Source organism: Actinomadura sp. GTD37 (genome assembly GCF_041951365.1).
Taxonomy (GTDB): domain Bacteria; phylum Actinomycetota; class Actinomycetes; order Streptosporangiales; family Streptosporangiaceae; genus Spirillospora.
In genome coordinates this window covers 284,727-398,294 of the sequence record NZ_JBGNUS010000004.1, presented here as the reverse complement: position 1 = coordinate 398,294, position 113,568 = coordinate 284,727, and the positions used below count along the sequence as shown (strand labels likewise).

At 73.7% G+C, this 113,568-nt stretch carries 102 protein-coding genes and 1 pseudogene (2 of these 103 running past the window's edge); 51 read left to right on the top strand and 52 right to left on the bottom strand.

The features are described from left to right. Together ACA511_RS23470 and ACA511_RS23465 are read right to left on the bottom strand one after the other, a co-directional pair. A protein-coding gene (locus ACA511_RS23470; protein ID WP_375026719.1) for a DUF4132 domain-containing protein crosses the window boundary here: on the bottom strand, positions 1-1,461 show its 5' portion. 171 nt of this gene lie to the left of the window's left edge; 1,461 of the gene's 1,632 nt are visible here — the first part of the coding sequence; its start codon is at positions 1,459-1,461; its stop codon lies off the left edge, out of view. Between the two features lie 48 nt (positions 1,462-1,509). Further along, positions 1,510-4,026, bottom strand: a complete 2,517-nt coding sequence (locus ACA511_RS23465) for a DUF4132 domain-containing protein (protein ID WP_375026718.1) — start codon at positions 4,024-4,026, stop codon at positions 1,510-1,512. A gap of 115 nt (positions 4,027-4,141) precedes the next feature. On the opposite strand from ACA511_RS23465, the gene ACA511_RS23460 reads away from it, so the two are divergent. From ACA511_RS23460 to ACA511_RS23435, 6 genes are all read left to right on the top strand, one after another. Beyond that, positions 4,142-5,635 (top strand): flavin-containing monooxygenase, encoded by a 1,494-nt coding sequence (locus tag ACA511_RS23460; RefSeq protein WP_375026717.1) that lies wholly within the window; start codon positions 4,142-4,144, stop codon positions 5,633-5,635. Between the two features lie 10 nt (positions 5,636-5,645). After that, positions 5,646-6,413: an SDR family NAD(P)-dependent oxidoreductase gene (locus tag ACA511_RS23455; RefSeq protein WP_375026716.1), complete on the top strand. Its 768-nt coding sequence runs from the start codon at positions 5,646-5,648 to the stop codon at positions 6,411-6,413. 120 nt (positions 6,414-6,533) lie between these two features. Further along, a complete protein-coding gene (locus ACA511_RS23450) occupies positions 6,534-7,520 on the top strand; it encodes a DMT family transporter (protein ID WP_375026715.1) in 987 nt (328 codons plus the stop codon). Beyond that, entirely contained in the window at positions 7,490-8,260 is a 771-nt protein-coding gene (locus ACA511_RS23445; protein WP_375026714.1) for a trypsin-like serine protease, read from the top strand. The genes ACA511_RS23450 and ACA511_RS23445 overlap by 31 nt, the downstream gene beginning before the upstream one ends. 43 nt (positions 8,261-8,303) lie before the next feature. Continuing rightward, complete coding sequence (locus tag ACA511_RS23440; RefSeq protein ID WP_375026713.1) at positions 8,304-9,233, top strand: NAD-dependent epimerase/dehydratase family protein; 930 nt, start codon at positions 8,304-8,306, stop codon at positions 9,231-9,233. Between the two features lie 10 nt (positions 9,234-9,243). After that, positions 9,244-9,564 carry a GroES family chaperonin gene (locus ACA511_RS23435; RefSeq protein ID WP_375026712.1) on the top strand — a complete coding sequence of 107 codons (321 nt, stop codon included), beginning with the start codon at positions 9,244-9,246 and terminating at the stop codon, positions 9,562-9,564. 80 nt (positions 9,565-9,644) lie between these two features. Here ACA511_RS23435 and ACA511_RS23430 read toward each other — a convergent pair whose 3' ends face one another. The 3 genes from ACA511_RS23430 to ACA511_RS23420 form a co-directional block, all read right to left on the bottom strand. Next, positions 9,645-10,154, bottom strand: coding sequence for a hypothetical protein (locus tag ACA511_RS23430; protein ID WP_375026711.1), 510 nt, complete (start codon positions 10,152-10,154; stop codon positions 9,645-9,647). Between the two features lie 20 nt (positions 10,155-10,174). Further along, positions 10,175-11,650, bottom strand: coding sequence for a multicopper oxidase domain-containing protein (locus ACA511_RS23425; protein ID WP_375026710.1), 1,476 nt, complete (start codon positions 11,648-11,650; stop codon positions 10,175-10,177). 65 nt (positions 11,651-11,715) lie between these two features. Further along, complete coding sequence (locus ACA511_RS23420; RefSeq protein ID WP_375026709.1) at positions 11,716-12,798, bottom strand: multicopper oxidase family protein; 1,083 nt, start codon at positions 12,796-12,798, stop codon at positions 11,716-11,718. A gap of 378 nt (positions 12,799-13,176) precedes the next feature. On the opposite strand from ACA511_RS23420, the gene ACA511_RS23415 reads away from it, so the two are divergent. Further along, positions 13,177-13,542: a PH domain-containing protein gene (locus ACA511_RS23415; RefSeq protein WP_375026708.1), complete on the top strand. Its 366-nt coding sequence runs from the start codon at positions 13,177-13,179 to the stop codon at positions 13,540-13,542. A gap of 24 nt (positions 13,543-13,566) precedes the next feature. On the opposite strand, the gene ACA511_RS23410 is transcribed toward ACA511_RS23415, so the two are convergent. Both ACA511_RS23410 and ACA511_RS23405 read right to left on the bottom strand, forming a co-directional pair. Further along, positions 13,567-16,590: an AAA family ATPase gene (locus ACA511_RS23410; protein ID WP_375026707.1), complete on the bottom strand. Its 3,024-nt coding sequence runs from the start codon at positions 16,588-16,590 to the stop codon at positions 13,567-13,569. Next, positions 16,587-17,714, bottom strand: coding sequence for an exonuclease SbcCD subunit D (locus ACA511_RS23405; RefSeq protein WP_375026706.1), 1,128 nt, complete (start codon positions 17,712-17,714; stop codon positions 16,587-16,589). The genes ACA511_RS23410 and ACA511_RS23405 overlap by 4 nt, the downstream gene beginning before the upstream one ends. A 156-nt stretch (positions 17,715-17,870) precedes the next feature. Between ACA511_RS23405 and ACA511_RS23400 the strand changes: the two genes are divergently transcribed. From ACA511_RS23400 to ACA511_RS23380, 5 genes are all read left to right on the top strand, one after another. Continuing rightward, positions 17,871-18,521 (top strand): RibD family protein, encoded by a 651-nt coding sequence (locus ACA511_RS23400; RefSeq protein ID WP_375026947.1) that lies wholly within the window; start codon positions 17,871-17,873, stop codon positions 18,519-18,521. Further along, positions 18,514-18,942: a dCMP deaminase gene (locus tag ACA511_RS23395; protein ID WP_375026705.1), complete on the top strand. Its 429-nt coding sequence runs from the start codon at positions 18,514-18,516 to the stop codon at positions 18,940-18,942. The genes ACA511_RS23400 and ACA511_RS23395 overlap by 8 nt, the downstream gene beginning before the upstream one ends. 127 nt (positions 18,943-19,069) lie before the next feature. Beyond that, positions 19,070-20,512, top strand: coding sequence for an aldehyde dehydrogenase (locus ACA511_RS23390; RefSeq protein ID WP_375026704.1), 1,443 nt, complete (start codon positions 19,070-19,072; stop codon positions 20,510-20,512). A gap of 114 nt (positions 20,513-20,626) precedes the next feature. Beyond that, positions 20,627-23,968: a hypothetical protein gene (locus tag ACA511_RS23385; RefSeq protein ID WP_375026703.1), complete on the top strand. Its 3,342-nt coding sequence runs from the start codon at positions 20,627-20,629 to the stop codon at positions 23,966-23,968. A 68-nt stretch (positions 23,969-24,036) separates the two neighbouring features. Next, positions 24,037-25,746, top strand: a complete 1,710-nt coding sequence (locus ACA511_RS23380) for a serine/threonine-protein kinase (protein WP_375026702.1) — start codon at positions 24,037-24,039, stop codon at positions 25,744-25,746. 24 nt (positions 25,747-25,770) lie between these two features. Here the strand turns inward: ACA511_RS23380 and ACA511_RS23375 are convergent, their stop codons facing one another. From ACA511_RS23375 to ACA511_RS23365, 3 genes are read right to left on the bottom strand one after another with little or no spacing between them, the layout of a single operon-like run. After that, a complete protein-coding gene (locus tag ACA511_RS23375; protein ID WP_375026701.1) occupies positions 25,771-27,141 on the bottom strand; it encodes an MFS transporter in 1,371 nt (456 codons plus the stop codon). Beyond that, on the bottom strand, positions 27,138-27,983 hold the full coding sequence (locus tag ACA511_RS23370) for an SDR family NAD(P)-dependent oxidoreductase (protein ID WP_375026700.1): 846 nt from the start codon (positions 27,981-27,983) through the stop codon (positions 27,138-27,140). Before ACA511_RS23370 ends, ACA511_RS23375 begins: the two co-directional genes overlap by 4 nt. After that, entirely contained in the window at positions 27,980-29,332 is a 1,353-nt protein-coding gene (locus ACA511_RS23365) for a flavin-containing monooxygenase (RefSeq protein WP_375026699.1), read from the bottom strand. The genes ACA511_RS23370 and ACA511_RS23365 overlap by 4 nt, the downstream gene beginning before the upstream one ends. A 126-nt stretch (positions 29,333-29,458) precedes the next feature. Between ACA511_RS23365 and ACA511_RS23360 the strand changes: the two genes are divergently transcribed. Next, entirely contained in the window at positions 29,459-30,586 is a 1,128-nt protein-coding gene (locus ACA511_RS23360) for a helix-turn-helix domain-containing protein (RefSeq protein WP_375026698.1), read from the top strand. 72 nt (positions 30,587-30,658) lie between these two features. On the opposite strand, the gene ACA511_RS23355 is transcribed toward ACA511_RS23360, so the two are convergent. From ACA511_RS23355 to ACA511_RS23335, 5 genes are all read right to left on the bottom strand, one after another. Continuing rightward, on the bottom strand, positions 30,659-31,468 hold the full coding sequence (locus ACA511_RS23355) for an ATP-binding cassette domain-containing protein (protein WP_375026697.1): 810 nt from the start codon (positions 31,466-31,468) through the stop codon (positions 30,659-30,661). After that, positions 31,465-32,523 (bottom strand): ABC transporter permease, encoded by a 1,059-nt coding sequence (locus tag ACA511_RS23350; RefSeq protein ID WP_375026696.1) that lies wholly within the window; start codon positions 32,521-32,523, stop codon positions 31,465-31,467. The genes ACA511_RS23355 and ACA511_RS23350 overlap by 4 nt, the downstream gene beginning before the upstream one ends. Then, positions 32,520-33,527: a sugar ABC transporter substrate-binding protein gene (locus ACA511_RS23345; protein WP_375026695.1), complete on the bottom strand. Its 1,008-nt coding sequence runs from the start codon at positions 33,525-33,527 to the stop codon at positions 32,520-32,522. Before ACA511_RS23345 ends, ACA511_RS23350 begins: the two co-directional genes overlap by 4 nt. Positions 33,528-33,639: 112 nt before the next feature. Further along, the gene (gene iolB, locus ACA511_RS23340; protein WP_375026694.1) at positions 33,640-34,497 is read right to left on the bottom strand and encodes a 5-deoxy-glucuronate isomerase; all 858 of its coding nucleotides are present in this window, start codon (positions 34,495-34,497) and stop codon (positions 33,640-33,642) included. Positions 34,498-34,593: 96 nt separating this feature from the next. Then, positions 34,594-35,598 carry a Gfo/Idh/MocA family oxidoreductase gene (locus ACA511_RS23335; RefSeq protein WP_375026693.1) on the bottom strand — a complete coding sequence of 335 codons (1,005 nt, stop codon included), beginning with the start codon at positions 35,596-35,598 and terminating at the stop codon, positions 34,594-34,596. A 166-nt stretch (positions 35,599-35,764) separates the two neighbouring features. Between ACA511_RS23335 and ACA511_RS23330 the strand changes: the two genes are divergently transcribed. Next, positions 35,765-37,276: a nitroreductase family deazaflavin-dependent oxidoreductase gene (locus ACA511_RS23330; RefSeq protein WP_375026692.1), complete on the top strand. Its 1,512-nt coding sequence runs from the start codon at positions 35,765-35,767 to the stop codon at positions 37,274-37,276. On the opposite strand, the gene ACA511_RS23325 is transcribed toward ACA511_RS23330, so the two are convergent. Beyond that, on the bottom strand, positions 37,273-37,758 hold the full coding sequence (locus tag ACA511_RS23325; RefSeq protein WP_375026691.1) for a VanZ family protein: 486 nt from the start codon (positions 37,756-37,758) through the stop codon (positions 37,273-37,275). The two genes, ACA511_RS23330 and ACA511_RS23325, sit on opposite strands and share 4 nt — an antisense overlap. A gap of 113 nt (positions 37,759-37,871) precedes the next feature. After that, a complete protein-coding gene (gene lon, locus ACA511_RS23320) occupies positions 37,872-40,268 on the bottom strand; it encodes an endopeptidase La (RefSeq protein WP_375026690.1) in 2,397 nt (798 codons plus the stop codon). Between the two features lie 225 nt (positions 40,269-40,493). On the opposite strand from lon, the gene ACA511_RS23315 reads away from it, so the two are divergent. The 5 genes and pseudogenes from ACA511_RS23315 to ACA511_RS23295 all read left to right on the top strand — a co-directional run. Further along, positions 40,494-41,249, top strand: a complete 756-nt coding sequence (locus tag ACA511_RS23315) for a TnsA-like heteromeric transposase endonuclease subunit (protein WP_375026689.1) — start codon at positions 40,494-40,496, stop codon at positions 41,247-41,249. A gap of 44 nt (positions 41,250-41,293) precedes the next feature. Next, entirely contained in the window at positions 41,294-41,758 is a 465-nt protein-coding gene (locus ACA511_RS23310; protein ID WP_375026688.1) for a hypothetical protein, read from the top strand. Further along, positions 41,722-43,305 (top strand): Mu transposase C-terminal domain-containing protein, encoded by a 1,584-nt coding sequence (locus tag ACA511_RS23305; RefSeq protein ID WP_375026687.1) that lies wholly within the window; start codon positions 41,722-41,724, stop codon positions 43,303-43,305. The genes ACA511_RS23310 and ACA511_RS23305 overlap by 37 nt, the downstream gene beginning before the upstream one ends. Continuing rightward, entirely contained in the window at positions 43,302-44,345 is a 1,044-nt protein-coding gene (locus ACA511_RS23300) for a TniB family NTP-binding protein (RefSeq protein ID WP_375026686.1), read from the top strand. Before ACA511_RS23305 ends, ACA511_RS23300 begins: the two co-directional genes overlap by 4 nt. Continuing rightward, positions 44,345-44,695, top strand: a pseudogene (locus ACA511_RS23295) (TniQ family protein); the annotation flags it as partial. The gene ACA511_RS23300 and the pseudogene ACA511_RS23295, both read left to right, overlap by 1 nt. A gap of 653 nt (positions 44,696-45,348) precedes the next feature. Here the strand turns inward: ACA511_RS23295 and ACA511_RS23290 are convergent. Further along, positions 45,349-46,011: a TniB family NTP-binding protein gene (locus ACA511_RS23290; RefSeq protein ID WP_375026685.1), complete on the bottom strand. Its 663-nt coding sequence runs from the start codon at positions 46,009-46,011 to the stop codon at positions 45,349-45,351. Positions 46,012-46,339: 328 nt separating this feature from the next. Then, a complete protein-coding gene (locus ACA511_RS23285; RefSeq protein WP_375026684.1) occupies positions 46,340-46,888 on the bottom strand; it encodes a GNAT family N-acetyltransferase in 549 nt (182 codons plus the stop codon). A 221-nt stretch (positions 46,889-47,109) separates the two neighbouring features. Here ACA511_RS23285 and ACA511_RS23280 point away from each other — a divergent pair, with 221 nt between their 5' ends. Together ACA511_RS23280 and ACA511_RS23275 are read left to right on the top strand one after the other, a co-directional pair. Beyond that, a complete protein-coding gene (locus tag ACA511_RS23280; protein WP_375026683.1) occupies positions 47,110-47,397 on the top strand; it encodes a hypothetical protein in 288 nt (95 codons plus the stop codon). Between the two features lie 63 nt (positions 47,398-47,460). Continuing rightward, positions 47,461-47,763 (top strand): hypothetical protein, encoded by a 303-nt coding sequence (locus ACA511_RS23275; RefSeq protein WP_375026682.1) that lies wholly within the window; start codon positions 47,461-47,463, stop codon positions 47,761-47,763. Positions 47,764-47,782: 19 nt separating this feature from the next. Here the strand turns inward: ACA511_RS23275 and ACA511_RS23270 are convergent, their stop codons facing one another. The 5 genes from ACA511_RS23270 to ACA511_RS23250 form a co-directional block, all read right to left on the bottom strand. After that, complete coding sequence (locus tag ACA511_RS23270; protein WP_375026681.1) at positions 47,783-48,619, bottom strand: alpha/beta fold hydrolase; 837 nt, start codon at positions 48,617-48,619, stop codon at positions 47,783-47,785. 892 nt (positions 48,620-49,511) lie between these two features. Then, entirely contained in the window at positions 49,512-50,435 is a 924-nt protein-coding gene (locus ACA511_RS23265) for a GNAT family N-acetyltransferase (RefSeq protein WP_375026680.1), read from the bottom strand. 99 nt (positions 50,436-50,534) lie between these two features. Next, positions 50,535-50,864, bottom strand: a complete 330-nt coding sequence (locus ACA511_RS23260; protein WP_375026679.1) for a DUF3817 domain-containing protein — start codon at positions 50,862-50,864, stop codon at positions 50,535-50,537. A 50-nt stretch (positions 50,865-50,914) separates the two neighbouring features. Then, the gene (locus tag ACA511_RS23255; protein ID WP_375026678.1) at positions 50,915-51,262 is read right to left on the bottom strand and encodes a hypothetical protein; all 348 of its coding nucleotides are present in this window, start codon (positions 51,260-51,262) and stop codon (positions 50,915-50,917) included. Positions 51,263-51,311: 49 nt separating this feature from the next. Next, positions 51,312-52,556, bottom strand: coding sequence for a citrate/2-methylcitrate synthase (locus ACA511_RS23250; RefSeq protein ID WP_375026677.1), 1,245 nt, complete (start codon positions 52,554-52,556; stop codon positions 51,312-51,314). A gap of 69 nt (positions 52,557-52,625) precedes the next feature. Between ACA511_RS23250 and ACA511_RS23245 the strand changes: the two genes are divergently transcribed. The 5 genes from ACA511_RS23245 to ACA511_RS23225 all read left to right on the top strand — a co-directional run bounded on the left by ACA511_RS23245 (position 52,626) and on the right by ACA511_RS23225 (position 59,229). After that, on the top strand, positions 52,626-53,867 hold the full coding sequence (locus ACA511_RS23245) for a LeuA family protein (RefSeq protein ID WP_375026676.1): 1,242 nt from the start codon (positions 52,626-52,628) through the stop codon (positions 53,865-53,867). Between the two features lie 66 nt (positions 53,868-53,933). Next, a complete protein-coding gene (locus ACA511_RS23240) occupies positions 53,934-55,313 on the top strand; it encodes an SWIM zinc finger family protein (RefSeq protein ID WP_375026675.1) in 1,380 nt (459 codons plus the stop codon). After that, complete coding sequence (locus tag ACA511_RS23235) at positions 55,310-57,955, top strand: DUF6493 family protein (RefSeq protein WP_375026674.1); 2,646 nt, start codon at positions 55,310-55,312, stop codon at positions 57,953-57,955. The genes ACA511_RS23240 and ACA511_RS23235 overlap by 4 nt, the downstream gene beginning before the upstream one ends. Before the next feature lie 118 nt (positions 57,956-58,073). After that, entirely contained in the window at positions 58,074-58,616 is a 543-nt protein-coding gene (locus ACA511_RS23230) for a methylated-DNA--[protein]-cysteine S-methyltransferase (protein WP_375026673.1), read from the top strand. 37 nt (positions 58,617-58,653) lie between these two features. Beyond that, on the top strand, positions 58,654-59,229 hold the full coding sequence (locus ACA511_RS23225) for a TetR/AcrR family transcriptional regulator (protein WP_375026672.1): 576 nt from the start codon (positions 58,654-58,656) through the stop codon (positions 59,227-59,229). Positions 59,230-59,241: 12 nt separating this feature from the next. On the opposite strand, the gene ACA511_RS23220 is transcribed toward ACA511_RS23225, so the two are convergent. The 6 genes from ACA511_RS23220 to ACA511_RS23195 form a co-directional block, all read right to left on the bottom strand. Continuing rightward, positions 59,242-60,150: an oxidoreductase gene (locus ACA511_RS23220; RefSeq protein WP_375026671.1), complete on the bottom strand. Its 909-nt coding sequence runs from the start codon at positions 60,148-60,150 to the stop codon at positions 59,242-59,244. A 131-nt stretch (positions 60,151-60,281) separates the two neighbouring features. Further along, a complete protein-coding gene (locus ACA511_RS23215) occupies positions 60,282-60,770 on the bottom strand; it encodes a glutathione peroxidase (protein ID WP_375026670.1) in 489 nt (162 codons plus the stop codon). Positions 60,771-60,815: 45 nt separating this feature from the next. After that, a complete protein-coding gene (locus tag ACA511_RS23210) occupies positions 60,816-60,971 on the bottom strand; it encodes a hypothetical protein (protein ID WP_375026669.1) in 156 nt (51 codons plus the stop codon). 180 nt (positions 60,972-61,151) lie between these two features. After that, entirely contained in the window at positions 61,152-61,310 is a 159-nt protein-coding gene (locus ACA511_RS23205) for a hypothetical protein (protein WP_375026668.1), read from the bottom strand. 85 nt (positions 61,311-61,395) lie between these two features. Next, the gene (locus ACA511_RS23200) at positions 61,396-61,689 is read right to left on the bottom strand and encodes a hypothetical protein (protein ID WP_375026667.1); all 294 of its coding nucleotides are present in this window, start codon (positions 61,687-61,689) and stop codon (positions 61,396-61,398) included. A gap of 22 nt (positions 61,690-61,711) precedes the next feature. After that, positions 61,712-62,803: an LCP family protein gene (locus ACA511_RS23195; RefSeq protein WP_375026666.1), complete on the bottom strand. Its 1,092-nt coding sequence runs from the start codon at positions 62,801-62,803 to the stop codon at positions 61,712-61,714. 156 nt (positions 62,804-62,959) lie between these two features. Between ACA511_RS23195 and ACA511_RS23190 the strand changes: the two genes are divergently transcribed. Beyond that, entirely contained in the window at positions 62,960-64,951 is a 1,992-nt protein-coding gene (locus ACA511_RS23190; protein ID WP_375026665.1) for an ABC transporter ATP-binding protein, read from the top strand. Here the strand turns inward: ACA511_RS23190 and ACA511_RS23185 are convergent. Beyond that, the gene (locus ACA511_RS23185; protein WP_375026664.1) at positions 64,948-68,529 is read right to left on the bottom strand and encodes an AAA family ATPase; all 3,582 of its coding nucleotides are present in this window, start codon (positions 68,527-68,529) and stop codon (positions 64,948-64,950) included. The two genes, ACA511_RS23190 and ACA511_RS23185, sit on opposite strands and share 4 nt — an antisense overlap. A 420-nt stretch (positions 68,530-68,949) precedes the next feature. Here ACA511_RS23185 and ACA511_RS23180 point away from each other — a divergent pair, with 420 nt between their 5' ends. After that, positions 68,950-69,288: an STAS domain-containing protein gene (locus ACA511_RS23180; RefSeq protein ID WP_375026663.1), complete on the top strand. Its 339-nt coding sequence runs from the start codon at positions 68,950-68,952 to the stop codon at positions 69,286-69,288. An 11-nt stretch (positions 69,289-69,299) separates the two neighbouring features. Here the strand turns inward: ACA511_RS23180 and ACA511_RS23175 are convergent, their stop codons facing one another. The 5 genes from ACA511_RS23175 to ACA511_RS23155 form a co-directional block, all read right to left on the bottom strand. After that, positions 69,300-70,064, bottom strand: coding sequence for an SGNH/GDSL hydrolase family protein (locus ACA511_RS23175; RefSeq protein WP_375026946.1), 765 nt, complete (start codon positions 70,062-70,064; stop codon positions 69,300-69,302). Positions 70,065-70,160: 96 nt separating this feature from the next. After that, complete coding sequence (locus ACA511_RS23170; protein WP_375026945.1) at positions 70,161-70,760, bottom strand: ATP/GTP-binding protein; 600 nt, start codon at positions 70,758-70,760, stop codon at positions 70,161-70,163. Positions 70,761-70,800: 40 nt separating this feature from the next. Continuing rightward, positions 70,801-71,265, bottom strand: coding sequence for a DUF742 domain-containing protein (locus tag ACA511_RS23165; RefSeq protein WP_375026662.1), 465 nt, complete (start codon positions 71,263-71,265; stop codon positions 70,801-70,803). A 30-nt stretch (positions 71,266-71,295) separates the two neighbouring features. Beyond that, on the bottom strand, positions 71,296-71,745 hold the full coding sequence (locus tag ACA511_RS23160) for a roadblock/LC7 domain-containing protein (RefSeq protein WP_358451981.1): 450 nt from the start codon (positions 71,743-71,745) through the stop codon (positions 71,296-71,298). Continuing rightward, a complete protein-coding gene (locus ACA511_RS23155) occupies positions 71,742-74,924 on the bottom strand; it encodes a nitrate- and nitrite sensing domain-containing protein (protein WP_375026661.1) in 3,183 nt (1,060 codons plus the stop codon). The genes ACA511_RS23160 and ACA511_RS23155 overlap by 4 nt, the downstream gene beginning before the upstream one ends. 861 nt (positions 74,925-75,785) lie before the next feature. On the opposite strand from ACA511_RS23155, the gene ACA511_RS23150 reads away from it, so the two are divergent. The 9 genes from ACA511_RS23150 (at position 75,786) to ACA511_RS23110 (ending at position 84,879) form a co-directional block, all read left to right on the top strand. After that, positions 75,786-76,769, top strand: a complete 984-nt coding sequence (locus ACA511_RS23150; RefSeq protein WP_375026660.1) for an ABC transporter substrate-binding protein — start codon at positions 75,786-75,788, stop codon at positions 76,767-76,769. Between the two features lie 137 nt (positions 76,770-76,906). Then, entirely contained in the window at positions 76,907-77,599 is a 693-nt protein-coding gene (locus ACA511_RS23145; RefSeq protein ID WP_375026659.1) for an ABC transporter permease, read from the top strand. Next, entirely contained in the window at positions 77,596-78,444 is an 849-nt protein-coding gene (locus ACA511_RS23140) for an ABC transporter permease (RefSeq protein WP_375026658.1), read from the top strand. The genes ACA511_RS23145 and ACA511_RS23140 overlap by 4 nt, the downstream gene beginning before the upstream one ends. After that, complete coding sequence (gene mdlC / locus ACA511_RS23135; protein ID WP_375026657.1) at positions 78,441-80,039, top strand: benzoylformate decarboxylase; 1,599 nt, start codon at positions 78,441-78,443, stop codon at positions 80,037-80,039. Before ACA511_RS23140 ends, mdlC begins: the two co-directional genes overlap by 4 nt. Before the next feature lie 37 nt (positions 80,040-80,076). Then, on the top strand, positions 80,077-81,063 hold the full coding sequence (locus ACA511_RS23130; RefSeq protein WP_375026656.1) for an ABC transporter substrate-binding protein: 987 nt from the start codon (positions 80,077-80,079) through the stop codon (positions 81,061-81,063). Continuing rightward, entirely contained in the window at positions 81,060-81,836 is a 777-nt protein-coding gene (locus ACA511_RS23125; RefSeq protein ID WP_375026655.1) for an ABC transporter permease, read from the top strand. The genes ACA511_RS23130 and ACA511_RS23125 overlap by 4 nt, the downstream gene beginning before the upstream one ends. Continuing rightward, positions 81,833-82,690 (top strand): ABC transporter permease, encoded by an 858-nt coding sequence (locus ACA511_RS23120; protein WP_375026654.1) that lies wholly within the window; start codon positions 81,833-81,835, stop codon positions 82,688-82,690. The genes ACA511_RS23125 and ACA511_RS23120 overlap by 4 nt, the downstream gene beginning before the upstream one ends. 54 nt (positions 82,691-82,744) lie before the next feature. Further along, entirely contained in the window at positions 82,745-83,599 is an 855-nt protein-coding gene (locus tag ACA511_RS23115) for an ABC transporter ATP-binding protein (protein WP_375026653.1), read from the top strand. Positions 83,600-83,616: 17 nt separating this feature from the next. Continuing rightward, complete coding sequence (locus tag ACA511_RS23110; protein ID WP_375026652.1) at positions 83,617-84,879, top strand: flavin-dependent oxidoreductase; 1,263 nt, start codon at positions 83,617-83,619, stop codon at positions 84,877-84,879. A gap of 15 nt (positions 84,880-84,894) precedes the next feature. Here the strand turns inward: ACA511_RS23110 and ACA511_RS23105 are convergent, their stop codons facing one another. Continuing rightward, a complete protein-coding gene (locus ACA511_RS23105; protein WP_375026651.1) occupies positions 84,895-85,512 on the bottom strand; it encodes a TetR family transcriptional regulator C-terminal domain-containing protein in 618 nt (205 codons plus the stop codon). Positions 85,513-85,628: 116 nt separating this feature from the next. Between ACA511_RS23105 and ACA511_RS23100 the strand changes: the two genes are divergently transcribed. Together ACA511_RS23100 and ACA511_RS23095 are read left to right on the top strand one after the other, a co-directional pair. Next, positions 85,629-87,029 (top strand): MFS transporter, encoded by a 1,401-nt coding sequence (locus ACA511_RS23100; protein WP_375026650.1) that lies wholly within the window; start codon positions 85,629-85,631, stop codon positions 87,027-87,029. Further along, positions 87,026-87,712 (top strand): SGNH/GDSL hydrolase family protein, encoded by a 687-nt coding sequence (locus ACA511_RS23095; RefSeq protein WP_375026649.1) that lies wholly within the window; start codon positions 87,026-87,028, stop codon positions 87,710-87,712. Before ACA511_RS23100 ends, ACA511_RS23095 begins: the two co-directional genes overlap by 4 nt. Here the strand turns inward: ACA511_RS23095 and ACA511_RS23090 are convergent. From ACA511_RS23090 to ACA511_RS23065, 6 genes are all read right to left on the bottom strand, one after another. Then, the gene (locus ACA511_RS23090; protein WP_375026648.1) at positions 87,694-89,502 is read right to left on the bottom strand and encodes a bifunctional 3'-5' exonuclease/DNA polymerase; all 1,809 of its coding nucleotides are present in this window, start codon (positions 89,500-89,502) and stop codon (positions 87,694-87,696) included. The two genes, ACA511_RS23095 and ACA511_RS23090, sit on opposite strands and share 19 nt — an antisense overlap. A gap of 138 nt (positions 89,503-89,640) precedes the next feature. Then, complete coding sequence (locus tag ACA511_RS23085; protein ID WP_375026647.1) at positions 89,641-90,144, bottom strand: DUF4234 domain-containing protein; 504 nt, start codon at positions 90,142-90,144, stop codon at positions 89,641-89,643. A gap of 157 nt (positions 90,145-90,301) precedes the next feature. Continuing rightward, positions 90,302-91,822: a metallophosphoesterase family protein gene (locus ACA511_RS23080; RefSeq protein WP_375026646.1), complete on the bottom strand. Its 1,521-nt coding sequence runs from the start codon at positions 91,820-91,822 to the stop codon at positions 90,302-90,304. A 94-nt stretch (positions 91,823-91,916) separates the two neighbouring features. Next, positions 91,917-92,045 carry a hypothetical protein gene (locus ACA511_RS23075; RefSeq protein WP_375026645.1) on the bottom strand — a complete coding sequence of 43 codons (129 nt, stop codon included), beginning with the start codon at positions 92,043-92,045 and terminating at the stop codon, positions 91,917-91,919. A 104-nt stretch (positions 92,046-92,149) separates the two neighbouring features. Then, positions 92,150-93,046, bottom strand: coding sequence for a diacylglycerol/lipid kinase family protein (locus ACA511_RS23070; RefSeq protein ID WP_375026644.1), 897 nt, complete (start codon positions 93,044-93,046; stop codon positions 92,150-92,152). Between the two features lie 5 nt (positions 93,047-93,051). Beyond that, the gene (locus tag ACA511_RS23065) at positions 93,052-94,653 is read right to left on the bottom strand and encodes an FAD-binding oxidoreductase (RefSeq protein WP_375026944.1); all 1,602 of its coding nucleotides are present in this window, start codon (positions 94,651-94,653) and stop codon (positions 93,052-93,054) included. 63 nt (positions 94,654-94,716) lie between these two features. Between ACA511_RS23065 and ACA511_RS23060 the strand changes: the two genes are divergently transcribed. The 4 genes from ACA511_RS23060 to ACA511_RS23045 all read left to right on the top strand — a co-directional run bounded on the left by ACA511_RS23060 (position 94,717) and on the right by ACA511_RS23045 (position 98,428). Continuing rightward, a complete protein-coding gene (locus tag ACA511_RS23060; protein ID WP_375026643.1) occupies positions 94,717-95,325 on the top strand; it encodes a TetR/AcrR family transcriptional regulator in 609 nt (202 codons plus the stop codon). 60 nt (positions 95,326-95,385) lie between these two features. Then, positions 95,386-96,933 (top strand): glycerol-3-phosphate dehydrogenase/oxidase, encoded by a 1,548-nt coding sequence (locus tag ACA511_RS23055; protein WP_375026642.1) that lies wholly within the window; start codon positions 95,386-95,388, stop codon positions 96,931-96,933. Positions 96,934-97,032: 99 nt separating this feature from the next. Further along, positions 97,033-97,947, top strand: a complete 915-nt coding sequence (locus ACA511_RS23050) for a sucrase ferredoxin (RefSeq protein ID WP_375026641.1) — start codon at positions 97,033-97,035, stop codon at positions 97,945-97,947. A gap of 184 nt (positions 97,948-98,131) precedes the next feature. Next, positions 98,132-98,428: a WhiB family transcriptional regulator gene (locus ACA511_RS23045; RefSeq protein WP_021600082.1), complete on the top strand. Its 297-nt coding sequence runs from the start codon at positions 98,132-98,134 to the stop codon at positions 98,426-98,428. Between the two features lie 290 nt (positions 98,429-98,718). On the opposite strand, the gene ACA511_RS23040 is transcribed toward ACA511_RS23045, so the two are convergent. The 3 genes from ACA511_RS23040 to ACA511_RS23030 are packed head-to-tail and all read right to left on the bottom strand — an operon-like array spanning position 98,719 to position 101,550. After that, positions 98,719-99,441, bottom strand: coding sequence for a phosphoribosyltransferase (locus tag ACA511_RS23040; RefSeq protein ID WP_375026640.1), 723 nt, complete (start codon positions 99,439-99,441; stop codon positions 98,719-98,721). A 33-nt stretch (positions 99,442-99,474) separates the two neighbouring features. After that, positions 99,475-100,458, bottom strand: a complete 984-nt coding sequence (locus tag ACA511_RS23035; protein ID WP_375026639.1) for a phosphotriesterase — start codon at positions 100,456-100,458, stop codon at positions 99,475-99,477. 39 nt (positions 100,459-100,497) lie between these two features. Then, on the bottom strand, positions 100,498-101,550 hold the full coding sequence (locus tag ACA511_RS23030; protein ID WP_375026638.1) for a YihY/virulence factor BrkB family protein: 1,053 nt from the start codon (positions 101,548-101,550) through the stop codon (positions 100,498-100,500). A 244-nt stretch (positions 101,551-101,794) separates the two neighbouring features. Here ACA511_RS23030 and ACA511_RS23025 point away from each other — a divergent pair, with 244 nt between their 5' ends. The 6 genes from ACA511_RS23025 (at position 101,795) to ACA511_RS23000 (ending at position 105,808) form a co-directional block, all read left to right on the top strand. Beyond that, positions 101,795-101,962, top strand: a complete 168-nt coding sequence (locus ACA511_RS23025; protein WP_375026637.1) for a hypothetical protein — start codon at positions 101,795-101,797, stop codon at positions 101,960-101,962. A 273-nt stretch (positions 101,963-102,235) separates the two neighbouring features. Then, positions 102,236-103,903, top strand: a complete 1,668-nt coding sequence (locus ACA511_RS23020; protein WP_375026636.1) for a nitrite/sulfite reductase — start codon at positions 102,236-102,238, stop codon at positions 103,901-103,903. Further along, the gene (locus tag ACA511_RS23015; protein ID WP_375026635.1) at positions 103,900-104,052 is read left to right on the top strand and encodes an Insertion element protein; all 153 of its coding nucleotides are present in this window, start codon (positions 103,900-103,902) and stop codon (positions 104,050-104,052) included. Before ACA511_RS23020 ends, ACA511_RS23015 begins: the two co-directional genes overlap by 4 nt. A gap of 10 nt (positions 104,053-104,062) precedes the next feature. Then, positions 104,063-104,773: a phosphoadenylyl-sulfate reductase gene (locus ACA511_RS23010; protein WP_375026634.1), complete on the top strand. Its 711-nt coding sequence runs from the start codon at positions 104,063-104,065 to the stop codon at positions 104,771-104,773. Then, on the top strand, positions 104,755-105,543 hold the full coding sequence (locus tag ACA511_RS23005) for a sirohydrochlorin chelatase (RefSeq protein WP_375026633.1): 789 nt from the start codon (positions 104,755-104,757) through the stop codon (positions 105,541-105,543). The genes ACA511_RS23010 and ACA511_RS23005 overlap by 19 nt, the downstream gene beginning before the upstream one ends. Positions 105,544-105,580: 37 nt before the next feature. Beyond that, positions 105,581-105,808, top strand: a complete 228-nt coding sequence (locus ACA511_RS23000) for a hypothetical protein (protein ID WP_375026632.1) — start codon at positions 105,581-105,583, stop codon at positions 105,806-105,808. A gap of 2 nt (positions 105,809-105,810) precedes the next feature. Here ACA511_RS23000 and ACA511_RS22995 read toward each other — a convergent pair whose 3' ends face one another. Further along, positions 105,811-106,515: a DUF1707 domain-containing protein gene (locus ACA511_RS22995; RefSeq protein WP_375026631.1), complete on the bottom strand. Its 705-nt coding sequence runs from the start codon at positions 106,513-106,515 to the stop codon at positions 105,811-105,813. Between the two features lie 183 nt (positions 106,516-106,698). Between ACA511_RS22995 and ACA511_RS22990 the strand changes: the two genes are divergently transcribed. Further along, entirely contained in the window at positions 106,699-108,336 is a 1,638-nt protein-coding gene (locus ACA511_RS22990) for an acyl-CoA dehydrogenase family protein (RefSeq protein WP_375026630.1), read from the top strand. Positions 108,337-108,537: 201 nt separating this feature from the next. Here ACA511_RS22990 and ACA511_RS22985 read toward each other — a convergent pair whose 3' ends face one another. From ACA511_RS22985 to ACA511_RS22970, 4 genes are all read right to left on the bottom strand, one after another. After that, entirely contained in the window at positions 108,538-108,909 is a 372-nt protein-coding gene (locus ACA511_RS22985) for a hypothetical protein (RefSeq protein WP_375026629.1), read from the bottom strand. A gap of 29 nt (positions 108,910-108,938) precedes the next feature. Then, positions 108,939-109,511 carry a helix-turn-helix domain-containing protein gene (locus ACA511_RS22980; protein ID WP_375026628.1) on the bottom strand — a complete coding sequence of 191 codons (573 nt, stop codon included), beginning with the start codon at positions 109,509-109,511 and terminating at the stop codon, positions 108,939-108,941. Positions 109,512-109,922: 411 nt separating this feature from the next. Next, positions 109,923-110,534 (bottom strand): Dps family protein, encoded by a 612-nt coding sequence (locus ACA511_RS22975; protein ID WP_375026627.1) that lies wholly within the window; start codon positions 110,532-110,534, stop codon positions 109,923-109,925. 213 nt (positions 110,535-110,747) lie between these two features. Continuing rightward, positions 110,748-111,542 (bottom strand): phosphatase PAP2 family protein, encoded by a 795-nt coding sequence (locus ACA511_RS22970; protein WP_375026626.1) that lies wholly within the window; start codon positions 111,540-111,542, stop codon positions 110,748-110,750. A gap of 682 nt (positions 111,543-112,224) precedes the next feature. Here ACA511_RS22970 and ACA511_RS22965 point away from each other — a divergent pair. Further along, complete coding sequence (locus ACA511_RS22965) at positions 112,225-113,292, top strand: hypothetical protein (protein WP_375026625.1); 1,068 nt, start codon at positions 112,225-112,227, stop codon at positions 113,290-113,292. Between the two features lie 130 nt (positions 113,293-113,422). On the opposite strand, the gene ACA511_RS22960 is transcribed toward ACA511_RS22965, so the two are convergent. Next, a protein-coding gene (locus ACA511_RS22960; RefSeq protein WP_375026624.1) for a zinc-binding dehydrogenase crosses the window boundary here: on the bottom strand, positions 113,423-113,568 show its 3' end. Its footprint extends 865 nt past the window's final position; the window shows 146 of its 1,011 coding nt (coding positions 866-1,011); its start codon lies off the right edge, out of view; the stop codon is at positions 113,423-113,425.

Genomic DNA, 113,568 nt, shown 5'->3' with positions numbered 1-113,568 from the left:
GGGCTCCATCAGCACGCCCGCCGAGCCCAGATGGATCTTGTAGGTGCGCAGCTCGCCCCGCACGACCAGGAACCGCCCGTCGACCGAGCAGCGGCCGCCGATGCGGGTGCCGGGCAGGATGCGGCGCAGCGCGTCCGCGCGGACCCCGGCGCTCGCGGACAGCCCGCCGAAGGGCGCCTCCGCCGCGATCGAGGTGACGCGCAGGAACAGGTCGACCTCCCGGGTGCCCTCGCTGAACACGAGCGGCGGCACGTCGGCCGGGCGGACCTCCCGCCAGCGTCCGGCGGTCTTGCGCTCGAACCGCGTGCCGGCGTGGTGGCAGACCCGCCACTCGCCCTCGGCGAAGACGCGCCGCAGCTCCCCGTCGATGCCCGGGTTCGGCTCGGCGCCGGGCGCGGCGGGCCGGTAGGTCTCCCGGAACGCCTGCTTGAACGACTGCGTCATCCGGTTGCCGGTCACGAAGCCGCGCCACGCCCGCACCGCGCCCGGGAACGCCCGCGCGGGATGCCACAGCCGCACCCGCGCGTCGCCGGACGGGACGGGCAGCGCCCGGCCGTCCACCGTCACCAGCACGTCCTCGGCGGGGGTGGCCGCGTGCCAGATGCCGTCCGGCGCCTCGAACTCCCAGATCAGGCCGCGCGCGACCATGCCGGTGACCGGGTGGTCGCGGTAGTGCCGGCACCACTCGCCGAACGGCCAGTCGCGCTCGACCGCCATCAGCGCCTCGATCCGCGTCCGCTCGGCGGCGAGCGTCGCGCGGACCTGCTTCACCAGCGACTTCAGCTCCTTGATCTCGGCGGCGCGGGGGACCTTGAGCGCGCCCGGGACGGTCCGCAGCGGCCGGCCGTCCGCGCCCGTGAAGGTCAGCCGGACGGTCAGCGGGTCGTCGATGACGAGCACCGCCTGGTAGGCGCCGATGTCGCGGGCGAGCGAGCCGTCCGGGCCGAGGCCGTGCGCGGGCACGCCGCGCTCGACGAGCTGGGCGGGGGTGATGCCGCGGCGGGCGGCCGCCGCCTCGATGGCCGCCGCGATCTGCCGGCCGAGGCCCGGGTAGCGGACGTCGCGGCTCAGCCCGCGCAGCACGTCGAGCGCGTGCGGGTCGGCGAACTCGCCGAGGGCGTTGACGGCCCCGCCCGCGAGCTTCGCCGACGGCTCGAACTCGCGGGTGACCCCGGCGGCGCGGCGCACGATGACGTCCAGCAGCGGGATCAGGCCCGGGTCGCCGGTGAGCGCGGCGGCCCACACCCGCCCGCGGGCGCCCTGCTCGGCGCGCAGCGACGGGTCGGAGAAGGGCCGGCCGCCGACGGGGTCCGGCTCCTTCGTCGCGTACCAGCGCACCCTGCGCAGCACCTCGTCGCGCGCGGCGGGGCCGGCCAGGAGTTCGAGCGTGCGGCGGCGCCACGCGCGCGTCGGCCGCGGCGCCTTGAGCGCGTCGAGATGCGCCCGGAGGTCGTCGGACATGAGGTGATCTTTCCAGAAGCCGCCGACGCTTCCCGGCGTTTCACATGATCAAGGGCTGATCTGGCGCAGGATCGCGGGGTCGGTGATCTCGTGGTCGGCGGCGAGCAGGAACGCCTTGCTGAGGATGAGCGAGAGCCGCTCGTCCTCGAACGGCAGGAACAGCGCGCTCCGGCCCCTGCCCCTCGCCTGCACGATGCAGAGGTAGGAGTCGTCGGGCTCCATCAGGACGTTGGCCGACCCGAGATGGATCCGGTAGGTGCGCAGCCCGCCCCGCACCACCAGGTAGCGGCCGTCGAGGCGGCAGCGGTCGGCGATCTTCGTCCGGGGCAGGATCCGCTCCAGTGCCGCGCGGCGGACCTCGGCGGTCGCGGTCAGCGCGCCGACCGTCGCCTCGCGCCAGTAGGCGGCGTGGCGGTCCTCGCCGCGGTCGGCCCACCGCGGGTCGGCGGCGATGGACGTGACGGCGACGAACAGGTCGACGTCGCGCATCGCCTCGCTGAACACCGGGGGCGGGACGTCGGCGAGCGGCGCCTCCCGCCAGCGGGCGCCGTTCTTGCGCTCGAAGCGGACCTGGTCGGTCGCGGCGTGTTCCGGGGCGTGGTCGAAGCCCTCCTCGGCCGGGTCGTGGTGGAACGACGCCCGCCACTCCCCGCCGCCGAACAGGCCGCGCGCCTCGCCGCTGTAGCCGCCGTCGTGCCCGGAGAGGAAATCGGCCTGCCAGCCGCGCTCCTTGAACAGCGCGTAGAGCTGCGGGTACCGGACGATGTGGGCCGCGAACCGGTCGGAGTACGTCCCGGTCTCCTCCTCGGCCGGGGTGAGCAGGTAGATCTCGCGGAACGCCTGCTTGAACGGCTGCCGGATCCGGTCGGCCGCGACCCGCTCCCGCCAGGCCCGGACGTCGCCGGCCGCCGCTCGGACGGGGTGCCAGAGCCGCACCTGGACGGCCTCGCCTCCCGGGTCTGCGAGCGACGCGCGCCAGTCGCCGCGCCCGTCCTGGAACTCCCAGATCAGGCCGCGGGCGACGGCCCCGCTGACCGGGTGGTCGCGGTAGTGCTCGCACCATTCGCCGTAGGTCCAGACGCGGTCCTGCGACATGAGGCCCGCGATGCGCGCCCGCTCGCTCGACAGCGTCCCCCGCACGTCCTTGGCGAGGGCCTTCAGCTCTTTCAGCTCGCCGGGGAAGCCGTCCTTGACCGGGGCGGGGGCCGTCCGCGAGGGGCGGCCGTCCGGGCCGGTGAACGTGAGGCGGACCGTCGCCGCGTCCTCGATCGCCACCCGCGCGGTGTGCTCGCCGAGCGTCGCCTCGGCGGAGCCGTCCGGGGCGAGGCCGTGCGCGGGAACGGTCCGCTCGACGAGCTGCGCCGGCGTGATGCCCCGGCGTCCGGCGGCGGCCTGGAGCGCGGTGCCCAGCTGCTTGCGCAGCGCCCGGTCCTTGATCTTCGCGCGCAGCCGCCACAGCGACTCCAGCGCCCCGGCGTCCTCGGCCGCGGCCAGCGCGTTGATCGCCGCACCGGCGAGCTTGAGGTCCTCGGGGAGCCTGGCGCCCGACGTCCCCGCGCGCAGGGCCAGCGTCTCGAGGCGGGCCGCGGTCCCCGGGCCGCCGGCCAGGGTCGCCGCCCAGACGACGCCGCGGGCGAGATCCGCGTGGTCCTGGTGGACGAGCCCGTGGTGGACGAGCCCGTGGTGGACGAATCCGTGGTGGACGGGCCCGCGGTGGCCCGCCGGTTCGTCCTCGGCGAGCCCGCGAAGGCATTGCGCCCCCTCGTCGCGGACACCGGCCGCTCCGGCGAGGGAGACGCAGGCACGGCGCCACTTCTGCGAGGGGCGCGGGGCGGACAGGCCCGCCAGATGCCGGACGAACCGGGCCACCGCGACCGTCGGCGCCGTCCGGGTGAGGCCGCGGAGCGGCGCGGCCCACGTGTCGTGCACGGGGAGCAGCCCGTCCGGGACGTACGCCTCGTCCAGGGTTTCCAGCAGGGCCCACAGGCGCTTGGCGAGCGAAGGGCGGTACCCGGCGGGGACGTCCAGCCGGGCGAACACGGCGGCCGTGCGCCGCAGCCGGGGCTCCAGTTCGCGCAGGCCCTCCTCGTCGAGGGACTCGGCGGCGGACAGGGCGACGGCGAGCGCCTCGGGGAGCCGGCCTCCGTCGGAGACGGAGGCGGCGCAGTCCAGCAGCACCGCCGCCTCGCCGCGGGACCAGCCCCCGGCCCGCGCGGACGCCCGCCGCAGGTGCGACGCGTACTGCCACAGCAGCCAGTCGTGGGTGCGGGCGGCCAGCAGCATCGCCACCAGGAACGCCCTGCCCTCGGCGTCCGGGCAGGACGGCAGCCGCTTCTCGAACTCCGTGCGGACCACCGTGCGCCGCTTCTCGCGCCGCCTGTCGAGCAGCCCGGAGTGCCACGGTTCGTTCGCCCGGCCCGGGGCGAGCCGGGGATCGAGGAGCTCGGGGAAGACCAGGGGCGCGACGAGGTCGAGCGCCCAGCGGGCCTCCGCGAGGGCGGCGAGCCGGACGTCGTCCAGGCCGTCGCCCGCGCGCGCCTCGGCGGCGAGCGTGTCGTAGAGCATGGCCGGATGCTGCCAGAGGGGACCGACGGAAACCCGCGATCGCGGCGCCTGGCCTGTGACCTCATGGTCACCTAGGCTCGGTGCATACCGCAGTCGAACGAGGTTCGGGACGGCCATGACGCACAGCGTGGTGATCATCGGAAGCGGTTTCGGCGGGATCGGGATGGCGATCCGGCTCCGCGCCGCCGGCATCCACGACGTGGTGATCCTGGAGAAGGCCGGGGGGCTCGGCGGCACCTGGCGCGACAACACCTATCCGGGCGCGGCGTGCGACGTCCCGTCCCCCCTGTACTCGTTCTCCTTCGAGCGCAAGACGGACTGGACGCGCCGGTTCCCGCCGCAGCCCGAGATCCTCGACTACCTGCGGCACTGCGCCCGCAAGTACGGGGTGCTGGAGAAGATCCGCTTCGGGACCGAGGTCACCGAGGCCCGGTTCGACGAGGACGCGGCGCTCTGGCGGGTCTCCACGACCGGCGGCGACCTGGAGGCGCGGGTGCTGGTCTCGGCGTGCGGGCAGCTGAACCGGCCCGTGCCGCCGGAGATCGAGGGCCGCGACTCGTTCGCCGGGACGAGCTTCCACTCCGCCCGCTGGGACCACGGAGCCGACCTGCGCGGCAAGCGGGTCGCGGTGGTCGGGACGGGCGCGAGCGCGGTCCAGTTCGTCCCGGAGATCGCCGGGCGGGCGGCCGAGCTGCGGCTGTTCCAGCGGTCCGCGCCCTACGTGATCGACAAGCCGGACCGGGTGTACCGGCCGTGGCAGCAGGCCGTCATGAAGGGCACGCCGGGGCTGTGGGAGCTCAACCGCGGCTACACGTACGCGGCCTACGAGGCGCGGGCGCTGGGGTTCGTCAAGTACCCGAAGCTGATGGCGCTGCTGGAGAAGCGGTTCAAGAAGGCGCTGGCGGACGGCGTCGGCGACCCCGTCCTGCGCGAGGCGCTCATCCCCCGCTACCCGATGGGCTGCAAGCGGATCCTGATCTCCAACGACTACTATCCGGCGCTCGCGCGGCCGAACGTCGACCTGGTCACCGACCCGATCGAGCGGATCACGCCGTCCGGCGTCACGACCGCGAGGCGTTCGTACGACGTGGACGTCATCGTGTACGGCACCGGGTTCCGCTCCACCGAGTTCCTCTCCCCCATGAAGATCGTCGGGCGGGGCGGCCGGGAGCTGAACGAGGCGTGGCGGGACGGCGCGCAGGCGCATCTCGGCATCACGGTCAGCGGCTTCCCCAACCTGTTCCTGCTGTACGGCCCCTACACCAACCTGGGCCACAACTCGATCATCTACATGCTGGAGTCGCAGTTCCGGTACGTCCTCGGCTGCGTGGAGGCGCTGCGCGGAGCGGGCCTCGCCTGGATCGACGTCCGCCCGGACGTGCAGGACGCGTTCACCCGCGAGATGCGCGAGCGGATGCGCGCCACCGTGTGGGAGGCGGGCTGCCAGAGCTGGTACATGACCGCCGACGGAACCGTCGTCAACAACTGGCCGGGGTTCACGTTCGCCTGCCGCCGCGCGACCCGCCGCCCCGACCCCCGGCACTTCACCGCCCGGCGCGCCGCGCAGGCCCCGCCCGGCGCGGCCCCGCGCGGACCCGGCGCGGCATAGGGTCGGGAGCATGCCGACCGCCTTCATCACCGGCGCGACCGCCGGCCTCGGCGCCGCGTTCGCCCGCCGCCTCGCCTCCGACGGGTTCGACCTGGTCCTGCTGGCCCGCGACGCCGAGCGCCTGGAGCGCGCCGCGGCGGAGCTGCGCGGGAAGTACGCCGTCCGCGCCGAGGCCCTGCCCGCCGACCTGTCCGCCGAGGAGGGGCTCGCGGCGGCCGAGGAGCGCGTCCGCGAGGACGTCGACCTGCTGGTCAACAACGCCGGGTTCGGCAACCGGGGCGTGTTCCTCGACGTCCCGGTGTCGGACGAGCTGACCATGCTGAAGGTGCACTGCGAGGCCGTCCTGCGGCTCACCCGCGCCGCGGTGCCGGGGATGCTCGAACGCGGCCGGGGCGCGGTGGTCAACGTGTCGTCGATGGCGGCGTTCGCGACGCGCGGCACCTACGGGGCGTCCAAGGCGTGGGTGGTCGGCTTCAGCCGCGGCATCGCGGCCGACCTGAGGCAGCGCTCGCGCGGCGGCGTCCGGGTGATGGCGCTGTGCCCCGGCTTCGTGCGCACCGAGTTCCACGAGCGGGCGCGGATGGACATGTCGGGCCTGCCGGAGTTCATGTGGCTCGACAAGGACGACGTCGTCGACGCCGCGCTCCGCGACCTGCGCCGCGGCGCGCAGATCAGCATCCCGGGCGCGCAGTACAAGGCGCTCTACGGCGCCGCGCGGCTCGTCCCCGGCGGGCTGGTCGCGCGGCTGTCGTCCGGCACCGGAAGGAAATACGACTGACCGTCCAGTAAGCGGTCACTTGCACCAAGGAGTCCGACAGGGCAGTCTGAGAGGACAGGTCGATTCGATGGCGCGCCGAACGACATGCCCTGTCCGCCGTCCACCGAGAGGTTCCTCCCGATGGGTTCCGACCTGGGTTATGCCGCCCTCGCACTGATCGCGACCACCGTCTACTACATCGCGTTCCTCGTCTTCCGCGCCTCCGCGCGCCGCATGGAGCCGCTGCGCGGCAGCCGCCCGTTCCGCGTCGCCCGGCTCATGCTCACCGACCCGCTGTGGCTCGGCGGCGGGCTCCTGCTGTTCCTCGGCCTCGGCTACGAGGTCGTGGCCTTCTCCGCGATGCCGCTCGCCGTCGCACAGCCGATCTTCGCGGTCGCCCTGGTGATGCTCGTCGCGTACGCGGTGGCGTTCCTGGACGAGCGGCTCAGCGTCCGGGAGTGGACGAGCGTCGCGCTGTTCGTCCTCGCGACGATGCTGATCGGGCTCTCCGCCACCGAGGACGGCGAGGTCCACGCCGACGCCACGCTGACCGGCACGCTCGTCCGGCCCTGGACGATGATCGCGATCTGCGCCCCGGCGGTGGTCGTCGCGGCGCTGGTGTGGCTGGTCGGCGACCGCCGCGCGAGCGGCCGGCACGCCCGCAAGCTCGCCGGAGTCGCGTACGGGATCGGCGCCGGGGCGTGCGCGGGGCTGGCCGAGGCCGGCATCCGCGGCATCTCGATCGTCTACCGGGAGACGGGCAGCGTCCAGGCGGTCATGGAGTCGGTCTACCCGTACCTCACGATCGGCCTCGCCGCGATCGCGCTCGGGCAGCTCCAGGTCGCGCTGCAGCGCTGCCGGGTCGCGATCGTCGCGGTGGTGCTCACCGTCATCGGCCGCAGCTACCTGATCCTCGCCAGCTCCGTCATGTTCGGCGAGGACTGGCCGCGCGACACCGGGCCGTTCCTGCTGCGGGCGGGCGGCTTCGTGCTCGCGCTGATCGCGCTCGTGCTGTTCCCCCGCTACGAGGAGCAGGCGCCGGAACCGGCCGTCCGGAACACCGTGCGCCCCGCCCTCGAAGCTCGTACATTGCCGAGATGGCCCTCCTCTCCCGCCGGTCCGTCCTGACGGCGGTGCTCGGCGCCGCCCTGGCCGTCCCGCTGGCGGCCGTCCCGCCGGCGGCCGTGCCCGCGTCCGCCGTCGTGGGCGGCGCGCCGGCGTCCACGGCCGCGTACCCGTGGCTGGCGGCGGTCGGGTCGCCGCTCTTCTTCGTCCGGCCGTCCGGCCAGTTCTGCGGCGGGGCGCTGGTCGGGCCGGACCGGGTGCTCACCGCGGCGCACTGCGTCTCGATGTTCCGCTCGGCGCCGGGCCTCCTCACGGCCACCTTCGGCCGGGACGACCTCACCGGGACGGGCGGGCGGACGGTCGCGGTGACATCCGTGCGCGTCCACCCGGAGTACCGGGAGACGTCGTTCAAGGACGAGACGGTCGGCCACCACGATCTCGCCGTCCTCACGCTGGCGCGGCCCGTGGACCGCCCCGCGGCCGTCCTCGGGTCGCCCGGCTCCGCCCGGACGGGACGGATCGCCGGCTGGGGCTTCACGTCCGAGAACGACCTGTTCAACACCCGTCTGCGGACGGCCCGCGCGCCCCTCCCCGGGAACGCGGCGTGCGAGCGCGCGTACGGCGGCGCGTTCGACCCGTCCGACATGCTGTGCGCCGGGTCGGCGGCGGCGGACTCCTGCCAGTTCGACAGCGGCGGCCCGCTGCTGGTGCGGGGCCGCGTGGTCGCGCTGGTCTCCTGGGGGTACGGCTGCGGCAAGCCCGGCTACCCCGGCGTCTACGCGCGGCTCGACTCGCTGCCCTGACCCGGCGTTGCCGGACCGGGCGCGCGGCTGGATGCTGGCCTCCATGCGAGTGCTGGTGACGGGGGCGGCGGGATACATCGGGTACGCGGTCGGGCGGCGGCTCGCCGCGGCCGGGCACGAGGTCGACGGGCTGGTGCGGCGGGACGCGGGACCGGTGCGGCGGGACGCCGGGCTGCCGGACGGCGTCCGCCCCGTCCGCGGCGACCTCCTCGTCCCGGACGGGCTGCCGCGCGGACCGTACGACGGGGTGTGCCACCTCGCGGCGCTCACCCGCGTCCGCGAGTCGTTCGAGCGTCCGCTGCGGTACTTCGCGGCCAACGTGCAGGGCACGGTGAACCTGCTGGAGGCCGTCCACGCGGACCGCCTCGTGTTCGGGTCCACCGCGGCCGTGTACGGGACGCCGGAGCGGCAGCCGATCCCGGAGAGCGAGGCGGCGGCGCCGGCCAGCCCGTACGGGGCGTCGAAGCTGGCCGCCGAGCAGGCCGTCCGGTTCCACGCGCGGACGGGCGCGGCCGGCGCGGTCGTCCTGCGCACGTTCAACGTCGCCGGTTCGGTGGACGGCCGGGCCGACCCCGACGAGACCCGGCTGATCCCGAAGGCGCTCGCCGTCGCCGCCGGGCGCGCCCCGCACCTGGACGTCAACGGCGACGGGCTGGCCGTCCGCGAGTACCTGCACGTGGACGATCTCGCCGCCGCCTACGTGCTGGCGCTGGAGGCCGTCCGGCCGGGCGAGGACCGCGTCTACAACGTCGGCAGCGGCGCCGGCGCGGCCGTCCGGGAGGTCATCGCCGCGGTCGAGCGGGTGACCGGCCGGCCGGTGCCGACGCGCCGCCGCCCGGCCCGGCCGGAGGCCCCGGTGCTGCTCTGCGACGCCTCCGCGATCCGGGCCGACCTCGGCTGGCGGCCCGTGCGCTCCGCCCTGCCGGAGATCATCGCGGGCTCCTGGTCGGCCCTGACTTGCGCGGACGGCTAAACTCGCCCGCGTGTCCGCGCCGAAGTTCGAAGTCCAGATGCTCCACGACCGCGTCATGATCAAGATCGAGAAGGACAGCGGCGAGCGCCGCAGCACCGGCGGGATCGTCATCCCCGCGACCGTGGAGCAGGGGAACCGCCTGGTGTGGGGCGAGGTCTGCGGGGTCGGCCACCACGTGCGGATCGTCAAGCCCGGCGACCGCGTGCTGTTCCACCCCGGCGACCAGTACGAGGTCGAGATCCAGGGCGAGAACTACCTGGTCATGCGCGAGCGCGACCTGCACGCCATCGCCAGCGAGCGCCCCGAGCACGGCACCGGCCTCTACCTCTGACGCCCCGTCCCGGTCCGGCACGCGTCCGCCCAGCGGGTGCGGTCACCCCCCGGACGGACGCGTGCCGGACAGAGCAGGCGTCAGCCCGCCCGCTCGGACGCCTCCTCTGCTCCCTCGGCTCCCGCTGCGTCCTCGGCTCCCGCTGCGACCGCCGCCTTGCGGCGCGGGCCGCGCAGGGCGAGCAGGGCTCCGGCGACCACCGCCAGTTCGGCGGCGCCGCTGACCACGTCCAGGACGCCGATCGCCTCGGCCTCCCCCGCGTCGGGGCCGAACGGCAGGCCGCTCGTGCGGCTCACCGCCCACAGGGCGAGGACACCGAGGCTGACCGCCGGCCCGGACAGCAGCACCGCCCGCTCGCTCCCGGTGTGGACGAGCACGGCCCAGACGAGCTGGAACAGGGCGATCGCGCTGAAGAAGACGCCGTACGCCCACCACTCGCCGAGATGCTCCGGCACGACGGCGTAGTGGGCGAACGCGGCGAGGACCGATCCGATCGCCGCGACGCGGCGGGCCGCGGACACCGGCGGGATCGAGGACGGACGGGAGGCCGCCGGGACGGCCCGCTCGGCGCCGGTTTCGATGGTTGCCATGATCACCTTCCTTGGGTGGGTCAGCCGACCTGGAAGACGCCGAGGCCGCCGGCGGCCATGTTCTTCATCTTGTGGCCGAGGAACGGATAGGTGCCGGCGTCCGGCAGGGTGAACTCGACGAAGCCGCCCTGCGTGGGCTGCAGATCGAGGACCTGGGCGCCGCCCTTCTCCTTGTTGTCCCTGCGCAGCGTGTAGGCGCCCTCCTTCCAGACCGTGTCGAAGATCGTCCCGACGACGTGGAAGGCGACGTTCTCGTTGGGGCCGCCGTCGTCCACCCACACGCGGACGCGGTCACCGGCCTTCACCTTGACCGGGGCGTGGACGTACTGGTTGTGGTAGCCGTTGAAGACCACCGCGTCGTACTCGCCGGACTGCATCTTCTTCAGGTCTCCGGGCTTGCCCTGCGGGCCGAGGTACAGCTCGGACTGCACGAGGACCAGCTCCTTGTCGACCTTGTCCAGGCCCGGCGGGTCGACGATCAGGGCCCCGTGCATGCCGTTGCCCATGTGGTAGATCATCGGGTCGGAGCCGCAGTGGTAGGTGAAGATGCCGGAGAAGCTCGCCTTGAACTCGTACACGAGGGTCTCGCCGGGCTTGATGGTCCGCATCTGGACGTTCGGCGCGACCTTCGAGGCGTGGAAGTCGATGGAGTGCCCCATCGAGCCCTTGTTGACGAGCTTGATCCGGAAGGTGTCGCCGACGTCGCCGCGCAGCACGGGGCCGGGCGCGGTGCCGTTGTAGGTCCACCGGGTCTGCTTCACCCCGGGCGCGACCTCGATCTCCTTCTCGGTGACGGTGAAGGTGGCCTCGTGGACGTCCTTGCCGTCGTTGACCGGCGCCGCCGGGTCGTACGGCTTCCAGCCCGCGGCGGGCTTCGCGGCCGGGTCGATCTTGGCGTTCGCGGCGTCGCCGGTCGCGGCGGCGCCGCTCGCCGCCGGGCCGGCGGCGGTGCCGCCCGCCGCCGCCGCGGCGTTCTGCCCGCCGGTGACGGTGATCTCGACGAGCATGCCGGCGTCCTTGTGGCCGGGGATGACGCACCACGCCTGGGTGGACTCGGTGAGCACCCCCCAGTGCTGGGTCTCGGACTTGCCGGGTTCGAGCTGCGCGTTGGTCTTGCCGAGCAGGCTCAGGGTGTGCGCCTGGCTGCCCTTGTTGACGACGTTCACCGTGACGTCGGCGCCCGCCGGGACGGTGACCTTGTTCGGCTTGATGTACATGTCGCCCTCTTCGAAGTCGAGGGTGACCTTCTTGCCCTTCCCGGGAAGGGCCGCCTCGCCGCCGGCGGCGGACGCGCCGCCTTCCGCGGCGGCCAGGGTGCCGTGCTCGTGGCCGGGCGAGGCGCTGACCATGAGCAGTCCGACGATCAGGCCCAGCGCGAGCGCCGCGCTGATGACGGGCAGCAGCCCGCTGAAGGCCGCGGTCCAGCGGCAGCGCGCGCGGGCCGGAGCCGGCGGTCTGTCGGGCGCCGGATGGTCCGGCGCGGGGGTGATGGGCATGGTTCACTCCAGACGTGCGTTGGGGGGACGGGCGGTCGCGCGAACGGTGCCCGCGCCGGCCGCGATCAGCTGATCTGCATCTCCATGACCAGGCCGAACATGCCCTGGGAGCCTTCGGCGTGCGGGAAGATGTGGCAGTGCCAGATCCACTTGCCGGGCTGGTCGGCGTGGATGAGGACGGTGTAGCGCTCGCCGGGCGCGACGTTGATCGTGTCGGCCTTGTAGGTCTGCTCCAGCGGGAACCCGTCCTTGGCGATGATCACCTGGTCCACGCCGTGCAGGTGCATCGGGTGCGCCATCGTGCCCGCGTTGACGTAGGTGACCTGCACCCAGTCGCCCAGCCGGGCCTTCAGCGGCTTGGTGGCGGGGAAGGACTTGCCGTTGAGCGTCATCCCGATGACGCCCGCGTCCTGGATCTGGATGACCTGCTTCTGCGCCACCTTCTCCTTGTGCGGAGTCGGCATGTCACCGAACTGGATCGCGCCCCACAGCCCGCTGCTCACCTGCTTGGTGCCGTTGTAGTGCGAGTGGTACCAGGTGTCCTGGATCCGGGTCACCGGGAACTCGTAGTTGAACGAGGCGCCCGGCTTGATGGAGTCCTGGGTGACGTTGGGGACGCCGTCCATCTTGTTGGGCAGCTGGATGCCGTGCCAGTGCACGCTGGTCGGCTCGGGCAGCTCGTTCTTCACCACGATGCGGACCTTGTCCCCGACGTCCGCGCGGATCGTCGGGCCGGGCACCATGCCGTTGAAGCCCCAGGCGTCCACCACCTTCCCGGGTTCCACCTCCCACTTCAGGGCTTTGGCCGTCAGGTGGAACTCCTTGGTCCCGTCCTTCAGCACCTTGGGGGCGAGGTCCTGGCCGCCCTGGCCCTTGGTGGCCGCGGGGAAGCTCTTGTCCCGTTCGGCCATGGCCTCGTCCATGGCCTTCCAGCCGTCCGCACCGCCGTCGCCGGACGCGTCGTGCGACGTCCCGCCGTGCTCCGCGGCGGGCGACCCGGCCGCCGCGGCCGGCTCCGCGGAGTGCGACGACTCCGCCGAGTGCCCCGCCTCGGCCGCGCCGCCGCGTGGAACCGTCCACAGCGACACGGTCAGCGCGGCCGCGAACGCGACCGCCGCGATCAGCACTCTCGATCTAGCACCGTCCATCCTGTCGACCCCTTCCGGGTCCTAATTTTTACTAGCAGGATTAGTTTTTATTATTTAAACCGGTGACACGTCCAGGGGCAGCGGGTGTGAAGCACCGCACAGCGCCTGCGGAGAAAGGGAAATGGCTGGTCAGCGCGATGCCGCGCGGCGATCGTCTGAACCCGCGCGGACTGGATCGACCCCGCCGCGACGGGAACCATTGAGGCAATTACACTGGTTTTTTCCACTCGGCCGCCTCAGGCCCGGGGCGTCCTGGCGCCTTCTGGGCGGGGCGGACGCGACGCGCTGGTGACCCGGCGGAGCGGCTGCGACACTGCCCTACGGAACGGGACATGCCGGGCAGACGTCGAACCGGCACGACGATCATCAGGAGGGCGCATGGGCGACGACATCGAACACGACAGGTCGAGCCAGCTCAAGCAGATCGAGAGCGGGCTGATCCCCGGCGAGCAGATCATCGCCGTCTACGACGCGGTCGGGGCGGGCACCGGGTTCATCGGCCTCACCGACCGGCGGGTGATCATTCAGGACAAGAGCTTCGCCGGCAAGAAGTACGCCATCACCAGCGTCCCCTACTCCAAGATCACCTCGGTGAGCGTGGTCAGCAACAAGTCGTGGGCCGGGTCCTACTTCTCCACCGGATCCATCGCGATCAACGTGGGCACGCACACCTACGAGGTCGAGTTCCGCGGCAGCGACAAGAGCCACCACGTCCACAACGTGATCCTTCAGTACATCTCGTGACGGCCGGGCGGCGCGCCGCCCCGGTCAGACGACGATCCGGGCCGTGGAGCCGGTGCGGTCCTTGGTGACGCGGAGCTGGGCGGGGATGCGGGCGCGCAGCTCCGCGACGTGGCTGACGATGCCGACCGCCCGGCCGCCGTCGCGCAGGCCGTCCAGGACGTCCATGACCTCGTCGAGCGTCTCCTCGTCGAGGGTGCCGAAGCCCTCGTCGACGAACAGCGTGCCGATCTCGGTGCCGCCCGCCTCGGCGGTGACGACGTCGGCGAGGCCCAGCGCCAGGGACAGCGAGGTGATGAACGACTCGCCGCCCGAGAGGGTGACCGGGTCGCGGGTCAGGCCCGTCCAGGCGTCGGCGACGCGGAGGCCGAGGCCGCCGGCGCCCTTCGTGCGGTCGCCCGCCGCCTTGTCGACGGTGTGGACGAGGGCGTAGCGGCCGCCGGACATGCGGTGCAGGCGCTCGTTCGCGGCCGCGACGACCTGGCCGAGGCGGGCCGCCAGCACGTACGCCGACAGCGACATGTCGCGCCGGTTCGCGGGGTGCTTGCCCGACGTCAGGCCGGCGAGCCGCTCGGCGACCTCGTGCCGCTCGGCGGCGGGCCGCCAGGCGCCGACGGCCCCGCCGAGCTGCCCGCGCAGCTCGGCGAGGCGCTCGCAGCGGTACCGGGCGCGGTCGGCGGCGCTGACGGCCTCGGCGTGCGCCGCCTCCGCCCCCGCCAGCGCCGCTTCGAGACCGGGCAGGCCGGGCGCGGGCTCGGCGGCGGCCGCGATGAGCGCCGGGTCTTTGAGCATGGCGCGGACCTGGGCCTCCTCGTCGTCCAGCTGGCGGATCCGGTCGCGGAGGGCGCCCTGGTCCTCGTCGGGCATCGCGGCTTCGAGGACCTCCTCGGGCGTCGCGAAGCCCTGCTCCTCCGCCTCCTGCTTGGCCCGCGCCCGCGCGGCGGACAGCTCCTCGTCGGCGCGGCCGGCGCCGCGCAGCGCCTCGACGGCCTCGTGCAGCGCCGCCGCCTCGCCCGCGAGGCGGGCGATGCGCGCCTCCAGCGTGGGGTCGCCGCCGCGCGCCCTGTCGAGGTCGGCGGCGAGGCGCGCCTGTTCGGCGGCGAGGTTCCCGTCCTGCTGGCGGTTCGCGGTGAGGACGCGCGCGACCTCGTCCCGCCGATCGCGGACCTGATCGAGTTCGCGCTCGTCCCGCTGGAGGGCCTCCTCCAGCCGTTCGGCCGCCGCGGCGCGCGCCGCCGTCTCCCGGACGGCCTGCTCGGCCTCGGCCGACTCCCCGCTCAGCGACTCGACGGCGGCCTCGCCGACGGTCTGGAGGAGGCCGTCGCGTTCGGTGCGGAGCGCCTCCACCCGGCGCGCGGCGTCCTCGCGGTCGTCCTGCGCGCGGTCGGCGGCGGCCTGCGCCTCGTCGACCTGCTCCTCGGTCGGGATCAGGCCGAGGGACGCCGCGGGGGCGGGATGCTCCGCCGAGCCGCACACCAGGCACGGCTCGCCGTCCTCGAGCTCACCGGCGAGGACCGCCGCCATCCCGTCGAGGCGCGCCTGGCGAAGGTCAAGGACCCGCTGCCGAGCGCCCTGTGCGGCATCGACGTGGTCGCGGTGCGCGGCCTCCGCCTCGCCGAGGAGTTGCTCGACCAGGTCGCGGCGCCGGGCCGCCTCCAGCCGCTGCCGTGCGGCGCCGGCGGCGGATTCGGAGCCGCGCAGCGCGGCCGCCGCGGCCCTGGCCTCGTCGCGTTCGGCCTGCCGCACCGCGATGGCGCCCGGCAGGTCGGCGAGCGCCGCGCCGAGCCGGGCCTCCTCGGGTTCGAGCCGCGCGAGCTCCCGGACGATGCCGGCCCGCTCGCTCTCGATCTGCTTGAGGCGGCTCGTCTCGTGCCGGCGTCCCTCCAGCGCGGCGGCCTCGTCGCGGCGGTCGCGCTCGGCCTTGGCGAGGACGTCCTCCGGCGCCCGGGGCGGCAGCAGCGCCGCGACCTCCGCGCGGGTCTGCTCGGCCCAGCGGCGCGCCTGCACCGCCCGGCCGTGCCGTTCCCGCACGTCCTTCACCAGCGGGACGACCCGGTCGGCGCGGGCCGCGGCGTCGAGCCGCGACGCCGTCCGGGACTTCTCCTCCGCCCGCCCGGCCAGCGCGTCGCGGCGGGCGACGGCGTCGGCGTGGCGCCGCTGCCGGTCGGCGAGCGCCCGCGCGCCGTCGAGCGCCTCGCGGGCCGCGCGCAGCGTCGCGGCGACGCCCGCGCGCAGCTCCTCGGCGGCCGCGCGGACGTCCGCGTGCCCGCCCGCCAGCTCGGCCGCCCACGCGGGCAGCGCCGCCACGTCGGCGAACGGCTCCGCGGCCGGTTCCCCGCGGCGCGGCTGCGGGACGGCGGGACGCTCCCCGCGCGGCGACCGCGCCCCGGTCGTCTCGGCGATCCGGTCCGCGACCGAGGCCGCGGCGGCGGCGAGCTCGGCGGCCTCCCGCCCGGTCGCGGCGCGCCGGTCGGCCAGCCACTTCTCCACCTGCGTGAACACCTCGGCCGCGAACAGCCGCTCCAGGACCTTGCGGCGCTCGTCCGCCCCGGCGCGCAGGAACCCGGCGAACTCGCCCTGCGGCAGCATCGCCACCTGGCAGAACTGCACGGCGTTCATCCCGAGCATGCGCGACACCAGGTCGCCCGCCTCGTCCAGCCGGGTGGTGAGCCCGGTCCACGCGCCGTGCTCGAACTCCTCGAGGACGACCTTGGCGTGCTCGGTCGTCGTCCCGGACCCGCGCAGCTTCGGCCGCTCCCACGCGGGCGACCGCGTGATCCGGAGCCGGCGGCCGCGGATCGTCGCCTCCAGCACGACGCGCGGCCCGGCGGCGGGCGGCGCGTGGTCGCTGCGCAGGCCCTTCACGTTGTTGCGGACGCCCGGCACCTGCCCGTAGAGGGCGAAGCACACCGCGTCCAGGATGCTGGTCTTGCCCGCGCCCGTCCGGCCCTGGACGAGGAAGAGCCCGGCGTCCGACAGCGCGTCGAAGTCGATCTCCTCGGCCCCGGAGAAGGGCCCGAACGCGGCGACCTCCAGCCGGTGCAGCCTCACGCGAGGGCCTCCTTCCGGCGGCACGCCTCGAACGCCTCGTGCAGGAGGGCGCTTTCGGCGGCCGTCGCGGGGCCGTCGGTGACCTCGGCGACGAAGTCGCCCGCGACGTCGGGGCCGGAGCGCTCCCGGACGCGGTCGGACCAGGGGCGGGCGCCGTCGGTCCCGCCGCCCTCGGGGTCGTAGCCGAGGACGAGCGTGTGCGGGAAGCGGCGGCGCAGCCGCTCCATCGCGGCGGACGGGCGGCGCGCGTCGGTCAGCGTGACCTGGAGCCAGCGGTCTTCGAGCCCGTCATGGGACGGGTCGCCGAGCAGGTCGTCGATGCGGCCGCGCACCCGGGCGAGGCGGCGCGGGACGGGCGCCTCCACGAACTCGCCGGCGACGCCGTCCGCCGTGAGGTCGATCAGCCACGAGCCCTTGACGTGCCGCTCCTCGGAGAACGAGTACGCGAGCGGCGAGCCCGAGTACCGGACGCGGTCGGTGATGCGCCAGCGGCCGTGCAGGTGGCCGAGCGCGGCGTAGTCGACGCCCTCGAACACCGACGCCGACACCTGCGACGATCCGCCGACCGAGATGTCGCGTTCGCTCTCGCTGGCCTCGCCGCCGGTCACGAAGGCGTGCGCCAGCACGACCGAGCGCTCCGCGCGGCCCGCCGCGTCGGCGCGGACGCGGCGCATGGCCTCGGTCAGCGCGGCGGCGTGGCTGCGCTCGGGGAGGTCCCACGGGTGGCGGACGAGTTCGGGCTCCAGGTACGGGACGCCGTAGAAGGCGGCGTCGCCGACGACGACGGGCTCCCCCACGGTCGCGAAGTCGGTGCGGACGTGCACGCCCGCCTTGTCCATCAGCGCCGACCCGAACCCGAGGCGGCGCGCCGAGTCGTGGTTGCCCGCGATGAGCACCACCCGGGCGCGCTCGGCGAGCCGTTCGAGCGCCTCATTGCACAGCTTCACGGCGTCGACGGCGGGCAGCGCGCGGTCGTACACGTCGCCGGAGACCAGCACGCACTCGACCCGCTCCGCCGCGACGGTCTCGACCAGGTGGTCGACGAACGCGGCCTGCGCGGCCAGCAGGTCCTCGCGGTGGAAGGATCTGCCGAGATGCCAGTCGGAGGTGTGCAGGATTCGCATGTCGCAGCAACCATAGGCACCCCCTCCGACACATCCGGCGCAGAAACGCCGAGCCACCCCAAACGATCTTCGAATACCGCATCGGCGCGGCTCCCGTAGGGTTGGTTCGTGAGCGAACGTCCCGGTGAGCGTCCCTATGTGCTGCTGAGTTGCGCGATGTCCGCCGACGGCTACATCGACGACGCGAGCCCGGAGCGGCTGCGGCTGTCCAGCCCGGCGGACTTCGACCGGGTCGACGCGGTGCGCGCCGGCTGCGACGCCGTCCTCGTCGGCGCCGGGACGGTGCGGGCCGACGACCCGAAGCTGCTGATCCGCTCCGCCGCGCGCCGGGAGAAGCGCGCCGCGCGGGGGCTGCCCGCCGACCCGGCCAAGGTGACGCTGACGTGGAGCGGCGACCTGGACCCCGGCGCCCGCTTCTTCACCGCGGGCGAGGCGCCGAAGCTGGTGTACGCCCCGTCCGGCACGGCCGCCGAGCTGGCGCCGCGGCTGGACGGCCGCGCCGACGTGATCGACGCCGGCGACCCGCTCGCGCTGCCGACCGTCCTGGGCGACCTCGCGGCGCGGGGCGTCCGGCGGCTGATGGTGGAGGGGGGCGGCGGCGTCCACACGCTGTTCCTGACGGCCGGCGTGGTGGACGAACTCCAGCTCGTCGTGGCGCCGTTCTTCATCGGCGACCCGTCCGCGCCGCGGTTCGTCCGGTCGGGGGTGTTCCCGCAGAGCCCCGGCCGCCCGATGCGCCTCGCCGAGGTCACCCGCATCGGCGACCTGGTCCTCCTCCGCTACCTGATCGGGGCGTCGCGTGGATGACCTCGGCTGGCTGGACCTGGCCTGCGACCTGGCGAAGCTGTGCCCGCCGTCCGGCACCGCGTTCTCCGTCGGCGCGGTCGTCGTCGGCCCGGACGGGCGGGAGGTCGCGCGCGGCTTCTCCCGCGAGCACGACCCGCACGACCACGCCGAGGAGGCCGCCCTCGCCAAGGCGCCCGGGAGCCTGGCGGGCGCGACCGTCTACAGCTCGCTCGAACCGTGCGGGCACCGCGCGTCCCGTCCCCGCCCCTGCGCCGAGCTGATCATCGCCTCCGGCGCCCGCCGCGTCGTCTTCGCCTGGCGCGAACCGCAGCTGTTCGCCGAGGGGACGGGCGCCGAGCTCCTGGAGGCGGCCGGCGTGGAGCTGCTGGAGCTCCCCGAGCTGCGCGGGCGCGCCCGCGAGCCCAACGCCCACCTCCTGTAGCGCCCGGACGGACGAATGAGACGCGAGTCTCATTCCTCTTGCCAACGCCCCCGGACCTCATGCGATGCTGTGCCCAAGCAAGCATTCGGTTACCGAACTCGCCCGGCGGGCAGGGAGGCACAGCACCATGCGCGAGCACGATCGGCTGTTCATCGGCGGCGAGTGGGCCGCTCCGGCCGGCACCGGCACGATCGACGTCATCTCCCCGCACACCGAGGAGGTCATCGGACGGGTGCCCGAGGGCACCGAGGCCGACATCGACGCCGCGGTCGCGGCGGCGCGGCGCGCGTTCGACGAGGGCCCCTGGCCCCGGATGACGCCCGCCGAGCGCGCCGAGATCGTCGGACGCCTCTCGGCGATCTACGCCGAGCGGCAGCAGGAGATGGCCGACCTCTGCACCGCCCAGATGGGGTCGCCCATCATGTTCTCGGTGTTCGGGCAGGCCGCCATCCCGCAGATGGTCCTGCAGTACTACGTCGACCTCGCCGGCTCCTACGCGTGGGAGGAGGAGCGGCAGGGCATGCTGGGGCCGGTCACGGTCACCCAGGAGCCGGTCGGCGTCGTCGCGGCGATCGTCCCGTGGAACGTCCCGCAGTTCACGCTGATGCTGAAGCTCGCGCCGGCCCTCATCGCCGGCTGCACGGTGGTCGCCAAGCCGTCCCCCGAGACGCCCCTCGACACCTACCTGCTGGCCGAGTGGATCCGCGAGGCGGGCATCCCCGAGGGCGTCGTCAACTTCGTCCCGGCCGGACGCGAGGTCGGCGCGCACCTCGTCGCGCACCCCGGCGTCGACAAGGTGTCGTTCACCGGCTCCACCGCCGCCGGCCGCAAGATCGGCGCGGTCTGCGGCGAGCAACTGAAGCGCGTCACCCTCGAACTCGGCGGCAAGTCCGCCGCGATCATCCTGGACGACGCCGACCTGCCGTCCACCGTCGAGGGCTTCAAGCTGGCCTCGCTGATGAACAACGGCGAGGCGTGCGCCGCGCAGACCCGCATCCTCGCGTCCCGCCGCCGCTACGACGAGGTCGCCGACGCGCTCGCCGCCATGGTCGGCGGCCTCAACGTCGGCGACCCCGCCGACTACGCCACCGAGATCGGCCCGCTCGTCGCCAAGCGGCAGCAGGAGCGCGTGGAGAACTACATCCGGATCGGGCAGGACGAGGGCGCCAAGCTGATCACGGGCGGACTCGACCGCCCGCACGACCGCGGCTGGTACGTCGCGCCGACCCTGTTCGGCGACGTCGGCAACGACATGCGCATCGCCCGCGAGGAGATCTTCGGCCCGGTGCTCGTCCTCATCCCCTACGAGGACGAGGCCGACGCCGTCAGGATCGCCAACGACAGCGACTACGGCCTCGGCGGCTCCGTGTGGACGTCCGACGTCGACCACGGCGTGGACGTCGCCCGCCGCATCCGCACCGGCAGCTGCGGCGTCAACATGTACACCCTCGACCCGAACACCCCGTTCGGCGGCTACAAGAACAGCGGCCTGGGCCGCGAGCTGGGCCCCGAGGGCCTGAACGCCTACCTGGAGCACAAGTCCATCCCCCACCCCGCCCCGTCCGCCTGACCCCCGCTCCGCCGCACGCCTGAGAGGCCCCGATCAGCCGATCGGGGCCTCTGACGTCCGCGAAGAGCGGAAAAGCGGGTGAAAGCGGGCGGGGGATCGGGCACGATGCGCGTCATGCGCGCTGATGATCTGCTCGCCGAGATCGAGCCCCTGCCGTACCACGCCCGCGTCCGCCGGCTGGCGGAGCTGCGGCGTTCCCGGGGCGCGCCGGAACTCGCCGCGCTGCTGGCCGAGCTGGGCGGGCGCGGGCACTACGAGCGGTCGGTCGCACTGGCCGTCGCGTCCGCCGTGCGGGACGAGGCGTCCCTCGCGCACCTGGCGGCGGCGGCCGGCGACCCGGACGCGGTGCTGGCCTTGCGGGCGACGCGGCTGGCGGTGCGGTACGCGGCCGCGCCGGGGCCGCTCGCGGAGCGGCTCGCGGACGCCCCGCAGGCGCTGAGGGCCGCGACGTACCGGGCCGTCCGGCGGCACCGCCGCGCGGACCTCGCGGACGCGCTGATCGTGCCGGTCCTGGCGCGGTGGGGCGCGGACGAGGCCGCGGCGCTGCTGCCCGCCTGCACCCCGGAGCGGGTGGCCGAGCGGCTCGGGCGGCTCGCGCACGCCGTCCCGAACCGGCACGCGCTGGGCGGCGCCCATCCGGAGGCGTTCCTGGACCACGCCGAACGGGAGCTCGCCGCCCTGACGCCGGGCGCGCGCTCCACCTGGTGGCACTGGGACGGGCCGGGCGTCGCGGCCGCGCTGCGCCACGACCCCGGACGGGTGCTCGGCCTCCTGGAGGACCACTGGCACGCCGGCGGCCTGCCGCACGCGCTCCTGCCCCGGATCGGCGCGCTGCTGGACGCCGACCCGGAGCGGACGCTCCGGCTGCTGCTCGCGGACGGCTGCCGCCCGCTGCTGGCCTCGCTGATCCGGCGCCGTTCGATGCGGGATCGGCTCGCCCGCCTCGGCGGGGACGCGCTCGCCGCCGTCGCCCGCGCCGTCCGGGAGGACGAGGACGCGCTGCGGCTGCTGCTGACGGCCGCCCCGCCGGGCCGGCGCGGCGCGCTGTTCGACGCGGCGACGGACGGTATCGACCTGGCGGCGCGCGAACTCGGGGGCGCGCTGCTGGACGTCCTGCCGCGCGCCGTGCGGATCCGCGAGGCGCGCCGGATGCTGGGGCTGCGGGCGGTCGCCGAGCACCCGCGGCGGGTGCAGGCCGTCTCGGCGTTCCTGCCGTTCGAGGAGGCCCGGCCCGTGCTGGAGGAGCTGACCCGGCGGCCGGACGCCGACGACCGCGCGGCCGGGTACGCGCTGCTCGTCGCGTGCGCGGGGCGCGAACGCGACCCGGCCGTGCTGACCGCGCTGCTGGAGTCCCTCGGGCGGCTGCGCAACGAGCAGGAGCCGGTGCGGGTCGCCGCGCTGCGGGCGCTGGCGGCCGTCCCCGGGCCGGCGCTCGGGGCCGGGCACGCGCCGGCCTTCGAGCGGCTCGCCGAGGACGCGCTGAACGCCCGCGACTGCTCGAACGCGACGCGGCCGGCGCTCGTCCGGCTCGGCGGCGTGCTCTTCGAGCAGGGCGCGGTCCGCGACGACGCCGCGCTGACGGTGTCCGGGATCGGGTTGATGAGGCGGATCATCGGCCGCACCCCCCACCTCCCCCTCCCCCGGCTGGACCGCGTCCTGCGGCGCGGGCAGGAGCACCGGCTCGTCGAGCGGCTCGCCCCGCTGCTCGACGAGGGCGCGCGCCGCGACGACCACGCGCTCGCGCTGCTGCTCGTCCGGGCGCTCGGGCGCCGCGCCCGCGGGGTCCCGGCGCTCCAGGACGCGCTGGAGCGGGCCGTCGGCGCCCGCGACGACGGCGTGATCCGGCAGGCGGTCGCGTGCTGGCTGGAGCCGCCGGGGACGCGGGGCGAGCGGGTGGAGCGCGTCGTCGGCGGGGACCCGTCGACGGCCGGGCTCGCGCCGGTGCTCGCCGCGATCGCCGCGGAGCGGACCGACCTGCTGCACCTCGTCCTGGCCGAGTCCGCGCCCGAGGGACGGTTCCGGCGCGGCGGCGTCACCTACGTCCCGGTGGTCGACCCGCGCTGGACACGGCGCTGGACGGCCCGGCAGCACGCCGCCTACCTGGCCCTCCTCGACCGGGTCGCGGGCGACGCCCGGCTGCCGGACGCCGACCGGGCCCGCGCGGTCGCCGCGATCGCGGAGGTCCCCGGGGTGGACGCCGCCCGGCTCCGCCCGTACCTGGCGTCGGACGACGCGCGCCTGCGCCGGGCCGCGCTGACCGCCGCGCCCTGGACGGCCCGCCCGCAGGACGTCCTGCCCGACCTGCTCGCGCACGCCTCTTCCGACGACGCGCACGTCGCCGTCTACGCGGCGGGGCGCGCGGCGCGGTTCGTCCGGCCGACGGCGCTGGCGGCGCTGCTGCGCCCCGTCCTCGCCGACGGAAGGATCACCGCGCGGAAGGAGGCGCTGCGGATCCTGCTGCGCACCCGCGCGCCGGAGGCGATGGACGCCGTCGCCGCCGCGTGGGACGACCCGGGCCAGCACCGGGACGTGCGCGCGGCGATCGCGTCCGCCGTCCGGCCGCACCTGGCCGACCCGGCCGCCCGGCGGATCCTCGCCGAGGCCGCCGGCGGCCCGCGCGACCTCGCCCGCCAGGTGCTCGGCGCGTGGCCGCACGAGATCGAGGACGCGTTCCGCGCCGACTACGCCGCGCTGGTCGTGCGGGTGGCGCGCTCCCCCGACCCGGAGGCGTCCGACGCGGCGCTGCCCGCGCTCGGCCGCTGGGCGCAATGGGCGCCGGAGGTCCCCGCCCTGCTGGCGGGCGTGCTCACCGACCTCGGCGGGACGCGCCGCTGGAACGCCGCGCTGTCCACGCTGGTCGGCTGCGCGGTGGGCGGCGCCGGGACGGCGGCGCTCGCGGACGCCGCCGCGGCGCTGGCGGAGGCCGGGGACGCCGCGGACGCCGAGCCCGAGCGGGACCTCCCGGCCGCGCAGCGGCTGGCGGCGCTGGCCGGTGCGCTCCGGCGCGCCGCCGCGCACCGCCGCGACGCCGCCGAACCCGTCCTGCGGGCCGTCACGGAGCGGCTCCCCGCGCAGCTCGCGCGGGAGCTGACGGCCGCGACCCTCCGCTGGGAGGACACCGCCGCGGACGCGCTCGCCGACGCCTGCGCGGACGCCCCCGTCCTCGCCGTCCAGCGGGTCGCCGAGGCCCTCGCGGACGGCCCGCACCGCGCGGCCGGGCACGGCGGGGCCCCGCGGCCCGGCCTCCCGGAACCCGCCGAGGCGCACCCGCACGCGGTGCGGCTCGCCGGGCGCGGCGACGTGGCGGGCGGACTGTTCGCGTGCGCGCTCGCCGGCCGGCACGGGCCGCGCGCGGGCTGGCCGCCCGAATGGCGGGACGTCCTGCGCGCCCTGCGCGCGCATCCGGCCCCGGACGTGGCGTTCACCGCGCGTGGCATCCTCGTGTCGGAAGAGTGACCAACCTTCCGTCTTCCCACCGCGTCACATGACTGGAACGATCAGCTACGGAGGGGAAGGGGCGCCCGGTGACGCAATGGCGCGTTTCAGAGTTCGACGAGGTGCGCGAGCTGGGCCGCGGAGCGCAGGGCCGGGTGGCGCTGGCCCGCCACGCGCGGACCGGCACGCCCGTCGCGATCAAGTACCTGCCCGCCGACGCCGACCCGGCCGCCAAGGACGCCTTCCGCCACGAGGCGCGGATGCTCGGCCGGGTCGACGACCCGCACGTGGCGCGGCTCTACCGGCTCGTGGAGCACGAGGACGGCACGGCCCTCATCATGGAGGCCGTCGAGGGCGTCTCGCTGAAGCGGGTCCTCGCCGAGCACGGCGCGCTCGGCCCCGAGGCGGCGCTGCTGGTGCTCAAGGGGTCGCTCCGCGGGCTGGCCGCCGCGCACGCCGCCGGGGTCGTCCACCGCGACTACAAGCCCGCCAACGTCGTCGTCCGCGCGGACGGGCTCAGCAAGCTCATCGACTTCGGCATCGCCGTGTGGACGGGCGAGGGCGACCGGTCCGGCACGCCGGTCTACATGGCGCCCGAGCAGTGGCGCGGCGAGCCCGCCACCCCGGCCACCGACGTGTACGCCGCCACCTGCGTCTTCTACGAGTGCGTGACCGGCGAGCGGCCCTACCGCGCCGACGACCGGATGGCGCTGATGGGCATGCACGCCACGGCGTCCGTCCCGGCGGAGCGGGTCCCCGAGCCGCTGCGCACGCTGGTGCTCCAGGGGATGGCCAAGCAGGCGGCCTACCGCCCGCCGAGCGCGGCGCAGTTCGTGGACGAGCTCGACCGCATCGCCGTCCGCGCCTACGGGCGGGACTGGGAGCAGCACGGCGTGCGGGCCCTGGCCGTCGCCGCGGCCGCCCTCGCCGCGCTGTTCCCGCTCGCCGCCGCCGGGCTCGTCCCCGCGGGGGCGGCCGGCGCGGGCGCGGCGACCGCCGGGGCCGCGGGCACCGCCGGCGCGGGCGCGGGGACGGCCGGGGCCGCCGGGACGGGCGGCGCGGGCGCGGGGTCGGGCGGGTTCCTGTCCGCGGTCGGCGGCAAGGCGGGCGTCGCGATCGCGGGCGCCGCCGTCGCCGGCAGCGCCGCCGCCGGTGTCGGCGTCTACGCCGCGACCCGTCCCGACGCCGACAACGTCGCCGCCGCGACCACGCCGTCGCCGTCGGGGCAGCGGATGTCGTTCGGCGGGTTCTCGGTCACGGTCCCGGCGGCGTGGCGGCGCACCGCGCTGACGGACGTCCCGGGCGACCCCCAGGGCAACTACTGGGTGAGCACGCCCGGCGCCTGCTCCCCGCAGACGCATGTGGGCGCCGCCACCCCGCCCGGGGGGCGGAGCGCCCGCGCCTACCAGAACAACTGCCCGGGATTCCTGGTGATCAGCGAGCCGTGGCGAAACGACGCGACGACCGGCTGGCGCGGGTTCTCCCCGTCCGGCCCCTGGGGGCCGGAGACCGAGGCGTTCCGCACCTGCCCGCGCCGGGGCGACCTCAACGGCATCGGCGTCGGCGCCGACCGGGAGCGGCCCGTCCGCACCGGGACCGCCGCCGTCGGGACGCGGCAGGCCCAGTACCGCGAATGGCGCCTCAGGTGCTCCTTCTGGACCGGCCCCAAGCAGTTCCAGCCCGCCGGGCCGTCCTACGTCCAGCGGTACTGGTACCTGGCGCAGCCCAGGCTCCTCATCCTGGACGAGTGGGACACCCCCGGCCTCGACAAGATCCTCACGAAGGCGGCCTGGGCCTGACGGGCGGCCCGTTCTGGAAGGCGGCTAGAGCCTCGGCGCGGGAGCGCGGTCGAGGGCGAAGCGGCGCTGGAACGCCACGGCGACCGCCATCAGCGCGGCGGGCACGACGGTCACGCCGATGAGGAGCGCCAGCACCGCGGAGTCCGACTGGGCGACGGCGCGGCCGTCGGTGGTGGACACGAAGCCGCCGAGGGCGAGGGCGGCGGAGTACACGTACGGGCCGATGGCGGTGCCGGTCGCGTCGGTGGCCGTCCACACGCCGGTGTAGGCGCCGGCGCGGGCCGTCCCGCGCGACTCGGCGGCGTCCACCACGTCCGGGACCAGCGAGAACGCGAAGAGCTGGAGGCCGGCGAAGGCCGCGCCGAGGACGGCGATCACGGCGATGGTCGCGGGCAGGCCGATCGCGTCGCCGGGCCACAGCGCGAGCGGGCCGAGGACGAACGCGCCCTGGCACAGCAGCAGCGCCCGCTGCTTGCCGGTCCGCCGCGACACCTTCCTCCAGACGGGCCCGGCGATCACGGCGGGCACCAGGAAGGCGCCCATGAGCACCGCCGTCAGGCCCTCGTCGTCCAGCATGTACTCGGTGTAGAAGGGCACCGCGGCGAGGAACAGGTGCGTCGTGACGCTGGTGAACAGGTAGGACAGCACGAGCGTCCGGAAGTCGCGGTCCCGCCAGGCGACCCGCACGTCCGCGAGGACCGATTCGTTGAGGACGGAGTGGCCGGGCCCGTCCGGGACGCGGAAGCCGCAGCGGTCGGTGAGCCGCTTGACGAAGACGATGGCGACGGCTCCGGTGGCGGCGAGGACGCCGGCGAGCAGGACGGCCATCCGCGCGTAGTCGCCGCGTCCGCCGGACGACACCAGCGCCGGGGCCGCGACCCCGGCCCCGAGCAGGCCCACGGTCAGCAGCAGCATGCGGTACATGAACACGCGGGTGCGCTCGTGGTAGCCGATCCGCAGGTCGGACGGCGTCGTCAGGTAGGGCACCTGGAAGCACGCGTACAGGACGTTCCCGGCGATGTAGAAGCCGCCCACCCACAGCGCCGCCGACCCCCCGGAGAGGCCAGGCGGCACCGAGAACAGCCCGATCCAGGCGAACGCCAGCAGCAGCCCCCAGCGCAGCATGCCGCGCCGGTGCCCGCGGCGGCGCGCCTGGCGGTCCGACAGCGTCCCGAACAGCGGATGCGCGACCGCGTCGATGATCTTCGGGAGCAGCAGCGTGAGCCCGGCGAGGCCGGGCGGGACGCCGAGCGTGTGCGTCATGAAGTACAGGAGCAGCAGGCCGGGGACGGTCACCCACACGCCCATGCCGAGCGAGCCGGCGGCGTAGCCGGTGAGATCGCGGGCGCGCGGCGCGGCGCCGGTGCCGGGCCGCGTCGACTCGGCCGTGCTCACGGGCGGCCCGCGTGGCGGCGCACGACGCCGGCGGCCGGTTCGGCGCCGGTGAACGCGCCCGAGCGGACCCGCTCGGCGAACGCGCGGGCGACGATCCGGTCGGTCAGCGCGGGCAGGTGCCGGGCGAGGAAGAACTCGGCGGCGCCGCGCCGGGTCGTCGCGACGTCCCGGCGGGGGCGGCGGGACAGGGCGGCGCGCAGCACCGCGTCCACCACGCCGTCGAGCGGCTCGTAGCGGCTCACCCCCTCAAGGGACAGGCCCGCCGCCGCCGTCGAGTCGTGGATCGGGCTCCGCACCGCCGACGGGTACACGCACGTCACGCCGACATGGGTGCCGATCTCCAGGCGGAGCGCGTCCGCGTACGCCACGAGCGCCCGTTTGGACGCGCCGTAGGCGGCCGCCAGGGGAAGCTGCATGACGGCCATGCGGGACGACAGCATGACGACCCGTCCCCGCGACTCGGTCAGGGCGTCCACGCACGCCGACGTCACCCGCCAGGCGCCGAGCAGGTTGATGTCGAGCTGGCGGCGCACCTCGTCGCCGGGCGGCAGCTCCGCCGGGGCCGGGCCGCCGATCCCGGCGTTGTTGACCAGCAGGTCGAGGCCGCCGAGCCGCTCGATCGCGGCCGCGGCGGCGGCGGGCACGGCGTCGTCGTCGGTGAGGTCGCAGGGCAGGACGTCGACCGGATCGTCCGGCCGGGGCGCGACGTCGAGGCCGACGACGCGGGCGCCGAGACCGGACAGCCGGGCGCCGATGGCCCGGCCGAACGTGCCGGACGCGCCGGTGACGACGACGCGCATGCCGCGCGGGTCCCGGCCGCGGGCCGGGCGGGATGTGCTCATGCGGGGGTCTCCTCGCGGTGCGTCGGGGTGAACGGCCGGGCGGCGCCCCGCGCGAGCCGCGCGCGGCCCGCCTTCGTCTCGCGGGGCAGGTCGGCCACGTACTGGTCGAAGTCGACGCGCATCATGGGGCGGCGGTCGCCCCACCGCGCCGTCGCGGCGCGCAGCGCGCGGGCCACGGCGCGCCGCCGCTCCGCCGGGGACGGCAGCGCGTACGCGCCGGAGAAGTAGGCCGCCGCCAGTTTGGCCTGCGCCTCCACGACCGGCAGCGCCGCGCCCGTGGACTGCATCAGCCCGACGAAGGCCAGGCTCGGATCGTCCAGGTGGAAGACGCGCTTGTAGAGCGGGAGCCGCTCGGGGTCGTCGCCCACCAGGCCGCGCGGCAGGAACGGGACGCTCACCCGGTAGCCGGTCGCCCAGACGACGACGTCGACGGGGTCGGCGGCGCCGCCGGCGAAGACGGCCGTGTCCCCGTCGAAGCGGTCGAGGCCGGGGCGCGCCGCCACCTCGCCGTGGGTCAGGCGGTGCAGGATCGTGTCGCTGATCGTGGGGTGGTTCTCGAACAGGCCGCCCGCCGGGGCCGGGAGGCCGTAGTCCTGCGGGCGGCCGACGGCGAGCCGCAGCATCGTCTCCGCGACGCGCTGCCTGACCCGCCACGGCAGCACGGCGAGGGCGCCGCCGGTCGCGTCGGACGGCCGTCCGAACAGGTACTTCGGGACGATGTGGACGCCGCGCCGCGCCGACAGGAGCACCGGGCCGCGCGCGGTGTGCGAGGCGTCCACGGCGATGTCCATGGCCGAGTTCCCCATGCCGACGACGAGGACGCGCCTGCCGCGGAACTGCTCGGCGTCGCGGTAGGCGTGCGCGTGCATCTGCGCGCCGGTGAAGTCGCCGGGCGGCGGGGGGTCGGGCCACCGGGGGTCCCAGTTGTGGCCGCTGGCGACCACGACGGCGTCGTACCGTCCCGTGTCGCCGGACTCGGTGGTGACCGCCCAGGGTCCGTCCGCTCCGTCCCGCGCCACGGACGCGACCGTGCTCCGGAAGCGGATGTGCGGGACGACGCCGAAGCGCTCCGCGTAGTCGCCCAGGTATCCGGCGACCCTGTCGGCGGACGGGTAGTCGGGCCAGTGCCGGGGCATCGGGAAGTCGGCGAACTCGGTGCGCCCCTTGCTGGTGTTGAGGTGCAGGGACGCGTAGGCGGGCGACAGCCCGGCGCCGCGCACCCACAGGCCGCCGGGACGGTCGCCCCGCTCGTACAGCACGGTCTCCACGCCCGCGTCGCGCAGGGCCTTGCCGGCGGCGAGGCCGGCCGGCCCGGCGCCGATCACGGCGACACGGCGGGCAGAGGTCATGGGGGCACTCCCGGGGAACGGCGTCTCCTTGTGGTGGCCTCCAACCCTAGGGAGCCGCGCCGCCCGCGGACATGGAGGACGGCACGCGTTTGGCGGCGAAGGCTGTGGCACAGCACAATCGGCGCCATGGAACAGCGCGACGCCGACTGGGCGCCGGTGGTCGACCTCATCGAGCGGATCTCCGGCGAGGAGGACCTGCTGCCGTCCGTGGTCGCCGGGGTGACCGCCCTCGTGCGGGAGGTCTCCGTCCTGCCGCCCGCCGACATCGCCGGGCACACCCGCGCGCTGCTCGCCGCGGCGACCCGCGCGATCGCGGCGCGGCGCGGGCCGACCGAGGGAGAGCTCGCGTTCGTCGCCGAGCTCGGCGTCACCCGCGCCCGGCAGGGCGTCCCCGTCGAGGCGGTGCTGAGCGCCGTCCACGTCGCCGAGCGCGCCATCTGGTCCCGGGCCCGGGAGGTCGCCGCCGCCCAGGGCGTCCGGGACGCGCTGCTGCTGGACGCCAGGGAGCTGTACGACGACTGGGCCGAGGCCGTCCGGTCCCGGCTGATCCGGGCGCACCGGGAGGCGCACCGCGAGGCGCGGGCGGGCGCCGGGCCCGGCCGCGGCGAGCGGGACGCGGCCCTGCTGCGCCGGCTGCTCGACGGCGGCTCGGCCGCCGCGCTGGCCGCCGCCGAGGCGGGCCTCCCGGCCGGCGGCGCGCTGTGGGTGCTCGCCGCCCGCCCGGCCGGCGCGGGCCGCGAGGACCCGCCGCCCGTCCGGCCGCCGGCGCTGTCGGCGCTGCTGGACGGCGTGCTGCTCGCGGTGACCGCGCACCCGCCGGCGTCGCCCGGCGGCCCGGCGGCGGGCCTCGCCGGGCCGGCCGAGGCGGAGAACCTCGCCGCGGCGCGCCGCCTCGCCGTCTCCGCGCTCACCGCCGCCGAGGCGACCGGCCGGACCGGCGTGGTGCACATCGCCGAGGTGGCCGTCGTCGCGGCGGCCGCCGACCGCGCCGACCTCGCCTCGATCCTGCTCGACCGGTACCGGCCGGCCCGCGCGGAACTGGGCGCGAACGCCGGGCCGGTCGCCCGCGCGGTGTGCGCCTGGCTGGAGGAGGGGCGCGACGTCACCGCCGCCGCCGGGCGCCTGTTCGTGCATCCCAACACGGTGCGGAACAGGGTCCAGCGGTTCACCGAGGTCACCGGCGTCGACCCGTCCGACGCCTTCGGCGGCGTCAACGCCTGGTGGCTCTGCCGCGCCTGGCTCGCACCCGCCTGACGCGCCCCCGCTCGGCACGCACCCGCCTGACACGCACCCGCTCGGACCGTCCCTGCTCGGCACGGGCGCGTCCTAGGGGTCGGTGGGGGCGGTCGCCGCGTCCAGCTCGTGGGCCAGTTCCTCCAGTTCGCCGCCGCCCGCCATGAGGCCGGTCAGCTCCTCGCGGGTGATCTCGTCCTTGGTGCGGTAGCCGATGCTCTGGCCCCGGTTGAGGATCAGGAAGCGGTCCCCGACCGGGTAGGCGTGGTGCGGGTTGTGGGTGATGAACACGACGGCGAGGCCCCGCTCCCGCGCCCGCACGACGTAGCGCAGCACCACCCCGGCCTGCTTCACGCCGAGGGCGGCGGTGGGCTCGTCCAGGACGAGGGCCTTGGCGCCGAAGTACACGGCGCGGGCGATGGCCACGCACTGGCGTTCGCCGCCCGAGAGCGTCCCGATGGGCTGGTCGACGTCGCGCAGGTCGATGCCCATCGCGGCCATCTCGGCGTGGGTGGTCCGCCGCATGAAGCCGGTGTCCATGCGCCCGAAGCCCTTGCGCTTCTCCGAGCCGAGGAAGAAGTTCCGCCAGACGGGCATCAGCGGGACGACCGCGAGGTCCTGGTAGACCGTCGCGATGCCCCGGTCGAGCGCCTCGCGGGGCGAGCCGAAGGCGACCTCTGCGCCCTCGACCTCGTAGGTGCCGGCGTCGTGCCGGTGCAGGCCCGCGACCACCTTGATGAGCGTGGACTTGCCCGCCCCGTTGTCGCCCAGCACGCACGTCACCTCGCCGGCGGACGCCTCCAGGTCCACGTCCCGCAGCGCGATGACGTTGCCGTAGTTCTTGCCGACGCCCGTGAGGCGGATCAGGGGCGCGTCCGGCGCGCCCGCCTTCGCGTCCGTCATGACGACCGCTCCACTCTGCGCCGCACGATCAGGTTCACCACGGTCGCGAGCAGCAGCATCGCGCCGAGGAAGAACCGGAACCAGTCCGGGTTCCACTCCGCGTACACGATGCCCTTGTTCGTCATGCCGAAGATGAACGCGCCGATGGCCGCGCCGATCGCCGACCCGTAGCCGCCGGTCAGCAGGCAGCCGCCGATGACCGCGCAGATGATGTACAGGAACTCGTTGCCGACGCCCTCCCCCGACTGGATGGTCGCGAAGGCGAACACCAGGTGCATCCCGGAGAACCAGGCGCAGAACGCGACCCCCATGAACAGGCCGATCTTGACGCGGGCGACCGGGACGCCGACCGCGCGGGCGCTGTCGGCCGAGCCGCCCACCGCGAAGATCCAGTTGCCGACGCGGGTGCGCAGCAGGATCCACGTCGCGATCGCCGTGAACAGCAGCCACCAGAACACGGTGATCTTCACGTTGACGCCGAGGACGTCGACGTCGGAGGCGAAGACCGAGCGGGCGCCCGCGAACCCGTCCATGTCGCGGACGGAGTCGCTGGCGACGTTGCCGGTGAGCGCCTTCGTCACGCCGAGGTTCAGCCCTGCGAGCATGAAGAACGTCGCGAGCGTGATGATGAAGCTCGGCAGCCGCGTCTTGACGTAGAGGACGCCGTTGACCATGCCGAGCGCCAGCGTCAGCACGAGCGAGACCGCCACGCCCGCCCACACGTTCAGCGAGAACTGGTAGGCGGTCAGCGCCGCGATCAGCGCCGACGACGTCACCATCACCCCGGCGGACAGGTCGAACTCGCCGCCGATCATCAGCAGCGACACGCCGACCGCCATGATCCCGAACGTGGAGCTCGCGTACAGGACGGTCGAGAACGACCCCGCGCGCAGGAACGCGTCCGCGATGGCCGAGAAGAACACGAACAGCGCGACGGCGCCGAGCAGCGCGCCCAGCTCCGGGCGGCCCAGCAGCCGCCGGAGCGGCGACTGCCGGGCCAGGCGCTCGTCGGAGCCGGGACCGGCCGCCGGCGGACGCGCCACCGCGTGGGTCATCGCGTCCCCCGGTTCGCGAACGCCTCCAGCCCCGCCGCGTTCTCCTTCGTGACGATCGCGGGCCCGGTCAGCACCGGGCGCCCGCCGCCGAGGACGTTGCCGTTGTTCTTCAGCAGCCACAGCTGGTCGACGGCCTCATAGCCCTGCAGGTACGGCTGCTGGTCGACGGCGAACTCGATCGAGCCCGCCTTGAGCGAGGCGATCAGGTCCTTGTTCAGGTCGAACGTGCCGATCTTGGCCTTGCTGCCGGTCTCCTTGACCGAGTCGACGGCGGTCGCGGCGAACGGCGCGCCGAGCGTCAGGATCCCGTCGATGTCCTTGTCGGACTGGAGCTTGGCCGTGATGGACGACTTGACGTCCGGCATGTTCGTGCCCTGGACGAACAGGTTCTCCAGGTCGCCGCCGAACGTCTTCTTCGCGCCGGCGCAGCGGGCCTCCAGGCCGACGTTGCCCTGCTCGTGGACGACGCACAGCGCCTTCTTCGCCCCGATCTCGCCCAGTTCCGTGCCGGCCGCCTCGCCCGCGATGGCCTCGTCCTGCCCGAAGTGCGCGAGCGCGCCGAGCTTCGCCGAGTCCTCCGCGCCGGAGTTGATCGACACCACCGGGATCTTCGCGGCGGCGGCGCGGGCCAGGACGTCCTTCATCGCGTCCGGCTTGGCGAGCGTGACGATGATGCCGTCGACCTTCTTGTCGATCGCCGCCTGGACGAGCTGGGCCTGCTTGCCGCCGTCCGGGTCCGCCGAGTACAGGAACTCGGTGTTGTCCTTGGCGGCGGCGGCCTTGGCGCCCTTCTGCACGATGTCCCAGAACGTGTCGCCGGCGCCCGAGTGGGTCACCATCGCGATCTTGAGCCGGGGGCCGGCGCCCTCCGGGGCCTCCTCGGACTTCTTCCCGCCCGAGCTGCTGCAGGCGCTCAGCGCCAGCAGCCCGGCGGCGGCCAGGACCGCGAGCCTCCTGGAAGCCCCGTGTTTCCGCAGCGGCCCGCGTGCGACAACGCCTCTCATCGGCTGCTCTCCGTTTCTCCCCGAATGGTGCGGTCTGAGGAGTTGATCACAGATCAGGGCGGTCGCGCGCGCCGATCCCGCTCACAATTCGGCACCACCTGGGCGGCGCGCCTCAGCGGCGCCCCTCCGCCGACGTCAGCGGCAGCCGCGGATCGACCTCCTGCCCCGTCCAGGTGCCGCGGATCCACGCGTGCGCGGGGTCGTCGCAGATCCGCCAGGCGCGCTCCGGCGCCGGCCCGGCCATCACGTTCAGGTAGTAGAGGTCATGGCCCGGCGGCGCCATCGACGGGCCGTGCCAGCCGTGCGGGATCAGCACGGCGTCCCCGCTGCGGACCTCCGCGAGCACCTCGATCGGACGTCCCGGCGAGCCGTAGACGCGCTGGTAGCCCATGCCGTCCCCGGCGACCTCGAAGTAGTAGATCTCCTCCAGCACCGATTCGCCGGGCCGGTCCTCGTCGTGCTTGTGCGGCGGGAACGACGACCAGCAGCCGCCCGGCGTGAGCACCTCGCAGGCGATCAGCTTCTCGGCGAACGGGAACCCGTCCGGCGTCCCGAAGTTGTTGACCTGCCGGCTCGCCGGGCCCGCGCCGCGCAGCTCCACCGGCACCTTCTCGGCCGGGCCGTAGCGCGGCTCCAGGCGCGCCTCGCAGCGGGCGCCGGCGAGCGCGAACCGGCCGCGCCCCCGCACCGTCACCCGCGCGTCCCGCGGGACGTAGGCGAAGTCGCTGACCCGGCTGAACACGTCGTCGCGGCCCGCCAGCTCGAACCGCGAGCCGTCGCACTCGACGACGCACGACCCGGCCAGCGGCAGCACGATCGTCTCGAACCCGCCGGTGCCGAAGACGTGCTCGCCGCCGTCCGGCAGGTCGAGGACGCGCAGCGCGGAGTGCGTCCAGCCGGCCGACTCGGGTGTGACGACGAGCCCGTAGGGGCCCTCCGCGGTGCTGCCGGCGGGCAGGTGGTGTTTCATCGGGTCTCCTTGAGCAGTGCTTCGGCCTGGCCGGGATGGACGTCGGCGCCCACCCGTCCCATCGTGTGCAGCTCGAAGCTCACAGACGCGTCCCGCTCATCGGCGCACCTCGTCGGTGGCGACGATGCGGCCCTCGCGCATGGACAGCTCGCACGCCTCGGCGAGGTAGCACGCCTCCAGGGCGTCCTCCGGCGGGCAGGGGTTGGCGCGCCGGCCCGCCGCCACGTCCACGAACGCCTGGAGTTCGGCGTCGTAGGCGTCGGAGAAGCGGTCCATGAACCCGCTGTAGGCGGGCACCGGCTCCACGCCCCGCTCGGGCAGCGGCGTCGCGGGCGTCCGGTCGTCCATGCCGGTGACGACGCTGTCCTTGGAGCCGAACAGCTCCAGCCGCGCGTCGTACCCGGCGGCGTTGTAGCGGGTGGCGGAGACGGAGCCGAGCGTCCCGTCGTCCAGGACGAGCATCGCGGACCCGGTGTCGACGTCGCCGCACTCGCGGAAGAAGTCCTCGCCGCGGTTGGCGCCCGCGGCCATCACACGGACGACCTCCCGCCCGGTGACGAACCGGATGAGGTCGAGGTCGTGGATGACGCAGTCGCGGAAGAGCCCGCCCGACGACGGGACGTACCCGGCGGGCGGCGGCGACGGGTCGAAGCTGCACGACCGGACGGTGTGCAGCCAGCCGAGCCGCCCGGACGCGAGGGCCTCGCGGGCCGCCGCGTTCCCCGCGTCGAACCGGCGCTGGAAGCCGACCTGCACCGGGACGCCGGCAGCGGCCGCCGCCCGGACGACTTGGAACGTTCCATCAATATCCGAGGCGAGCGGCTTCTCGCAGAAGACGGGGATTCGCGCGGTCACGGCCCGGTCGACCAGCGCCGCGTGCGCGTCGGTGGCCGCCGCGACGACCAGCCCGTCCAGGCCGGCGGCGAACAGGTCCCCGACGGCGCCGAGCGCGCGGGCCCCGGACGGGAGGCGGGCGGCGAGATCGCGCGCGCGGGCGGCGTCCGCGTCGGCGATGACCAGGGCGTCCACCTCGGGCAGTGCAGTGAGAGCGGCGGCGTGGCGCGCACCGATGCGCCCCGCGCCGGCCAGACCGATCCTCATCGATCCCCTCCCGGTCGGCGGTCAGGTGAGTCCTGAGTGTGCTGGACCGTTCCAGGGGCGTCAATGACGGGCCGTCCGGGTTCCCGGTATCCAGGTGTCCGAAACTCCCCGGGCTAGGCTGCGGGTGGGCTGTCGCCCGGACATGACCAAGCGCTAGTTTTGCTCCATGCGGATCTTCGTCACCGGCGCCTCGGGCTTCGTCGGGTCCCACACCGTCCGCGCCCTCGTGGCCGCCGGGCACCGGCCGCGCGCGCTCGTCCGCGACCCGGCCAAGGCCGCCAGGGTCCTGCGGTCGGTCGGCGTCGCCGAGGAGGACGTGGAACTCGTCACCGGCGACATGCTGGACGCCGGCGCCGTGTCCGCGGCGCTCGCCGGCTGCGACGCCGCCGTCCACACGGCCGCCGCCATCGACGTGACGGGCGGCGACCGCGACCTGGTCGAGGTAAACGTCCAGGGCACCCGGAACGTCGTCGGCGGCGCCGTCGCCCACGGCCTCGCCCCGGTGGTCCACGTGTCGACGATCGCGGTGTTCGTCCCGCCGTCCGGACCGGTCATCACCGCGAACGACGCGCTGGCCAGCCCCCGCACCGACTACGGCAAGTCGAAACTGGCGGCTGAGCGCTACGTGCGCGGCCTCCAGGCGGACGGCGCGCCGGTCACCATCGTCTACCCGGGCGGCGTGTGCGGGCCGGACCAGCCGACACTGGACGCGCTGATGGAGGGGCTCGCCGCCGCGCTCGGCAAGGTGTGGCCGCTGCCCGGCGGCGGCGTCTCGGTCATCGACGTCCGCGACCTCGGCGAGGCGCTGGCACGGTCCGTCGAGGCCCGCCAGGGCCCGAGCCGCTGGGTGCTCGGCGGCCACTACCTGACCTGGCCGCAGTACGCCGACCTGTGCGACCGCCTCACCGGGGTGAGGTGCCGCCGCGTCCCCGTCCCGTCGCGCGTCATGCTCTGGCTGGGCTCCGCCCTGGACGCGGCCAAGCGCGTCCGCCGCTTCGACTACCCGCTCACCCGCGACGCCGCCGAGTTCATGGTCACGCTCGTCCCGACCGACGACCGGCCCGTCCTGGAGGCGCTCGACCTGACCCTGCGCCCCGTCGAGGAGACCGTCGCCGACGGCCTGCGGTGGCTGGCGCGGAGCGGCCACCTGAACCCGCGCCGGGCCGGACGGCTCGCCACCGAGGAGAAACCGATGCCCACTCTCGTCCAGCGCACGTTCGGGCCGGTCTTCCACCGGGTCTCGGGCGCCGCATGGTTCGCCAAGGTGGGCCCCAAGGTCGTCCCGCCGATCGACCGGGCGCTGCACAAGGCCACCGGCGGCCGGCTCCTGCTCGGCCAGCTCCTCGTCCCCAGCCTCGTCCTCACCACGACCGGCGCGGTGAGCGGCCTCTCCCGCCGGACGCCGCTCGCCTGCCTGCCCGACCCGTCCGGCGGCTGGTACGTCGTCGGCTCCAACTTCGGCCGCGAGAAGCACCCCGCCTGGACGGGCAACCTCATCAAGAACCCCGGCGCCGAGGTCAGCTTCCGGGGCCAGACCACCCCCGTGACCGCCCACCTCTTGGACGACGCGGAGCGCAAGGAGGTCTGGCCCCGCCTGACCGCCGTCTGGCCCGTCTACGACAGCTACGTAGAACGCGCTGAACGCGAGCTAAGGGTCTTCCACCTGACTCCCCGCTAGCCACCGCGGAGGGTCTTGGACAGGCGGCGGCCCAGGAACAGGTAGGCGAGGACTACGCCGCACACGTTGAGGATGACGTCGTCCACGTCGAAGGCTCGTCCCATCACCAGGAGGCCCTGGATCGTCTCGATCACCAGGGAGAGGACGCCGGTCATGAGGGCCAGGCGGATGGGGCCGCGCAGGGTCGTCCAGACGAGGGGCAGCAGCACGCCCAGCGGCGCCAGCAGCGCGAGGTTGCCGCCTATCTGGAGGAAGGCGTCCTTGGTGGGGCGGTCCAGGTAGAAGCGCAGTGAGCGGCCGGGGTCGGTGTTGCCGCCCGCCTGGCCGTTGTCGTGGACGGGCGTCAGCGTGAGCCGGAACGCGAAATAGAAGAAGACGCCGAGAAGGCCCAGTGCGATCAGCACGACGACGGCGCGCAGGGCGACGACGTACCAGGGAATCCGTTCGCCCGGCGCCGCGGGCTGCCACATCTCGACCAACACCCGGCTCGTCGTCCCCCGCCCCCGCCGGACTATGTGCACCGGCATATTCCGGGTTGTCCGCAATGGGGGCATGCGAACGCCCGCGCCGGAGCCGGCGCGGGCGTTCGACCGGGTCAGGCCGCCACCGCGGTGGTGGCCGGCTCCAGGGCCAGGTCCAGCACCTCCCGGACGTCGCTGACGGTGAAGACCGTCATGTTCTCCAGCACCTCGGCCGGGACGTCCTCAAGGTCGGGCTCGTTGCGCTTCGGCACGATCGCGGTCGTGATGCCGAGCCGGGACGCGGCCAGCAGCTTCTGCTTCAGGCCCCCGATCGGCAGCACCCGCCCGGTCAGCGACACCTCGCCGGTCATCGCCACGTCCGCGCGGACCGGCCGCCCGGACAGCAGCGACGCGAGGGCCGCCGTCATCGTGATGCCGGCGCTCGGGCCGTCCTTCGGGATCGCGCCGGCGGGCACGTGGACGTGCACGCCGCGGTCCTTCAGGTCGCCGACCGGCAGCTCCAGCTCCGCGCCGCGCGAGCGCAGGTAGGACAGCGCGATCCGGGCCGACTCCTTCATGACGTCGCCGAGCTGCCCGGTGAGCGTCACGCCAGTGTCGCCGGTCTCCTTGTCGGCCAGCGACGCCTCGATGTAGAGGACGTCGCCGCCCGCGCCGGTGACCGCGAGGCCCGTCGCCACGCCCGGCACGCCGGTCCGGCGCTCGCCCCGGCTCAGCTCGACCTCCGGGGTGAACCTGGGCCGGCCCAGGTAGTCCTTGAGCTCGGCCGCGCCGATCGAGACCGGCAGCGCCGCCTTCTCCAGCGCCACGTTCGCGGCGACCTTCCGCAGCACCCGCGCGATCGAGCGGTCCAGGGACCGGACGCCCGCCTCGCGGGTGTACTCGGCCGCCAGCAGCCGCAGCGCGTCGTCGCCGAAGCCCACCTCGGACGCCTCCAGCCCCGCCTTGTCGAGCTGGCGCGGCAGCAGGTGATCGCGGGCGATGGTGACCTTCTCGTGCTCGGTGTAGCCGTCCAGCTCCACCAGCTCCATCCGGTCGAGCAGCGGCCCGGGGATGGCCTCGACCACGTTCGCCGTGGCGAGGAAGAGCACGTCGCTGAGGTCGAGCTCCACCTCCAGGTAGTGGTCCCGGAAGGTGTGGTTCTGCTCGGGGTCGAGGACCTCCAGCAGCGCCGCCGTCGGGTCGCCCCGGTAGTCGGCGCCGACCTTGTCGACCTCGTCCAGCAGGACGACCGGGTTCATGGAGCCGGCCTCGCGGATGGCCCGGACGATGCGTCCGGGGAGCGCGCCCACGTAGGTGCGGCGGTGGCCGCGGATCTCGGCCTCGTCCCGGACGCCGCCCAGGGCGACACGGACGAACTTGCGGCCCATCGCCCGCGCGACCGACTCGCCCAGCGAGGTCTTGCCCACGCCGGGAGGACCGGTCAGGGCCAGGACGGCGCCGCTCCTGCGCCCGCCCACGACGCCGAGGCCGCGGTCCTCGCGCCGCTTGCGCACGGCCAGGTACTCGACGATGCGCTCCTTCACGTCGTCCAGCCCGGCGTGGTCGGCGTCCAGGATCTCGCGGGCGCCCGCGATGTCGTAGGCGTCCTCGGTGCGGTCGTTCCACGGGATGTCGAGGACGGTGTCGAGCCACGTGCGGATCCAGCCGCCCTCCGGCGAGGCGTCGGACGACCGCTCCAGCTTGTCGACCTCCTTCAGCGCCGCCTCGCGCACCTTCTCGGGGAGGTTCGCGGCCTCGATCCGGGCCCGGTAGTCGTCCTCCTCGTCGGCGGGGTCGCCGTTCAGCTCGGCCAGCTCCTTGCGGATGGCCTCCTGCTGCTGCCGGAGCAGGAACTCCCGCTGCGTCTTCTCCATGCCCTCCTGGACGTCCTTGCGGATGGTCTCGGCCACGTCCAGTTCGGCGAGGTGGTCCCGCGTCCACCCGATCAGCAGCTCCAGCCGCTCGACCACGTCGACGGTCTCCAGGACCTCGATCTTCTGCTCGTCCGTCAGGTACGGCGCGTACCCGGCGTTGTCGGCCAGCGTGGACGGGTCGTCGATCTGCTGCACCACGTCCACGACCTGCCAGGCGCCGCGCTTCTGCAGGATCGCGCTGACCAGGCCCTTGTACTCCTTGGCCAGCTCCTGGGCCCGCCCGGACGCCGGCGGCGCCTCGATCACGGTCCCCTCGACCCACAGCGCCGCGCCGGGCCCGGTCGTGCCGGTCCCGATCCGCACCCGCGACACGCCGCGGACGACCGCGCCCGGCTCGCCGCCGGGCAGCCGGCCCTCCTGCTCGATCACGCCGAGCGTGCCGACACCGGCGTACCGCCCGTTCAGCCTGGTCACCAGCAGCACCCGCGGCTTGCCCGCCGATCTAATGCCCGGCCCCTTGGACTGGGCCACCGCCCGCGCGGCCTCGATGGCCGCCCGGACCTCGCCGTTCTCGGACAGGTCCAGGGGAACCACCATGCCGGGCAGAACGACCCCGTCCTCCAGGGGCAGCACCGGCAGCGTCAGGGTTTCGCTCATGCTCAGCTCCAAGTCCGTCGCCGACCCAACCTCAAGTTGAGTCATACACACTCAAGAAAACGGAGCACGATTTTGTTTCCGCAGCAACGTTCGCTCTCAGCGATCAGAGGCGCGCTGTCCCGTCCGGGCGAACCCTTCCGGTTCCGGACTTAGGTTTCCGGAGACAGCGTCACGTTCGGATTAACTCTTCCGCCCGGCTGGCTCGGTTCCTGAAGGATGACGGCCGTGGAGGCGTTGAGAACGCTGCCGGACACGGCGGCTCAGCCGGTTGGTGACTTTGAGCTCGCGTACATCAGGCCGGACGGTGTGGAGGTTCGCCAGGACCTCGCGGCCTCGTGGGCGGTGCCGTTGGAGGCCGGCCGACCGGTCCGGCAGTTGCGTCCGTACAAGGGGCAGCGACATCTGCCGGGCTACTGGTGGTCGGTCACCGACGGGCAACTGGTGGGGTTCGAGTCCTGGCTGGAGCGCGATCACCTGATGCTTCTGGACTTTGACCCTGCGGTCGCGAGGATCGCCTCGCAGCCGTTCTGGTTGTTCTGGGTGACGGCGGAGGGCAAGGCGCGGTCGCATGCGCCGGACTACTTCGCGCGGCGCCGGGACGACTCCGCGGTGGTGATGGATTGCCGCCCCGTGAAGCTCCGTAAGCCTCGCGATCTCGTGGCGTTCGAGGCGACCAGACGAGCATGCGAGATGGTCGGGTGGGACTACCGGCTGGTGGGTTCGCCGGACGAGGTGCTGGTCCGGAACGTGCGGTGGATCTCGGGCTCTCGGCATCCACGCCACCACGACGCAGACTTGGCTGGACAGCTACGAGCCGTCTTCGCTGAAGGGGCTCCGTTGCTGGACGGGGTGCAGGCGGTCGGAGATCCGATCTCGGTGCTGCCGAGGTTCTTTCACCTGCTGTGGTCGCACGAGCTGGTGGTGGACCTGACCGTCCCACTGCACATGTCGGCGGTCGTGTCGCTTCCGGAGGCGATGTGACCGGGGGGCGGAAGCCTCGGCCGGTGCTGAGGCTGGGTGACTGGGTGCAGTACGACGACAGCGAGCACCAGGTGGTGGCGCTGGAGGGAACGTCGGTGCGGCTGAGGTCGGCGGGCGGGCGGAACTCGGTGGTGCTGCTGCCGTTCTTGCTGGCCTCGCCGGAGTTCGCGGTGGTCGATGGTGAGCCCTTCCCGGAGCTGGAGCCGCTGGGCCTGCTCGACGGCCTTCCTTCGGAGGTGCTGGCGGCGGCCAAAGAGTGGGAGCGCCACATCGTGGAAGTCATGACGGGACTTCCGCCTGACGCCGAACCGGGGGCGACGAAGCGGCCGGAATACGATCCGGAGCTGCATCCGCTGGGCGAACGCGACCAGGCCAAGGCCTCCGAACTCGGGACCGCACCATCCGCACCATCCGCACCCGCCGGGCTCGCTATGCCGCGCAGGGGTTGTGGGGGTTGGTGGATCAGCGGGCGGTGCGCGAGTGGCAGGCGACCGGGCGAGTCGACGTGAGGGTTGTGAAGGCGGTCCAGGCGGCGCTGGATGCTGAGACGAACGCATCGACGGGGACGCGGTCGCGGTTGATCTGGAAGGTGAGCAAGGCGCTTGAGGCCGAGCACGGGCCGGGGGTGGTGCCGCTGCCGGGAAAGACGACGTTCTATCGGTTGATCGACACGCTTTCGACGGGCCGTCACACGTTCGGGTCGGCGGCCACGCGGAGGCAGTTGGACAATCGGCCGGAGGGCCCATTCACGCCGACGCTGGCGGACCGGCCGGGCGAGCAGGTGCAGGTCGATTCCACGCCGCTGGATGTGATGGTGCTGCTGGATTCCGGGGTGCCGGTCCGGGCGGATTTGACGATCGCGGTCGACGTCGCGACGCGGACGATCTGCGCGGCGGTGTTGCGGCCGGAGGGCACCAAGGCGGTCGATGCTTCTTTGCTGCTGGCCAAGATGCTGGTGCCTGAGTCGATGCGGCCGGGCTGGTCTCAGTCGTTGGCGATGTCGAGGTCGCTGCTGCCGCACGCGTCGTTGATGGACATCGACGCGCGGATGGAGGCGGCGGCCGCCAAACCGGTGATCGTCCCGGACGGGGTGGTCATCGACGGCGGCAAGGTGTTCGTCTCCGACACCTTCATGCGGGCCTGCAACCGGCTCGGGATCTCGGTGCAGCGAGCCCGGCCGAACACCCCGACCGACAAGGCCGTGGTCGAGGCGACGTTCCCGTCGATCAACAGCCAGTTCACCCAGTATCTGGCGGCCCACACCGGATCCAATACCGACCGGCGCGGCCACCGGGTCGAGGACCGGGCGGCCTGGACGGTCCCGGAGCTGCAGGCCCTGCTGGACGAGTGGCTGATCGCCGGATGGCAACACCGCCCACACGACGCGCTCCGGGACCCGTTCTTCCCGCGCCGGATGATGTCGCCGAACGAGAAGTACTCGGCGTTGGTGGCCGCCTGCGGCTACCTCCCGCTCGTGCTGGGCAGCGAGGACTACCTGGAACTGCTGCCGGTGAAGCGCCGGGCGATCAACGCCTACGGCATCCGGATCGACTACCGCACCTACGACTGCCGGGAACTCTGGCCGCACCGGCGCCAGCACTCGGGGAACACGCGGATGAAGGGCCTCTGGGAGGTTCACTACGACCCCTACGAGCTGTCGCAGGTGTTCGTGCGCACCCCGGACGGCTGGATCACCGTCCCCTGGACACACCAGGCGATGGTGACCGGGCCGTTCGCCGATTTCACCTGGAACCTGGCTCGCCAGGAGAGCGCGGCCCGGGGACTGGACGACAGGAACGAGACCGAGGTCGCCAGAGTCCTGGACGAGCTGCTGACCCGCGCCGGCCAAGGCCCGGCACGCACTCGGGCCGAACGCCGCAGCAACCGGATCGTCGCGCGCACCAAGGTCGCGGCCGCCACCCACCAACCGCCGTCCCGGCAACTCACCGAACAGCCTGACGATCCCGAACCCGCAGACGACGCCGGGGAGTCGCCGGCGACCGTGGTCCCGTTCGGGATCTTCGACGCCCACGCCGAAGCCGAGAAGTGGATATGACCAGCGTCCCGGAGATCGACGGTGATGTTCCGCCCGACAGTCCGCTGACCACCAAGGAAGGCTGGGCCTCGTTCGTCCGGCACACCCCCGAGCCGCCCGAGATGTTGAGCCCGCGGCAACTCGAAGCATTCCCTCCCCGGCAGCAGGCGGCATACGAGCAGTTGCGGCGCGACTATCACGCTGATCTGCCGCTGGTGAACACCCCGATCATCCAGAAGGTCATCTCCACGGGGCGGCTGTTGATTCAGCTGAACCGGCGGCAGATTTCCGCTCGCCGCGGCGTCGTCATCAGCGGCGCGTCCGGGACGGGCAAGACCACCGCGCTCACCCAGTTCGGCCGCGCGCACGAGCTCGCCGTCCGCAAACGCCATCCCGACGACAAGACCCGGATCCCGGTCCTCTACGTCACCGTCCCGCCCGCCGCCACCTCCCGGATGCTGGCGGTCGAGTTCGCCCGCTTCCTCGGCCTGGAGTTCACCAGTCGCTACAACCTCACCGACGTCACCAACGCGGTCTGCTCGGTCGCCGCGCACACCCATGTCGACCTGGTCCTGGTCGATGAGATCCACAACATCTCCCTGGCCACCCGCACCGGCGCCGAAGTCTCCGACCAACTGAAGTATTTCGCCGAGCGGCTCCCGGCCACGTTCGTCTATGCCGGGGTCGAGGTCGAAGCCCAGGGCCTGTTCGCCGGGCCGCGCGGCCGTCAGATCGCCGGGCGTTTCACCGTCGTCCCGGCCGCCGCGTTCGCCTACGGCACCGCCGACCAACGCGACGCCTGGCGCGCGCTGGTCGCGAGCCTGGAGTCCACGCTGCGGTTGCGGAACCACACCTCCGGCGCTCTGACCGCCATGGCCGAAGACCTCTACCGCCGCACCGGCGGAATGATCGGCAGTCTTTCCCAACTCATCCGCGGCGCGGCCCTGCTGGCCATCGAGGACGGCACCGAACAGATCACCCGCGAGCACCTGGACCTGGTCCCGCTGGACTACGCCGCACACTCCTCCAACACGGCGCGGCGCGCCGTCAAGGCGGTGTGATGCCGCGCCGTCTGCCGCTCGCAGTCCCGCCCGCCACCGGGGAGACCATCAAGTCCTACCTGATGCGCCTGGCCGCCCTGCACGATGTGATCTACGGCGAGCTCTGGCTCTGGGTCAGCACCCCCACCGACGAACCGCGCAGCCACCAGCGCACCGTGGTCGGCGCGCGGCTCGCCGAAGCCACCGGCTATCGGCTGGACCGCCTGGCCAAGGCCCTGCCCGAACTCGACCCCGCCACCACCTGGCCGCACCTACGCGACACTCCGCAACCCGGCTGCCCGCGCTGCACCGCCCGCCACCCCGGCGGCACCGTCATGCGGCTGTTTCCGCTGCACACCTACATCTGCCACCGGCACGGCTACTGGCTCGGCCCACCCGACGTCGGCGAAGGCCCCCGCTTCCGTCACCTGGACGACCTTCCCGACCTCCTGGCCGCACAACGCCGGCTCGGCCGACTGGTGCGCACCTTCGGCCCGGTCCCGATCTTCGACGCACTCCTGCACGCCTTCAAGATCTGCGCGGTGCTTTGGAAAAACGGGCCCGAAGAAACCTACGGCGACAGCCGATGGTGGCTCTGGGACCAACGCCTCGACAAGCTCATCCCCAAGACCGACCCCCAGCATGCCTTCAGCCGCTCGCGCTGCTACGCCACGATCTTCCCCGAAGCCGTCGCCGTCACCGCCCTCATGGTCAACCCCGCCTGGCGAATCAAAGCCGCCTTCCCCTTCGAAGACCCCGACACCAACCACCGCTGGGACTTCACCCGCGAGTTCGGCCGACGGCTCGGCCTGCACGACTATTACCCCGAAGACCCAGAACACCCCGTCCACCGCTGGGCCGACCACCACGCCACCACACCCCACATCACCCCGGCGACCTTCCCCGAACGCCGCATCAAGACCATCGACGGCACCCCACTCGCACCCTCGACCCGAGCGATGCGCAAACACCACCAGGCAGCCCGCTACTTCGCCAAGAAACGCTACGCCGCCAACACCCTGATCTATGACCAGCACCCCGGCGGCAACCGTTCAGCGAAGTACTTCAGCTGGTCCGACACCTCAGCGCCGGTACGCGTGGCCAAGCTGATGTTGTGGATCTCATCGACCAGCACCAGGCCGACGTGGGTGTGCGCGGCGACCGAGCAGACCGCGTTGGTGACGTCGGTGAGGTTGTAGCGACTGGTGAACTCCAGGCCGAGGAAGCGGGCGAACTCGACCGCCAGCATCCGGGAGGTGGCGGCGGGCGGGACGGTGACGTAGAGGACCGGGATCCGGGTCTTGTCGTCGGGATGGCGTTTGCGGACGGCGAGTTCGTGCGCGCTGCCGAACTGGGTGAGCGCGGTGGTCTTGCCGGTCCCGGACGCGCCGCTGATGACGACGCCGCGGCGGGCGGAGATCTGCCGCCGGTTGAGCTGGATCAGCAGCCGCCCAGTGGAGATCACTTTCTGGATGATCGGGGTGTTCACCAGCGGCAGATCGGCGTGATAGTCCCGCCGCAACTGCTCATAGACGGCCTGCTGGCGGGGGGGGAACGCGGTGAGCTGCCGGGGGCTGAGCATCTCGGGCGGTTCGGGGGTGTCCCGGACGAACGCGGCCCAGCCTTCCTTGGTGGTCAGTGGGCTGTCGGGCGGAACATCATCGTCGATCTCGGGGACGCTGGTCATATCCACTTCTCGGCTTCGGCGTGGGCATCGAAGATCCCGAACGGGACCACGGTCGCCGCCGACTCCCTGGCGTCGTCGGCGGGCTCGGGTTCGTCGGCCTGTTCGGCGGGTTGCCGGGAAGGCGGTCGGTGGGTGGCGGCCGCGACCTTGGTGCGCGCGACGATCCGGTTGCTGCGGCGTTCAGCAGGAGTGCGTGCCGGACCCTGGCCGGCCCGGGTGAGGAGCCGGACAGCGCGTGTCCGTTCCGGGTGAAAGTTGCAGGGGGCTCGGACGCTGAGCAGCGGGTTGCAAAGTAAGTCCGAACAGCGGCCGTCGATCTTGTTCGGACCTACTTTGCGTTTTCGGTGGATCTTGATGGAGGCAGCGCCGCATAGACCACGCGGTCTCGCCACTGCCCCCGGATATGAAGGTGATCGCGTAGGTGTCGTTCGCGTCGCATGCCGATCTTGGTGAGTACTCGGGCCGATGCGGCGTTGTCGGGGTCGCAGGTGGCTGTGATTTTTTGCAGGCCGAGTTCGTCGATGCCGAAGCGAAGCAGGGCGGTGGCGGCCTCGCTGGCGTATCCCTTTCCCCACCAGTCGCGGTGCAGGACGTAGCCGATCGCTCCATGCTGGTCGGAGGCGCTGGTGACTTGAAGTTCGATCGATCCGATAAGGGCGTCGTGCCGGCAACTGACCACGGCGAGCGCGAAACGGCATCGGGGAGTGCTGGAGCTGTCTTGAGTCACATCGGCGAGGAACGCGGTGGTGTCGTGCGGGCTGTTGGGTCCCCAGTCGGTGTAGCGGGTCACCTCGGTGTCGCTGGCAAAGGCGTGAACGGCTGCGTGGTCGCGAATGCGAAACTCGCGTAGCAGCAGCCGCGGTGTCTTCAGGTCCATGGTCAAAGTATCCCGACGCGCGGATCAGTCGGTGGCTTCGGCGGCGAGGCGCATGCGTTGGCGGGCATAGGGCCCGGGCCGTGGGTAGTAGGTCTCAATCACCGGGCCGGCCACGTTCGTCTATGCCGGGGTCGAGGTCGAAGCCCAGGGCCTGTTCGCCGGGCCGCGCGGCCGTCAGATCGCCGGGCGTTTCACCGTCGTCCCCGCCGCCGCGTTCGCCTATGGCACCACGGAGCAACAGGACGCCTGGCGCGCTGGTGGCGAGCCTGGAGAGCACGCTGCGGCTGCGCCACCACAAAGCCGGAGCCCTTACCGCCATGGCCGAAGACCTCTACCGGCGCACCGGCGGAATGATCCGCAGCCTGTCCCAGCTCGTCCGCGGCGCGGCCCTGCTGGCGATCGAGGACGGCACTGAGCACATCACCCGCGAGCACCTGGCGCTCGTCCCGCTCGACTACGCCGCACAAACTTCCAGCGGCGCCGCACGCCGCTCGGCCAAGGCCGTGTGATGCCGCGCCGTCTCCCGCTCCCGGTCCCGCCCTCCACGAGCGAGACCGTCAAGTTCCTACCTGATGCGCCTGGCGGCCCTGCACGATGTGATCTACGGCGAACTCTGGCACTGGGTCAGCGCCCCGATCAACGGCGATCCCAAGCGGCGGATCATCGTCGGGTCACGGCTGGCAGAGGCCACCGGCTTCCGCGCGCTGCGCAAACACCACCAAGCCGCCCGCTACTTCGCCGGCAAACGTCACGCCGCCAACAACCTGATCTATCACCAGCACCCTGGCGCGCCCGTCATCAAGACCTACTACCCCCGCCCAGGCCCCTACGCCCGCCAACGCATGCGCCTGGCCGCCGAAGCGGATCAACAGTGATACCGCCCCAGGCACCCCTTCATGCCTGCCGACTCCTGAGGAACCCCCGGACCGCCAGTCCAAAGCCGCCCGGGTCCTCCGTCCACGGCAAATGCCCAGCCTCGTCCAACATCACGCGTGACACCCGCGGCAAGGCCTGTTCAAGCGAGTCGACCGCCCAGCGGGGCCGGATGTCCTCCGCGCCGTCGACGATCAGTGCCGGCACGTCCAACGCCTCACACGCCGCACGGATCTTCGGCGTCCCCCAAAGACGTTTGCCCTCTGCGTTCAGGACCTTGTTGCACTCAAAGTTCACGCCCAACCATGGCGTCGCCATGCGTTCCGCATGCTCAAGAGCCCGATCACTGTCGATGAAGTCCGCCGACCACTGCAACACCGACAGCTCGCGGTCTTCGGTATCGGTTCGGTTCCGCTCCCGCAGTTCCTCCCAGCGTTCCAGGTGCTTCCCCAAACGCACCCGGAGGTTCCGCTCATAGTCGGCATGCCAGCTCGCGTTCTGGTCAATGCCGGTGCCGGACACATAGACCAGCCCGCTCACCCGCCCGGGGTGCTCCAGCGCATACATCAACGCCAGCTGGGCACCCCACGAGTGCCCCACCACCGCCATCGTGGCCAGCTTGAAATGGCGGCGGACAGCCTCCAGATCCGCGACCGACCGCGCGCACGAGTACGGCCCGCACCGTTGCGAGCGACCACAACCCCGCTGGTCCCAGCGATACACCGTTGCCTGGTCCGTCAGCAGCGCAGCGACATCCTGCAGGGTGTCCCACAGCCCAGGACCTCCATGGCAGAACACCACCGGCTGCCCATCACCCGACCGGACCGCCCACAACCGAACGTCGTCCTCGGTCAGCACCCACTCCTCCACCCGCCAAGTCTGACGCACGCCGCACCCGCGCGCTCACCGAGCGGTCCCAAATCCAAAGCTGAAGGAACTGACTCACTCAAGATCCACCGAAAGTGCAAAGTAAGTCCGAACAAGATCAGCGGAGGTTGTTCGGACTTACTTCACAACCCGCAGGTCACGGCATCGGGCCCTGCAACCTTCGGCCGGAACGGACATACGCGGGCAATGCGCGGGCAAAGTCGAGTTCGTGATCTTGATTCTTTGCGCGGCGCGCGTTTACGCGCGCATGACGTGCGGGTACCTAACGCAACGAGATCGTGACACACGGTGAAGGAAAGATCCTCGGGGCGGCAAAGTCCCAGGTCGGGCTTTAAGGAGGGGTTCGGATGCGGCGTACAGAACGCGAGATCCGGCCCGTCCCCGCGCCCCTCTCCCCGCACGGCCCGGTCCGTACGGCCGAGGGCGTTCGCGGTGCGCTCGCCGGCGCCCGTCCCCCAACGGGCGCCCGGACGGCGGCGCGCGGCGATACACCTCGGGTCCTCGGCCGTACCGGACCGGCCGGACGCGGCGTCCTTCCCCGGGCCCCGGTGCCGCCCGCCCCCGCGGCATCGGCGTCCCCCCGGGCGGCCGGGCCGGCGGCCACGTCCCACCGTGCCGCCGGCCCGGTCCCAGACTCGCGGGCGCCTCGCGGCGCCCTCCCTCCATCGCCGGACGGGCCGTCACGCCCCTGTCCGGCCCGACCTGAGAGGAGGTGGGAATCAGCTCCCAGACGAACCGGCGCCATGCCGGTACGCACAGGCGGCCGGAACTCCGTCCGACCCCCGTCCCGGCCGCCGACGCAGTAAGGGATCGCTGCGCAACCGGGGCCCGTGGAGGCGCGACACCCCCCACGGGCCCCGGTTCACAGTGTCCTGCGCCAGACCTGCCCGTGGACGACGTCCCCGAAGCGCTCCACCGGGGGCTCCTCCTCTTCCAGGACGAACCCGGCCCGCTCGTAGAGGCGGTGCGCGGGACGCTGCAGCGCCGTCGTCCACAGCATGATCTCCGCGTAGCCGGCCCCGGCGACGAAGCGGACGCACTCGCCGACGAGCGCCGCGCCGACGCCGAGGCCGCGGGCGTCCGGCTCGACGTGCAGCAGCCGGAGCTGCGCGACGTCCGCCGTGCGCCGGACGCAGAACACGCCGCCCACGCGGGCCCCGCCGGACTCGGCGATCCACGCGTTCTCCCGCTCCGGGTCGTGGTCGCGCACGTAGTCGGCGACGACGGACGCGACGAGGGCCTCGTAGGTCCGGTCCCAGCCGCATTCCGCGTCGTAGAGGGCGCCGTTGCGCTCGACCACCCAGCCGAGGTCCCCCGGGCGCAGCGGGCGCAGGACGAAGCCGTCCGGGCGCGGGCGGTCGCCGAGGACGCCGTGGACGGTGCGCATCGCGGCGAGCAGGCGGCGCCGCTCATCGGCGGCCAGGCCGCCCAGCAGCCCGCGGATCTCGGCGACGGTCCGCTCGTCCAGCATGGCGAACACCTCGCGGCCCCGCGGCGTGAGCCGGACGATCTGGCGGCGGGCGTCGCCGGCGGCGCGTTCGCGCGCCACGAGGCCGTCGGTCTCGAAGCGGGCCAGCATCCGGCTGAGGTAGCCCGGGTCGAGGTCGAGCGCGCGGCGCAGGACGAGGACCTCGGTGTCCTCGCGCTGCGCCAGCTCGAAGATCACCCGCGCCTCGGTCAGCGAGTAGGGCGACCGGACGAGCCCCTCGCCGAGCACGCCCATGACGCCGGTGTAGAAGCGGTTGAACGCGCGGACCGTGCCGACGTCCTCCTCGGTCACCTCCATGCCGCGACCCTCCATACGTTTGACTGAGTCAAACGTTACGCCGGAGAGGACGCGGGGCGCCAGCCCCGGCGGCGGATCGGTGCGGGGGGTGAGGCAGGGTCAGACGCGCGCTTCGGCCTCGGTCTTGGCCGCCGGCAGCGCCCGCGCCTCGCGGACGACCTTGCGCTCCACGAAGAAGGTCATCAGCGGCACGACACCGCCGAGCACGATCAGCACCATCCTGCTGATCGGCCAGCCCGTGCGCCGCCACAGGTCGAAGGCCAGCGCCACGTAGACCATGTAGAAGAGGCCGTGGACGGGCGACACGATGCCCGCCATCTCCGGCATGTCGGTCGGCCCGTACTTGAGGACCATGCCGATCGCCAGCAGCACCAGCAGGGTGCCGACGATCAGTGCCAGGATCCGGTACCTGGTGACCGCGCCTTCCACAGGGAGCACACCTTTCGTTGAGCGGGCCGTGCGGCAGCCCGCACGAGGGGTCAGCGCCCCTGCGAGTTGAGCCGGGCGAGGTAGCGGTTGTACGCCGCGAGGGCGGGGTCCTCTTCCTCCTGGCGCTTGATGATCTCCCGCTTGACCTTGGCCGCCGCGGGCTCCTCGATCACCTTCGGCGCGGGCTGGACCCCGGCCCGCTCGTCCCGGATCATCTTGACCCACATCACGATCACGAAGATCGCGAAGATCGGCCATTCGAACGTGTAGGCCCAGCTGCGGTCGTTGCCGGACTGGGCGCGGTCGAACTGCCACCAGCCGAACCCGATGAACGCGCCGCACAGGACGACCGCGAGCGCGTGGAGGCCGAGCCAGCCGGGGGTGAGGAACCGTCGCACGTCAACGAGCCTACCCCCGGTTCCGCGCGGCGCCGCCCCGACCCCGTCCTCACGGGGGCGGGGGGCCGACGTAGACCGCGCGGGGACGCAGCGGACCGCGCCGGCCGTACTCCTCCAGCGCGTGCGCGAGCCACCCGGCGGTGCGCGCGACGGCGAAGACGGCCTCCCCGGCGCCCGGGACGAGACCCGCGACCGCGCCCAGCGCCGCCAGCGCGAAGTCGACGTTGGGCGCGGGCAGGCGGCGCCGCGCGGCCTCGTCCAGGAGGGCGTCCGCTGCGGCGAGCCGCTCGTGCCCCGGCGCGGCGGACCGGACGAGGTCCATCAGCAGGGTGAAGCGGGCGTCGCCCGACTTGTAGACCCCGTGCCCGAGCCCGGGGACGCGCTCGCCGGCGCGCAGCCGCTCCCCGATCACCCGGGACGCCGGCGCGGCGCCGGCGACCTCGGCGATCAGCCGCTCCGCGCCGTAGGACGCGCCGCCGTGCAGCGGGCCGCTCAGCACGCCGAGCCCGGACGCGACGACCGCGTACGGATCGGCGCGCACGGACGCGGCGACCCGCGCCGCGACCGTGGACGCGGCGAGTTCGTGGTCGGCCAGCAGGACCATGGCGCCCTCGAAGGCGCGCAGCAGGCCGCCGCCCGGCTCGGGCGGGTGCGGGCACAGGCGGCTCCAGAGCCGCTCGGCGATCCCGCCCGCGCCCGGACGCCCGCCCGCCGCCGGGTGCCCGCCCGCCGGGGGCAGCGCCTCGACGAGGCCGGCGATCAGCGTCCGCCCGGTCGCGGCGACGCCCTCGGGGTCGAGGTGGTGGCGCAGCGGGTCGGTGGCGGCGAGCGCGGCGGCGATCAGCTGGAGCCGGTCGAGCGGGAGGAGGCCGGCGGGCAGGCCCGACTGGGCGGCGGCGGCCGCCGCGACGCCGTCCTCCCGGGCCCGCCAGGGTCCGGCGGCGCCGGCGGCGTCGTCGTCGCCGGTCCAGAGCCAGGCGGCGACGTCCTCGAACGTCCGGGACTCCGCCATCGCCAGGACATCGCGGCCCCGGTAGTAGGGGCGGTCGGCGCCGAGCGCGGTGATCGCCGACTCGATCGCCGGCTCGCCCGGTCCGGGCGGGCGGCGCGGCCTCCCGCGCCGGGCCAGCTCCTCCACCTGCGCGGCGTCGAAGAGGCTGCGGCGCCCGTCCGGCGCGTGCCGGCGGCGCAGCACGCCGCGGCTCACGTACGCGTACAGCGTGGCGGGCTTCACACCGAGCCTCTCCGCGGCGGCCTTCGCGTCGATCCACCCGCCGGCCTGCTCGTTCTCCATCGCTCCCGCCCTGCATATTGATTATGGTCAATATTGATACATGTAGATGATGGTGTCAATCTGAAGGACATGCCCAAGATTCACTTCCTGGACGTGACGAACCGCGACGGCGTCCAGACGGCCCGCACCGGGCTGTCCAAGTTCGGCAAGACGATGGTCAACTTCTACCTGGGCCGGCTCGGCGCGGCGCAGTCGGAGATCGGCTTCCCCTTCCTGTTCCACGAGGTCCCGTACGTGCGGGCGCAGATCGCGCTGGCGGAGGCGGGGGCGTTCGGCGGCCTGCGGCTGTCCGGCTGGTGCCGGGGCGTCGCGCAGGACGTGGAGAAGGCCGTCCGGGTGCGGGCCGGAGGCGCCGGGCTCGCGCACTACAACCTGTCGATCTCCACGTCCGACTACATGATCGCGAACAAGTTCCGGGGCAGGCTGGACCGGGACGCGATCATCCGCGAGATGGTCGCGGCCGTCCGCGCCGCCAGGGCGGGCGGGGCGGAGACCGTCGGGGTCAACGCCGAGGACGGCTCGCGCACCGACGACGGCTTCCTGAAGGAGTTCGCCCTGGCCGCGAAGGAGGCCGGCGCCGACCGCGTCCGGTACTGCGACACCATCGGAGGCGACACCCCCGACCGGATCAGGGTGCGCTTCGCCGAACTGGCGTCCGCCGTGGGGATGCCCGTCGAGACCCACTGCCACAACGACCTCGGCTTGGCCGTGGCCAACTCCATCAGCGGCGCCCTCGGCGACCTGGACGCGGGCCAGGACGCCTGGATCAACACGTGCGTGAACGGGATCGGCGAGCGGTCGGGCAACGCCGACCTGCTGTCGACCATCCTCGCGTTCGAGCACGGGTTCGGGCTGCAAGAGCGCGGCGCCGAGATCGGCGATCCGATCGACCTCTCGTGGGCGCGGCGATTCGCGCTGTGGGCGAGCTACGCGTTCGGCCAGCCGCTCCCCTACAACCAGGTCGGCGTAGGGCGGAACGCGTTCGCCCACGAGTCCGGCATCCACGCGGACGGCGCGCTCAAGGACCACGGCAACTACGAGCTGTACGACGAGGAGACCCTCGGCCCGTTCCCGGACGACTGGCACACCCGTCCCGGACGCGTCGTCCTCACCGGCGAGTACGGCGGCAAGGCCGGCTTCACGCACGTCATGGACGGACTCGGCATCGAGCCGGTGGACGCGGACCTCGCGTTCAAGCTCGTCCAGCTGTGCAACGCCCAGACGGGCCGGCCGCTGACCGACGACGAGCTCCGCCTGATCGGCGCCCACCCCCGGGAGCTGGCGCTGCTCTTCCCCGGCCAGACCGACTGATCGACCGATCGACCGATCGCAGGATTCCGGCCTGATTTGTCGGGGGCCGCCTCTACGTTCTCGGGCATGGCGAGCAGCACGGTTGCGGCAGGGGCCGCACAGGCGTACACGTACACGCGGCCGTCCGGGCTGGACGCGGGCCTCCTCGGCCTGTCGACGTCCGGCGGGACGACCACCAGCGGGCCGCAGGCGCACCCGCGCTTCTTCAGCGGCGTGCTCACCCAGGCGGCGCCGGCCGCGGCGGGCCTGCTCGCCTTGGCCGACGTCGCGCAGACCCGGTACTTCCAGCCGCGCCCGACGTCCTTCCGCGATCCGGTCGTCACGTGCAACGGCGACCGGATCCGGATGGAGTCGTTCTCCGCGTGCGGCGGCGTCTACGCCAGGCTGGACGTGCTGGAGCCCGCACTGGACGGCGAGGTCCACGAACGCGGCACGACCAACGTGGACGTCAACGGCCCCCTGCGCGAAGCCCTCGCCCGTGTGGGCGGGTCCGATCCGCTGCATCTGGCGGTCGGCGCCGAGGAACTGGCCGTGACCACCATGGACGGCGCGGTCGTGGAGAAGAAGGTGCCCCTGCCCGACCGGTGGCTCCGGGGGTTCGCCGAGGTCCAGGTCATCACGGCCGGGTTCGATCTGCGCGGCGAGCTGAAAGGCCCCGACGCGGTGCGGTTCCTCCGGTCGCTGCCCAAGCGCGCGCGGGAGGCGCTGTGGGCGGTGCCCGCCGGGCGGACGCTGCGCGTCTCGTCCCGTCCGGTCCCTGGGGCGGTGTGCCTGGCAGGGCCCGACCGCCTGCGCACGATGCTCCCTCTGCTGCGCTTCGCCCGCGCCGTGCGGGTCTACGGGCCGCCCGTCCCCGACGGCGGCGGCCCGGTGTCGAGCGTCTGGGAGCTTGAAATGCCCGGCATGCGGTACGTCCTCACCCTTTCCCCGCAGCACTCGCGCGGCTTCTCCGGCGAGGGCGCTGTCCTGGAGGACGTCTCCACCGACGAGGCCGCGGGGGACGCCGATCTCCTGGGCGCGCTGCTGTCGTTCGAACCGCGTGTGGAACCCGACCTGCTCGCCGAGCGCTCCGGCCTCACCCCGGCCAGGACGAAGGCGGCGCTGACCCAGCTCGGCACGTCCGGACGCGTGGGGTTCGACACCGCCGAGGCCGCGTTCTTCCACCGCGAGCTGCCCTACGACCCGGCGCGCGTGGCCGCCCTCAACCCGCGGCTGCGGTCGGCTCGCGCACTCGTCGAGGACGGCGCCGTCCGGTTCACGTCCGGCGACACGGCGGTCGTGCTGAGCGGCGGCGGTGAGCGGAAGGTCCGCTTCGACGGCGACCGCGTCACCTGCACGTGCCCGTGGTGGTTCGACCATCGCGGCGAGCGCGGGCCGTGCAAGCACGTCCTCGCCGCCCGCATCGTCCGCCGCGACGCCGAGCAGATCGCCGAGGCCGGCCGATGACCGCACGGGACGAGCTCGGCGAGGCGGTCGAGACCGGCGATTCGGCGCGGACGGTGCGCCTGGTCCTCGTCCTGGACGCCGCCGAACGGCGCGCCTTCGCAGGCGAACTGCCCGGCCGGCTGAAGGCGATGCGCGCCGCGACGGCGCACGGGTCGTTGGCCGAGGTGGTGCGCGAGTCCCTCCTCGTGGCCGGTGCGGGCACGATCGGCGGTCCCGCGGCCGCGGCCTCGTGGCTGTGCCACCGGGACCTGCGGCCGTGGTGGGGCTCCGACGGCTACGCGGCTCTCCGCGAGGCGCTCACCGCGGTCACCGCCGACCGGACGGACGAGTGGCGCGCCGAGGTCGCGCACAGGGTCGCCGACCGCATCCGCGTCTCGGACGTCGACGGGATGCTCTGGCACACCGCGGCGGCGCTCGCCAAGGCGGCGGGCGCCGCTCCCCCGGTCTCGGACGGTTTCGTGGTCGGCTGGCTGGGGAGCGACGTCCGGGCCGAGGCGCTCGGCGAGGACCCGTTCCTCGACGCGCTCGTCCCCAAGCTCTTCGAGGCGGACGGCGTCGGCGCCGCCCTCGCCAACGACGCGGCATGGATGCGATGGGACAAGACCCGTAAGAGCACCTGGGCCAGTTCCCTGTCCGCCTTGGCCCGGGCGGGGCGGATCGAACGCGCGACCCTCCTGGACGGGTGCGTCAGCCGATTCCTGCGCGGCGGCACCCCGCACACCCTCCGCTGGTTCGTCCAGCTCCACGACGCGCTGGAGCCCACCGACGACGAGACGGCCGCGCGCGTGCGCGACTACGTCCGGCTGCTGCCGGCCGCACCGCCGGCCGTGGCGGAGCTCGCGCTGCGGCGGCTGCGCCGCGCCGACGACCTCGGACGCCTCAACGCGGCGCTCTTCGCCGAGGCCGCCGACGCGGTGCTGTTCCGGCCGGAGAAGAAGCTCGTCCGGGCCGCGCTCACCTGGCTCGACCGGACGGCACGCAAACGCGGCCGGGCCGACGCCACGGTGCGCGCCCTCACCGCGGTCTTCGGCTCCGATGCGGTCGACCTGCGGGAACGCGCCGTGAAGATCGCGGCCAGGCACGCCGCCCAGGTGGGCGACGCCGTCCGGCAGGAGGTCCGGGACGCCGCAGGCGCCCTGCCCGCGGAACCGCGCGCGACGATCGCGGAGGCGTTCGGGGCGGTCGAGCCCGCCGCAGAGCCCGAGCCGCCGATGGGCCCGCCGCCCTTCGTCCCCCGCGAGATGCCCGCGCCCATCGGCTCCCTCGCCGAACTGGCGGACGAGTTCGCGGTGCTGCTGCGCTCCGAGGCGGAGTGGCCCGCGACCGAGCGCTTCCTCGCGGCGCTCGTCGAGTTCTCCCACCGCGACCCGGACGGCGCCCGCGAGGCCCTCCGGAAGCACGCCGACGACTACGCGCCCTGGATAACGCGCCTCGACGACTACGGGTACATGCGGCGCCACCTCCGGGAGAGCTGGATCCAGTTCCCGGTGCGGAGCCTCCTGCTCCCGAAGGCGCGGCGCAGCCTGCCGGAGGCGCTCGGCGCCCTCCTGCGTGGACGGTCCCACCGGTTCGGGGCTGCCCCCGGGCCGCGCATGGACCGGTTCCTCGCCTGGCGGCTGCACGAGATCGCGTCCGCCGTCGGGAACGTGCCCGTCCTCCTCGCGACCCCGACCGAGGCGAGCGGCCACGTCGACCCCGGTGTCCTGGTCGACCGCCTCGCGCGCCTGGAGCGGGCGGGCGCCGAGCCGGGGCGGGCGGAGCTCGTGCAGGCGATGCTCCGCGTGCCGCGCGAGGCCGACGCGGCGGCCGCGGCGCGCGCGAAGGGCCTGGCGTCCGAGGCGGGGCGGACGGTCGCGGCCTGGCTCGCCGGGGGCGGGCTCGCCGACCCCGCCGTGACCTGCGCGGTCCTCGGCCCGCCGGCGGGCGCGACCGGCGGCGACCGGAAGGTCCGCGTCCACACCACGGTGGACATGCCCGGCGACTCCGACATCGCCCACCTCTGCGCGTTCCCGGAGAAGGACCGCGCGGCTCTCCAGGGGACGTGGAGCTCCTACCGGGGCCCCGGCTTCTGGCCGTCCGTCCTGCCGTCCCACCGCGAGATCGTCGCCGCCCATCTCGTCCCGTACGCGGCCGGGACGGGCTACTACGGCTGGAACCTGGGGGTCGTCATGCTTGCGCTGGCCGAGGCGGACGGTCCCGCGGGCGCCGCCACCGGGACGCTCCTCGCCCTCACTCTGGCCGACGAGGACCGGGACGAGCGGGCGCACGCCGCCGAGGCCCTGCTGACGCTCGGCGCCCGGGACGCCCTCCCCGCGGCCGAGACGGGCGCCGCCCTCGGCAGGCTCTGCGCGCTGGGCCGCGTCCCGCTGCCCCGCACCGTCAAGGCCCTCACGGGCGCCGCCGACGCGGGCGCCCACGCCGGCGTCTGGACGATCCTCGCCACCGCCCTCCCCCACCTGCTGCCCGCGCCGGGCGAGCGCGCCCCCGCCGGCCTACCCTCCCTGATCACGCTGGCCGCCCGCCTGGCCGAGCTCACCGGCGCCCGGGGCGCCATCCCGGAGGTCGCGGACGTGGCGGCGCGCGGCGGCTCCAGCCGGCTCGTCCAGGAGTCCGCCCGCCTGCACCGCACCCTCGCAACGTGAGAGCGCGCATCGGTGTTGACGAAGAGGACACCGACGAAGAGGACACCAAAGAAGACGGCACCGAAGAAGACGCCGGTCCCGCATGGGACGCTGGACACACCGGAAGGAGCGCCGCACCATGACCGAAACCCTCGCGTTCGGCGCGGTCGACACCGTGCTCGGCCGCCTGCTCGTCGCCGGGACCGAGACGGGAGTCGTCTCGGTCGACTTCCGCGACACCCCCGCCGCCCGCGCCCGCACCGCCAAGGCCGCCGGCCTGCCCGTGGTGGAGGCGCCCGACCGCGTGGCCCCCGCGCTCTCGGCCCTCCGCGGCTACTTCGCCGGCGACCTGAAGGACTTCGGCGTGCCGATCGACTGGCGCCTCACGTCCGACGCCCAGCGGCAGGTCCTCACGACGCTGCACGAGTCCGTCCGGTACGGGAGGGTCGTCACCTACGGCGAGCTGGGGGGCCGCAGCGGCACGGGCGTCCACGCCCAGGTCATCGGCCAGATCATGGGCAGCAACCCGATCCCGCTGATCGTCCCCTGCCACCGCGTCGTCGCCTCGAACGGCCTCGGCGGCTACAGCGGCGGCTCGGGCGTCGAGATCAAGCGCTGGCTCCTCACCCTGGAGGGCGCCGTCCCCGCGACCCTCGACTGGGACATCACCCGCGCCCCGTGAGCTTACCTACGAGGGGTCGGGAACCTAGAATGGGCGGGTGCCGAAGATCAGTGCGGCGACCGTCGCGGAGCACCGGGCCCGGCAGCTGCGGAACCTGCTGGACGGCGCGCGGGCGCTCGTGGCCGAGGAGGGCATCGAGGCGCTGTCGCTGGCGGCGCTGGCCCGGCGGGTCGGGCTGTCGCGGCCGGGCCTGTACGAGTACTTCCGGTCGAAGGACGACCTCGTCGCGGCGATCGTCGAGGAGGAGCTGCCCCGGTGGGCGTCCCTCGTCGAGGAGGCGCTGGCCGGGGCCGAGGGCCTGGACGGCAAGGTCGCGGCCTACATCCGGTGCCAGCTGGAGGTCATGACGGACGGACGGCACGCCGCCGCCGTCGCGCTGGTCGAGCACGCCCTCGCCGAACCGGCCGTCGACCGCATCCGGGCGGGGCACGCGCAGCTGCTCCGCCCGCTCGTCGCCGCGCTGGAGGCCGGCGGCGTCGCCGAGGCCGAGCTGCGCGCCGAGCTGATCCAGGCGCTGGTCGACGCCGCCGCCGAGCTGGCGCAGCGCAGGCCGTCCGGCGCCGAGGCCGTCGTCGAGGCGACGCTGGCGCAGGCGATCCGGGGCCTGGGCTGAGCCGGGGCCCGGCTAGGCCGGGGCGGGCGCGAAGGTGACGCCCGTGAGGGTTTCGGAGACGTCCCAGAGGCGCTCCCCCAGGCCGGGGCGCCCGGCCTGCGGAGGCGTGGCCACCTTGACGGGCGCGCCCCGGTACTGGAGCAGCCGGGGGCCGTAGCAGGCGCCGCCCTCGACGTCCGCCGTCGCGGCGTACAGGGACGGCAGCGCCCCCGCCGCGGCGGACTGCGCCATCAGGGCGTTGCCGATGCCCGCGGCCCTGTCCATGAACGTGTTGCCCTGCATCTTCGGGCCGGCCTGCTGGAGGTTCGTCGCCGCGAAGCCGGGGTGGGCGGCGACGCTGGTCAGCTCGGGGACGCGCCGGTCCAGCTCCTTGGCGAAGACCAGGTTCGCGAGCTTGGCCTGGGCGTAGGCGGACCACTTGCGGTAGCGGCGCTCGCCCTGGAGGTCGTCGAAGTCCAGCCGGCCCGACCAGGCGAAACCCGACGTCACCGTGACGACGCGGGCGGACGCGGCGCGCAGCGCGGGCGCCAGCAGGCCGGTGAGCGCGAAGTGGCCGAGGTGGTTGGTGCCGAACTGCATCTCGAAGCCGTCGGCGGTGGAGCGCCGCGGCAGCGCCATGACGCCCGCGTTGTTGACCAGGACGTCGAGGGGCCCGTCGCCGTGCCGGGCCGCGAACGTCCGGACGGACGACAGGTCGGCGAGGTCCAGCGCGCCGAGCGCGATGTCGGCGCCCGGCGCGGCCTTCCGCATCCGGTCGAAGGCGGCCTGGCCGCGCTCGGCGCTGCGGCACGCCAGCACGACGGACGCGCCGTGCCGCGCGAGCTGGAGCGCGGTGTGGTAGCCGATGCCGCTGTTGGCCCCGGTCACGATCGCCCGCCGGCCGCTCAGGCCGGGGATGTCGTCCGCCGTCCATCCGCGCATGGGAACCTCCACGTCATATCGCGACCTCACAAGTTAGACGCGTCCTCGAATAGAGGGCAACGGGTTCGCGATGTGGCGCGGTTCACACCGGGCGGGCGGGCCCTCCGGGACGCGGAGGGCGCGCCCCCGGCTCAGCCGGGCAGGTTCTTCTCGATGGCCGCGACGACCTCGGCCGACTCGGGCTCGGCCTGCGGCGCGAAGCGCGCCGCGACCGCGCCGTCCGGGGCGATCAGGAACTTCTCGAAGTTCCACCGGATGTCGCCGGTGTGCCCCTCGGCGTCGGGCGTGCCGACGAGGCCCTGGTACAGCGGGTGCCGGCCGTCCCCGTTGACCTCGATCTTCTCGGTCATCGGGAACGTGACGCCGTACGTCGCCGAGCAGAACTCGGCGATCTCGTCGGCGGTGCCGGGCTCCTGGCCCATGAACTGGTTGCACGGGACGCCGAGGACGGTGAAGCCGCGCCCCGCGTACCGCTCCTGCAGCCGCTCCAGGCCGGAGTACTGCGGGGTGAGGCCGCACTTGGAGGCGACGTTGACGATGAGCACGGCTGTGCCCCGGTACTGCGCGAGGTCGGCGGAGCCGCCTCGCAGACCGTCGATACCTACGTCGAAGACAGACATGAGGCCGATCTTAGGAGATCGCTCCCGCGATCGGCCGCCGCCCGCCTACGAGCCCAAGGCGTTCACGAAGGCCGCGAGCTGGTTGCCCGCGTTGCCGAGCTGGTCGAAAGCGTTGTTGACCACCCCGGCCGCGTCCGTCGGTGAGCTGAGCAAGTAGAAGATGACGAAGGCGATCGCCACATAGCGGAGGTTCTTCTTCATCCGTACGCCGTCCCTGGTTGTAGCGCGCGACACAATTGACCCGATCCAATTGTGCCCAGCCGCGTCTGCCCGCAAAGCGGGATTTTACTGTGACGCGGCGGCCACCGCTTGGTGGCCCCGCCCGCCGGAGACGCGTAGAAGCCCCGCACCGCCGGGGGTACGGGGCCACGGAGCCGTCCGTCAGTTCGGGATCGCGCTCATGAACTGCGACAACGACTCCGCCGCGCTGCCGAGCCCGCTCAGGGCGTTGTTGACCAGACTCGCCGCTCCTTCGGGCCTGCTGATGACGTACCACGCCAAAAAGGCGATTGTGGCGATCTTCATATGCTTCTTGTTCACTTCAACCACCCTCTGCGGTCGCTAACTCACCCAGAGTAGTGCCCAGAGGGGGGCTGACGGAGATCAAGAGGGGGCAAAGAGACGGTCAGGTCCCGTTGGCGTGGGCGGCGATGTACTCGATGTACAGGGGCCTGAGCGCGTCCCCGACCTCGCCCTCGCCCGCGTGGGTGAACTCCTCCAGCAGCGACAGGCCGTGGAAGATGTCGAACTCGGCGCGGTCGACCTCCCCGGTGGCGGCCGCCGCGGCCGGGATCGCGCGCAGCAGCTTCCACAGGAAGCGGGCGTCCCGCCGCTCCCGGGCGAGGTCCATGGCCCGCTCGTGCAGCTCCTTGGAGGTCAGCTCGTCCAGCTTCGCGCCGTCTGGCGTCACATCGGACATGGTCCGACTGTAACCGGGCGGGTCACTTGGTGATGACGTCCTGCGGGATCGGCCGGTCCTCCTTGAGCGCGCCGAAGAGCTTGGACGCCTTCGCCCGGTCCCACGTGATGTACGACCCGACGGCGGAGCTTCCGCTGCCCCCGATCGGGACGGTCGTCGTCACGCCCCCGCCGCCGCTCACGCCCTTCATCGCCCACATCATGCGGACCAGGTCGTACAGGTGGTCGTTCTCGTCGACCAGGAAGTTGCTGGTCGCGTTCATGCCGAGCGGGATGCTGCGGAACGGGTTGAGCATCGTCCCCGGGCTCGTCGCCTTCTTCATCAGCGCGGCGAAGAACTGGCGCTGGTGCTCGACGCGCTCGAGGTCGGCGCGGGCGTACTTGCGGGTCCGCACGTAGCCGAGCGCCTGGCCGCCGTCCAGCGTCTGGCAGCCGGCCTTGAGGTCGAGCCCCGCCTTGACGTCCTTGATGTTCTCCTTGACGCAGATGTCCACGCCGCCGACGGAGTCCACGACGCCGACGAAGCCGCCGAAGCCGATCTCGGCGTAGTGGTCGACGTGGACGCCGGTGGCCTTCTCGACGGTCTGCACGAGCAGCTTGGGGCCGCCGAACGCGAACGCCGCGTTCAGCTTGTTCGATCCGCGCCCCGGGATCGGGACGTAGGAGTCGCGCGGCAGGCTGATGAGCGACGTCCCGCCCGAGCCGTAGTGCAGCAGCATCATCGAGTCGGTGCGGCGGCCGCCCGCGAACCCGGTGGCGAGCCGCTTCTGGTCGGCCTTCGACAGGCCCTCGCGGCTGTCGGAACCGACGATCAGCCAGTTCGTCCCGGGCGTGTCGGCGACCCGGCCGGGATAGTCCACCAGGACCGACTCCCGCTTCAGCCGCGAGTCCATGTAGAAGTAGCCGCCCACGACGAGCAGCAGCAGCACGACCGCGATCGCCCCGAGCACCCGCGGCCAGCGGCGCCTGCGGCGGCGCCGGACCGGCGCCCCGCCGCGCGGGCCGCCCGGGTCGATCCGCCCCCCGGCGAGCTGATCGCCCGCGTACGGGTCGTCGTACGGGTCGTACGGTTCCCGCCCGTAGGCGGCGTGCTGGTGCGCCCGTCCGTCGTTCATGCGTAGACCTTAGACAACCCGGCGGGTGTCGCGCGTCCATCCGGCGCATGATTGTCCGCTGGAACAAATCACCGCGCTATGTGACACATGAAGCGGACACCGTCCCCCTTACGGCGCACACTGCCCTTGCCGGGGAGTACGCAGGGAGGATGGCGCATGGGCGGACGACGGCGTCTCACGAGGTGGATCCGCCGCCGCGGCGGGGACGGGCCACGGCAGGAGGCGCACCCGGGCCCCGAACTCCCGGAGCTGACCGCGCACCGCTGGCACGAGAAGGACGCGGAGCTCGCCGGGACGGGCCTCGGCACCGTGGCGCGGCGGCTGCCGGCGGTGATCACGCAGGCCGCGGGGCTGGCCTGGCGGGCCAGCCGGGTCGACACGGTCGCGACGATCTCCCTCAACCTCCTCGCGGGGATCTTCACGGCGTTCTGGCTGCTGGCGACGACCGGCGTGCTCACCGCCCTGTTCAGCGCGGCGCCGACGCCGTCCCGGGTCCGCGACGCGCTGCCGTCGCTGGCCCTGGTCGCGGGCGCGGTCGCGCTGCGGGCCGGGCTGCAGGCGTGCGCGGGCTGGTCCCAGGCGCGGCTGAACCCGCAGGTCCAGCGGCTCGCCGAGCTCCGGCTGTACGAGGCGGCGACCGACGTGCACCTGGCCGCCCTCGACGACTCCGACTTCCTGGACGAGCTGCAGCGCGCGCAGACCCGGGGCATGATGTCCGCGCCCCGGGTCGTCCAGCAGGCCGTGGACGTCCTCACGGGGCTCGTGGGGATGGCGGCGGCGGCCGGGACGCTGGGCGTGCTGCATCCGCTGCTGCTGCCCCTGCTCCTGCTGACCGCCGTCCCCGAGGGCTGGGCGTCCGTCCGCAGCGCCCGGATGCAGTACCTGACGATGCTCTCCCTGGTCGAGGTCGCGCGCCGGAAGTGGATCCTGTCGGACCTGATGGTCGAGCGGCAGCACGCCGCCGAGGTCCGCTCGTTCACCATGCGGGCCTTCCTCCTCGACCAGTACGACCGGTCGGCCGCCCACCAGCGGAGCGTCGAACTGGACCTGGCGCGCCGCCAGGCGGTCGCGCGCGTCACCGGCGACGTGCTGAAGGGCGTCGCGACCGCCGCCGTCTACATCGCGCTCGGGGTCATGCTGTGGAAGGGCGCGGTGCCGCTGGCCGTGGCGGGCACCGCGGTGCTGGCGATCCGCTCGGGCCAGTCGTCCCTGGCGAACCTGGTGTTCGCGGTCAACCAGTGCTACGAGGAGGGCCTCTACTTCGGCGACTACCTGGGCTTCTGCGCCGCCGCCGAGGAGCGGATCCCGCGCCGCGCCCTGCCGGCGGCGCAGGAGCGCGGGCGGCTGCCGGACGACTTCGCGCGCATCCGCGTCCGCGACGTCGCGTTCACCTACCCCGGCGCGGACGCGCCGTCCCTGCGGGGCGTCTCGCTGGACGTGCGCAAGGGGGAGGTCGTCGCGCTCGTCGGCGAGAACGGCTCCGGCAAGACGACCCTCGCGAAGATCATGGCGGGCCTGTACGACCCGGACGCCGGCGAGGTGCGCTGGGACGACGTGCCGCTGGCCGCCGTCCCCCCGCAGGAGGTCTGGGAGCGCATCGCCGTCATCGCGCAGCAGTACACGCACTGGCCGATGACCGCGCGGCAGAACATCACGATGGGGCGCGGCCGCGACCACGCCGACGGCGGCGCCGAGGACCCGGCGATGCTCGCCGCCGCCCGCGCCTCCGGCGCCGACGAGGTCGTCGGGGAGCTCGCCCGCGGCTACGGGACGCTGCTGGACCGCCGCTTCAAGGGCGGCGCCGACCTGTCCGGCGGCCAGTGGCAGCGGCTTGCGGTGGCGCGCGGCTTCTTCCGGGACGCGCCGCTGCTGATCTGCGACGAGCCGACCGCCGCCCTGGACGCGCGGGCCGAGCACCAGCTGTTCGAGCGGATCCGGACGCACGCCGACGGCCGGACCGTGCTGCTGATCACGCACCGGCTCGCCAGCGTCCGCTACGCCGACCGGATCTACGTCCTGGAGCGCGGCGAGGTCGCCGAGGAGGGCGACCACGCGGCGCTCATGGCGCGCGGCGGCCTCTACGCCGACCTGTACTCGCTGCAGGCCGCCGCCTACGGGGCGGGCGGCCCCCGGGCCCAGGCGGGCTAGATGTAGAGGCCGTGCCCGCCGTCCCGCACCCGGGGCGGCGCGTCGGGGACGTCCTCGGGCCGCAGCAGCCCCACCTCCGCCGCGGCGACCGCGCGGCCCTCGTCGTCCCCGGCGGTGATGCGCTGCGCCTGCCGGGAGATCGTCGCCTCCAGCAGGTTGCGGACGAGCCGGGCGTTGCCGAACGAGGAGCCGCGCGGCTGCGCCGCCACCCGGGCGCGCAGCGCGTCCAGCACCCCGGGCGCGAGCGCGAACCCGGCCTCCGCCGCCATGAACTCGAAGATCGTGACGAGTTCGTCGTCGGTGTAGTCGGGGAAGCGCAGCTTCTTCGGGAACCGGGACTTCAGCCCCGGGTTGGCGTCCAGGAACCGCTCCATCTCGGCGTCGTAGCCCGCGACGATGACGACCAGGTCGCCGCGGTGCTCCTCCATCAGCCGCAGCAGCTCCGCGATCGCCTCGTGGCCGAAGTCGCGCCGGTCGCCGCCCGCGGACGACAGCGCGTACGCCTCGTCCACGAACAGGACGCCGCCGAGGGCGCGCTCGACCGCGCCCCGCACCCGCGGGGCGGTCTGCCCGACGAACTCGGCGACGAGGTCGGCGCGGGTGACCTCCACCAGGTGCCCGGACGACAGCAGCCCCAGCCGGGCGTAGACGGCCGCGATCAGCCGCGCGATCGTCGTCTTGGCGGTGCCCGGGTTGCCGCTGAACACCATGTGCCGGGCCGGGGACGCCGGCGACACCTTGGCGTCGCGGCGCAGCTGCTCGGCGCGGGTCTCGGCGACGAGCGCGGCCACCTCGCGCTTGATGTCGGCGAGCCCGATCAGCCGCTCGACCTCGGCGAGCGGGTCGCCGGGCACGTCGTCGCGGCCGCGGGTCAGCGTGTCGGGGACGTCCTCCAGCAGGATCACGTCGAGGGACTCGGTCTCGTCCACGATCCCGTCGGCGAGGACGCGGCGGCCCTGCATCGCGACGGCCCGGTCGAGCAGGTTCGTCATGATGCGGACGTTGCCGAGCCCGCGCTCGCGCGGCGCCGCCTCGACCAGCGCGCGGACCTTGTCCAGCACGCCGGGGGCCAGCTCGAACCCCGAGTCGGCGGCCTTCGCCTCGAACACCCGCACCAGCTCGTCGTCGGTGAGGTCGGCGAAGCCGATCGTGCGGGGGAAGAACTCGGCCAGGTCGGGGTGGGCCTTCAGCAGCCCGTTCATCTCCGCGCGCGGGCCGGTCAGCACGACGACGAGGTCGTCGGTGTGCGCCTGGACGCTGGTGAGCAGGACGTCCAGCACCTCCCGGCCGCGCGCCGCGTCGGCCGACACCGAGACCAGGGCGTGCGCGTCGCGCACCAGCAGGACGCCGCCGTGCGCCTGCTCCACCGCGCGCCGCACCCGCAGGACGCTCTCGCTGGCGTACTCGCCGAGCAGGTCGGCGCGCTCCACCTCGACCAGGTGGCCGGACGACAGCACGCCGAGGTCGGCGTAGATCCGGCCCAGGATGCCCGCGACCTTGCCCTTGCCCGTGCCGGTGTTCCCGGTGAAGACGAGGTGGCGGGGGCGGGCCCGCGTCGTCATGCCCGCCTCGCGGCGCAGCCGCGCCGCCTCGGCCTCGGCGATCAGGGCGTCGACCTCGCGCTTCACCGGCTCGATGCCGATGCAGGCGGCCAGCTCCGCGACCGGGTCGGTCCCGGTGGGGCGGCCGGAGACGAGGCGCTGCGGCAGGTCCGCGGCGGTGACCTCGGCCGGGCCGGCGTCGCGGGCGCGGGCGGCGGCGACGGCCAGGCCCGCCATGTGCTCGGCCAGCCGGGCGCCGCGCAGGTTGCGCAGCGGCGGGGTGCGGCGCAGCAGCCCGCCCGCGGCGGCCGCGACGCCGGGTGCGGCGTCCGCGCCGCGCCGCGCGACCGCCAGGGTGAACAGCTCGGCGAAGTCGTCCTCGGCGAAGTCGCGGGTGCGGGCGACGTCGAACGCCCGCACCAGCGCCGGGTTGGCGTCGAACAGCCGCCGGTCGCCGCCCGGCCGGCACAGCGCGACGACGTTGAGGGACGGCGCGCGGGCCATGAGCCGGCGCAGCTCCTCCACGGCGGCGGCTCCGCAGCGCTCGCTGGCGGCGAGCTTCTCCAGGTCGTCCACGACGAGGAGCATCCGCCCCTCCACGCAGTCGCGGACGCGGGCCTGCAGCCACAGGACGGCGTCGCTCACGCCCAGCGACGCGAACACCTGGTCGGAGATCCACAGCGCCTCCCGGACGGCGCCGCGCGCGGCCAGCAGCTCCTCCGCGATCTCGGCGGCGGTGCCCTTCCCGGTGCCCTCCGGGCCCGTGACGAGGAGCCGGACGGCCCGCTCCCCCGCCAGCCGCGCCGCCACCGCGTCCCGCAGCGCGCGGGACAGCTCCGGCTGCCCGACGAGCCCCGGCTCCGGCGCCCCGGCGCGTCCGGGACGGTCCGCCCCGGCGTCCCGCTCGGGCTTCTCGGACTGCTCGGACTGCTCGGGCTTCTCGGCGCCGAACGCCAGCGCGTTGTGGACCCGCCGGACGCTGAACAGCCGCCGCAGGTCGGCCTGGAACGGGCGCACCGGGACGCGGCACCGCGGGCTCGCCGGGGCGTCCGGCAGGCCCTGGACCGCGCCGGTGACGCGCACCGCCATGTCCAGCCAGGCGCGGGCCGCGTCGGCCTCGCCCGCGACCAGGCCGCGCGCCAGCCACGCGCGCACGCCCTGCTGCCACGCCTCCGCCGCGAACCCCTCGCGCGCCGCGCGGAGCCGCTCCTCCACGTTCTCGTACCGGGCGGTGCCGAGCACGACCGCCAGCTCGGCCGGGACGACCGTCGCCTCGGCCGCCAGCAGCAGCCGCGCCAGCGCGGCATCGGGCTCGTCCCCGTCGGCGACCGCCCCGGCCAGCCGCTCGTGCGCGGCGTCGAGGCCCTGGCACGCCCAGCCCAGGTACGCGACCGGGCCCGCCAGCTCCGGCAGGACGGCCAGCTCCTCCTCCGTCAGCGCGGAGGCCCAGGCGTCCTCCAGCCGCCGGTTCGGGACCGTCATGTCGACTTCGCGCAGCGCCGGGTCGGCGGCGCGCCGGTCGAACAGCCCCATCAGCGCCCTCCGGCGCCGCTCGACGGGCTCCAGCCCCTCGAACACGTCCAGCCCCGCGCGCGCCAGCTCGAACATCACCGCGCGCCGCTCCGGGTCGTCGCCCGCGGGCTCCGGCAGCCACAGGCCGGGCGGGCGCCACCGCCCGCCCTGGGTGAACCACGCGGCCGGGTCGCGCACCGCCGACTCCGGCGTCGCCAGGAAGTCCGACAGCAGCTCGTAGTCGACGTCGCCGCGCGACCCGCCGCGGACCGCCGACGCCCCCAGCAGGAACGTCAGCAGGGACCACTGCTCGGCCCCGGCCGCGCTGGTGCGGTCCCCGTAGAAGTCACTGAGCTGCCGCGTCAGCACGACCGCGCGCTTGTCGGTGTTGTACTCGACCGCTCGCTCGCGGATCTCCTCGTAGAGGCCGTCCGGCACACGCCAGGGACCGTGCGCGTACACGTCCAGCACGGGCTCCTCGGTGAGCAGCACTTCGAGATGGTCCGGCAGCCGGGGGGCACTCACTGGGTCCTTCTCCCTGTTCATTGCTCCGCCCTCGGCGGTCGGGCGCTGGAGCGCCCTTCCTCCAACGGGCGAAGCGGCGATCGCTGCATCGCATCCGACTCGCCTGGCGGCTCGCTGCGCGATCAGGTTCTCGCAAGCTCGAACCTGGCTTCGCACGCGATCGCAACGCCGAGGTTGCTGCGGGCCGGGCTTACGGACGTGTGCCTTTCGGTCGGCGCGAGGCTGGGGTGGCGGTTGCTGTAGGCACAGTAGTCGGTTCCGTCTCCGGGCGGCGGGTTGGCGGGGGCTCGCGCGGCCGGTTGGCGGAGGGCTCGCGCGGCGGGTTGGCAGGGGGGCCGCGTTCGGCGATAGTTGTCGCATGGAAAGCATCGGCCGGGCGGTCCTCCGCCCGACGCCGCGCTCACAGGAGGGGATCCCCCCGTGCCACCTTTGGAAGTGACCACGCGGTCGGACGGCGGGCGCACCGTCGTCCGGTTGCGCGGAGAACTCGATATCGCCTGCACGGAAGACCTGCGCAGGGACCTGAACGAGGCGCGCCGCGAGCACGGCGAGCACCTCGTCCTCGACCTGGCCGGGCTGGAGTTCATGGACTCGGGCGGCCTGTCGGTCATCGTCGCCTGCTACAAGGCCGCGACCGCCGCGGGCGGCAGCCTCACCCTGGCCGGTCCCCGCCCCATCGTCCGCCGCACCCTGGAGATCACCGGCCTGCACCGCCGCATCCCGGTGGTGGACACCCTCCAGGAGGCCCTCACGCCCTGAGCGGACCCGCCCTAGAGCGGGAGGGGCGTCGGGCGCTTGGGGGCGCGCCCGTCGCCGGAGGAGCGGCCGGCGGCGCGGCGGCCGATCCAGGGGACGAGGTAGGTGCGGGCCCACCGGACGTCCTCGCGCCGCATCGTGAGCCAGTCGGCGCGGTCCAGCGGCGGCCAGGGCTCGCGCCAGTCCCCCTCGGTGGGGACGCCGAGCACGCCGGCGACCAGCAGCGCCATGCGGCGGTGGCCCTCCGGGGACAGGTGGAGCCGGTCCTCGTGCCAGGCGCGGGGGTCGTTGAAGGCGCGCAGCGGCCACAGGTCGACGACGTCGCAGCCGCGGTGGTCGGCGATGGCGCGCAGGTGCATGTTGTAGGTCGCGGCCTTGCCGCGGATGCGGGAGCCGGAGCGCAGCCCGCGGGTGTCGAACCCCGTGAAGACCACGACCCGGGCGCCGGTGGCGCGCAGCCTGCGGACCGCGTCGTCGAACACGACCGCGAGCGCGTCCGGGTCGGCGCCCGGCCGGATCATGTCGTTGCCGCCGGCGCACAGCGTGACGAGGTCCGGGTCGAGGCCGACGGCGCGCGGCACCTGGTCGTCCACGATCTGGCGGACGAGCTTGCCGCGGACGGCCAGGTTGGCGTAGCGCAGGCCGGGGCTCCGCTCGGCGATGTGCTCCGCGAGCCGGTCGGCCCAGCCGCGGAACACGTCGTCCTCGCCCGGGTAGGGGTCGTTCAGGCCCTCGGTGAAGCTGTCGCCCAGCGCCACATACGTCCGAATCTGCCCCATTTCGCGCATCGCGACCCCCATCACGGATTCATGGTTAATCACGAAGATTAATCATGCATCGTGCACACGACCTACGCGACCGTAACCGAGCGCCCGCTAGGTCCAGCTCGGCGACGTGGTGCCGGGCTGCTGCGCCTGCGCGGCGGCGGGCGACCCGCCCGCGTGCACCGTCATCGCGTGCTTGACCAGCGTGATCAGCACCTGCTTGGTCGACTCGCGGCTGCGCGCGTCGCACTGGACGATCGGCACGTGCGCGCTGATCGACAGGGCGTCGCGGATGTCCTCCACCGCGTACTGGAACTCGCCGTGGAACCCGTTGACGCCCACCACGAACGGCAGGCCGAGCTCCTCGAAGTAGTCCACCGCGGCGAAGCAGTCCTCCAGCCGGCGGGTGTCGACCAGCACGACGGCGCCGATCGCGCCGCGGACCAGGTCGTCCCACATGAACCAGAACCGGTGCTGCCCGGGCGTGCCGAACAGGTACAGGATCAGCTCGCTGTCGAGCGACACGCGCCCGAAGTCCATCGCGACCGTCGTGGTCGTCTTGTCCGGCACGGCCGACAGGTCGTCCACGTCGGCGCTGGCCGCGGTCATCACCGCCTCGGTGGTGAGCGGCATGATCTCCGAGACGGAGCCGACGAACGTGGTCTTGCCGACGCCGAAGCCGCCACCGACCACGATCTTGACCGAGGTCAGCTCGGCCTCTCCGCCGCGCGGCCCGGGGGCCGGGACCTGGTCAGAGCTTCCGAAGGCCACTGAGCACCCTTTCTAGCAAGCGGAGGTCCGGCTGTCCGCCGGCGGTGGTTGCGGGCTGCGACTGGTGCAGGCGCAGCAGGCCCTCGACGGCCATGTCGGCGACGAGCACGCGCGCCACACCGAGCGGCAGGCGCAGCAGCGCGGACACCTCGGCCACCGAGCGGGCGGACCGGCACAGATCCATGATCGCCCGGTACTCCGGGGTCAGCATGGCCACGTCCCGGGGCGGATACGGCGCCGCGGTGACCAGCGCCTCGATGGCGAGGTCGTAGCGCGGCTTCGTCCGGCCCCCGGTCACCGCGTACGGGCGCACCAGCGAGCTGGCGTCGCTGTCCTCCCGCTCGGGCGGCCGCCCCTGCACCGGTGCACGACCCTGGTCACCGGGCCAGCGTCCGGGGCCGCCCGGAACCCCGGGTCCGCCTCCGTAGTGACTGCCTCGATCCATGTCGCCGACCTCCGTCAGAGTCAGTCACGGTCAGTAGCGGGCGGGGCCGGCGCCCATCTCGGTCACGGGCGGCCCGGAGTACGGGGGCTGCTGCTCCTGGGCGCGCAGCGCCGGGGTCAGCACCCGGCCCACCCGCTCCACCAGCAGCGTCATCTCGTACGCGACCAGCCCGAGGTCGCAGTCGGGCGCCGCCAGCACCGCGAACACCGACCCGTTCGTGATGGACATCACGAACAGGAGGCCGCGGTCCATCTCGACGACGGTCTGGTTCACCCCGCCGGCGTCGAAGATCTTCGCCGCGCCCTGCGTCAGGCTCATCAGGCCCGAGGCGATCGCCGACAGCTGGTCGGCGCGCTCCGGCGGGAAACCGGACGAGTACGCCATCGGCAGGCCGTCCGAGGAGACCACGACGGCGTGCGCGACCTTCGCGACACGGTCGGCGAAGTTCGTCACCAACCAGTTGAGATCCTGCCCGCTCACCGCGTGCCTCCTGTCTCGCCGTCACCCTGTGACGGTGTCTCACCTGACGTGCCCGTGCCGCGCGCCTCGCTGCGTCCCCGGTGGACGCCGCGCTGCAGGCTCGCGAAGCGGTTGCGTACGACATCGGCCGACTGGCCGTAACCCTCTTGGCCCTGCGCCTGCGGGTCCTCCGGCTGGAGGCCCTGCGGCTGGCCGGGCAGCTGCCGTCCCGGCGCGGGCGGCGGCTGGCCGGGCCCGCCGGGAGGCGGCCCCGACGGCGCGCGGCCGACCGCCCCGGGGACGCGGTTCTTGCCGGGCACCCGCTTGGGCAGGCCCACGGTCGTGCGCGACGTCGCCACGGGCTGCCGGGCCGCCTCGGCGGCGCGGAACCCGGCGTCCGCCGGTGACTCCCAACCCTTCACCGGATCCTCCCCGGACGTGCTCCCCGACCTGCGCTGGAACCATTCGGACTGCATCGCGTCGAAGATCGGCGAGCGCTCGGGCACCCGCGGCGCCTTCGGTTCCGCGTGCGCGGGCGGCGGGGGCGCCGCGGCGTGCATGGCCGGCTCGGGAGCGGGCGGTTCCGGCACGTACTCCGGCACCGGGTTCGGCACGGGCGCCGGCGGCGCGACGTCGGCGTACCCGGCCGGGCCGGCGTTGCCGCCGACCGGGAGCGGCCCGGTCTCCCACGGGATCTGCCGCGCGGCGCCGGGCTCCGGCGTCATCGGCTGGGCCTCCGGGACGACGGGCTGCGGTCCGGTGCGCCCGCCCGGCCGGAAACCGCCGTTGCTCGCGGCCGGGCCGCGGCCGGCCGGCTCCTGCGGACGCTCGTTGCGCGGCTGGAACAGGCCGTTCGGCGAACCGTCGTCGGACGGGCGGTCGGGCAGGTGGCGGCCCGGCTCGCGGATGGGCAGCTCGCCCGGACGGCGCGGCGGCTGCCGGTCGCCGGGCTGGTACGGGTCCTGCGCGGGGCGGTGCCGGTCCCGCGGCGGGCGCCGCTCGATCGGCGGCACCACGGGCTGCGAACCGGTGTCGGCGAATCCGCCCACCGGGATCGGGCCGGTCTCGTTGACGATCGGCTGGGCGTCGGTGCCGCCCCGGACGGGCCGCAGCGGCCCGGTGCCGCCGACCATGGGACGCGGGCCGGTCGTGCCGGACGGAGCGCCCATCGGCTGGCCGACGACGCCGTACCCGTCCTGCCGGTACCCGCCGCCCGGCTCCGCCGCCGTGCTGGTGAGCGCCGCGAGCTGGCCGGTCGAGCCGGACTCGCGGGGCCCGAGGCCCCGGGCGCCGATGCCGCCGGACTCGCCGGGCGCGACCGCCCCGTCCGGCAGCACCACGAACGCGGTGAGGCCGCCGCCCTGGGCGGCGCGCAGCTCGACGCGGATGCCGTGCCGGACGGCCAGGCGGCCGACCACGAACAGGCCCATGCGGCGGGCCGCGGAGAAGTCGATGACGGGCGGGTTCGCGAGCCGCCAGTTGGCCTGCTCCAGCTCCTCCGGCGACATGCCCACGCCGTTGTCGGTGATCTGCAGCATGCAGCCGCCGCCGCTGAGCATCTGCCCGGAGACGGTGACCTTGGTGTGCTCGGAGGAGAACGCGGTGGCGTTCTCCACCAGCTCGGCCAGCAGGTGGACCAGGTCGTTGACGACGGGTCCGGCGACCGCCATGTCGCCTTGAACCCGCAGCGCCACCCGCTCGTACTGCTCGACCTCGGACAGCGACGCCCGGACGACGTCGATGAGGGGGACGGGCTTGTTCCAGCGCCGCGCCTGCTCCTGGCCGCCGAGGACGAGGAGGTTCTCGGAGTTGCGCCGCATGCGGGTGGCCAGGTGGTCCAGCCGGAACAGGTTCGCGAGCTGCTCCTCGTCGCGCTCGCTCTGCTCCAGCTCCTCGATCAGCCGCAGCTGGCGCTCGATGAGCGACTGGCTGCGCCGGGAGAGGTTGACGAACATCGCGTTGATGTTGCCGCGCAGGACGGCCTCGTCGGCCGCCAGCCGGACCGCCTCGCGGTGGACCTCGTCGAAGGCCCGCGCGACCTGGCCGATCTCGTCGGTGGAGTCGATCTCGATCGGCTCGACCTCGATGCCGCCGGCGGCGGCCTCCGGATCGCGCAGCCGGTCGACCAGGCCGGGCAGCCGGGTGCTGGCGACGTCGAGCGCGCCGGCCTGCAGCCGGCGCAGCGGCCGGACCAGCGACCGCGCCATGATGACCGTGATCAGGAGCACGACCGCCAGCAGCACGGCGATGATGACCGCGTCCATGATCGAGGACGTCCGGGCGTCCGCGCCCTTCACGTCGCTCTGCGCCCTGATGTCGCTGGCCAGCCGCTGCTCGACCTCGCGCATCTTGTCGATCATGCTGGTCATCGAGTCCCGGATGACCTTGGCCGAGCGGGCGGTGCCGAGGGAGCGCAGCAGCGGGCCGCCGGACGTGCCCGCACCGGAGATCACCCGCTGCCGCACCTGGCGCGCCTGGTCGATCTTGGTGCCGACGACGGTGTCCTCGTACAGCTGGGCCTGCTCCAGGGTCGCCGAGTCGCGGAAGGCGGCGAGCTCGCTGTCCTCCTGCGCCCGCGCCGCCCGCAGTTCGTCCAGCTCGTCGGCGGCCAGCAGCTTGGCCCGCGCACCGGTGAGGAGCAGGGCCCGCTCGCGCGAGACCGCCTCCTTCGCCCGGGCGAGCGCGCCGAGCGCCCGGCTCGACTCCGCGAGGCCGCCGTCGGCGACGTTCTGGGAGATACCGTCGAGGACGGCGATCAGCTCGTTGGTCGCCTCGGTGTACTTCTGGAGCACGATGAAGGCGGGGACCTTGGTGCCGACCACGAGGGAGCGCAGGGCCTTCACCCCGTCCAGGCGGCTGAGCACCGCGCGGGCGTCGCGGACGGCCTCGGCGCCGTAGGACGCGTCGATCGCGGACGCCGCGCTGCGCACCGGCCCGATCTGCGCGTCGGTCTTGCGTTCCTGCGCCTGCAGTTCCGGCAGGAGCTGCGCGGCGCGGTTGGCCGCGCCGTACTCGACGGCCAGGTCGCGCTCCGCCGAGAACTCCTGGACGAACCGGGTGATCCCCTCCCCCAGCTCGGCCATCTGCTCGACGCGCCCGTAGGTCTCCGCCTCGCTGACGGAACTGGAGATGCGCGCCCCGGCGAGCACGACGGCGGCGACCGTCGGCACCAGGATCAGGACGATGAGCCGCTGTGGCACACGCCAGTTCCGCAGGCTCAATCTACTGCCTGACCGTGTCGAACGGTCCGACTGAACCTCGACGTTCCCAGGTCGAGGACCGTCGCGACCTTCGTCGCTTGGTTGCATCCGCCGCTAACACCCTCTCCACACGATGTCGCACTCTCCGTGGCCACACAGGCGCGCAGGGTTAAAGCGACATCACCTCCACCCTCGGCGCACGACATTGCAGCACATTCCCGGAAGGGCCGCAAAGGACCATAGGTCAGTAGATAAACACCAATGCATGGATCGTGACTTTATGCCCGTATGTCCGTTTTCTTGATCACGCACAGTCACTGACCGTGTATAGCGGGATTGCCACGAACTGATCACGGAACGTAACATGCGCTGCTGGACCCCTCATTTCGGCCGATCAGGCGGTGCGGAAACTTCGCGACCGAACCGTGACCCATCACGCTCCGAATTGGAACGGCAATGGATTGTCACCAGAACCGCAATCCCCGGCGGACGGGAATGAACGGATGGCTTTGGGGCGCTATTGGACAACATATTCGATAGTGCCTGAACCCACCGCCACAGGCCCTCCGGGCATCCCGGCGACCACGGCCGGGACGCCCCGGCGACCTGGCCGGGACACGCCGACGACCAGGCCGGGCGGTCGCCCCGCGGCGCCGGCGGGCGGTGCCGGACCGTCCGTCAGGACACAAGAGAGTCACGCAATTCGGAGCTAAACCACGCAAGTCGTACTCTTCGCGATACTCTCCCTCGAACGTGATCTTCAGGTGTGGGCGGTGCGGTGGCTACAGTCGTTCGCCCGGCTCGCATGCCCCGGCCTCCAGCCCCGCCGAAGCAACTTCCCCCGCGAGTTAAGGAGTGCCCATGCGGCAATCCCTCCGTCTTTCAGCACTGGTCAGCGCGCTCGCTCTGGTCCTGTCCGCCGCCGTGGGGTGCGGCGACTCGGACGACTCCGGCAAGGGCGGCCAGGGCCTGGAGAAGAGCACCATGACGGTGGCGGCGCTTCCCCTCGCCGACAACGTCGCCGTGTACATCGCCCAGAAGCAGGGGTTCTTCAAGGACGAGGGTCTCAAGGTCGAGATCAAGCCCGTCCAGCAGAGCACCCAGGCCATCCCCGCCCTGATCAAGGGCGACGTGAACGTCATCGCCGGCGCCAACTACGTGTCGTTCCTGCAGGCCAACGAGAAGGGGACGCTCAAGCTCAGCGTCCTGGCCGAGGGCGCCACGCTGGCCTCGCACACCTTCGACCTGCTGGTCATGCCCGACTCCAAGATCCGCACCCCCAAGGACCTCGAGGGCAAGAAGGTCGCGGTCAACATCCTCAACAACATCCAGTCGCTGACGCTGAACGCGATCCTCAAGGCCAACAACGTCGACCCGTCGAAGATCGAGTACGTGACGGTGCCCTTCCCGCAGATGGCGACCGCGCTGCAGAAGGGGCAGGTCGACGCGATCCACGCCGTCGAGCCCTTCACCTCCGGCACCGAGAAGGAGCTGGGCGCCCGGGTCGCGGTCGACGGCGGCACCGAGCCGGTGACCGACCTCCCGATCAGCGGCTACGTGAGCACGCAGGACTTCGCGAAGAAGAACCCGAAGACGGCCGCGGCGTTCCAGCGGGCCATCATCAAGGCGCAGAAGCTCGCCACCGGCGACCGCAAGGTCGTCGAGCAGGCGCTGCCCACCTACACCAAGATCGACGCGAAGGTCGCCGGCGTGATCACGCTGCCGGGCTACCCCACCTCGCTGAACGCCACCCGCATGCAGCGGACCGTCGACCTCATGCTGACCGACGGCCTGCTCAAGCAGAAGCCCGACATGAAGTCGGTCCTCTTCCAGCCGACGGCCTGACGGCGAGCACTGATCCATCCATGGCACATCTGACGACGCCATCCCGCGGCCTCTCGCGTCCAGGAAAATGGGCGCGGGGGGCCGCCGGGGTGGCGGTCCTGTTCCTGGCGAGCGAGCTCCTGGGCAGAGCCGGGATCGTGGACCGTTCCTTTCTGCCGCCCGCGTCCAGCGTCACCGTCCGCGCGATCGAGCTGTTCGGCGACTCGGACTTCCTGTTCAACGTGCGCGTCACGCTCACCGCGTGGACGCTCGGCATGCTCATCGCCATCGCCATCGCGGTACCGCTCGGGCTGCTGCTCGGCAGCGTCCCCGCGGTGAACACCGCGGTCCGGGCCATCGTGGAGTTCCTGCGGCCGATCCCGTCGGTCGCGCTCATCCCGCTGGCCGGGCTGCTGCTCGGCTCCGGCCTCAGCATGGAGGTGCCGCTCATCGTCTACGCCTCCTGCTGGCCCATCCTGTTCAACACCATGTACGGGCTGCACGACGTCGACCCCACGGCGAAGGAGACGCTGCGGACGTTCGGCTTCAGCCGCGTCCAGGTCCTGCTCAAGGTCTCGCTGCCGAGCGCCGCGCCGTTCATCGCGACCGGCATCCGGCTCGCCGCGGCGATCGCCCTGATCCTCGCCGTCAGCACCGAGATCCTGTCCGGCTTCGGCGACGGCCTCGGCATGTTCATCGCCCAGGCCGGCACCGTCCCCGACGGCAACCGCGACGTGCTCGCCGGCACCATCTGGGCGGGCTCCATCGGGCTGATCATCAACCTGGCGCTGGTGCAGGCCGAGAACCGGGCGTTCCGGTGGCACAAGGCGCAGAGGAGTGGTGCATCGTGACCGCGGCCGCCCTTACCGTGCGGGCCGTGCGCCCGCGCGGCGTCGCCGGACGGCTGGTCCGCGGCTTCCTGCACCGCGCGCTCCCGCTGGTGATCCTCGCCGCCGCCTGGGAGGCGGCGACCCGGGTCGCCGACAGCCCGTTCTTCCCGCCGCCGTCCGACATCGTGGGACGGATGCGGGAGATGTGGTTCGCCGGTCCCGCCGGCCACCTGTTCTTCGGCGGCGACGCGGGCGACTCCATCGCGCCGAGCCTCACCCGGATGGCCGTCGCGCTGCTGCTGTCGATCGTGGCCGGCATCGTGCTCGGCATCGTGCTCGGCCGCTCCGAGCGCGCGCTCGCCTACCTCGACCCGATCCTGCAGTTCGCGCGCGCGATCCCGCCGCCCACCGTGGTGCCGGTCTTCATCGTGCTGTTCGACCTCGGCACGCAGATGCAGATCGCCTCGATCGTCTTCGGCGCGGTGTGGCCCATCCTGCTGAACACCGTGGACGGCGTGCGCAGCGTCGACCAGACGCAGATGGCCACGGCCGAGGTGTTCCGGCTCTCCGCCCTGGAGCGGATCCGGTTCATCATCATCCCGTCCGCACTGCCGAAGATCTTCGCCGGGCTGCGGCTGGCGGTGTCGCTCGGCCTCATCCTGATGGTCTTCTCCGAGCTCCTCCCCGGCACCTCCGACGGGCTCGGCTTCGAGCTGACGAACGCGCAGAGCATGTCCGACCTGCCGACGATCTGGTCGGTGATCGTGCTGCTCGGCATCCTCGGCTACCTGTTCAACACGATCCTCCTGGCGGTGGAGCGGCGGACGCTCCGCTGGCACCGGGGTGCACGAAAGGCAGACGAATGACGGAGTTCACGGTCCGGCACGCGGTGTTCGACTTCTGCCGGCGGGTCGGGATGACGACCGTCTTCGGCAACCCCGGCTCCACCGAGCTGCGCATGCTGCGCGACTTCCCCGCCGACTTCTCCTACGTGCTCGGGCTCCAGGAGATCGTGGCGGTGGGCGCGGCCGCGGGCCACGCCATCGGCACCGGCAACGCCGCCCTGGTCAACCTGCACTCCGCGGGCGGCGTCGGGAACGCGCTCGGCGCGGTCTTCACCGCCCACCGCGACCGCGTGCCGATGGTCATCGTCGCGGGGCAGCAGACCCGCGCGATGCTGCCGACCCGGCCGTTCCTCGGCGCCGACGAGCCGGAGCAGTTCCCGCGCCCGTACGTGAAGTGGAGCCGGCAGCCCGCCCGCGCCGAGGACGTGCCGGCCGCGCTCGCCGAGGCCTACCGGGTGGCGATGACGCCGCCGCGCGGCCCGGTCTTCCTCTCCGTCCCCGAGGACGACTGGGACGTCGCGGCCGAACCCGTCCCGCACCGCGAGATCCGGCCCGCCTTCGCCGCCGACCCCGCCGCGCTGCGCGAGGCGGCGGACGCCCTGAACGGCGCCGCGAACCCCGTCGTCGTCGTCGGGTCCGGCGTCGAGGACGAGGACGCGCTCCCCCTCGTGGTCGACCTCGCCGAGCGCATCGGCGCGCCGGTGTGGATCAGCCCGCTGTCCGGCCGGTCCGGGTTCCCCGAGGACCACGAGCTGTTCCAGGGCTTCCTGCCGCCCGTCCGGGACCAGCTCGCCGGGCGGCTGGAGGGGCACGACGTCGTCCTGGTGCTCGGCGCGCCGGTCTTCAACTACCACGTGCACAGCGAGGGGCCGTACATCCCGGACGGGACGCGGCTGTTCCACCTCGACTGCGACCCCGTGCAGATCGCGTGGGCGCCGGTCGGCACCAGCATCCTCACGACCATCCGGGCGGGGGTGACCGGCCTGCTCGACCTCGTCGACAAGGCCGACCGGCCCGCGCCGGAGCCGCGTCCCCGGCTCGCCAGGCCGCGGACCGCCGACCCGATCGACGCGGGGCTGGTCGTCGAGACGCTGCGCGACCATCTGCCCGAGGACGCCATCGTCGTGGAGGAGTGCCCCAGCCACCGGGACGTCTTCCACGCGCGGCTCCCCGTCACCCGGCCCGGCGGTTTCCTCACCATGGGCAGCGGCGCGCTCGGCTGGAGCCTGCCCATGGCGGTCGGGCGCGCTCTCGCCGGATCCGGCGAGCGGATCGTCTGCGTCCTCGGCGACGGCGCGATCATGTACTCGGTGCAGGCGCTCTGGACGGCCGCCCAGCACCGGCTGCCGATGACCGTGATCGTCCTCAACAACGGCGGCTACGGCGCGGTCCGGGCGCTCGGCCGCAGGATCGGCATCGAGGACATCGTGGGCGCCGACGTCACCGGCATCGACTTCACCGCGCTGGCCCGCGGGCACGGCTGCGCGGGCCGGGCCGTCACCGCGGCCGCCGACCTGGACGCCGCGATGGCCGAGGCGCTCGGCCACGATGGGCCGTTCCTTCTCGATGTGAGCGTGCTGGCGGACAATTCGGCCATGTATGGAACCACTCCCTAGCGATCTCCATCCACCCCCGGCACATTGGAGAGTCCTCATGTCCGTTCCCCACCCCCGCGCGGTGCTCGGCGGCGCGCTCGCCCTCCTGCTGGCGCTCACCGCGGCCGGCTGCGGCGGCTCCGACGACACGAAGTCCGCCAACGGCCTGGAGAAGTCCGAGATCATCCTCGGCACGATGACCGTCGCCGACACCGCCCCGGTCCAGCTCGCGATCAGCAAGGGCCTGTTCAAGGCCGAGGGCCTGACCGTGAAGACGCAGGTCATCCAGGGCGGCGCGGCCGGCATCCCGCTGCTGAAGAGCGGCCGGCTCGACTTCAGCTTCGGCAACTACGTCTCGCTGTTCACCGCCGGGACCAAGGACCCCGGCTTCAAGCCGAGGATCGTCGCGGAGGGGTTCCGGAGCGCGTCCAAGACCCACACCCTGATGGTGCGCGGCGACTCCCCCTACCAGACGATCAAGGACCTGGCCGGTAAGAAGATCGCCGTCAACACCAAGCGGAACATCAGCACGCTGCTGGTCCGCGCCGCCGGCACCCCTCAGGGCGTGCAGTTCGACGAGGACGAGCAGTTCGTCGAGGTCGCGCCGCCCGCCATGGAGCAGGCCCTGAAGTCGAAGAGCGTGGAGGCCGTCCAGGCGATCGAGCCGTTCGGCACCCAGATGGCGGCGTCGATGGGCGCGCGGATGGTCGCCGACCTCGCCACCGGCAAGGCCGCCGACCTCCCGATCGCCGGGTACGCCGCGACCGAGAAGTTCGTCGAGAAGAACCCGAAGACGGTCGCCGCGTTCCAGCGCGCGCTCACCAAGGCGCAGGGCATGGCCGCCGACCGCAAGGTGGTCGAGCAGGTCCTGCCGACCTACGCCAAGGGCATCGACGCCAAGGTCGCCTCGTCCATGAGCATGGGGGCGTACCCGACGTCCCTCGACACCGCCGCCCTCCAGCGGGTGGCCGACCTCATGAGCGAGTTCAAGTACGTGGACAAGCCCATCGACGTCAAGTCGTTCATCGCCTCGCCATCTGCATGAACCTCCGCCGCATCGTCCTCGGTGCCGCCGGCGTGGCCGGCGTGGCCGCCGTCATCGAGACCCTGAGCCGCACGGGTCTCGTCGACGCGACCGCGCTGCCCCCGGCGTCCACCATCCTGCGGGAGGCGGGGAGGCTGGCGGTGGACCGGGAGTTCCTCGTGGACGTCGGGGCCACCGTCCAGGCGTGGTTCGGCGGGCTGGCCCTCGCGGTGCTCGTCGCCGTCCCGCTGGGCGTGCTGCTCGGCTCGGTCCCGCTGCTCGGGACCGCGGCACGGGCCCTGGTCGAGCTGATGCGCCCGGTCCCCTCGGTCTCGCTGATCCCGCTCGCCATCATCCTGTTCGCGGATCCCACCCGGATGAAGATGTCCCTGATCTTCTACGCGTGCCTGTGGCCGATCCTCATCAACACCCTGTACGCGCTCCGGGACGTCGACCCCGTGGCCAAGGACAGCCTGCGCGCCTTCGGGTTCGGGACGCCGGCGGTGCTGTGGCGGGTGTCGCTGCCGAGCGCCGCGCCGTTCATCGCCACCGGCGTCCGCATCGCCGCCTCCGTCGCCCTCGTCGTCGTGATCAGCACCGAGCTCTTCGCGGGCGGGATCAACGGGGTGGGGATCTACCTGAGCGACACCCAGTCCGGCGGGGGCCGGCCCGACCTGCTGCTGGCCGGCGCGTGCTGGGCGGGCGCGCTCGGCCTGCTCGCCAACGCCGGCCTGCTCGGCCTGGAGCGGGTCGCGTTCCGCTGGCACACCGCCCGCGCGGAGGGGGTCGCGTGAGCGGGGCGAGCATGCGGGCGCGGGCCGTCCTCCCGGCGCGGCGGCCGGGCGGCCGGGTCCTGCGGGCGGCGCGCGGCTTCGCCGAGCGCGCCTGGCTGGTCGCCGTCGCCGCGGTCCTGTGGGAACTGGTCACGCGGGCGGTGGACGAGACCTACTTCCCGCCGCCCACGACGATCGCCGCGGCGCTGCGCGAGCTGTGGTTCGGCGGCCCCGCGTCGCACCTGTTCCTCACCGGCAACGCGATCGACGACTTCTCCACGAGCCTGACCCACCTGTTCATCGGGTGGGCCGCCGCGGGGGCCGCCGGCGTCGCGGTCGGCGCGGCCATCGGGCGCTCGCGGCTCCTCGACGACCTGCTGAACCCCGTCCTGGAGTTCCTGCGGGCGGTGCCGCCGCCGACGCTGCTGCCGTTCTTCATCATGGTGTTCCAGCTCGGCGCGACCATGCAGATCGTCACGATCGCGTTCGGCGTGGTGTGGCCGGTCCTGCTCAACACCGCCGACGGCGTCCGCACCGTGGAGCCCCTCCAGCTGGACACGGCCCGCGTGTTCGGCGTCGGCCCGGTCCGCCGGCTGGTCGTGATCGTCCTCCCGGCGGCCGCGCCGAAGATCTTCGCGGGGCTGCGGGTGGCGCTGTCGTTCGCGCTGATCCTGATGGTGCTGTCCGAGCTGTTCGGCAGCACGGCGGGCATCGGCTCGGAGCTCATCGACGCGCAGCGCGCCTTCGAACTGCCGCGCATGTGGGCGGGGATCGTGATGCTCGGCATCCTCGGCCTGCTGTTCAACGCCGTCTTCATGCTGCTGGAACGGCGCCTGCTGGCCTGGCACACGGGCGCCCGGCGGCTGGAGAGTTGACGATGACCCCTATGGCTACGAACCTCAGGACATGAACACAGAAATGGCTTTTTGATGCTCCAGATATCCGGTCTCACCCACTCCTACGCCGACGGGCACCTCGCGCTCGACGGCCTCGACCTCACCGTCCCGGACGGCGAGCTGCTCAGCATCGTCGGGCCGTCCGGCTGCGGCAAGTCGACCCTGCTGCGCTGCATCGCCGGGCTGATCCAGCCGACCGGCGGGACGCTCACCCTGGACGGCAGGCCCGTCAGCGGGGTGCCCGACGACCTCGCCGTGGTCTTCCAGGACTACAGCCGTTCGCTGTTCCCGTGGCTGACCGTCCGCGACAACGTGGCGCTGCCGCTGCGCCGGCGCGGGATGGGCCGCGCCGAGCGGCGCGCCGCCGCGGAGAAGTCGCTGGAGTCGGTGGGGCTCCCGGACGCCGGCCGCAAGTACCCGTGGCAGCTGTCCGGCGGCATGCAGCAGCGCGTGTCGATCGCGCGCGCCCTGGCGTACCGCCCGTCGCTGATGCTGATGGACGAGCCGTTCGGGTCCGTCGACGCGCAGACCCGGGAGGACCTGGAGGACCTCGTCCTCCAGGTGCACCGGTCCGAGAAGATCACGATCCTGCTGGTCACCCACGACATCGACGAGAGCGTCTACGTCGGCGACCGCGTCGTGGTGCTGAACCGGGCGCCCGCCCGCGTGCACGCCGACCTGCCCGTCGAGCTGCCCGCCGCGCGCGACCAGATCGAGACGCGGGGCCTTCCCGAGTTCGTCCAGCTGAGGGCCGAGGTCGGCCGGCTCGTCCGCGGCGGCGCCAAGGTGCCGGGCGCGGCGCCCGCCACCGGGCGGGGCGCGCCGGAACCGGCGGCCGTGCCCGGGGCCGTGCCGGAGGCCGGGGCGGGCGGCAAGCCGGCGCGGTGACGGCGGAGGGGCGATCGTTGCGCGTACTCATCGTGGGGGCCGGGATCGGCGGGCTCACCGCCGCGCTGAGCCTGCACGCCGCGGGCGTCGAGGCGCTCGTCGTCGACTCGTCCGTCCGGCTGCGGCCGCTCGGCGTCGGCATCAACCTGCTCCCGCACGCCGTCCGCGAGCTGACCGAGCTGGGGCTCGGCGGCGCGCTCGCCGGCCTCGGCGTCCCCACCGCCGAGATGGTGCACTTCGACCGGTACGGCGGCCGGATCTGGGGCGAGCCGCGCGGCATGGCGCTCGGCTACAACTGGCCGCAGTACTCGATCCACCGCGGCGAACTGCAGATGGCGCTGCTCGACGCCGTCCTCGCACGGCTCGGCGAGCACTCCGTCCGCACCGGGACCGTCTTCGAGGGCTTCGAGCAGGACGGCGAGCGGGTGCGGGCGCGGCTGCTCGACCGCGCGTCCGGCGCCGCCGGAGCCGTCACGGCGGACGTCCTGATCGGCGCGGACGGGCTGCACTCCGCCGTCCGCCGCCAGTTGCGCCCGGACGAGCCGGCGCCGCTGTGGAACGGCATCCGGATGTGGCGCGGGCTCACCGAGGGCGACCCGGTCCTGACCGGGCGGACGCTGGCCGTCGCGGGCAGCAACGCCGCGTCCAAGCTGGTCGTCTACCCCATCTCGATACGCGCCGAGCGGCGCGGCCGGGCCCTGCTGAACTGGGTCGCCGAGGTCAGGATCCCCGGCGACCGGTGGGAGCTCGCCGCCGACTGGAACCGGGCCGGGCGGCTCGGCGACGTCCTCCCCCACTTCGCGGACTGGACGTTCGACTGGCTGGACGTCCCGGCGCTGCTGTCCGGCGCGGCGGAGATCCTGGAGTACCCGATGGTCGACCGGGACCCGCTGGCCCGCTGGACGTCCGGCCGCGTGACGCTGCTCGGCGACGCCGCCCACCCGATGTACCCGATCGGGTCCAACGGCGGTTCGCAGGCCGTCATCGACGCCCGCGTCCTGGCGCGCGAGCTGGCCCGTGCCGGCGATCCCGCCCGCGGGCTGCTCGCCTACGAGGAGGAGCGCCGCGACAAGGTCAACGCGATCGTCCTGGCGTGCCGCGACATGCCCGCCGACCGCATCCTGCACACGGTGAGCGAGCGCGCGCCGCGCGGGTTCGACCGCATCGAGGACGTCCTGTCGCCGGAGGAGCTGGCCGCCATCACCGGCGCCTACCGCAAGACGTCGTTCGCCGACGCCGAGACCCTCAACACCCGCCCGTCGTACACGACCGCGAGCTGACCGGCGGCGGAGGCGCTACGCCCGCCCCGCGCCGACGGCGGCCAAGCGGGCGTCCATGGCCCGGGTCGCGCGTTCGTGGTAGGACGGGTCGTCATACAGGAGGGCCTGGGCCGCGCCGGTACGGCAGAGGGCGTCCAGCTCGAAGGCGAGCTGCGGGACGTCGGTGGAGGCGTCCAGCTCAGCGCGGTCGCGCGCTTCGGTGAGGCAGCGCTCCAGGAAGGTGCTCCAGTCGCGCTGGGAGACCGCGATGGCGTCGCGGACGCGGCCGGGGCGGGCGTCGAACTCGGCCATCGTCGAGTGGAAGAAGCAGCCGCCGGGGAAGACGGGCTCGCGCTGGTAGCGCTGCCAGGCGTCCAGCAGCGCGCGGACGCGGGCCAGGCCCTCGGGCGCTGCCAGGGCGGGCTTGACCACGTGCTCGCGGAACAGCTTCACCGCCTTGGCGACGGTGGCGAGCTGCAGCTCCTCCTTGGAGCCGAAGTGGGTGAACACCCCGCTCTTGCTGATCCGCAGCTCGGTCGCGAGCCGGCCGATCGACACCCCCTCCAGGCCCTCCGCCGAGGCGATGTCGGCGGCCCGGCAGAGGATGTCGTTGCGGGTCTGCCGGCCCTTCAGCAGCCGTCCGTCCGTCGTCACCCGATAAATCTGCACGACCGTTCGTGCAAAGTCAAGGCGCCCACCCCTCTTGACGGCGAGGGTCCGGACAGAAGAGTGTACGACCGTTCGTTTATTTTTCTGGAGAGGACCTCCCCATGACCGCCGACACCACCGCGGCACCGCCCCGTGCGGCCCGCGCGCGGCGGGACGTGCCCTGGCTGGCCGCCGGGGCGACGTTCCTGGCCATGCTGGACGCCACCGTCGCGAACCTGGCCGTCCCCGACCTGCACACCGACTTCCCGGGCAGCTCGCTGACCGGGCTGACCTGGGTGATCACCCTGTACGCGGCGCTGTTCGCGGCGCTGCTCGCCCCCGCCGGCCGACTCGCCGACCTGATCGGCCGGCGGACCCTGTACCTGTGGGGAACCGGCCTGTTCACACTCGCCTCGCTGGCCTGCGCGCTGGCGCCGAACGTGCCCGTCCTGCTGGCGACGCGCGGCGTCCAGGGCGCCGCCGCCGCCGCGCTGATCCCCGCGTCGCTCGCCCTGCTGCTGCACGACACGCCCGCCGACCGGCGCGCGGGCGCCATCGGGCTGTGGAGCGCGGCGGGCGCGTTCGCCGCCGCGATCGGCCCCGGCCTCGGCGGCGTCCTGGTGGACCAGTTCGGCTGGCGGTCGCTGTTCGTCATCAACCTGCCCGTCGGCCTGGCGATGCTGCTCGGCGGGCTCCGGCTGCCGCGTGCCGCGGGCGGCCCGGGACGGCTGCCCGACCTCGTCGGAACGGTCCTGCTCGGCGCCGGGGTCGGCGGTCTCGCGCTCGGCGTGACCCAGACGCAGCACTGGGCGTGGACGGATGCCCGCACGCTCGCGCTGCTGCTCGGCGGCGCGGCACTCGTCGCGCTGGCACTCTGGCGGTCCGCGCGGCACCCGGTGCCCGCGCTGGAGATCTCGCTGTGGCGCAACCGCTCGTTCGCCGCCGCGAACGCCGCGTCGTTCCTGTACGGGACGGCCCTGTACTCGTGGTTGCTGCTCGGCGTGCTGTACCTGACCTCGGAGTGGCACTACTCGATCCTGAAGGCGGGCTTCGCCTCGACGCCCGGCGCGTTCACCGCGACCGCGGCGGCGATCCTGATGGGCCGCCTCACCGGCCGTAGCGGCGTCCGCCCGGCGGTGGTCGGCGGCGCGTCCACCATGGTCGCGGCGGGGGTCTGGGCAGTGGTGTCGCTGCCCGCGGACCCGCACTTCCTCACGTTCTGGCTCCCCGTCGGCCTCCTCGTCGGGACGGGCATGGGGATGCTCGCCACCGGCACCGCCTCGGCCGCCGCGCTGTCGGTCGGCCCGCTGCGGTTCGCCGGCGCCACCGGCCTGAACACCACCGCGCGCCAGCTCGGCGGGGCGCTCGGCATCGCCGTCCTCGCCGCGCTGCTGCCGGCGCCGGCGGCGCACGACGACTACACCGCCGTCTACCTGTTCTGCACGCTGGCCGCCGCCGGCGCGGCCCTCACGGGCCTGCTGCCGGCCTTCCGCGCCGGCGCCCCCGCCAAGGAGAGCGCATGACCGAGACCGCCATGTCGGAGTGGACCGACCCCGCCGTGCTGTCCGCCGCCGAGTCCGCCGCGCTGCTGGCCCGCGCGCCGTGGACGCGGATGGTGACGATCGGGGACAGCGTCGCGGCGGGCGTCCGCGAGCCCGTGCCCGGCTACCGCGATCTGTCCTTCACCGACCGCGTCGAGGAGGCGCTGGGCGCGGTGGCACCGGGGTTCACCGCGCTCAACCTCGGCCGCCGCGACCTGGTCGCGGCCGAGGTCGCCGCCGAGCAGCTCGAACCGGCGCTGTCGTTCGGCCCCGACCTCGCGTTCGTGGTGGCCGGCGGCAACGACATGCTGCGCCCGGAGTTCGACACGGACGGGGTGCGGCGCGAGCTGGCCGCGATGGTCTCCGCGCTGCGCGCCACCGGGGCCGACGTCGCCACGATCGGGCTGCTGGACATCACGGTCGCGGGGCTCGGCCCGGCCCGCTACCGGGAGGTGCTGTCGGCCCGCACCCGCCGGCTCGCCGCGCTGACCGCCGACGTCGCCGCCGAGTTCGGCGCGTGCCACGTCCACAACCCGCCGGACCACCCGGTCGCGGCCGACCCGGGCATCTACAGCTCCGACCAGCTGCACCTGAACGCGCGGGGGCACGCGTTCGCCGCGGCGAACACCGTCCGGGCGTTGGCGGCTCACTTGGCGTCGGCGTAGCAGTCGACGACGGCGATCTCCATGGGGAACACGACGGGCGTGTCGCCGAACAGGAGGCGGCGCGCCTCGTCGGCCGCGGCGTGCACGGCGGCGGCGACCTCCCCGGCGAGCGCGGCCGGAGTGTGGACGATCACCTCATCGTGCTGGAAGAACACCAACCGGGGCGCGTTCTCGGCGGGTGGGGGCTGGAGGACGGGGCTCCGAGCGGAGCTCGTCGATTGGATGGCGGTGGGTGGGGGCTGGAGGACGGTGAGGCGGCGGCGCAGCGAGCCGAGCAGGGCGAGCGCCCAGTCGGCGGCCGTTGCCTGGACGACGAAGTTGCGGGTGAAGCGGCCCCGGCTGCGCAGCGCCTGGGCGGCCGTGCCCTGGCCGGAGTCGTCGCCGGCCGAGGTCAGCTCGCGCCACCCGGCGGACGGCGGCGGGCAGGTGCGGCCGAGCCGGGACCGGACGAGCCGGCCCCGCTCCCCCGCCCGCGCGGCGGCCTCCACGTACTCGAACGCGGCGGGGAACCGGCGCTTCAGGACGGCGAGCAGCTGCACGGCCTCGCCCGTCCCGCCCCCGTACATGGCGGAGAGCAGCGCGAGCTTGGCCTTGTCGCGGGCGCCGAGGCCGCCGTCGCCGTCGTCGTGGAAGGCGTCGGAGAGGGCCGCGTAGAGGTCGCCGTGCGCGGCCGCGTCGGTGAACGCGCGGTCGCCGGCGAGGGCGGCGAGCACGCGGGGTTCGAGCTGGGCCGCGTCGGCGACGACCAGCGACCAGCCGGGGTCGGCGACGACCGCCCGGCGCAGCACGCGCGGGATCTGCAGCGCCCCGCCGCCGCTCGTCGCCCAGCGTCCGGACACCACGCCGCCGACCACGTACTCGGGACGGAGCCGGCCGCCGCTCACCCACGTGTCGAGCCATGCCCAGCCGTGCGCGGTGTGCAGCCGCGACAGCTCCTTGTACTCCAGCAGCAGCGGGACGGCCGGGTGGTCGAGGCGCTTGAGCACGTGCGCGCGTGTGGACGGGATGGGCAGCCCCGCCGACGCGAACGCCTTGAGGATCTGCGCCGGGGAGTCGGGGTTGACGTGCACCCGGGGCGCCGGGCGCGGCTCGCCGGCCGGGGCCGCGGGGCGGTCGAAGGCCGCGCTGATGCGGTCGGCCAGGTCTTGCAGGCGGCGGGGGCGCAGGCCGCCGGTGGGGCGCGGGCCGAGCAGCTCGGTGAGCAGGGCGTCGTGCTCCGCCGCCGACCAGGGCAGCCCGTCGCGGCGCATCTCGGCCGCCACCAGCGCGCCCGCCGACTCGGCGGCGGCGAGCAGCGCGAAGCCGTCCAGCCCGGCGGCGGCGCGCTGCTGCGCGGCGTGCACCGCGACGATCCGCCCGATGGCGTCGGCCGGCTCGCCGGGCCCCGCGCCGCCGGACGGCCCGTCGGCGGGCATCTCGTCGAACAGCGACGCCTGCGGGGACGGCTCGTCCGGCGACGGGCGGTCGGGCGGCACGGGCTCGCCGCGCAGCCGCGCCCACGCCGCCGCCACCGAGCGCGGCTCCCCGTACCGTCCGGCATGGCCGAGCAGCAGGCTCTCCACCAGTTCGAGGTCGTGGCAGCGGGCCACCCGCACGCCCGCGTCGAGCAGCCGCGGGTAGAGCCCGGCCGTGGAGGGCCACACCCAGCGCGGCGCGGCGGCGCGCTCCTGGTCGGCGATCGCCGCGACCAGGTCGGGGACGGGACGTGCCGGAGCGGCGGGCGTGCCGTCCTCGGCGAGCGTCCGCAGCGTCCCGCCGCCGCCGGGGCCCGCGGCCACCGCGATCCTCACGTCCTCATTGTGGCCGCCCCACCGACAGAACCGGGACCGGCGGGGCCCGGCACGCGGAAACCCCTCCGCGGCGGGTGATCCACGGAGGGGTTCGGCGTGATCTTCAGCGGGGGCCAGGGCCGTAGCCCCAGTAAAGGATCAGGCGACGAGCGAGACCTGCTGGCCTGCCGGGGTGTCGCCGTAGCGGTCGGCGACCTTGTTCAGCTGGATCTGGTAGTACAGCACGCCGAAGCCGAAGATGCCGAGCAGGAAGCCCATGCCTCCGCTGCAGCTCGGCTGCAGGCCGGCCGCGCGCTGCGCCTGGGCGATGCGGCCGCCGAGCTTGACGTACATGACCAGGGGCCAGATGCCGAGCGTGATGGCGCCGAAGAGCATGGACAGCAGCGCGTTGGTGGCGGCGTTGTCGATGCGGCGGTCGTAGTCGTGCAGTTCGGCGTGGACCTTGAAGAACCACACCAGGCCGTAGATGCCGAAGGTGATGATGGGCAGGCCGAGCCATGCTCCGACCGGGTTGCGGCGCTTCATGTTGATACCCGCGCCGACGGCCGCGGGGGCGGCCTGCTGCTGCGCGGGGGCGGGCGCGTAACCGCCCTGGTAGGCCTGCTGCTGTGCCTGGCCCTGGCCCTGCTGGGGGTGACTCATCGAGTTGCTCTTCCTTTGGGACGCGGTCGTTTTCCGGCCGACCGTCCGTTACCGTTCACCCGTGGGATGAGCCATGACTGTAACGGCCTTTGGCCACGTCGGGGACATGAATTGCCGACAATGGTCATATTCCTGACAGTTTTTCCGGCCGGTCGCCTCACCGCAGCCGGATCGTCACCTCGTCCTCGCACGGCGGCGCCGTCTCGTGGTCGCCGCAGCCGGTCGCGGCGTAGCAGCGGATCCGGAGCTCCGACTCCGTCACGTCCAGGCGCAGGAAGCTCTTGAAGAACGGCGGCCTGTCCCAGTCGGCCAGCTCCGAGCGGAAGCGCTGCGGGAGCCGGTGCACCGGCAGCCGCAGGAACCGGGGGCGGCGCCGGCCGTCGCGCGGGACGCCCAGGACGGCCGCGACGAAGCGCGCCCGGCGCGGCGGCCGGTCGTCCCGCGGGGCCTTGTAGCCGCGCCCCGGCCGGATGCCGAGCCGGTACCGGACGGCGGCGGTGGCGTCCTCCGGGGTGAGCTCGAACAGCTTCGGCAGCCGCAGCCACCGCCCGTACAGCTTGCTGTAGCGCGACAGGGAGTCGCCGCGCAGCGGGTAGCAGCGGAACTCGTTCTCCTCCACCGCGCGCGTCCGGGGGATCGTGTGGGTGGCGTGCATGAACGCGCCGCCGCCGCCCGAGACGATGTACTGGATCGTCCGGCCGTCGCCGGTGCGCAGCGGGTAGCGCTGGTAGTTGTGGATGTCGCCGCCGATCGCGGCGACGTAGTGGTGCGCGGGGTCCCGGACGATCTCGTCGACCGTCCCGCCGCCCTCGATCGCCCCCGGACGGTGCTCGTCGTCCACGTAGATCGGCTTCCCGGTCACCAGCAGCTTCGGCTTGGGGCCGCCGGACACCTCGCGCAGCCAGCGCCCCTGGTCGCGGTCGACGACTCCGGTGATGCCGGTGTCGATGCCGACGATCCGCAGCGACGGCGTGTCGATCGCCCAGTACGGCCCCGGCTGGACGCCCTGCTGACCGGGCGCGCCCCGGAACGCGCGGCGGGCCTCCGCGAGGGCCTCCGCGTCGACCGTCCCGGAGCGGCGCCAGAGCAGGCGCGGCAGGAACGCGAGCGGGCCGCGCCAGGGCGGCGGGGAGCAGTCGGCGTCCAGGCCGCAGAACACGTGCAGGAAGCCGCGCAGCCCGTCGTACCAGTCGTGGTTGCCGGGGACGGCGTAGATGGGCGCGGGGTAGTCCTTGTAGGGGCGGAAGAACTTCTCGGGGTACTGGCCCGCGTCCCCGGTCGGGTAGATCACGTCGCTGGCGACGATCATGAAGTCGGTGCCGCCCGCGGCGTGCAGCAGCGGCGGCACCACCGCGTACTGCGACCGGTCGCCCTCCCCGGTGTCGCCGAGCAGCGCGAACGAGAACTCCGGCGCCGAGCGGTGCACGGTGAACGCGGCCGGCGTGCCCCGCTCGCGCAGCGCGGCCACGCAGCGGCGGCGGATCGTGTTGGACGGGTCGCCGAACAGCCGCGCGAGCACGTCGTTGCGGGACCGCCACAGCACCGCCGGCCGCCGCCACGAGAAGTCGGGGACGCGCTCCGGCAGCAGGTCGTTGAACGTGCCGGGTCTGCCGCAGACCCACCCCGCACCCGCCTCGGAGGTGCGGGAGTTGTCGGGCGCGGGGGAAACCTCGGACACAGAACGCCTCCGGCAGCGGTGAGGGAATCCTCACAGCCTGTCCGGAGGCGTGCACGGCGTCAAGCGCACGTAAAGGCCGGGGTCGGGCTCGCCGTCAGCGCGGCGCGGTCGCGTGCGTGGTGGACGCCGGCGCCACCCCCAGGGACGCCGGCGCCACCACGTCGAGGGCGTCTGCGGTCATCATGAGTCCCCCCAGAACGGCGAGCGTGCAGTCGCCTCTCACGATGCCTCCACAGACGGCCCCAAGGTCCCGAAAGCGGGACGTAACTGACGCTATACGGAGGGCCGTAATGCAGACGTAAACCGACCCAAACGAGGGGCCAAAACCTAGGGGGCGAGAACGCGGAGCGCGCCCGGCAGCACCCTGGCGGTGACCGGGAGCACCCCCGGCAGCTCGCCGTCCGCCCCGTACGGGAGCGTCCGGCCGGGCGGCCCGGCCAGCTCGATCCGCACCTCCCGGCCGCGCATGACCTCCACCTCCGGGCGCCGCACGTGCGTCCCCTTCTCCAGCTCCCGCATCACGGAGAAGAACAGCGTCCGCGGCGCCTTCCGGATGAGGACCACGTCGAGCAGGCCGTCGTCCACGCGCGCGTCCGGGGCGATGTGCTTGCCGAACCCGTAGTAGCCGGAGTTCGCCGCGACGACGGTGTAGCCCTCCCGCCGGTGCCGCTCGCCGTCCACGGTGATCAGGTAGTCGGCGTGCCGCCAGGTGGCGATCGCCCGCAGCGCGCCCACGTAGTAGGCGGCGGAGCCGCGCAGCAGCCGCGTCCTGTTGGCGTTGTCGTTGGCGACGGCGTCGACGCCCGCGTAGACGCTGCCGAGGACGGGCGTCCCGTTGGCCTCGATGGCGTCCACCGCGCGGGGCTCGCCGTCCAGCAGCAGCGGGGCCAGCTCCGCCGCGCCGGACGGGACGCCGAGCTGCCGCGCGAAGTCGTTGCCGCGCCCGGCGGGGACGATGCCGAAGACCGCGTCCGCCCCGGCGCCGTCCATCCCCACCAGGGCTCCGCCGACGCAGCCGACCATGCCGTCGCCGCCGACGCCGAGCACGACGCGCCCGGCCCCCGCCGCGGCGCGGGCGACGGCGGCGGCGTGCTCCATGCCGCGGCTGTACTCGACGTCGAGTTCGGCGCCCGCCTCGCGCAGCAGCCGGCCCAGCGGCATCAGGCAGGAGGCGGACGCGGAGCCGCCCGCCGCCGGGTTGACGATCGCGGTGAACGCGCGCATGGCGGCTACTCCTCCGGGGCCGGCGGGACGAGGACGCCCGGGTTGAGGATCCCCGCCGGATCGACCCGGTCCTTGACGGCGCGCAGCACGGCCGCGCCCAGCGGCCCGATCTCCGCGGCGTACCAGTCGCGGTGGTCGGTGCCCACGCCGTGGTGGTGGCTGATCGTCCCGCCCGCGCCCGCGATCGCGTCGCTGGCCGCGCGCTTCGCCTGCTCCCAGTGCTCCACGGGGTCCTCGCCCTGCGCGGACACGACGGTGAAGTACAGGGACGCGCCGGACGGGTAGACGTGCGAGATGTGGCACATGACGAGCGGGGACGTCCCCGCCCCCGACAGGGTTTCGGTCAGGGCGCGCCGGACGGCCTCGTACAGCCGCGGGACGTCCGACCAGAACGCGGCGGTCTCCAGCGTCTCGGCGAACGCGCCCACGTCCAGCAGCGAGTCGCGCAGGTAGGGGGCGTTGAAGCGGCCGTGCTCCCACTTCTCGCCCGGCCCGGCGCCGAGCGGCTCGCCGCCTGCCTCGCGGAGCACCTCCGCCGCGCCGGCGCGGCGGGCGGCCACGTTCTCCGGCGTGCCCTCGAAGCCGAGCACGGCCAGGCATCCGGCGTCCGGCCGGGGGGCCGCGCCCGGCGCCCCGAGCGCGGCCGGGTCGGCCAGCCCGATCATGGTCTCGGCCTCGTCCGACAGCCGCAGCACGGCGGGGAGCGGGCCGTCCTGGGCGAGCCGGCGGAGCGCGGCGGCGCCCCGGTCGAACGACGCGAACCGCCAGCCCTCGTACTCCCGGGCGGCGGGTGCGGGCTGGATCCGCACCCGCACCGACGTGATCACGCCGAACGCGCCCTCCGAGCCGAGGACGAGCTGCCGCAGGTCGGGCCCGGCCGCCGACTTCGGCGCGCGGCCGAGGTCCAGCGGCCCCTCGGGGGTCGCCGCGGTCAGGCCGACGACCATGTCGTCGAACCGCCCGTAGCCGGCGGACGCCTGCCCGCTCGACCGCGCCGCCGCGAACCCGCCGATCGACGCCCACTCGAACGACTGCGGGAAGTGCCCGAGCGTGTACCCGCGCTCGGCGAGCAGCGCCTCCGCCGCCGGGGCGCGCAGCCCCGGCTGGAGGACGGCCGTGCGGGAGACCTCGTCGATCTCGACGAGGCGGTCCATGCGCCGCAGGTCGAGGGCGACGAAGGCGTCCACGCCGCGGGGCGCGAGCCCGCCGACGACGGACGTGCCGCCGCCGAACGGCACCACCGCGATCCGCTTCGCGGCGCACAGCCGCAGCACCGCGAGGACCTCGTCGTGCGAGCCGGGCAGGACGACCGCGTCCGGCGCGTCGGAGGTCTCCCCCGCGCGGATGCGCAGCAGGTCGGGCGTCGACTTGCCGCGCGTGTGCCGGATCCGCGACTCGGTGTCGGCGCGGACGTTCCCGTCGCCGACGATCCCGGCGAGCGCGGTGAGGTCCGCGCCCGCCAGCCGGGGCGCGGCGACCTTCAGCCCCGCCAGGCCCACCGGCGGCGCCTCGGCGGGCCGCACGCCGAGCAGGTCGCGCAGCAGCCCGACCATCGGCTCCGGCAGCGGCGCGGCCCTGGCCGGATCGCCCCAGCCGCTCCACAGCATGTCCCGCGTCTCCACGCCGCCTCCCGTGGCAGTCCCCGATCACTCTGGCTTACACTGTGACACATGACGTCGAATCGTCACAACAGCCCGGCGGCCCGGACCGCCGACGACGCCGTGCTCGACGCCGCGCGCGACTGCGTGCTGGCCGTCGGCGTGCGCCGGACGACGCTGACCGACATCGCCCGCCGCGCGGGCGTGTCCCGGATGACGCTGTACCGCCGCTGGCCGGACGTCCGCACGATCGTCGCCGACCTGATGACCCGCGAGTGGACCGGCATCGGCGCGGCGCTGCAGCCGCCCGACGACGGCCGTCCCGTCCGGCCCCGGATGGTGGAGGGCCTGGTCACCGGCGTCCGGACGTTCCGCGACCACCCGCTGCTGCGCAAGATCGTCGAAGTCGACCCGGAACTGCTGCTGCCGTACCTGCTGGACCGCTGCGGCGCCAGCCAGCGGGCGTTCCTCGGCTGGTTCGAGGAGGCGATCGCCGCCGGCCAGCAGGACGGCACGGTCCGCGCCGGCCACCCGGGCCGGCAGGCGCGGGCGCTGCTGCTGGTCGTCCAGTCCTTCGCGCTGTCCGCGCCGATCATGATCGAGCCCGCCGACCCCGAGCTCGGCGCCGACGCCCTGGACGCCGAGCTCCGCCACGCCCTGGAGAGCATGCTCGCCCCCTGACCCGCGCGGCGGGGGGACGTGGGATCCCGCCGGACGGCGGCGACGCAAACGGAGGAACTGATGACCGGACCGGAACCGCGGACGTCGCTCAACGCGGCGCGCCGCGAGCGCGAGCTCGCCGCCCTGCCGGACGAGGTGGTGGACGTGCTGGTCGTCGGCCTCGGCGCGACCGGCGCCGGCGCCGCGCTGGAGGCCGCGTCGCGGGGGCTGTCGGTCGCCGCCGTCGACGCGCACGACCTGGCGTTCGGCACGTCCCGGTGGAGCTCCAAGCTGATCCACGGCGGGCTGCGCTACCTCGCGTCCGGGCAGGTGGACGTGGCGCACGAGAGCGCGGTCGAGCGCGGCGTGCTGATGCGCCGCACCGCCCCGCACCTGGTGCGGGCGCTCCCGTTCGTGCTGCCGCTGACCCCGCTCGTGTCGCGCCGGCAGGCGGCCGTCGCGCGCACCGGGATGCGCGCCGGGGACCTGCTGCGGCTCGCCGCGCGCACCCCGCGCTCGGTGCTGCCCGGCCCCCGCCGGCTGTCGGCGGTCGAGACGCTGCGGCTCGCGCCCGCGCTGCGCCCGCACGGGCTGCGCGGCGGCCTGCTGTCCTGGGACGGGCAGCTCTGCGACGACGCCCGCCTCGTCACCGCGCTCGCCCGCACCGCCGCCGGGCACGGCGCCCGGATCCTCACCCGCTGCCGCGCCGTCGGGCTGGCCGGCGACGGCGCCCTGGTCCGCGACGAGCTGACCGGGCGGGAGATCACCGTCCGCGCGCGGTCGGTGGTGAACGCGGCGGGCGTCTGGGCCGGCGGGCTCGTGGACGGGGTGCGGCTGCGCCCGTCGCGGGGCACCCACCTGGTGCTCCGCGCGGACGCGCTGCGCGGGCTCTCGGCCGGGCTGCACGTCCCGATCCCCGGCGCGGCCGCCCGGTTCATGCTGGTGCTCCCGCAGGGCGACGGCCGCGTCTACGTCGGGCTGACCGACGAGCCGGCCGACGGGCCGATCCCCGACGTGCCGGAGCCCTCGGAGGGCGAGATCGGGTTCCTGCTCGACGTGCTCGGCTCCGCGCTGGACGTCCCGGTCCGCCGCGCGGACGTGGCCGGCGCGTACGCCGGGCTCCGCCCCCTGCTGGACCTCGGGCACGGGCGCGACACGGCCGACATCTCCCGCCGCCACGCGGTGCTGACCTCGCGGGACGGCGTCGTCACGATCGTCGGGGGCAAGCTCACCACCTACCGGCGGATGGCGCAGGACGCCGTCGACGCGGCCGTGCGCGGCCGCGGCCTCGCCGCCGGGCCGAGCCGCACCGCGCGCCTGCCGCTCGTCGGCGCCGCGCCGCGGGCCCGGCTGGACGCGCTGGACGCGCCGTCCCGCCTCGTCCAGCGGTACGGGACCGAGGCGCCGCTGCTGGCCGCCCTGGGCGCGCGGGATCCGGCCCTGCTGGAGCCGGTGGTCCCGAACCTGCCGGTGACCGGGGCGGAGCTGGCCTGGGCGGTGCGGCACGAGGGCGCCCTCGACGCGGGCGACCTGCTGGACCGCCGCACCCGGATCGGGCTCGTCGCCGCCGACCGGGAGGCCGCGCTCCCCGCCGCCGAGGCGGCGCTCCCCCGGGCCGCGGTGCGCTGACCGAGATCTCCGTCACCCCGTCCGCCGCACCCCTCCTGGTTTGGCCACGCGCCGTTAGGTTACCCTTACCTAATCGATGAAGACCGGCGGGGGGAACGGGTGACACGGGGGAAGGGCTGCGGGCACTGCCCGGGAAGCCACACGGGCGAGCGGGCCTGCCTGGCGAGCGCGACCGTGAAGGCGCGCTCCTGGCTGCTCGTGGAGCACCCCGGCCCCTGGCCCGAGAACGTGACCGACCTGCCCGGCCCGGATCCGGTGGCGGACGCCGTGCGCGCCGCGAAGAAGGCGGGCGTGCGGCCGCAGCTGATCCGCCGGCCGGGCCGCCGGCGCGCGACCCCGCCGGTCCAGGTCTACGCCGCCTTCTCGCGCGGCGCCGAGGTCTGGATGGAGGGGCGCGAGCTGGCCGACCCGGCGGAGCTGGCGGCGCTCGACCTGGCCGCGCTCGCCGCGGGCCGCTCGCCGGGCCTGTCCCCGGGCACGGGCGAGCCGGCCGGGCCGGTGCTGCTCGCCTGCACGCACGGGCGGCACAACGCCTGCTGCGCGCGCACCGGGGCGCCGCTGGCCCGCGCGCTCGCCGCACGTTTCGAGCGCCTCGTATGGGAAACCACTCATGTCGGCGGTGACCGATTTGCGGCGAATATGGTGTGTCTTCCTCACGGGCTCTACTACGGCGACCTCGGCGAGACCGAGGCCCTGACGGCGGCGGACGCCTATCTGCGCGGCGAGGTCGTCCTCGACCGGCTGCGCGGGCGGGCGGGGCTGCCCGAGCCGGCGCAGGCGGCCGAGCACTTCGTGCGGGCGCACACGGGCCTCCTCGGTGTGGACGAGGTGTCCGTGGAGTCGGTCACCGGTACGACCCGGTACGAAGCGGTCGTTGCCGCGCGGCAGAGCCGTTACCGGGTGGCCCTGGAGGCCGTCCAGCAGTCCGATCCGTGCGGTCCGGACTGCGGGGAGAACTTGCGAACCCATGTTGTTAGGGAACTCACCCTTCTCAACGAGGCGGCCCTCGTGTAATCTCCTTGAGGCCCCATTCGAGGGTCTCGGTGTCGCACGTCCCCAGGTTTCCGGAGTAACCGGACGGGGAACAGAGCGGCAACTCCAGACGTTGGAACAATCGGCGCTTCTGACTGATGTCACCTGAAGCTCGTCGAGCGTCCATGTCCCGTTTTTGTTCGAAACCAATCAAGGTGGGTGTTCCATGGCTCAGGTACGTCGGCAGGCAAACCTCCCTCGTCCCAGCTGGGGCTGGCAGGACGCCGCGGCGTGCCGGGGGGAAGACCTCGTCCTCTTCTTCGGTCCCGACGGCGAACGCCAGCCCGAGCGCGAGATCCGCGAGCGCAAGGCCAAGCAGATCTGCATGGGCTGCCCGGTCCGCACGGAGTGCCTGGACTACGCGGTGTCCCGGCCCGAGAAGTACGGCACGTGGGGCGGTCTGAACGAGGACGAGCGCGCATCCGAGCGCCGTCGCCGGATGCGCCGCGCCAACGCCGCCTAGCGCGCGCAGGCCGCCAGAACGCTCCCAATCGCGATCCCCGGCACGCCACCTGAAAAACGACACGGCCCCGCTCCGCGGGGCCGTTTGCGTTGCCCGGCTCCGGCCGCCCCCGGCCGGAGCGGGGCGCGCAGTCACATCTGCATCACAGTAGGGTTACATCGTGCTACGACATTCCGCTCGGGATGGTCTTTTACCGCAGACGACTCCGCGATGTGACGCATTCACCGAAATTCGCCGCACACCATTTCACGTGGGGCGGCTCACACCCCCGGCCACCCCGCTCGGGCCGCTCAGTCGGACGCCGGTCCCGCCGGGCCGCCGCCGGGATGCCCGGCGCGCTCCAGCCACGCCGTCACGTCGGCGTCGGTGAGCTGGCCGAAATCGCGGTACCACTGGCCGACGGCGCGGAACGCCCACGGCGCCGCCGGGACGACCGCCTCGTCCGCCTCGGCCTCCAGCGCGCGTACGGTCTCCGCGGCGCCCACCGGCACCGCCAGCACCAGCCGGGACGGCCCGCGCTCCCGCAGCGCCCGCAGCGCCGCGCGGGCGGTGCCGCCGGTCGCGAGCCCGTCGTCCACCACGATCACCGGGCGGCCGGCGATCTCCGGCAGCGCGCGGCCGCGCCGGTAGGCGGCCACCCTGCGGTCCAGCTCGGCGCGCTCGGCCGCCACCGTGGCGGCCAGGTCCTCCGGGCGGAGCCCGAGCCGCGACAGCAGCTCGCCGTCGAACACCGGGGAGCCGCCCTCGGCGATCGCCCCGACGCCGAGCTCCGGCTGCGGCGGGAACCCGATCTTGCGGGTCACCAGGACGTCGAGCCGGGACCCGAGCCGCCGCGCGACCTCGTACCCGACGGGGACGCCGCCGCGCGGCAGGGCGAGGACGGCCGCGCCCTCCAGCCCGAGGGGGACGAGGCGCTCGGCGAGGACGCGCCCCGCCTCGGCGCGGTCGGCGTAGGGGAGCCGGACGGTCTCCGCCCGCTGGAAGCCCTCTCGTGCGGGTCTGTTCCGGGACATGGGGACACCCCCTTCCGGGGTTCCCCTACCCACTCACGAACCCGTGAGCCACCTCAGGGGGTTGTCGCGCAGGACGGCGTCCAGGGTGGCCTCGTCGGCGCCCGCGGCGCGCAGCGCGGGCAGGAACGTCTCGAAGAGGTAGCCGAAGCCCGCGCCGCCGTAGCGGCCGATCTGCGCCATCCGGGACACGCCGGTGCTCAGCAGCACCCGGTCGGCGTGCCCGGCCTCCAGCAGGTCCAGCACGCCGCGGACGCGGGCGGCGACGGCGGCGCGGTCCTCCCCGGCGAGGCCGAGCGTGCCGAACGAGACGTAGCCGCCCGACTCGGCGATCTTGCGGTGCTGGCCGGGGTCGTCCACCCGGTCCTGCTGGCCGACCGCGACCCGGTCCGGGGACAGCCCGGCGCCGGTCAGGATCTCCAGCTGGGCGAGCCCCGCCCGGCCGTAGGTCGCCACGGACAGCCCCGAGTAGCGGGCCGCCCGCGCGGCCGCGCGCAGGCACAGCTCCTCGGTCTCGGTCGGCGCCTCGCCCCAGGTGCCGATCTCGCCGATGACGCCGGGCAGGGAGTTGGTACCGTCCATGCCGAAGCCGACCTCGGCGAGCAGCCGCTCGGCGAGCCGCTCGACGCCCGCCGGCCCCTCGGCGCCCGTCCCGGCGAGGGCCTCGCGGACGAACACGGGGTGGAACGGCTCGGTGAACACGCCCGTCCCGGCGACCACGGCCACCCGGGAGCCGGCGCTGATCCGGGCGAGCGCGGCGGCGTTGCGGCCCATGCCCGCGGACGTCAGGTCGACGACGAGGCCGAGGCCGTGCTCCTTGCGCAGCGTCGACAGCTCGCGCTGGACGGCCTTCTCCTCGTCCAGCCAGCGGCCCGGGTCGGACTCGACCAGCTGGGGGCGCGCCGGCCAGCGCAGGTCCAGCTGGAGGTGCTCGTGGGAGAGCACCGGGCCGGTGATGTCGGACGTCGCGATCGTGCCGGTCACGGTCCGCAGCCGGCCGGGCTCCTCACGAGGGGTCATGACAGGCGAGGTTACGACATGTTTGACCTATTCAAAGCCCTATTCGAGGTTGTTTTTACCCGTGCTCCCCTGGTCCCGCGGCACCTGCTCGGTCTGCGCGTCCCGCACGGCGCGCGCCCGGGCGGTGTCGCCGCTCGGCCACAGCCGGTCGATCTCGGCGTTCAGCGCGGCCCCGATCAGCACCGCGAGCGCCGCCACGTACAGCCAGGCGAGCACCGCGATCGCCGCGGCGAGCGACCCGTACACCGACACCCCGCTCAGCGACCCGGCCAGGTAGAGCCGGAGGCTGACGCTGCCGACGATCCAGATCAGCAGTGCCAGCACGGCGCCCGGGACCTCGCGCCACCAGGCCGTCCGCACCGGGACGCTCGTGTGGTACAGCAGCGCGAGGAAGACGATCGACAGGGTCACCACGACCGGCCAGTACAGGCCCTGGACGACCTCGGCGCTCTCCGGCAGCGCCTGCCGCACCAGCGCGGGCCCGGCCACCAGCAGCGGGATGACGATCAGGAAGACCAGCAGCCCGATGAGGTAGAGGACGAACGCGCGCGTCCGGGTGCGGATCACCCCGCGGAGGCCGGACAGCCCGTAGGCGATGGTGATCGTGTCGACGTAGACGTTCGTCGCCCGCGACCCCGCCCAGAGCGAGATCAGGAAGCTGACGGACACGATGTCGGGACTGCCGCCCCGGATCACGTCGTCGATCAGCGGGACGACGACGGAGTCGACCGCGGGGCCCGTCAGGACGGTCTGCGCCTGCTTGATCAGCCACGAGCGGATCTCCGTCACGGTGTCCGCGCCGAAGAGCCCGCGCAGGTGGCCCATCGTGCCGATCAGCCCGATGACGAGGGGCGGCAGCGACAGCAGCGCGAAGAACGCGGCCTCGGCCGCGAGGCCGGTCACCCGGTACCGGAACGCGCCGACCGCGGTCCCCTTGACCAGGAGCCAGCCGACGCGGCCTCCCGTGCGCGCGGCCGAGCGGGCGTGCGCGATCAGGCGGCGGGGTACGCGCGGGCGGGGGCCGCGCGGGCCCCGTGCGGAGTCGGAGTCCCCAGCCGAGGGGACGCCCTCGGCGTCGGAGACGGTCGTCACACCGCCCCACCGTAGAGCGTCCCGCGCCCGGAACATGCCGCCTCGCCCATCTCGGTGCTCCGCTCCGCGTTTCGCGAGCCGCTCGCCTCCCCCGTCCGATCGTCTCGCCACGGGCCCCCTCCCCCGCACATGCCACTGCCCATACCCGGTTCGACGGCCCGGAACGTCGCCCGGACCATGATCGTCCGCGTCCGGCCACCCGGTCGCGAACCGGGCACCCGGCTCCATGGGTGACAATGGAGACATGATCTGCCAGTCCTGCCGGGAGCGCCGCCACGGGGAGTGCCGCGGCGGGTCCTGGTGCGACTGCCAGCACCTGCCGCCGCCCGCGACGCCCGGCGGCGAGCGGCGGCCGGGCGCCCGCGCCGGCGACGACGCCGAGCCGCGGGTGAACTGGAGGCGGCAGGGATGACACATCTCACGTGTCCGGATGCCGGACGTCACTGGACAGTGCGCGAGACGTCATGTCAGAGTTCGAGTATGACTGCTGCGGACCCGTTGCTGGCCAAGCGCCGCCACGTGGACTTTCTGCGCGTCCGCAGCGCGATCTGTCGGTGACGCCCCGACCACGCCCCCTGCTCAGCGGGCGCGTGGTGCATCGGCGACACCTTTGACCTGATCCTGCTCAGCGTTGAGCCGGCCGTCCGAGACTGCCGGTGCGCTACGCGTCCCTCACGACCCACAGATGAGGACGCGCGCCGTGCCACCCGCGATCAAGCGCAAGAAGGCCGAGGGCCAGTGGGCCCTGGGTTACCGGGAACCGCTCAACAAGAACGAAGAGAACAAGAAGAACGACGACGGCCTGAACGTCCGCCGCCGCATCGTCGAGATCTACTCCAAGAGCGGCTTCGACTCGATCGACCCGGCCGACCTGCGCGGCCGGTTCCGCTGGATGGGCCTCTACACCCAGCGCAAGCCCGGCATCGACGGCGGCAAGACCGGCGCGCTGGAGGACGAGGAGCTCGAGGACCGCTACTTCATGATGCGGGTGCGGATCGACGGCGGGCAGCTGAGCGGCCCGCAGCTCCGCACGATCGCCGACATCTCCACCCGGTACGCGCGCGGCACGGCCGACATCACCGACCGGCAGAACGTCCAGCTGCACTGGGTGCGGATCGAGGACGTCCCGGCGATCTGGGACGCCCTCGAAGCCGTCGGGCTGCACACGATGGAGGCGTGCGGGGACGTCCCGCGCACGATCATCGGCTGTCCGCTGGCCGGCATCGCCGCCGACGAGGTGATCGACGCGACCCGCGACCTGCGCGAGATCCACGACCGCTACATCGGCTCCCCCGAGTTCTCCAACCTGCCGCGCAAGTACAAGACGGCGCTGTCGGGCTGCACCTCGCACTGCACCGTCCACGAGATCAACGACATCGGGTTCGTGGGCGTGGTGAACGAGGAGGGCGAGACCGGCTACCAGGTGTTCGTCGGCGGCGGCCTGTCCACCAACCCGATCTTCGCGCAGAGCCTCGGCGTGTTCGTCAGGCCGGAGCAGACCAGCGAGGTGTGGCACGGCGTCACGTCGATCTTCCGCGACTACGGCTACCGGCGGCTGCGCAGCCGCGCCCGGCTGAAGTTCCTCATGAAGGACTGGGGCGCGGAGAGGTTCCGCGAGGTGCTGGAGAAGGAGTACCTCGGGTACGCGCTGCCGAACGGCCCCGAGCCGGCCCCGCCGCTCGCCCGCCGCGACCACGTCGGCATCCACCCGCAGCAGGACGGCGACTTCTACGTCGGGTTCACCCCGCGCGTGGGACGGGTCAGCGGCGAGATGCTCGGCGTCATCGGCGACCTCGCCGAGCGCTACGGCTCCGGCCGGGTCCGGACGACCATCGAGCAGAAGATGGTCATCCTGGACGTCCCGGAGGAGAGCACCGAGGCGCTCGCCGACGCGCTGGCCGAGCACGACCTCCAGGTGCGTCCGTCCACGTTCCGCCGCCAGACGATGGCGTGCACGGGCATCGAGTACTGCAAGCTCGCGATCGTCGACACCAAGCAGCGCGCCATGGACCTGATCGACGAGCTGGAGAAGCGGCTCCCCGACTTCGAGCAGCCGCTCACGATCAACGTGAACGGCTGCCCGAACGCGTGCGCCCGCATCCAGGTCGCCGACATCGGGCTCAAGGGCCAGCTCGTCGTGGACGAGAACGGCGACCAGGTCGAGGGCTTCCAGATCCACCTGGGCGGGCAGCTCGGCGCGTCGTTCGGCAAGAAGGTCCGCGGGCTGAAGACCACCTCGGCCGGGCTGACCGACTACGTGGAGCGGGTCGTCCGCAACTTCGACAAGCAGCGCGACGCCGGCGAGACGTTCGCCGAGTGGGTGCACCGCGCCGACGAAGCGGACCTCAAATGAGCGAGCGCATGGCGCCGTTCTACTGCCCGTACTGCGGCGAGGAGAACCTGGAACCGCGCGAGGAGCACGGTTCCTGGTCCTGCCCCGACTGCCTCCGCAACTTCACGCTGAAATTCCTCGGTGTCGGAGCTCCCCGCACCGCGAGCTAGGAGATCATCGGTGACTCTTCTGGAGACCGACAGACCTACCCTCGACCTCGAAGACATCGTCGAATCGGCCGCCCGCGCGCTGGACGGCGCGCCCACGCTGGAGGTCATCCGCTGGGCCGTCGCCACGTTCGGCGACCGCATCTGCCTCACCTCGTCCATGTCGGACGCGGCGCTGATCCACCTGGTGTCGAAGGTGAAGCCCGGCATCGACGTCCTGTTCGTCGACACCGGCTACCACTTCGCCGAGACGGTCGGCACCCGGGACGCCGTCGAGGCCGTCTACCCGGTGAACGTCATCAACGTCACCCCGTCCCGGACGGTCGAGGAGCAGGAGGCCGCGCTCGGCCCCCGGCTGTTCGGCCGCAACCCCGACCTGTGCTGCCACCTGCGCAAGGTGGAGCCGCTCGGCCGCGCGCTGGAGGGCTACATGGCGTGGTTCAGCGGCATCCGCCGGGACGAGACCGCGAGCCGCCGCGAGCGGAGGGTCGTCGAGTGGGACCGCAAGCGCGGCATGGTCAAGGTCAACCCCATCCTGGACTGGACCCAGGACGAGATGGACGACTACATCGAGGACAACGGGGTGCTCGTCAACCCGCTGCACTACGACGGCTACCCCTCGATCGGCTGCGCGCCGTGCACCCGCCCGGTCTCGCCCGGCGAGGACCCGCGCAGCGGCCGCTGGGCCGGAATGGGCAAGACCGAATGCGGTATCCACCTGTGAGCGTGCCCTCCGCCGCGCGTCCTGCGGCGGCGCCGATGGTCGCGGTCGCGCACGGGAGCAGGGACCCCCGCGCCGCCGCGACCGTCGCGGCGCTGCTCGACGCCGTCCGGGCGCGCCGCCCGGACGTGCCCGTGCACGCGGCGTTCCTCGACCACGCGCCGCCGGCGCCCGACCGGGTGCTGGACGGCCTGGCCCGGGACGGCGCGGGCGAGGCGGTCGTGCTGCCGCTGCTGCTCACCGCCGCCTACCACAGCAAGACCGACGTCCCGGGCGTCCTGAACCGGGTCCGCGCCCTGCATCCGCGGCTGGACCTGCGCACGGCCGGGACGCTGGGCCCGCACCCGCTCCTCATGGACGCCCTGGAGCGCCGCCTGTCCGAGGCGGGCGTGCCGCCCGGCGACCCGGACACGGCCGTCGTCCTCGTCTCGGCGGGCTCCAGCGACGCGTCCGCGAACGCCACGATCGCGTGCCTGGCGCGCGAGTGGCGGTCGCGGGGGTGGCGGGACGCCGTCCCGGCCTACGCGTCGGCGGCCGGCCCGAAACCGGGCGAGGCCGTGGCGGGGCTGCTCGACGCGGGCGCCCCGCGGGTGGCCGTCGCGTCCTACTTCCTGGCGCCCGGCCACTTCGCCGACAAGGTCCGCGCCGAGACCCTGGCGGCCGGCGCCGCCGCGGTCTCCCCGGTCCTCGGCGCGGCCCCGGAGGTCGCCGAACTGATCGGCCGCCGCTACGACCAGGCGCTGGAGACCGTACGCCGCGCCACGGCCGTCTAGGCGTTCGGCGGCCGGACGAGGGGGTATGCGGGCTGCCATGGAACGCGAGGATCGAGACACCGGCCACGCGCCCAAGGAGACCCACGACCGCGAGTTCGCGCCGGTGAACGAGCGCTCGGACGCCCGCGGCCGCACCGTGCCCGCCGCCGGCCGCGAGGAGACGAGCGGCACGGGCACGCCCGGCGTCCGCTACGAGCATCCCGACACGCTGCCGCCGGACGAGGCGGGCGTCGAGGAGGCCGAGCGCGGCGACGACAGCCGCTGACGCTACCCGCGGTCCTTCCACCAGTCGGCGACGGCGCGGCGGACGGGCGCGTGGTGCGCGTCGTCGACGATCTTGATGTCGCCCATCACGGCGGTCGCGGCGACGCGGACGACCGGGACGCGGGCGCCGGGGTGCGGGTCGCGGACGTTGACCTTGCGGTCGCCGAGGAAGTTGCGGCCGGACAGCTCGACGCTGACGCCGTCCGGAACGATGATCTTGACGTCGCCCATCACGGCGGTCGCGGTGATGAGCACCTCGCCGCTCGGGACCTGGGCGCCGCGCAGGTCGAGCTCGACGTCGCCCATCACCGACACGGCCTCCAGCGGCCCGTCGATGCGGCCGACGATGCGCTCCTTGCAGTCGCCCATCACGGCGCTGAAGCGGCGCTTGACCTGGATGGGCGCGGGGTTGGCGCCGGGCGCGCCCATGCCGGGGAGGTCGGCGGTGATGTGCTCCAGCTCGCCGCGGCTCACCGCCGAGTAGGCGGCCTCCGTGCGATCGGTCAGCTCCTCGAAGGTGAGCCGCCCCTCCACGGAGGCGATCCGCAGCCGCTCGACGACGGCCTCCCGCTCGGCGTCGGACGCCCGGATCGCGTCGGGCGCGGACGTCAGGTCGCGGGGCTCGGGCCGGCCGGGGTGAACGTCCTGCCGCCTGGCCGGCGGGCGGCCGGCGCAGGACCGCTCGGGCTGCGGGCTGGACTGACTCATGCTTCCGAAGGTATGCCCCCGCCGCCGCGCGACAATCCGCCGGGGGGACGAGATCGCCCCACCACTTGAGGAGGATGGACGTCAGGCCACGGTACAGGCATGATCTCACGTGGCCCGAACGAGGTTCTGTATCCTGCGGGGCGACGGCGTGAACGCACCGGATCGGCTCGGGAGGACGGCACTGTGGGCGGCAGCGCGACACACGAGGTGGTCAACCAGGTTCCGCCGCTGGCGGGGCACGACGTCGCCGACGAGGCCGTCCTGCTGGACGGTCTGGCGCGCGAGGGCGCGGGCTGGGCCGAGGCCGAGGTGCGCGAGCTGGGCCGGCTGGCGGGCACCGAGCGGGCCCAGGAGTGGGGGCGCCTCGCGAACGAGAACCCGCCCGTCCTGCGCACGCACGACCGCTACGGGAACCGGATCGACGAGGTCGAGTTCCACCCGGCCTGGCACGAGCTGATGACCGTCGCGGTGACGCACGGCCTGCACGGCTCCGCGTGGGCCGACCCCCGCGAGGGCGCCCACGTCGCGCGGGCCGCGAAGTTCTACACCTGGCGCGTCGACGCCGGGCACGGCTGCCCGATCTCGATGACGTACGCGGCCGTCCCCGCGCTGCGGCAGTCCCCCGAGCTGGCCGCGCAGTACGAGCCCCTCCTCGCCGAACCCGGGTACGACTTCGGGCTGCGCGCCCCGCTCACCAAGACCGCGCTGCTCGCCGGCATGTCCATGACGGAGAAGCAGGGCGGCTCGGACGTCCGCGCCAACACCACGCAGGCCGCGCCCCAGCCGGACGGGACGTACCGGCTCGTCGGCCACAAGTGGTTCACCAGCGCCCCGATGTGCGACGTGTTCCTCACCCTGGCGCAGGCGCCGGGCGGCCTGACCTGCTTCCTCGTCCCGCGCGTCCTGCCGGACGGCGCCCTCAACCCGCTCCGGCTGATGCGGCTGAAGGACAAGCTCGGCAACAAGTCCAACGCGTCCGCCGAGGTGGAGTACGCCAACGCGGTCGCCTGGCGGGTCGGGGACGAGGGCCGCGGGGTCCGCACCATCATCGAGATGGTCAACATGACCCGGCTCGACTGCGTGATCGGCGCGGCGTCCGGGATGCGGCACGGCGTCGCGACGGCCGCGCACCACGCCGCGCACCGCAGGGCGTTCGGCAGGTACCTGATCGACCAGCCGCTGATGCGCAACGTCCTCGCCGACCTCGCGATCGAGTCCGAGGCCGCCACGATCACCATGCTGCGCCTGGCGGGCGCCACCGACCGCTCGGTGCGCGGCGACGCGTCCGAGACGGCGTTCAAGCGCCTCGGGCTCGCGGTCAGCAAGTACTGGACCTGCAAGCGCTGGCCCGCGCACGCCGCCGAGGCCCTCGAATGCCTGGGCGGCAACGGCTACGTCGAGGAGTCCGGCATGCCGCGCCTGTTCCGCGAGTCGCCGCTCAACTCCATCTGGGAGGGCTCCGGCAACGTCGCGGCGCTGGACGTCCTGCGGGCCATGGCGAAGGAACCGCAGACCGTCGAGGCGATGTTCGCCGAGATCGACCGGGCGGCCGGCGCCGATCCGCGGCTGGACGCGGCCGTCCGCGAGGTCAAGACGTCCCTCGCGGACCTGGAGACCATCGAGATGCGGGCCCGCCGCATCGTCGAGCGCATGGCTCTCACCCTGCAGGCGTCCCTGCTGGTCAGGCACGGTCACCCGGCCGTAGCCGACGCCTTCTGCGCGACCCGCCTGGCCGGCGACTGGGGCGCCGCCTTCGGCACCCTCCCGGCGGGCCTCGACCTCGCCCCGATCATCGACCGCGCCACCCCGAAGCTCGGCTGACCCCGCGCTCATTATCAGCAAGCAGAGCTCGCCAAGCCCCTCACGAGCCCGGTCACGACCACCGAGCAAGATCATCCGCTATTGAACTGGGCGAGGAACCCGGTGATCCGGCCGGGTTCGACGGCGAAGCCAGCCCGTCCAGGGCGGTGGCGTCACCGAACCGCCTCGTCAGGCCGACGACGTCGATGCGGAGCCCGGCCGTCACGTCCGCGCCCCGGCGGCGGCGCGGATGCGTTCGGCCAGCCGGGTCGCGTCCGGGTGGGACAGCACGATGCCGTCGAACTCGTCCCCGCTGATCGCGCGGTCCAGGGTCAGGTGCAGGCCGGGGCGTCCGCGGCGCGCTGAGACGAGCAGCCGCGGGCCGCGCACCAGGCCCCAGACGCCGATCTTGGCGAAGCCCGAGACGGCCAGCCCGCGGCGGGATCCGCGCGCGGCCCGCAGCGGCACGTCGACGCACGTGGCCCGGGTGATGGCGGCGAGCGGAACCGTCACACGCGCGCGCCGCGTCCAGAGCCGCTCCCAGGCGTCGAAATCGATGTCGACGCTGTTGCCGGCGATCGTCACTTCTGCCATGGCTTGGCCTTTCTTTTCGTCCGGCCGTCTCAGGGGCCGGCGTCGTCGTTCGGTGTCGAGGGCGGCGTGTCCAGGCGCATGAGCACGGTCGCGAGCAGCCGCGGCACCCGCCCGTCCCGCGGTTCGTTGCCGAGCAGGGGCTCCAGGAGTTCGCCGAAACCGCGGGCGAACTCGGCGAACTCGGCGTCGTCCAGGTGCAGCACCACCTGCTGGTAGCCGGCACCGTCGGCGACCAGGTCGACCCGCTCGCGCGCCAGGTAGCGGGCGAACTCGGCCAGCAGGCTGGAGACGAACACGGTGAAGTAGCGCTCGTGGTCACCGGGCGTCGCCGCGGCCAGCGCGTCCCCTTCGAGCGCCGCGCCGCCGGAGGGCAGGGCGAAGACGCGCTCGGCCACGCCGCCGACCCTGCGCTCCTCCACCACCTCCAGCAGACCGCCCTTGACCAGGGCGGCGAGGTGCCGGTACAGCGTCGCCTGCGGGACGTCCGGGAGCAGGTTCGCGACGTCGCGCGTGGTGCGGCGCCCGCCGGCGACCGACCGCAGGATCCGGATCCGCACCGGATGCAGCGCCAGGTCCGCCCAGCGCTCCTTGGAAAGACTCACACGCACACATTATCACTATCGATAATGAGAATGCCCAGGTGGAGGGCGGGAACGAACGGCGCTCTATGTCGCCCACGAGCATCTGACCGCCGACGCGTTCTGGACGGCCCGGCCGTGCTGGTCGGCCACTCCTACGGGCGAGTCGGTCGGCTCGCCGACCCGCCGCCCATGCAGGTTCGACGTACGATCACCCGCCGCGGAGCGCTCGCGAGTACCTGCGGGCTGACAAGTTCCGCAGCGCGTTCGCCGCCGAACTGCCTCCGTCGACGACCCGGATCATGCAGGCCGCCCGGCGTTCCTCACCGGGGTCACTCAGGCGGCCGCGTGGCACTCGGCATCACCTCCCGCGACGCGCTCGCCGAAACGCGGGGCCCAGAGTGACCCCTCGGGCGGAGCCGCCGCGTCCGGTGGTCACCGGGATCGGCCGTTGTGCGGCGTCTCTACCAGCGGGGTGTCGACCAGGTGCTCGATCAGGAACCACGACTCCAGCTCACCGGTGCGGATGACGCTGGAGACCAGCAGGTCATTGGTGCCGTCGTCGCCCATCTCCTGGGCGTGGGCGGCCGCCTCGTGCGCGGTGACCAGGATCGTCTCGTGCCCCTCCAGCAGCCGCGACAGCATCGCGGGAACCTCTTCGGCGCCATTGGGCGGACGCGGAATCGCAGTGATCTCCGCGACATGGCGCGGGTCGCCGACCGCGACCCCGCCGAGGGTCTGCACCCGTTCGGCGATCAGGTCCACCAGCGCGAGCTGTTCGTCCGCGTGCTTGTCGAGCAGGAGATGGAGCTGGTAGAAGGTCGGCCCCCGCATCAGCCAATGATGCTTCTTGTACAGGCTGTAGAGGATCTGGGTGTCGGCGAGGACCTGGTTGAGCCTCTCGCAGGAGTACATCCGGGCCTCGAACGACAGGCCGAGCGGGAACATCCGGACCGTGCCGAACTCCTGGATCTCCCGCCCGTCGACATGAACCCACGGCTGGCTGCTCGGCTGACCGGACTTTCGGCTGGTGCGTTGGGTGGACACCGGACGGCCCCCTCTCACGATCATGAGACGAACAAAACGTGATGGTGATAGCCCAAAACGCCGCAATATCACCCCAGAAATCTCCACCAGAACACAAAGAATCCTTGAGGCGCCTCCAGTGGACGCACGCCCTGCGAGCCCGTGACCAGGAGCGAGGGGCATGGCTGCGCCGGCGGAGCGGAAGACCCGCCGGACACCCGCCCGGCCCGTTGGCTAGAGGGTGTTCTCTCCGCGGCTTCCCGCCGGTTCGGGTTCGTCCCGGGGCGTCGCCGTCCGGGAGGGAGGGGGCTCGTCCACCACGGCGTCTGCGTCCGGTGCCGGAGCGCGCCGCTTGCGGGCGATCAGCTGGCCACCGGCGTACGGCGTCCCGGTGCCGGCCCAGACCAGGCCGGTCGCCAGCAGTGCCGCGATGGCCACCGCCGCCCCGGCCACCACGTCCAGGATGTAGTGGTTGGCGGTCACGACCACGACGACGGAGGTGGTGATCGGATGCAGCACGGCGAGCCATCGCACGCGGTAGCGCCACAGCAGTGCCATGATCACCACTGCCAGCCAGATGGCCCATGCCATGTGCAGGGACGGCATGGCCGCGTACTGGTCGGCGGGCAGCGGGGGGCTGTGGGTGACGCCGAACCCGGCATGGGCCACCGAGTCGATGAACCCCTCGTTCGGAAGCAGGCGCGGCGGCATCACCGGTAGGGCGAAGAACACTCCCAGCCCGACCAGGTTCGTCAGGACGAGGGCGTTGCGCGCGGGCCGGTAGACGCGCGGACCGGCGAGGTAGCAGAGCAGCAAGACGCTCATCGTGAGGCCGGTGTGCATGTGCTGGTAGATCCAGACGGCCACCTCCGACACGTCATGGTGCCGGGTCAGCCACCGGTTGGCGGCGAGCTCGACGTCCAGTCCGAGGTGGTCTTCCAAATCCAGGATGTCCCGGCCATGGGCGAGCGCCGCCCCGTACCGGGTATCGGCCAGCTTCCGGACGTAGCCGTACACCTCGAGCAGCACATAGACGATCGCCAGCTCGCCGATGAGCCACGGCCGCTCGCGGCGCGGCCGTCCGGCGTCGGGGCCACGACCGGTGCGTCGCCCCCCGGGGCATATGATCTGGGCGCGAACGGTTCAGCCTTTCTCTCACTCCGAGCGGCCACGGCGAGACTATGCGAGCCGCTCAACGGCCGACCGTATATGGCGTCCGGCCGCCGGCGTGCACCGGGGGCTGATCATGCCCCGTATCCCGCCGGGGGCGACCATCGCCGCGATAGCGCGGCCACACCGGCAATGGCTCCGACCGCACCCCTGAACACCTCGGACACGTACCAGTCCCCCGCCAACATCATGCCCATATTTCCCTAGACCGGCTTCCGCCGTTACAGGCCGGGTCATGCAGCTCAGAGCTTGAGCCGGACCCTTCGCCGGCCGCGCCACCGCCTCCCGCACCTGCCTCACCGCAAGCCTTTCACCCACCATGCCCGGCTCCGAATGCGTCGCCGACGACACCGGCCACCACCACCATCCGACCGGCGATCTCGCACTCGCCCAGAGAGGTCGACAGAGAACGACGCCGACTTCGGCAGCGTGGCCCATGCAGCATATTGAGCGCGCGATGAGCGGCCTCCGGGGCGGAGCGTCCAGGAGATCTTGCCAGTGAATACTGGTCATATTCGTGGGAGTGCGTCATAGTGCTGGCATGAAGCGAGCACTCGCTTGTGCGGTGGCCGTGACCGCCGCCCTCCTCTCCGCGCCGGCGACGGCGCACGCCGATGGGGACGCCTTCACCTCGGTGCCCCTGCCGTTCCTGTGGCCCAGGGCCGAGCTTCAGGACGTGGCCGCCGACGATTCGGGCGGCGTCTGGATCGGCGGGGCCCAGGGCGCCTACTGCGTCATGTGGTTCGACACATGCGGGCTTTTCAGCAACGGGAGCCCCGTGGTGCGGCGGTGGAACGGATCCGCCTGGACGGAGTACTCCCTCAAGGGGTGGACGGGCCAGGGGCAGATCCGCTCGATCACCTCCTCGGGCGGTGAGACGTGGGTCGGCGGCGGGACGTTCGGGCCGTCCGGGAGCAGCGACTACCTGGCCCGCTTCGACGGCACCGCCTTCCAGAAGGTGGACAAGCCGACCGGGGTGGACCTCGACGTCATCAGCACCGGGCCCGCGGGCACGTGGGTCTCGCAGATCGCCGTCGGGGACGGTTCGCCGTTCCGGCTGCACAAGCGCACCGGCTCGACCTGGACCGGCTACGACCTTCCGCTGCGCTCCGCCTCCGACCTGCAAGCCCTCACCGCGACGGACGCGTGGGCGGTCGGAAGCCGCTACGGCGACTCCGGCGAGGGCACCGCACCCGCGATCGCCCACTACGACGGATCCGCCTGGACGAGTGTCACGCCGCCCCCCACCCCGGCGGACGTCGACGACTCGTTCGTCAAGGTCGCCCCGGTCGGCGCGGACGACGTCTGGGCCCTCACACGCAAGTACCTCACCCACTGGAACGGCGCGGACTGGACCGTCGTCCCCCTGCCGGACGGTCTCACCAGCGCCGGGGACCTGGCCGTCGACGGGAACGGCGCCCCGTGGGTCGCCTCCAGCCAGGACGGCGCGCCAAGCCCCTACCGCTACAGCGGCGGGACATGGCACCCCGCCGCACTCCCGGCCGGGCTGGCCATGCACGACATCACCGCGATGCCCGGCACGTCCGCCATCTGGGGTGTCGCCCACAAGGCAGGCCCATCCGATCCCGCAGTACTCAAGAACTCGTGACTCCCCCGCACGATCGCCGGTCAGTGCCCTGGCCTCGTTGCCGCGGCCGGGGACGCCAGCAGTGAGGCCGTGCCCTCATGAGCCCATGCAGGCGCTCCTCGGCCGTGCGCCCGGCTGCGCGCCGCCACTCTCAGTCGGAGTGTCGGTGCCGGACGCGGACGACGAGTTTGCCGGTGGCGCGGTCGTGCTCCATGTCGTCGTGAGCCTGCGGGATCTGTTCCAGTCCGTCGTAGACGCGGTCCACCGGAAAGGACAGCCGACCGGCGGCGATCGCGT

What these genes read in the sequence shown, in the direction of transcription:
- ACA511_RS23020 (WP_375026636.1), top strand. Translation starts at nt 102,236, where the DNA reads ATGAGGACGCGCGCCGTGCCACCCGCGATCAAGCGCAAGAAGGCCGAG.
- ACA511_RS23095 (WP_375026649.1), top strand. Translation starts at nt 87,026, where the DNA reads ATGACCGAGACCGCCATGTCGGAGTGGACCGACCCCGCCGTGCTGTCC.
- ACA511_RS23025 (WP_375026637.1), top strand. Translation starts at nt 101,795, where the DNA reads ATGATCTGCCAGTCCTGCCGGGAGCGCCGCCACGGGGAGTGCCGCGGC.
- ACA511_RS23300 (WP_375026686.1), top strand. Translation starts at nt 43,302, where the DNA reads ATGACCAGCGTCCCGGAGATCGACGGTGATGTTCCGCCCGACAGTCCG.
- ACA511_RS23115 (WP_375026653.1), top strand. Translation starts at nt 82,745, where the DNA reads ATGCTCCAGATATCCGGTCTCACCCACTCCTACGCCGACGGGCACCTC.
- ACA511_RS23405 (WP_375026706.1), bottom strand. Translation starts at nt 17,714, where the DNA reads ATGCGAATCCTGCACACCTCCGACTGGCATCTCGGCAGATCCTTCCAC.
- ACA511_RS23275 (WP_375026682.1), top strand. Translation starts at nt 47,461, where the DNA reads ATGCGCCTGGCGGCCCTGCACGATGTGATCTACGGCGAACTCTGGCAC.
- ACA511_RS23220 (WP_375026671.1), bottom strand. Translation starts at nt 60,150, where the DNA reads ATGCGCGGATGGACGGCGGACGACATCCCCGGCCTGAGCGGCCGGCGG.
- ACA511_RS23190 (WP_375026665.1), top strand. Translation starts at nt 62,960, where the DNA reads ATGGGCGGACGACGGCGTCTCACGAGGTGGATCCGCCGCCGCGGCGGG.
- ACA511_RS23000 (WP_375026632.1), top strand. Translation starts at nt 105,581, where the DNA reads ATGGAACGCGAGGATCGAGACACCGGCCACGCGCCCAAGGAGACCCAC.
- ACA511_RS23240 (WP_375026675.1), top strand. Translation starts at nt 53,934, where the DNA reads ATGGCGAGCAGCACGGTTGCGGCAGGGGCCGCACAGGCGTACACGTAC.
- ACA511_RS23070 (WP_375026644.1), bottom strand. Translation starts at nt 93,046, where the DNA reads ATGCGCGCGTTCACCGCGATCGTCAACCCGGCGGCGGGCGGCTCCGCG.
- ACA511_RS23425 (WP_375026710.1), bottom strand. Translation starts at nt 11,650, where the DNA reads ATGCCCATCACCCCCGCGCCGGACCATCCGGCGCCCGACAGACCGCCG.
- ACA511_RS23100 (WP_375026650.1), top strand. Translation starts at nt 85,629, where the DNA reads ATGACCGCCGACACCACCGCGGCACCGCCCCGTGCGGCCCGCGCGCGG.
- ACA511_RS22965 (WP_375026625.1), top strand. Translation starts at nt 112,225, where the DNA reads ATGAAGCGAGCACTCGCTTGTGCGGTGGCCGTGACCGCCGCCCTCCTC.
- ACA511_RS23385 (WP_375026703.1), top strand. Translation starts at nt 20,627, where the DNA reads ATGCGCGCTGATGATCTGCTCGCCGAGATCGAGCCCCTGCCGTACCAC.
- ACA511_RS23045 (WP_021600082.1), top strand. Translation starts at nt 98,132, where the DNA reads ATGGCTCAGGTACGTCGGCAGGCAAACCTCCCTCGTCCCAGCTGGGGC.
- ACA511_RS23210 (WP_375026669.1), bottom strand. Translation starts at nt 60,971, where the DNA reads ATGAAGAAGAACCTCCGCTATGTGGCGATCGCCTTCGTCATCTTCTAC.
- iolB (WP_375026694.1), bottom strand. Translation starts at nt 34,497, where the DNA reads ATGAAACACCACCTGCCCGCCGGCAGCACCGCGGAGGGCCCCTACGGG.
- ACA511_RS23130 (WP_375026656.1), top strand. Translation starts at nt 80,077, where the DNA reads ATGTCCGTTCCCCACCCCCGCGCGGTGCTCGGCGGCGCGCTCGCCCTC.
- ACA511_RS23035 (WP_375026639.1), bottom strand. Translation starts at nt 100,458, where the DNA reads ATGACCCCTCGTGAGGAGCCCGGCCGGCTGCGGACCGTGACCGGCACG.
- ACA511_RS23330 (WP_375026692.1), top strand. Translation starts at nt 35,765, where the DNA reads ATGCGGATCTTCGTCACCGGCGCCTCGGGCTTCGTCGGGTCCCACACC.
- ACA511_RS23345 (WP_375026695.1), bottom strand. Translation starts at nt 33,527, where the DNA reads ATGAGAGGCGTTGTCGCACGCGGGCCGCTGCGGAAACACGGGGCTTCC.
- ACA511_RS23445 (WP_375026714.1), top strand. Translation starts at nt 7,490, where the DNA reads ATGGCCCTCCTCTCCCGCCGGTCCGTCCTGACGGCGGTGCTCGGCGCC.
- ACA511_RS23420 (WP_375026709.1), bottom strand. Translation starts at nt 12,798, where the DNA reads ATGGACGGTGCTAGATCGAGAGTGCTGATCGCGGCGGTCGCGTTCGCG.
- ACA511_RS23355 (WP_375026697.1), bottom strand. Translation starts at nt 31,468, where the DNA reads ATGACGGACGCGAAGGCGGGCGCGCCGGACGCGCCCCTGATCCGCCTC.
- ACA511_RS23195 (WP_375026666.1), bottom strand. Translation starts at nt 62,803, where the DNA reads ATGAACGACGGACGGGCGCACCAGCACGCCGCCTACGGGCGGGAACCG.
- ACA511_RS23165 (WP_375026662.1), bottom strand. Translation starts at nt 71,265, where the DNA reads ATGGATCGAGGCAGTCACTACGGAGGCGGACCCGGGGTTCCGGGCGGC.
- ACA511_RS23400 (WP_375026947.1), top strand. Translation starts at nt 17,871, where the DNA reads ATGTCCGCCGACGGCTACATCGACGACGCGAGCCCGGAGCGGCTGCGG.
- ACA511_RS23430 (WP_375026711.1), bottom strand. Translation starts at nt 10,154, where the DNA reads ATGGCAACCATCGAAACCGGCGCCGAGCGGGCCGTCCCGGCGGCCTCC.
- ACA511_RS23250 (WP_375026677.1), bottom strand. Translation starts at nt 52,556, where the DNA reads ATGGAGAACGAGCAGGCCGGCGGGTGGATCGACGCGAAGGCCGCCGCG.
- ACA511_RS23150 (WP_375026660.1), top strand. Translation starts at nt 75,786, where the DNA reads ATGCGGCAATCCCTCCGTCTTTCAGCACTGGTCAGCGCGCTCGCTCTG.
- ACA511_RS23455 (WP_375026716.1), top strand. Translation starts at nt 5,646, where the DNA reads ATGCCGACCGCCTTCATCACCGGCGCGACCGCCGGCCTCGGCGCCGCG.
- ACA511_RS23040 (WP_375026640.1), bottom strand. Translation starts at nt 99,441, where the DNA reads ATGTCCCGGAACAGACCCGCACGAGAGGGCTTCCAGCGGGCGGAGACC.
- ACA511_RS23390 (WP_375026704.1), top strand. Translation starts at nt 19,070, where the DNA reads ATGCGCGAGCACGATCGGCTGTTCATCGGCGGCGAGTGGGCCGCTCCG.
- ACA511_RS23460 (WP_375026717.1), top strand. Translation starts at nt 4,142, where the DNA reads ATGACGCACAGCGTGGTGATCATCGGAAGCGGTTTCGGCGGGATCGGG.
- ACA511_RS23350 (WP_375026696.1), bottom strand. Translation starts at nt 32,523, where the DNA reads ATGACCCACGCGGTGGCGCGTCCGCCGGCGGCCGGTCCCGGCTCCGAC.
- ACA511_RS23175 (WP_375026946.1), bottom strand. Translation starts at nt 70,064, where the DNA reads ATGGGGCAGATTCGGACGTATGTGGCGCTGGGCGACAGCTTCACCGAG.
- ACA511_RS23370 (WP_375026700.1), bottom strand. Translation starts at nt 27,983, where the DNA reads ATGAGCACATCCCGCCCGGCCCGCGGCCGGGACCCGCGCGGCATGCGC.
- ACA511_RS23265 (WP_375026680.1), bottom strand. Translation starts at nt 50,435, where the DNA reads ATGGAGGTGACCGAGGAGGACGTCGGCACGGTCCGCGCGTTCAACCGC.
- ACA511_RS23465 (WP_375026718.1), bottom strand. Translation starts at nt 4,026, where the DNA reads ATGCTCTACGACACGCTCGCCGCCGAGGCGCGCGCGGGCGACGGCCTG.
- ACA511_RS23005 (WP_375026633.1), top strand. Translation starts at nt 104,755, where the DNA reads ATGCGGTATCCACCTGTGAGCGTGCCCTCCGCCGCGCGTCCTGCGGCG.
- mdlC (WP_375026657.1), top strand. Translation starts at nt 78,441, where the DNA reads ATGACGGAGTTCACGGTCCGGCACGCGGTGTTCGACTTCTGCCGGCGG.
- ACA511_RS23235 (WP_375026674.1), top strand. Translation starts at nt 55,310, where the DNA reads ATGACCGCACGGGACGAGCTCGGCGAGGCGGTCGAGACCGGCGATTCG.
- ACA511_RS23335 (WP_375026693.1), bottom strand. Translation starts at nt 35,598, where the DNA reads ATGAGGATCGGTCTGGCCGGCGCGGGGCGCATCGGTGCGCGCCACGCC.
- ACA511_RS23065 (WP_375026944.1), bottom strand. Translation starts at nt 94,653, where the DNA reads ATGCTGTGGAGCGGCTGGGGCGATCCGGCCAGGGCCGCGCCGCTGCCG.
- ACA511_RS23440 (WP_375026713.1), top strand. Translation starts at nt 8,304, where the DNA reads ATGCGAGTGCTGGTGACGGGGGCGGCGGGATACATCGGGTACGCGGTC.
- ACA511_RS23450 (WP_375026715.1), top strand. Translation starts at nt 6,534, where the DNA reads ATGGGTTCCGACCTGGGTTATGCCGCCCTCGCACTGATCGCGACCACC.
- ACA511_RS23285 (WP_375026684.1), bottom strand. Translation starts at nt 46,888, where the DNA reads ATGGACCTGAAGACACCGCGGCTGCTGCTACGCGAGTTTCGCATTCGC.
- ACA511_RS22995 (WP_375026631.1), bottom strand. Translation starts at nt 106,515, where the DNA reads ATGAGTCAGTCCAGCCCGCAGCCCGAGCGGTCCTGCGCCGGCCGCCCG.
- ACA511_RS23085 (WP_375026647.1), bottom strand. Translation starts at nt 90,144, where the DNA reads ATGAGTCACCCCCAGCAGGGCCAGGGCCAGGCACAGCAGCAGGCCTAC.
- ACA511_RS22985 (WP_375026629.1), bottom strand. Translation starts at nt 108,909, where the DNA reads ATGGCAGAAGTGACGATCGCCGGCAACAGCGTCGACATCGATTTCGAC.
- ACA511_RS23415 (WP_375026708.1), top strand. Translation starts at nt 13,177, where the DNA reads ATGGGCGACGACATCGAACACGACAGGTCGAGCCAGCTCAAGCAGATC.
- ACA511_RS23125 (WP_375026655.1), top strand. Translation starts at nt 81,060, where the DNA reads ATGAACCTCCGCCGCATCGTCCTCGGTGCCGCCGGCGTGGCCGGCGTG.
- ACA511_RS23200 (WP_375026667.1), bottom strand. Translation starts at nt 61,689, where the DNA reads ATGTCCGATGTGACGCCAGACGGCGCGAAGCTGGACGAGCTGACCTCC.
- ACA511_RS23055 (WP_375026642.1), top strand. Translation starts at nt 95,386, where the DNA reads ATGACCGGACCGGAACCGCGGACGTCGCTCAACGCGGCGCGCCGCGAG.
- ACA511_RS23360 (WP_375026698.1), top strand. Translation starts at nt 29,459, where the DNA reads ATGGAACAGCGCGACGCCGACTGGGCGCCGGTGGTCGACCTCATCGAG.
- ACA511_RS23230 (WP_375026673.1), top strand. Translation starts at nt 58,074, where the DNA reads ATGACCGAAACCCTCGCGTTCGGCGCGGTCGACACCGTGCTCGGCCGC.
- ACA511_RS23280 (WP_375026683.1), top strand. Translation starts at nt 47,110, where the DNA reads ATGGCACCACGGAGCAACAGGACGCCTGGCGCGCTGGTGGCGAGCCTG.
- ACA511_RS23290 (WP_375026685.1), bottom strand. Translation starts at nt 46,011, where the DNA reads ATGACCAGCGTCCCCGAGATCGACGATGATGTTCCGCCCGACAGCCCA.
- ACA511_RS23245 (WP_375026676.1), top strand. Translation starts at nt 52,626, where the DNA reads ATGCCCAAGATTCACTTCCTGGACGTGACGAACCGCGACGGCGTCCAG.
- ACA511_RS23365 (WP_375026699.1), bottom strand. Translation starts at nt 29,332, where the DNA reads ATGACCTCTGCCCGCCGTGTCGCCGTGATCGGCGCCGGGCCGGCCGGC.
- ACA511_RS23060 (WP_375026643.1), top strand. Translation starts at nt 94,717, where the DNA reads ATGACGTCGAATCGTCACAACAGCCCGGCGGCCCGGACCGCCGACGAC.
- ACA511_RS23015 (WP_375026635.1), top strand. Translation starts at nt 103,900, where the DNA reads ATGAGCGAGCGCATGGCGCCGTTCTACTGCCCGTACTGCGGCGAGGAG.
- ACA511_RS23215 (WP_375026670.1), bottom strand. Translation starts at nt 60,770, where the DNA reads ATGTCTGTCTTCGACGTAGGTATCGACGGTCTGCGAGGCGGCTCCGCC.
- lon (WP_375026690.1), bottom strand. Translation starts at nt 40,268, where the DNA reads ATGAGCGAAACCCTGACGCTGCCGGTGCTGCCCCTGGAGGACGGGGTC.